Consider the following 115,343-nt stretch of genomic DNA (forward strand, 5'->3'; position numbering starts at 1 on the left):
TCACGGTGCTCTGCGACGCCCGGCTGGCGCTGAGTCTGGTGCGGTTCGCCCTGGAGTGGCTGGACGCCGACCCCGAGCGGATCGGCGACCCTGCCGACCCCAGGGTGGCCCTGCACCGGGCGCTGACCCGTGTCCGCCTCCCGGGCCGTACGGTGACCACCGCCGACGCCCGCGCGCACGTCACCCGCGTGCCCACCGTGGGGGCGGGGATCGCGGTGCAGCCGGTGGGCGCCCCGCTCGCACTCGGCTACGACCTCTGCGAGGCCATGTGCGGCCTGGCCAAGGCACGGCGGCGCTCGGCCGTGGCCACCGACCCCACCGCCGCAGAGGAGCACACCGTGGCCTGGACCACCCGATTCGACGGGGTCGACCGTGTCCTGGACCGCATCGAGTCCGCCCGAACGGCCGTGCCCGCGCGCACCGCCCTGCCGATGACCGGCACGAACTTCACCCGGTTCCTGGAGCGCTACCTGTCCTCCGCGCACGGCGGCCTGTTCTCGGACGGGGACGCCCGCCACCGGGGGTGGCTCGTCTCGGCGCTGGTCCCCCTGCTGGAGTCCGGAGCCGACCCCGGACCCGAACTGGACCGCCGTGCCCGCGCGACCGGGCACCCGGTGAGCCTGCCCGAGCGATGGACCCACGGGGAACTGTTGGACGCGGTCGACGTGCGTGACCTGTACCTGGATCCCGGACTGGCGGGGGGCGGAGTCCGATGAGCGAGCCCGACCGGATCGTGGTGCGCCTGGCCTCCCCGGCGCTGTTCGTGGGCGCCAGCGCGGACGGAACCGGCGCCGACACCGACGTGGTCACCGACGCCCACGGGCTGCCACACCTGCCCCGGCACCGACTCGCCGCCCGGTTGCGCGCGGCCGCGGTCGGCGCCGCGACGGTCGCACCGGACCTGGCCGAGGCGGTGCGGCGGGTGTTCGGCCGGGAGCGCTCGCACGACGCCGACCGCGCCCTGAGGGTGGGACACGCCCGACCCGCGGACAGCGTGCGCGCCGCCGTCGCCCACGCCCTCGCGGGCCGCGGCGAACCCGCGCGGGCCACGTTGCGCCGCGCGGTCACCGACGCGCACACCACACTGGAGTCGGGAGTGGAGATCGGCCCTGACGGCGCGCCCGAACCCGGCCGTCTGCGCACCCACCGGGCGCTCCTGCCCGGCCTGGTGCTCACCGCGCCGCTGACCTGGTCGGTTCCCCCAAGGGCGGTGGACTGGCGCTGCCTGGCCCGCGCCTGCCTGGCCACGGACCAGATCGGTCTGCGCTCCACCCGTGGCCGGGGGCGGGTCGACGTGTACCTCGCACGCCCCGACGACCCCGACCCCCGTGCCACCACCCTGGCCCTGGCGCGGCCGCCCGGACGACGCCCCCGCCAGGAAGCCCCGGAACGTGCGACGACCCACGGGCGGGAACCGGGGCTCTCCTCGTCCGGGCGGGAGGTCACCCGGTCATGAACCCCGCGCCGAGCCTGCCCCCCGAGCCCGTCAGCGCCTACCTGCCACTGCGGTACGTGCTCACCGACTCCCTCGCCGTGCGCACGGCCTTCGACCCCCTGCGCGTCGACACGGAGACCACGGTCAGCGGCCGCGCCCAGCGCGGCATGCTCGCCGCTGTCCTCCAGCGCGCGGGCCTGCGGGACGAACTCCACGCCTGGGTCGCGCGCGGTGACCTGGTCCGCTTCGCCACCGCCCACCCCCGGCTGGAGCAGCACGCGCGCCCCGGCGTCCCCGTGGTCGCCCATCCGCCGCCCGCGTACCTGTACTCCCCGGGCAAGGACGGCGACACGCTCGTGGACCTGTTCGCCGAGGGGGTCGACCGACCGGGCACGCCCCACCGCGCGGTGCGGGACACGCTCACCCCCGACCGCTCCCTGCGCGCCGCGGTGCGCACCACCTCCGAGCGCTACCTGGGACGGGGTGCCCCCTTCTTCACCACCAGCATGGACCCGGGTCAGGTCTTCGAGGCCCGCTGGCAGCTGCGCGGCCCCGACCACGCCTTCCTGCGCGGGCTCGCGGAACGGATCGTCGAGGTCCTCTCCGACGCCGAGGGCACACTCACCCTCGGCTCCGGCGGTACGCGCGCCCATGGCGGGGTCACGGTGGAACCGGTGCGCCCGGACCGTCTGCTGTCTCCGGACCGGGTGGAGTGGCCCGGCCCGGACCGGTCCCGACGCGCGAACCAGGAGGTGGACCTGGTCCTGCTCTCCCCGGCGCTCCTGACCGGCGAGCAGGGGCAGGACCGCCCGCACGCCCTGGTCCCGGCGGTACGCGAACTCCTCGCGCGGCGCCTGCCGAACACACCGTTCTCTGTGGTCGCGGCGCACGTCGAACCCGTCCTGGTCGGTGCCTACCACCGCGCCTACCGGGGACCGATGGCCCAGCGCTGGGCCGCCGCCCCGGGATCGGTGGTGCGGCTGTGCCTCGGAGGGGGTATCACGACCGCCCGCGTCCGCGACCTCGAGGCCCACCCCCTGGGCGAACGCCTCGTGGACGGCCACGGCCAGTTCGTCCTGGTGGACCCGCCACCGCTGGCCCCCGTCCCGCTGGCGCCGCCGTCCGCACCGCTCCCCGCCCGCACGGCGGGTACCGTCACCCTGTCCGACGGCCGGGTCCTGCCCGACCCCACACCGATCGACCCGGGGCGGGACGCGGAGCTGGACACCCTCTACGACGAACTCCTGTGGAACGCGGCCGCGCCCTCCGTCCGCGACCACGCGCGCGGCCTCGCCTCGACGGGCAGGCTCGCCCCGCTCACCCCCAGCCTGCTCGGAAGGCTGCGCGAGGTGGTCACCCACCCCCACGACACCCCCGACGCGGCGCTGGACGCGCTCGGCCACACGCTCGACGGCCCGGACGAGGAGGGCGACCCGGTCCACAAGGTGCTGCGGGAGAGGGCCGTGCGCGCCCTGCGGCGCGCCCGGCTGGTCCGCCCGGGGCAGGGCCGCCCGCTCACCGTCCACGCGTGGCTGAGCGGGCTCTCCGCCGGGCCCGCCGCCTGGTGGCAGGAGAACCGTCCCCGGTTCGCCCACGATCCCGCCTACGCACGGGCGCTGGCGGCCGTGGACCTGACCGCACCGGACGGCCTTCCGCCCAGCAACCGCGCGAGCGGGCTCTCCACCCGGGCCGAACACTGGGAGCGCCGCGCCTCCGCACGGTTGTCCCTCCTGCTGGTCTCGTCCTGGCTGGCCGAGGCGGCCCGCACACTGCGCGCCGAACAGGACCAGCCTTGACCGCCGACTCCTCCGCCTCCGACGACGACGCCGACCCGCACGGGCCCGGCCCCACCGGCCTGGTCTGGGAGTTCGCGGTCCGACTCCGGATTCTCACCGACGGCCACGTGGGGGCGGCCCGGGCCACACCCAGGCACGTCGCGGAGAGCGACGTGGACCTGCGCCTGGACCGGGACCCGCTCAGCGGGGCGCCCCGGCTGCGGGCCACCACCCTCGCCGGTCTGCTCCGCCACGAACTCCTCGCCCGTACCGCGGACCCGGAGAGCGCCGCCGCGCTGTTGGGGTCGGCGGACACACCGGGGGCGGGGGCGCGCTCCAGCGCCCTGGACCTGGACGACGCGCACGCCGTACTTCCCGGGAACGGGGCGGTGCCGGTCCGGGTGGGGACACGCGTGGACCCCGCCACCGGCAGCGTGCGCCCCGGCCGCATGTGGCAGTGGGAGGTACTGCCCGCGGGCACCGTGTTCACCGCGCACCTGAGGTTGAGGGCCGCCGACCCCGCCGAGGAGGCCCGCCTGCTCGCCCTGTTGGCCCTGGCCGCCCGTGGGCTGACGGACGAGGGGCCGGGTATCCGGATCGGCGGGCGTACGGGTCGCGGCCACGGAGCGGTCCGGGCCACCCGCTGGTCCGCTCGCCGACACGACCTCACCGACGAGGAGGGTTGGTTCGCCTACCACGCGCGTGACTGGCCGACCCGCTGGCGGGAGGCCGAGCAGGCTCTGTCCGCCGCCGAGACCGGACCCGTGGGGTCACTTTCCGCAGAGTCGGCTGAGCCCGCCGAGGTCGCCGCACCCGCCAAGCCCGCTGAGCCCCCTGAGCCCCCTGAGCCCGCCGGGCCCGCCGATGTCGCGCCCGCCAAGGTCGCCGCGCCCCCTGAGCCAGCCGCTCCCGCCGATGTCGCGGCACCCGCCAACCCCGCAGAGCCCACAACTCCCGCTGATGTCGCCGAGCCCGCTGAGCCCGCCGAGGTCGCCGAGCCCCGCGCCGACGAGTGGACCGCCGTGGCCCCAGGCGCCGAACCGCACCCCTCCGCGACCCGCACGGGGACGGACCTGGTCGAGGTCATGCGCTTCGTCCTCGAAGAACACGGCGGTGCCGCGACCCTCGCCCTTCCGCCGGACGGAGCCGGGGTCGTGGACCGGCGGCGCCGGGCCGAGCTGCGCCTGGAGCTGCACGTGGCCGAACGCCCGTACCCGGACCCCGGGCTCTCGGAGCTGGAACCGCGCCCCGCCACGCTATTGATCGGCGACGCCCCCGCGGACGACCGACCGGCCACGGCCGACCGCGCCCATCGGAGAGGCCCCGCCGACACCGGCGCCCCGGACGGCGAGCTGGAGCTGCGCCCGGTCCTCGGTGACACCGCCCTGTTCGCCCTCTTCAAGCGGATCGGTCGACGCCTCGTCCGGGACGCGGCCGAACACCTGGTGGGGGAGGGGAGCCGTTGGCGGGAGTGGCACGGGCACTGGTGGGGCGACGACACCGGCCGATGGCCCGACACCCGTTCCGCCCCTTCCCGGGTCCGCCTGCGCGCCACCCCGACCCTGACCGGCGGCGCCCCGGTGACCACCACACGCCTGACCGTCGACGCCCTGTTCGGCGACGAGGTGGACGGCCACCTGTTCACCACCGAACTCCACTGCGGCGGCTCGGCCACGGTCGTCCTCGACGTCTCCGAACCCGACGACGCCGTGCGGGGGCTGCTCGCGTTGATCGTGCGCGAACTGGCCACGGTCCCCCTGGACACCCTCGGGGCGGGGGCGGGCACCGGCAGTGGCCGACTGCTGGCGACCCGGGCCGTCCTGACCACCCACGAGGGGGACGGGACCGAACCCGGCGAGGTGGACCTGCTCCGCGCCCTCACGGAGCCGGACGGCCCCGACGCCGCCATCGCCCGGGGGTGGCTTCCCGAACTGCACCGAAGGATCACCCCGGTTCCGGAACCCGGGCCCGCTGACGAGGGGGACCTCCCATGAACCCGCATCCCCACGAACCCCCCGACCCGGTCGGCGTCGAGGTGCGCCCGCTCTCCGAACGGACGGTCGGGGAGGTCCTCGACGACCTCTTCGTCAGGGGACGGCGCTGCCGGGCCCTCGACGCGGCGGGCCCGCCCGGCGCCCCCCAGTGGCTGCTGGCCGAACTCGGGGACGGGCGGATCACCGGTTCCTGCCCCCACGCGCGGTGGCGGAGGTCGGACGAACCGCCGACCGGACACCTGTCGGCGCCGCCGGTGGACCCCGCCACCGACCGCTGGCGGATCCTGGAGGTGCTCGTGTTCGGCCCGCACGCGCAGATCCGTCTGGGCGAGGGCGCGGAGGCGGGCTGGATCAGCACCGACGCCCCCGGCCGCCCGCCGGACTGGTTGCGCCCGCGCGACCGCTCCCTCCTGCTCCAGGGGTGGAGTGGCCCCGCATCCAGCCGGACCCTGGAGGGGCCGGTGCCCGTCTCCGTCACTCGGGAGCCCTCCGGAGCCGAGGCGGTGCTCCCGGTGGCCTGGACCGACTTCTCCGGCCGTGTGCGCCCCCTGTCGGAACCGGGGCGGGGCGCGCTGGAGAGCACGGGTACCTGGCTGACGGTTCGGGAGTACTGGGCCGCCGACCCCGTCACCGGCGCCGTGGGCGTGGCCTTCCACCGGCTGACCGGGCTGACGTCCGGGCGCAAGCCCACGGGACCGGAGTTCGAGGTGGGCACCGGGGCCCTGGTCGAACCCCGGGGCCGCGACCGGGACGGGGGACGCTGATGCCTGGTCCGCACCGCGCCACGGCCCCCTACGGCCTGGTCCGGTTGGCCGAGACCCCCGTCCCCGCCAGCGCCCTGCACCCCGACCACGACACCGGGTCCCTGCTCCGTTCGCACGACCGCACGGTGGAGGGCACCCACTCGGGCTGGATCGACCTCACCCTGACCACGCTCACTCCCACGTTCGTTGGCCAGGCACCAGGACGGGGCCGCGTGCGCTCCTCCGCCCGGCTCCCGCACGGTGACCGCTCCCTCCCACTGGTCCCCGGCTCCACCCTGCGCGGCCTGGTCCGCAACACGCTGCGCATGCTCACCAGCGGCGAGAGCGGCCCGGTCAACACGCCCATGCTGTTCTTCCGCGCACCCGTGCGTGTGGACGCCGGGGCCGCCGACGGTTCCCCCTCGGCCCGCGCCCGACGGGTCATGGCGAGGCGGCACGACCACTACCGCAGACGCCGCGCGGGCCACCGCACCCGACAGGGGTTCCTCTACCGCGACGCCGGGGACGGGGGCTGGTACGCAGTGGAGGTCCCCGCCACCGTCCTGGAACCCGAACCCGGACGGGCCCTGAAGGTGACCTTCGACGTTCTCCGGGAGAGCCTGCGCACCTGGGACTTCGGAGTGTCCGACTTCCCGGACCCGCCCCGGGACGGCACCTACGTGCCCACCGTGCACGAACAGCACGGCCGCCTCCAGCACCGCTGGGTGTACGCGGTCCACCTGAGGGGACGGCGCGGCATCGCCGCCGTGGCCCCCGACGAACCGGAGGCGCGCTCCTACCTCGCCGCCCACGACGGTTCCGGCGGGGTGATCCCGGCCCTGTTGGTGCTCACCGGGAGCGCCGCGCAGGAGCGGCGCAACGCCTACCTGTTCCCCCGGCCCCCGGACCCGCGCACCGGGCGCCTCCCGGTCCCGGAGTCGCTGGTGGAACTGTTCGAGTCGGCGGCGCAGGTCACCGGGTACCAGCGTGCCGCCTTCCCCGACACCCTGGGCACCGGGGACGACCTGCCCGCCCGCCCGCCGGTGGCCGGAGCCGGTGGGGGAGGGCTGCCGCGCCGGGGTCTGGAACCGATCTGGTTCGACCTCGACCCCTCGGGCCGGGTGGTGTCCTTCGGCCGCTCCGGCGGCTACCGGGTCACGGTCAGCGACGACGACCCGATCCGCCGCGCCGTCCCCGCCGACGTGCTCGGCCCGCAGCACGGCGACCCCGACCGCATGGAGCGGGCCGGTCGCACCGTGGACGTGTGCCGGGCACTGTTCGGCGACACCGACGTGTTCGCGGGGCAGGGCGGTGCGCTCAAGGGCCGGGTGTCCTTCGGTGACGCCGTTGGCGGCGACCGCGATCCCGACTATCCGGACGGCGCCGCCCTGCGCGTGCGGCTCCTGTCCCCACAGCGCGGCTGCTTCGCCAACTACCTGGTCCAGGGCCCCGAGGTGTCGGGGGAGCGGTCCGACGTCGTCACGTGGTCCCACGAGGGCCGCATCCGCCTGGGTGGCTACAAGACCTACCTGCACCGGCACGACCCCCGCCTGGGCTCACCGGTGCGCTACGACGAACGCGCCCAGAGCGACCTCGGGATCACCGTGCTGCCCCGGGGCGCCCGCACCCCGCCACCCGAGGACACCCAGCGCGACATCGTGCCCCTGCGCGACGGCCTCGTCCTGCGCTCACGCGTCACCTTCACCAACCTGACCAACGCCGAGCTCGGCGCCCTCCTGCGCGCCCTGCTCCTGGGCAACCCCCTGGATGGCGGCGAAGCCCGGGACCCCGAGCACGCGCACAAGGTCGGCATGGGCAAGTCCCTCGGCATGGGCAGCGTTCACCTGCGCCCCGAACTCCACCTGGTGGACCGCCGGGCCCGCGCCGCGGACCTGTCCCTGGACCCGGCGTCCGGGGTGACCCGCGCTGCTCCGGTTCTGGTCGGTGACTTCCTGGACGCCTTCTCCACCGCCCTCGCGCGCCACCGCTCCGCCGACGACTGGCACGGGGTGGACCAGATGGTGGACGTGCTCCTGGCCAGCCGCTGGCGCAGACGCCTGCCGTGGGAGGAGACGGCGGTGATGTCCCTGCGCCAGTTCGCCGAGTACCCGGTGCTGCCTGCGCTCACCGAGCGCTTCGCGGCGGCGGACACGGGCTGATCGGGCCGGTGGCCCGGGCATCGGTGCCGTCAGTCGTCGACCGCCTCCGCCAGGGCCTCCAGCAGGTCGGCGCGGCGCTCGGGGTCGTCCTGGGCTCCCCGCCACAGCACCGGCACCCGTGGCCCCTCCTCCAGCAGACGGCGCAACAGGGCGTCCAGGGAACCACGGGGGTCGGCGTCGAAGGCCGCCCGGTGGGCCTGCGCCTCGGCCGCGAGTTCACGGGCGAGCCAGCCCAGCCACGCCCGCTCGGACTGGCGCAGCACGTCGCGCCGGGGCCCGCGGGGGTCCGCGTCCCCGTCATCGTGGGCGTCGGTGTCCTCCCCGTCCGGCAGGTCCGGGACGGGGGTGTAGGGGGCGCTGCGGGCGCGTCCCCGGGCGCGCTGCACCAGTTCGAAGTGTCCGGGCATGGTGACGGCCATCCGCCCCAGCACGCCGGTCAGTCGCCGGGCCACGTCCTCGCCGGTCAGGTTCGGCAAGAGCCGACGCAGGTGCAGGCGGCGGCGCTGGTCCGGGGTGCGGCCCGCGTCGGCGTCGCGTCCTCCGGCCAGTTCGGAGAGTTTGCGCAGCAGGTAGTCGCCGGTGGCGGTGGAGACCATCGGGGGTTCCCTGACCGCCGTGAGTGAGCGCCCGTGCAGGTCGGCGACGGGGACCGCGCTGCCGTCCTCGGTGAACGACACCGACTCCCCGGGATGGACGTCCTCGGGCAGGTCGGCGGCGGGGTTGCCCCAACCGGCCGTCAGGACCAGCAGGGCGAGCGCCTCCTGCTCCACGATGTCGGTGGCGACACGGGCCACGTCGCGGCGCGGGGCCCAGCGCCGGGGGCGCTCGGAGAACGCGCAGCGGACCTTGCCGTTGGGAGCGGGCTGCGGGTAGACGCGCCGCAGGTTCTTGTACGAGCGGTCACGGCGGACATCGTCCAGGGCGTCGCGTAGCCGGTGCGCGGCGGTGCGGTCCACGGAGGCGGACGCGCGCACGCCGACGGTGTCTTCGGCCGTGCGCCCGCTCTCGGGCACGGCCTTGGCACCAGCCGCGTCAGCGTCCGGAAGGACGCCTCGTCCACCCGCCGTCGCGCCGTTCGTGACGCTGGCCATGCGTGTGGCGATGACGCTGGTTGGCTCTCCCCGGTGCCGCGAGCACGGGCAGTGCTCGAAGCACAGGTCGACGTAGTCGAAGAACTGCTCCGAGTGACCGGCGCAGCCCTGCGCTGTCCCGTCCGAGGAGCAGGGTCCACACCCCAACACGCGCGTGAACACGCGCAGGAAGGTGGCCGAACCGAACAGTTCCACGGCGGAGCAGTGATGCTTGCTCACGAACTCTTCTCCCCGGGTGTGCCGGGGCCGGGACGCTCCCCCAGCCCTTCCGGGGAAACGCGCTGTCGAGACGTGAGACTGGTGGTGACACTCCTGCGTCAACGGGAGGTCAATCAACAAAATATGGCCACCGGGTGCGCACTGTCAATTGTCGGCGGGAAATCCGAATGGGGGAAGTGCGTCGGGGCCATTCTGAAACGGTCACGGGTAACAGTGGCCCCAGAAAGGGCCGTGAAGGTATTCGCCAGGGAACCCGCAGGTGTCCGAGAGATGGCGGTGAGGACCTCGGATCGGGGTGCGTCGCGCCCGTCCCGAAGTGGCGGGCGGCCGACATGGATCGAGTGTTACGGGAGGTCGCCGGATGTCCGTGGTCAATCTGACTCCGCACGAGGTGACGGTCGTCGACGAGCACGCGCGGGTGATCCGCACATGGCGCGGATCGACTGAACCGGCGAGGGTCGAGGCGGTACGGGTACCGCTCAGTGAGGTGGAGGGAGTGCCGCTGCTGGCGGAGGAACGCACCCGGGCACGCCTGCCGCCGCCCGCCGAGGGGGTCTGGTTCATCGTCTCCTCCGTGGTCAGTTCGGCGCATCCGGAACGGGACGACCTGCTCGTCCCCTCTGACCTCGTGCGGGACGACAAGGGGGTGGTCACCGGATGCCGCTCCTTCGTCCTCACCTCCGTTCCGGTGCGCGCGCACGGTTACCAGTGCGGCCCCGCGTGCCGGGTGGGAAACTCACTTCCCTGATCCATTTCGGGAACGGGTGAGTACTGTGGTCCCGTTCCTGTAGTCGGGAGACGTCCGAAAACGGTGCGTCCGGAAAGGAAAAGCGTGGACGCACCCCGAGTCGCCGTCGTTCTCGTGGGCCAGAACCCCACCCCCGCCCTCCTCACGTCGCTGACCCTGCCGGTCGACCAACTGCTCCTGGTCTGTAGCGACGGAACCCTGCCCGTGGCCCGCCGCGTCGCCGAGGCGGTCGGCCGCATCGCGCGGGAACGCTCCGTGCGCGTCCTCAGCGTGGGCGCCGACCCGCACGACCCCGCCAGCGTCACCGGGCTCCTGGACACCGTCCGCCGCGCACTCGGCGGGAAACCCTGGTACCTCGACTACACGGGTGGCACCAAGGTGATGAGCGTGGCCGCCGCGCTGCACCACGAGGAGTCGCTGCCCTCGCAGGCCCGCGCCTGGCGGTTCTACCTCGACTCCCACAGCGACCTCCTGCGCACCGCCGACGCCGCGCGCCCCGATCACCCGGTGAGCTCTCAGGGGGTCGACCTGCGCACCCTGGCCGGGGTCCATGGCGCCCACTGGCTCAGCGACCGCGACCCCGAGCCGGTGCGCCGCTTCCTGAGCGGAGGGGACACCGCCCTGGCACGGGCCCATCCGAACCTGCCCGAGAGCGAGCGCAACGGGATCGCGGCGGAGGCCCACGTGCTGTCCCACCTGCGCCGCCTGCTGGGCGGACGCCCCGACACCGAGGTCCTCGGCTCCCGCCGCGTCGCCGACCCCTACCGCCCGGGCGGGTCCGTGGCCGACTTCGACATCCTGGTGCGCCACCGCCACCGGGTGCTGTGCGTGGAGGCCAAGACGCGGGCCGAGGACGTGGTGGCCCGCGCCGGATGGACCGTGGCCAAGGCCCGCAGGGTCTTCGGCGGGGCCACCCTCGTGCTGTTCGTCTACTCCGGCCCGGTCGTCGACGACCTCCGCGAACAGGTCACGGCGTACAACCCGGCGCTGAGCGCCCGCCACGTCCACGTGTGGAACCTGGACGCCCTGACCGAGCGCGTCACCACCTTCGCGGCCGCGCGGGACGCCTTCTTCCCGAGCCTTGCCGACTCCCCGTCGCTCGCCGTCCCCACCGTCCCCGCAGTCCTCCCTCGGTCCGAGGTGACGCCCGGCCCCGCCGGTGGTGCGGACCCCGGTCCCACCCCGCCAGCCCTGCACCCCGGTCCGGGGGACGGCCCGCTCCTGGTCACGCCCCTGGGCGGCAGCCGTCTGGGCGCCCTCGCGGCCCTGCACGCGCACCGCCCCGCCCGCGCACTGGTCCTGCCCTCCCGGCAGAGCCTGCGGGCCCGGGTGCGGGAAGCCGCCGCTGGAGCGCTGCGCGCCGCCGAGCAGCCGGACGCGCCCCCTGCCGACGCCGCCACCCTGCGGTCCGAGGGCTACCGCGACCGGGTCAGGCTGGCCGCCGACCCGGTGGACGGCTACGACTCCGCGGCGGTCCAGCGGGCCGTGCAGGGCTGGATCGAACACGAACGCGAGGGCGGGCAACCGGTTGTCGTCGACATCACCACCGGTACCAAGGCGATGAGCCTCGGACTGGCCAGGGCCGCGCGGCACGGGGGCGCCTGCGCCACCTACCAGCTGCCCCGGGACCGGGCCGTGGTGTGCCTGACGCACGGGCGCCGCGAACTCCAGGGCCGCGCCCGGATCGACTGGTCACTGGTGCTGTCCGGGTACGAACCCCTCACCGCGCCACTGGGGGAGGTGGTCACCGGCCCTGCTCGCGACCAGGTGGACGTGGAGCTGCTGGAACGCGCCAGGACCGAGCTCAGCGCGGCGGCCTCGGGGCCGACCGAAGTGTGGTGGGACGTCTCCCTCGCCGACCCGGAGGGGTTCCTCACCGCGCAGGAACGGCCCGGACTGGTCCTGACCTTCGACGACCGCGCGGTGGGGCTGGCGGCCCCGGCCCGCCGGCGCAGACGCACACCGGAGGGGCCCTTGCGGGATGTGAGCCCGGGGGCCTGGGCCCAGAGCGTGTTCGCGGCGACCACGCACCTGAACGTGCGCTGTGACGTGGCGGGCACCGTGGTGGCCCTGACCAGGCCCGGACGGGACGTGAGCCGCGCCGGTGAACTGGTGGACTGGATCGCCCAGCCCGCCCCGGGGCGGGGCGCCGCCGCCACGGGACTCCGGTTCGGGGAGCCGCTGTGCCCGCTGGTCCTCGCGGTGGACCCGGCCGTGCCCGACCCGACCGGAGCGCTGGCCACGGACGTCAGCAGGCTCTGACACTGCAGTGATCCACGTCCCCTTCGCGAACCGGTGCCCGGTTCGCGGTGTCCCGTCCCGTGCTCCACTATGGGGTCGCGGCCGACCGGTCGTGTGGGTGGAGACGGCGGGACGTACGAGGCATGGGGATCACTGGTGGTCGGGTTCGGGCGGGCGCGCTGGGAGGCGCGCTCGTACTCCTGCTCGCGGCGTGCACCGCGCAGGACGACGGGGAGGCCGAGGCCGCGCCCGTGTCGGCGCCGAGGACCATCGACTGGGCGCCCTGCCTGAGCGAGGAGGACCTGGAGGCCGCACCCGACTGGGACGGTGACCCGGACTGGCTGGAGACCCTGGAGTGCGGCACCCTCACCGTGCCGCTCGACCACGCCGCCCCCGACGGGGAGACCGTCGACCTCGCCCTGGCCCGACGGCCCGCCAGCGGCCCCGCCGACGAGCGGATCGGCTCCCTGGTGATCAACCCCGGCGGCCCCGGAGAGTCCGGGGTCAGCATGCTCGACCACCCGCTCTTCGACGCACCGATCCAGGACGCCTTCGACCTGGTCGGCTTCGACCCGCGCGGGGTGGGCGAGAGCGAGGGCTTCGCCTGCGGTGACTGGTACGCGATGGACGAGGCCCGCCGCGCCGTGGCCGACCCCGAGAACGTCACCGACGCGGAACTCTCCACCCTGGAGGACACCGCCCGCGCCTACGCCGAGGCGTGCGCGCGGACGGCGGGGGAGGAGTTCCTCGCCAACATGGGCACCGTCAACGTGGTCCGCGACCTCGACCTGATCCGCGACGCGCTGGGCGACCAGCGGCTCACCTACGCGGGTTTCTCCTACGGCACCTACATCGGTGCCCTGTACGCAGAGACCTACCCGGAGAACACCCGCGCGCTGGTCCTGGACGGCGCGGTGGAGACCGAGCGCCCCAACGTGGAGGTCGCCGCCGACCAGGCGGTGGCCTTCCAAGGCGCCTGGGACCTGTTCGTGGAGGAGTGCGGGTACGCCCCCAGTTGCCCGTTCGACGACGCGGCCACCGCCGACGCCCGGATGGGGGACCTCCTCGACCGGCTCGACGCCGATCCGCCCATGGTCCAGGGCTGGCCCGTGAACGGTGACACGCTGCTGACCATGGTGAGCCTCCAGCTCTACGACGAGGTCGCCTGGGACGGACTGGCCCAGACCCTCGCCGCTCTGGACGAGGACGTCCACGGCGCCGGACCCCAGCTAAAACGCCTCTACGACCAGACCTTCGCCCAGGACGAGGAGGAGGCCGAGGAGTCGGACGAACCCGAGGAACCCGGCGTGTTCGAGGACACCGAGGCCGCCCTGACCGCCGTCAACTGCGCGGACCGCGACGACCCGACCGACGCCGACGACTACCGAGAGGCGGCCCAGCGCGCGGCCGCGGACTCCCCGTACTTCGGCGCCGACCTCGTGTGGGAGCAGCTGCCGTGCGCCTACTGGGTGGACACCGAGGAGGCGCCCACCGGGTTCTCCGCCCCCGACGCCCCGCCGATCCTCGTGGTCGGCACGCTCGGGGACCCGGCCACCCCCTACACCTGGGCCGAGGAGCTGACCGACCAGCTGGCCACCGCCACCCTGGTCACCTACGAGGGCGCGGGCCACACCGCCTACGGCTACGGCATGGAGTGCGTGGACGACGCGGTGGACGCCTACCTGTTGGAAGGGGCGGTCCCGGAGTCCGGGTTGTCCTGCCCCGCCTGGTAAAGCCCGAAGGAACGGACTGTTTACCCGCCTTCGGGAATGTTCTGCGCGGCTGCGCACCCGCTCGCTCGGAGGATGGATCCCGGTGGAGGACGACTCTGTGCGGGGGCGGGTGTTCGGGTGCGTTGCACTGGCGGGCGGGCTCTGGGGGCCGCAGGGGCGGCGTTGGCGCTGATCGTGACGGCGGGGTTCGCCCCACTCGACGAGCAGGACCTTGCACGCTCGTTCTACGGGCAGCACATCGACTGGCGACCCTGCCTGTCCCCGGAGGAACTGGCCGAGACCGAACCGGTCGAGGGCGACCCCGACTGGCGGGCACGCCTGGAGTGCGGCACCGTCACCGTTCCCGTCGACCACGGTGACCCCGGCGGCCGGACCATCGAGACCGCCGTGGTGCGGCACCCCGCCCAGGGACCGGCCGACCAGCACCGGGGATCCCTGGTGTTCAACTTCGGGGGACCCGGGCGCGCGGGGGTGGCCCAGTTCGAGTCCGGACCCCTCCCCGTGAGCAGGCGGATCCGTGACTCCTTCGACCTCGTCTCCTTCGACCCGCGCGGCGTGGGGGAGAGCGCAGGGTTCACCTGCCCGGAGTGGGACGCCATGGAGCGGCCGCTGGAGGAGATCGCGGGCCTCGAACCCGACAGGGTCGGCCCCGACCAGCTCCGGGACCTCGAACGCACCGCTCATAGGTTCACCTGGAGCTGTGTGGACGAGGTCGGCACGGAGTTCCTCGCCAACATGGGCACCGTCAACGTGGTCCGCGACCTCGACCTGGTCCGCGACGCCCTGGGCGATGAGCGGCTCACCTACGTGGGTTTCTCCTACGGCACCTACGTCGGCGCCCTGTACGCCGAGATGTTCGCGGAGAACACCCGCGCACTGGTGCTGGACGGGGCCCTCCAGAACCAACGCGGCGTGATCGCGGACGGGGTGGAGCAGAGCGAGGGGGCGCAGAGGGCCTGGGAGGCCTTCGTCTCCTACTGCCTGGAGAAGGCGCCGGAGTGCCCGTTCACCGGTGCGGAGGAGGCCCCGGCCGAGGCCGAGGCCCTCTTGGCCGGGATCGACGCCGACCCGATCGTCGTCCAGAACACCAGGATCGACCGTCACGAGATGCTCGCGCTGCTCCGGGACTCCCTGTACACCGAGCGGCAGTGGGAGAGCGACGCCCGCCTGTTGGCCCGGATCGTCGAGGGCGACACCCAGGACCCCTTCGTCCAGGCCTACCTGGGGAGCTTCGTCGCCGGTCAGCGGGACGACCGGGGTGCGACGCAGTCAGCCTTCACGGCGGTGCAGTGCGCCGACCACGCGCGGCCCGGTGGCATCCGTGCGTACCAGGAGGGAGCCCAGCGCGCGGCGAGGGTGTCCCCGTTCTTCGGCGGCGACGAGATCTGGTCGTACCTGCCCTGCGCCTCCTGGCCGGACACCGAACTCGCGCCCGGCGGCCTGAGCGCCCCGATGGCGCCGCCGCTCCTGGTCGTCGGAACCCGAGCCGACCCGGCCACCCCGTACGCGTGGTCCGAGGAACTGGCCGACCAGCTGGCCACGGCCACCCTGCTCACCTACGAGGGAGGCGGCCACACCGCCTACGCGGGCGGCCGGGCCTGCGTGGACGGCGTGGTTGACGCCTACCTCCTGGACGGCGTGGTCCCCGCGACCGGCGCCTCCTGCCCCGGAGAACTCTGAGCGGACCCGCTCCCCGGGGAGTGCCCGGCTCCCCCGCTCGGGGGAGGTGGGACCGTGCCGAGCTGGCAGACTCGTGTCACGAGGACGTCGGTGGGGAGAGATGGGGCGGTCATGGTGGAGCGCACGGAGACCGGGTCGGCCCGGAACGGGTCGTTGAGGACCGAACGCGGTCCGGAGCGGACCGTACCGAGAGGGCTCGGCCGTGCGGCCGCCGGTGCGGGCCTGCTGCTGGGGGTCGCGCACCTCGTGGTCACCGGCTGGCTGGCGGACGACGCCGACCAGGCGATAGGACCCGGCTACCTTGTCTGGATGGTCGGACCGCTGGTGGTCACGCTGGGCATGGCCGTCGCGGCGCTGGCCCTCGTGCGCCCCGGAGCGTCGCGTTGGCTGGGCTGGGTCACCGGAACGGCGGCGGTGCTGTGCGCCCTGCTCACCCTGCTCGGGTTCTCGTCCCTGGCCTTCGGCGCCAGTCCGGTCTCCCTCTTCCTGGGACCCGGTCCGTACGCGCTGCCCGGGGCGGTGTTCTTCGGCGCTCTCACCCTCAGTGCACGGGGGGCGCGGCGGGCACCTGCGGCTCCGTGAGGTCCCGCGCCGCCTCGCGGTAGCGGCCGGGGGGACAGTCCGAACTCGCGCTTGAAGGCAGTGGCGAAGGCGAACTGGGACGAGTAGCCCACTCGCGACGCCACGGAGCTGATCGGCGCGTCCTCCTCGCGCAACAGCCGAGCGGCCGTGGTCAGCCGCAACCACGTCACGTAGGCCAGAGGTGACTGCTTCACCAGCGCCGTGAAGCGACGGGAGAAGGCGGCACGGGAGAGGCCGGCCCGCTCGCCCAGCTCCGCCACGCTCCAGGGGTGCGCGGGGTCGCGGTGCACGGCCTGGATCGTGGCGTGCACCCCGGGGTCGCGCAGGGCGCCCGCGAAACGAGGACCGGGTCACTGATCCAGGTCGCCGTCTCGGGCCAAGCCCGGACTTCGAGCACACGGCTTGACCCTCTGGTTACTGCAACCCTGAGACTGGCGTCATGGGCCTTTCGATCAAGGATTTCAGCGAGATGAGCGAGCTCTCTCCGCAGACGTTGCGCTTCTACCACTCCGAGGGGCTGCTGGTCCCCGCCATAGTCGACGAGGACACCGGGTACCGCTACTACGACTTCGAGCAGGTCCAGTCCGCCCTGCTGGTCAGTGCTCTGCGCGGCACGGGCATGAGCGTGCGGGACGTGCGCCGGGCGGTGGAGGCACCCGACACAGCGGCCGGGCTGCTCGACGAGCACACCGAAGTGTTGCGCCGCCAGCGCGAGGCCGAGGACGAGGCGATCACGACCGCCCGCAGCCTGCTCACTTCCTGGCCCGAGGTACGGCGGCGGGAGGTACCGGAGATGACGGTGCTGTCGACGGAGGTGGCGGTGGTCGCGGTGGAGAAGCACAGGGGACAGCCGGACCAGTACGACTGGGACGAGGTCGCCGCAGCGGTGAGGGCCGGGGTGGCGGAACTCAGCGCCTTGGCCGAGCAACACGGTGCCGCGGTCGTGGGGGCCCCATGGTTCACGTGGGCCGGTGAGACCCACGAACAGCGGGAGAGGGCACTCACCCCGGAGGGGCCGCATTGGCTGGCCAAGGTCCCGGTCGCGGCAGAGGCCCGCCAGTTGGCCGCTCTGGCTGAGCGTGTCGACGTGCAGACCTTCGAGGCCCGCGAGGAACTCGCCATCCACCTGCCGGGCAGGGCCACCATGCCCAAGCACGCCACGGCCCAACTCCGGCTGGTGACCGAGGCTCCCGAGGGTCTCTTCCCCGACGCCTCCACGCAGCGCCACATCCTGCACGAGGACGGGATCGAGACCGCCGTGCGCCTGAACCCCCTCAGCGGGGACCACACCTGAGCGACGGTGGCACCCCGCCACCGGGAGAAGTACGCAACTGCTCCGGTCCGACCCGCGTGCCGACGCGATGATCGCCTCGGCTCTCGGCTGTGTCAAGGCGATCCTGTCCGCGTGAGGCCGAAGCGCCACACTGAGCCGCTCTCGGGGATCCTGGCCATCGCCATGGGGCCACCTCCCACTTGAGGGGTCCCCGGACATGACGACGCCCCGGCCGAGTTCCGGCCGGGGCGTTCGCCTGTGCGGCTACAGCTTCGAGGCGGCGGCCTCGTCCACCCAGAACACCGTCTTGTTGGCACCGCGCGCACCGGCCACCGGGGCCTCGTCCACGCTGCCACCAGCCACACCCAGGCGGACCGCGTCGGCCTTGGCCGCACCGGAGGCCAGCACCCACACCTGGCGGGAGCTGCGGATCGACGGCAGGGTCAGGCTGATCCGCGTGGGCGGCGGCTTGGGGGAGTCGTGCACCGCGACCGCCGCGGCCTCGTTCTCGTGCACCCCCGGCAGGCCAGGGAACAGCGAGGCCACGTGGTTGTCCGGGCCCAAGCCGAGCAGGCACACGTCGAACTCGGGCACCGGGCCGCGCCCACGAGCCGCCACGGAGAGCGCCTGCGAGTAGTTGGTGGCCGCCCGCTCTGCCTCGGCGTGGTCGGTCCCGTCCGACGACGGCATCGGGTGCACCTGGTGCGACGGGATGTCGATGTCGTTGATCAGCGCGTCACAGGCCTGAGTCTGGTTGCGCTCGGGGTCCCCCTCGGGCAGGAACCGCTCGTCACCCCACCACAGGTGCACGTGCCCCCAGTTCATCCCGCTGGCGAGCGCCTCGTCCCGCAGGACACCCAGCGTCTGGATGCCCACGCCGCCGCCGGTGAGCACCAGGTGGAACTCGCGCTCCTCGGCCTCGGCGCTCACGATCAGCTTCGCCAGCCGCGACACCACGCTCTCGGCGAGCTGCTTGGCGTCGGTGGTGCGGACGATCTCCGGTTCGGTCATCCTCATGCTCCGCTTCCAGCGAGCAGCGGACCCAGGTGGCGGGCCGCACTCGCGTACGTCTCGTCGGCGTCCAGGCGGCGCAGTTCCTCGGCCAGCGCCTGGGAGGCGCCGCGCCGGGACAGCGCCACCGTCTGGTCCGGCTGACCGGTCCTGGACAGTGTGGCCACCCGGCCGTCCACCCGGGAGATCGTGATGTCCCCCTGGTCGGTGGTCAGCCGGACCTCGGTCAGGCCGGGCCCGTGCGAGGTGCCGCGTTCCACCTCCACCTCCAGCCTTTCCGACAGCCAAGCGGCCAGCAGCTCGGCGCTCGGGTAGTGCGGTTCGGCCGTCACCTTGGCCGAGTTCACCCAGCCGCACGGCTGGTCCATGGCGCTGGCCAGCAGCGACCGCCACGGGGTCAGCCGCGTCCAGGTCAGGTCCGTGTCACCCGGACGGTAGTGGGCTACCCGCTCCAGGAGGTCGGCTACCGGATCCTGGGCGCGCAGGGCGTCGGTGATCCGCCGTTGGGCGAGCTTCCCCACAGGGTCGGCGGCCGGGTCGGCCGGACCCTCTCCGGGCCACCACACGACCACGGGCGCGTCCGGGACCAGCAGCGGCGTCAACACGGAGTCGGGGTGCTCGCCCAGCGGACCGTACAGGCGCAGCAGCACCGCCTCACCGGGGCCGGAGGTACCGGGGCGGCGGATCTCCGCGTCGATGGCGGGCTCGGCCCCCGGGTCGCGGCGGATCAGCGCCACCACCCGCGAGGGGTGCTCGCGCCCCGCCTCGGTGGCCGCGCGGACGGCGTCGTAGTGGTCGGCCTCGTCGGTGACGATGACCAGGGTGAGCACCATGTTCATGGCGCCCCCGCCGACGCTGAGGCGCTCGGCCATGAGCGCCTCGGTGATCTGCGAGGTCGTGGTGCGCGGCAGATAGAGCGTCATCTGTTCCTCCCGGCGTGGACGCGGACGGTCACGGGCGGCGCCACTGGCGTCCGTCCCTGGCGAGCAGTTCCTCGGCCGACTCCGGGCCCCAGGTACCCGAACCGTACTGTTCGGGCTGGCCCGACTCGGCCCAGTACTCCTCGACCGGGTCGAGGATCTGCCAGGACAGCTCCACCTCCTCCTGGCGCGGGAACAGCGGCGGGTCGCCGATGAGCACGTCCAGGATGAGCCGCTCGTAGGCCTCGGGGCTCGCCTCGGTGAAGGACTGCCCGTAGGTGAAGTCCATGCTCACGTCGCGCACCTCCATGGAGGCGCCCGGCACCTTCGACCCGAACCTCAGGGTGACCCCCTCGTCGGGCTGGATGCGCAGCACGAGCGCGTTCTGCCCGAGTTCGCTCACGTCCCCACGGGCGAACAACTGCTGCGGGGCGGCCTGGAACACCAGCGCCACCTCGGTCACCCGGCGCCCGAGCCGTTTGCCGGTGCGCAGGTAGAACGGCACACCCGACCAGCGCCTCGTACCCACGTCCAAGCGCAGCGCCGCGTAGGTCTCGGTCACCGATTCGGACGGGATGCCGTCCTCCTCCAGGTACCCCGGGACCGCGGCCCCGCCCTGCCAACCGGCCGCGTACTGGCCGCGCGCGGTGCCCTTGGACAGGTCGTCGGGGAGCGTCACCGCGGAGAGGACCTTCTCCTTCTCGGCGCGGATCGCGTCCGCGCTGTAGGAGACCGGCTCCTCCATGGCGACGAGCGCCAACAGCTGGAGCAGGTGGTTCTGGATGACGTCGCGGGCCGCGCCGATCCCGTCGTAGTAGCCCGCGCGTCCGCCCACACCGATGTCCTCGGCCATGGTGATCTGCACGTGGTCCACATAGCTGCGGTTCCACAAAGGCTCGAACAGGGTGTTGGCGAAGCGCAGCGCCAGGATGTTCTGGACCGTCTCCTTGCCCAGGTAGTGGTCGATGCGAAACACCGCCGACGGCGGGAACACGTCGTCCACCACCGCGTTGAGCTCCTGGGCGCTCTCCAGGTCGTGCCCGAACGGCTTCTCGATCACCACCCGGCGCCACGGCGTGGTGCCCCCGGCACCCTCACCCTCCTCGGGGGTGGCCAGACCACTGCGCTTGAGCTGGGTGACCACGGTCGGGAACAGCTTGGGCGGCAGCGACAGGTAGAACGCGTAGTTGCCGCCGGTGCCGCGGTGGGCGTCCAGCTCGTGGACGGTCCGGGCCAGTTCGTCGAAGGCCGCGTCGTCGTCCAGGTTGCCCTGTACGAACCGCACGCCCTCGCTGAGCTGGCGCCACACGTCCTCGTGGAACGGGGTCCGCGCGTACTTGCGCACCGCCTCGTACGCCTCGGCCGCGAAGTCCTGGTCCTCCCAGTCGCGGCGGGCGAACCCCACCAGACCGAAGCCCGGCGGCAGCATGCCGCGGTTGGCCAGGTCGTAGATGGCGGGCAGGAGCTTCTTCCGGGCCAGGTCACCCGTGACGCCGAAGAGCACCAGCACGCTGGGCCCGGCGATACGGGGGAGCCTTCGGTCCAGGGCGTTGCGGAGCGGGTTGGGTACCGCTCCCGGCATCACCGGTTCTTTCACGGGTTCCGTCTCTTCCTGTCAGGAACGGCCTGGTGGCTGCTGGAACCCGCGTCCGCGCGGCTCGTGCGCGGACGCGGGTCGGTGACCGGGAACGGGGTCCGGGTCAGGAGAGCTCGTCGAGCTTCAGGGTGAGTTGGCCCAGCAGGCTCTCCCAGGAGTCGACGAACTTGACCACGCCGTCCTCCTCGAGGTGACGCGTCACGTCGTCCAGGTCCACGCCGACCTCGGCCAGCCCGGCCAGGTCGGCCTGGGCGGAGTCGTAGTTGGCGCGGACGGTGTCCCCGGTGATCTCACCGTGGTCGGCGGTGGCGTCCAGAGTGGCCTGCGGCATCGTGTTGACGGTGCCGGCCGTGACCAGTTCGGTGACGTAACGGGTGTCCGCGTAGGCGGGGTCCTTCACACCGGTGGACGCCCACAGCGGCCGCTGCGGGGTGGCGCCCTCGGCGGCGAGGGCCTGCCAGCGCTCGGAGGAGAAGACCTGCTCGTGGTCGCGGTAGGCCAGGCGCGCGTTGGCGATGGCGGCGCGGCCGAGCAGCTCCTCGGCGCGCGGGGTGCCGATCTCCCTGAGCCGCTTGTCCACCTCGGCGTCCACGCGGCTGACGAAGAACGACGCCACGGACTGGATGCGGGACAGGTCGTGGCCGTTCTCGCGGGCCAGCTCCAGACCGGCCAGGAACGCCTCCATGACCGCGCCGTAGCGGGCCAGGGAGAAGATCAGGGTCACGTTGACGCTGATGCCGTGCCCGAGCGCCTGGGTGATGGCGGGCAGGCCCTCGACGGTCGCCGGGATCTTGATCATGAGGTTGGGCCGGTCGACCAGCCACCACAGTGACTTGGCCTCGGCGACGGTGCGCTCGGTCTCGCGCGCCAGCCGCGGGTCCACCTCCAGGGAGACCCGGCCATCCAAGCGGTTGGTGGAGTCGTACACGGGGCGCAGGGTGTCCGCGGCCCAACGGATGTCGTAGGCCGTCAGCAGCCGGACCGCCTCGTCCACCGACACCCCGCGCACACCCAGTTCGTGCACCTGGATGTCGTAGGCGTCACCTTCGGCCAGAGCCTTGTCGAAGATGGACGGGTTCGAGGTGACGCCGGTGACGTGGCGGGTCGACAGCAGTTCGGCCAGGTTGCCGGTGCGCAGTCGGTCACGGCTGATGTCGTCCAGCCATACGGACTGACCTGCCTCGGCCAGGTCCTTCAGAGCGGTGCTCATGTGGGTCTCACGCCTTCCTGGAATTCACACGGAGTGCGGGCCGCCGGGGCCTCCCGGCGGCCCGCGTCGTCAGCTTCCGACCTTGGCCAGGCTGTCGCGGACCGCCGCGACGACCGCCTCGGAGGTGATGCCGAACTTCTCGTAGAGCGTCTCGTAGGGGGCGGAGGCGCCGAAGTGCTCGAGGCTCACCGAGACGCCGGCGTCGCCGACGTAGGAGCGCCAACCCATGGCGATCCCGGCCTCGACGGAGGCGCGGGCGCGCACGGAGGACGGTAGGACCTGCTCGCGGTACTCCGGGCTCTGGGCCTCGAACCACTCCACACACGGCATGGAGACCACGCGGGTCGGCGTACCGGCCGCCTCCAGCTCGGTGCGGGCGGCCAGGGCCAGCTGCACCTCGCTGCCGGTGGCGATGATGATCGCCTCGGGGCTGCCGCCGGAGGCCTCGGCCAGGACGTAGCCGCCCTGGGCGGCGCCCTCGGCCGAGGCGTACTCGTCCCGGTCAAGGGTGGGCACGTTCTGGCGGGTGAGGGCCAGGGCGCAGGGGCCGTCGGGGTTGGCCATGACCTCGCGCCAGACCACGACGGTCTCGTTGGCGTCGGCCGGGCGGATCACGTTCAGGCCCGGGATGGCGCGCAGCGCCCACAGGTGCTCGATCGGCTGGTGGGTGGGGCCGTCCTCGCCCAGACCGATGGAGTCGTGCGTCCACACGTAGGTGACCGGCAGCTTCATCAGCGCGGCCAGGCGCACGGCCGGACGCATGTAGTCGCTGAACACCAGGAACGTGCCGCCGTAGGGGCGGGTGGGGCCGTGCAGGGCGATGCCGTTGAGGATCGAGCCCATGCCGTGCTCGCGGATACCGAAGTGCAGCACGCGCCCGTACGGGTTGCCCGGGAACATGCTGCTGGCCCGGTCGAAGGGCAGGAAGGACGGCTCGCCCTTGGGCGTGGTGTTGTTGGACCCGGCGAGGTCGGCGGAGCCGCCCCACAGCTCGGGCAGCACCGGGGCGATGGCGTTGAGCACCTCACCGCTGGCCTTGCGGGTGGCCACGCCCTTCTCGCTGGCCTCGAACGAGGGCAGGGAGTCCTCCCAGCCTTCGGGCAGCTTGCCGGACTGGAGGCGGTCGAAAAGCTCGGCGTGCTCACCGGCGCCGCGGTGCCAGGCGGCCAGGGCCTCGTCCCACGCGGTGTGCGCCTCGCGGCCTCGGACCAGGGCCTCACGGGTGTGCTCGATCACGGAGTCCTCGACCGCGAACGGGGCGTCGGGCAGGCCGAGGATCTCCTTGGTGGCGGAGATCTCGTCGGCGCCGATCGCCGCGCCGTGGATGGCGCCCGTGTTCTGCTTGTTGGGAGCGGGCCAGCCGATGACGGTGCGCAGGCGGATGAAGGTGGGACGCTCGGTCTCGGCCTTGCCGCGCAGGATCGCCTGGTAGAGGGCGTCGATGTCCTCGACGTACTCGCCGGTCGCGGTCCAGTCGACCTCCTCCACGTGCCAGCCGTAGGCGGCGTAGCGGGACACGACGTCCTCGCTGTGCGCGATGCGGGTGTCGTCCTCGATCGAGATCTGGTTGTCGTCCCAGATCATGACGAGGTTGCCCAGGTTCTGCGTCCCGGCCAGGGCGCTGGCCTCGTGGCTCACGCCCTCCTGGACGTCGCCGTCGGAGCAGAACGCGTAGACGTGGTGGTCGAAGGGGCTGGCGCCCGGACCGGCCTCGGGGTTGAACAGGCCGCGCTCGCGGCGGGCCGCCATGGCCATGCCGACGGCGTTGCCGACACCCTGGCCGAGGGGGCCGGTGGTGGTCTCCACACCGGCGGTGTGACCGACCTCGGGGTGGCCCGGGGTCAGGCTGTCCCACTGGCGCAGGTTCCGCAGGTCGTCGAGGGTGAGGCCGTACCCGGCGAGGTAGAGCTGGATGTACAGGGTGAGGCTGGAGTGACCGATTGACAGCACGAAGCGGTCCCGGCCCACCCACTCGGGCGCTGCGGGGTCGTGCCGCATCACCTTCTGGAAGAGGAGGTAGGCGGCGGGCGCGAGGCTCATCGCGGTGCCGGGGTGACCGTTACCCGACTTCTCTACCGCGTCCATGGCCAGCGCCCGAACCGTGTTGACGGCGCGGAGGTCGAGGTCCGACCACTCCAGGTTCTTCGGGGTGTGGGCGTTCACGGACTTGTCTGCTCCTTCTCGGCACCCGTGCACCCGGTTCCGGGGCGGGTGTGGGTTGTGTGCGTGCTGTAGGCCGGGCACCCCGTCGGCGGCCCACCGGGTCGGCGGATCGCGGGGGAGGGCGGGATCGGCTTCGACGGCTCGCGCGGCGTGGCCCCGTGGCGTGGGGCTCGGGCCGTGGAGTCGGCGCGACAGCGTCTGGGTCACGGTGTCCGGAGCTCGGTCCCCGTGGTGACGGGGTCGAGAACAGGGCCGTATGTGAGCCTATCGTCCGTGGCCGTGGATGTCGTTTCCCGACACCTTTGGTTACTGGCTGGTAGGGGCCCGTGGGCGCCGCCTCGCGTCCGCCCGCAGGTGCCGTGAGGTGCGGCCGTGCGGCCGCTCGGGGCGCGTGGCACGTTGGAAGCTCCAAGGGGCCTGTGCGACCCTTCTGTACACCCAAGCGGAGGTCCGGTGCCCGGAGCGATCGGTCGCCAGGGCCGGAGGTCATCCGTACGGAGGGGGCTGGTCACCGATCCGGACAGGTAAGTACTACACTTTGTCGTTGACGGGGTTTTCGCTGATCCTGCCGCTTTGTCGGTCCGATCCACCCCGCGTGGCGAGCAGTGTCGATTCCCTAAGAGTTGTCGAGGTATCCGCGTGTCTGAAACCGAGCCGGCCCCCCAGGGGACACGAGTGCCTCCGGGCGTGAGGGCGCCGATCTGATGGCCCTCACCAACCGCGCACCCCACACCGGTGAGTCCGACATCGAGGCGTCCGACCCCGAGGCCCCCCGCAAGGCCTCCTTCGGCGACCACGCCCGTGCCTACGTCGCCCTCTCCAAGCCCCGCGTCATCGAGCTCCTCCTCATCACCACCATCCCGGTGATGTTCGTCGCCGCCGGGGGCGTGCCCCCGCTGTGGACCGCCGTCGCCACCCTGGTGTTCGGCACCATGTCCGCCGCCAGCGCGAACGCGATGAACTGCTACATCGACCGCGACATCGACCGTGAGATGCGTCGCACCCGACAGCGTCCCGGCGCGATGGACCTGGTCACACCGCGCGGAGCCCTCACCTACGGGCTGATCCTGGCGATCGGCTCCACCGTCGGCTTCCTCGTTCTCGTGAACGTGCTCTCGGCCGTGCTGTCGGTCTTCGCGATCGCCTTCTACATCTTCGTCTACACGATGCTGCTCAAGCGGCGCACCGCGCAGAACGTCGTGTGGGGCGGCATCGCGGGCTGCATGCCGGTGCTGATCGGCTGGGCCGCCGTCACCAACAGCCTGGACTGGGCGCCGTTCGTGCTCTTCCTGGTGGTGTTCTTCTGGACGCCGCCGCACACCTGGACGCTGGCCATGCGCTACCGCGAGGACTACGCGGCAGCCCAGGTCCCCATGCTGCCCGTGGTCGCCAGCGACCGCCGTGTGCTGCTGGAGTCGGTGCTCTACACCTGGGCGACCGTGATCGTTTCCCTGATCTTCTGGCCGGTCGCCGGGACCACCTGGTTCTACGGCGTGGTCGCCCTGGTGCTGGGCGCTCTGCTGGTCGTGCAGGCCCACCGCCTGCTCAGCCGCTCCAAGGCGGGCGTGACCGGCGCCCAGCTCAAGACGATGAACTTCTTCCACCTCACCAACGCCTACCTGGCGCTGCTGTTCGTGGCGGTCACCGTCGACCCGCTCATCGCGCGCTTCCTCTCCTAGACACCGGCCCCGCTGGCACGTTGGCCGCGGGGTTCTTCACGACGGCGTTCCTCCCACGGGGGAACGCCGTTCGTGTGGGTGGGCGCACCTTCCCGTCACGGGTGGGCGCTCCAGCTTCCCGATGGCAACGACCACCCCTCGCTCCCGCTTCCTCGAAGCGGCCACCAAGCGGCTCTGCGAAGTGGACACCAACCTGGCCGTCCCGCCACCCCTGGCCTCGGCTCTGGCGATGGCCGACACCCGTGCCCGCGCCGCCGTGGAGAGCCTCCTGCCCCACGCCCTCCACTCGCACACCAGCCCCACCACCCAGATCACCGACACCTGTGCGGACCTCCCCGCCTCAGCCGACTCCGGAACCTCCGCCGCAGGGGTTCCCGGAGATTCCAGTTTCCCCGGTCGGAAGCGGGCCGGACGGGTTGTCCACAGGGTCGATTTCGGAGGGATCCGCGCCACGAGGCGCTCCACTCCCACCAACCCCGGCAACCACCACCCGGTCCAAGGCCCGCGACTGGTGGGCCCGCCGAGAGCCCCGCTCCGTCCCGCCGACGGCCACAGCGGTACCGAGGCTCGGAGGGCCGCGCCCACCCACCCCACGGCCGTGCGCGACCAGCTCGACACCTTCGCCCGGGGCTGACGCCCTGTGAGGGTCACCGGAGGACGGGGTCTCAGCTCCGGCTGACGCCCCGCCCCCCGTTGCGGCGCCACACCAGGACCGCGGACCACACGACGGTGGCCACGAGTACCAGGGCCAGTGGCACGTGCGCCTGGAGCGGCCCGTAGGTGCCCAGGGCGGCCTGCGGGAAGCCCAGCACGAACGCCAGCAGACTCACCAGCGCCACCAGCCGGTCATGCGCGGGACCGGCCGACGATCCCGCGCGCCACACCAGGACGGCGGCCAGCAACTGCACGCCGCTGGCCACGTGCACCGCGAAGGCGCCGCCCCAGTGCAGAGGCAGGGCGGCCATGTTGAACGTGATCAACTGTCCCGCCGTGAGGAACTCCCACAGGAGAGCGGCCAGGCTGGCGCCCACCGCGACACGAAGGAGCAGGAGCCAGGGTGGGTTTCCCCCGCGCTCGGTGGTGGTGTTCGGGTCCATGCCGTGGCCTCATCTTCCGTGTTGACGATCGCTCCGATCCTCTCGTACCCAACCGCAGCCGGGCACGAGATCGCGGGCGTGGCGCGGGTCGTGGCCCCCGCCCTCCGGGGACCGGCGCCGAGGCGGAGCCGACCCCGCCGAACGCCCGCTGACCCGCTACGATCTGTGCCCATGCCCCGACTCGACAGCAGGGCGATCCTGCAAGGACGCCGCTCCCGGTACTCGATGACCCTCATCCTGGGCACCACCGTCAGCGTGGTGTGCATGATCGGCATGCTCACGTACCTGTGGTTGCTGGCGATGGCCGGGGGAGCGGCGGCGGGGATCGACGGCGCCACGGGGTTCCTCGTCAGCCTGGTCGCGGCGATCATCCCGGTGACCATCCTCGTGCCGCTCATCCTCATGCTCGACCGGCTCGAACCCGAACCCGGCTGGGTGCTCTTCTTCGCGTTCGCGTGGGGAGCCGGGGTCGCGGTCGTGGCGTCGTTCCTGCTCAACAGCTGGGGGTTGACCTACCTCACCCAGCCGGTGTTCGGCGACGGCGTGGCGGAGTTCCTGAGCACGTCACTGGTCGCGCCGGTGGTGGAGGAGAGCGCCAAGGGCATGGTCCTGCTCATCCTGTTGTGGCGGCGCCGCAACGAGATCGACACCTTCACCGACGGTGTGGTCTACGCCGGGATGGTGGCCACGGGGTTCGCCTTCACCGAGAACATCCTCTACTTCCTCAGCGCCTTCTTCGACGGCACCCTCGTCGCCACCTTCGCCATCCGGGGCCTCATCGCTCCGTTCGGTCACCCCGTCTACACCGCGATGATCGGGTTGGGCGTGGCCTACGCGGCGATGCGCACCGGCCGGTTGCGGTTCCTGGCGCCGATCGGGGGATGGGTGGCGGCCGTGCTGCTGCACGGCATGTGGAACGGTTCGACCTACTTCGGCTGGACCGGCCTGGGCGTGGCCTACCTGGTGCTCTTCGTGTTCCTGCTCGGCATCCTCGCGATCGCCGCCCACGATCGGCGCGGCCAGGTGGCGGCGATCGACCGCTACCTGCCGCCCTACATCTCCACGGGGCTGGTCACCCCGGCCGACATCACGATGCTCAGCTCGATGACGGGCAGGCGTCGCGCGCGAGAGTGGGCCACCCGCAACGCGGGGGCCCGGGGCCGCTCGGCGATGAAGGACTACCAGCTGGCCGCCACCGAGCTCGCCCTGCTGCACCAGAAGCTCGACGCGGGCCTGCCCCGGGACGACTGGAAGGTCAACCGGGACTCGTTCCTGGCGTTGATGCACGTGGCCCGCGACACGTTCCTGGGGCGCGTCCCCCAGCCGGTGACGCCCGGCTGGGCGGAGAACCCCACGGACTCCGGCTTCCTGCGCCGGGCCGACTTCGCGCACGTCATTGCCCAGGCCCGGGCCGAACAGCCTACTGTCCAGCAGCCGCCGAGCCAGCAGAACTACGTTCCCCGGCACGGTCAGCCTCCCCGCTGACCTCCTCTTCCGGAGGGACCAGGCGGGTGGTGGCGAAGTACAGGCGGGAGATCGCGACCCAGGTGAGCGCGGAGCCCAGCACATGCAGGACCACCAGGGCCTCGGGCAGCTCCAGGGAGTACTGGACGTAACCCAGGACTCCCTGGAGCACCACGATCACCAGCAGACTCACGCTGCTCGTCCGCGCGATGCGGGAGGCACCGCCGCGGAAGGCGATCGCGGTGGCCAGGATGCTTCCCAACAGGGCGAGCCAGCCCAGGGCCGAGTGCACCCGGGTGACGGTGGGCAGGTCCAGTTCCCAGCGCGGGGCTGCGGCGTCGCCGCCGTGCGGACCGGTGCCGGTGACCACGGTTCCGGCGATCAACAGCAGGAAACCGACCACCACCAGGCCGATGCTCACCGCGTGCAGCATCGGTCCCACGGCCAGCTGGGGCCTGCCCTCGGGTTCCTGGCAGCGCACGTAGAGCGCCACCGTGACGAAGACCATCACCATGGACAGCAGGAAGTGGGTGGCCACCGAGGCCGGGTGCAGGTCGGTCCAGACGGTGATGCCGCCGACCACGCCCTGTCCCAGGACACCGAACGGGATGATCGCGGCCAGCAGGACGAGGTCGCGGCGGCGCGGGGTCATGCGCAGCACCGCGATGAGGGTGATCACGGCGACCGCGAGCACCACGAAGGTCAGGGTCCGGTTGCCGAACTCGATGGCCGCGTTGAGGGCGGCGTGACCGGTGTCGATCGGCACGAAGCTCTCTGGCGTGCACCGGGGCCACTCGGAACATCCCAGGCCCGAGGACGTGACCCGCACGGTCGCGCCGGTGACGGCGATCCCGGCGTTGACGGCGATGTTGCCCAGCGCCCAGGCCCGCAGCGACTTCTGGGTGGGGTTCCAGATGGTCCGGGCCAGGAGGATCAGCGCCAGGACGCCCGCGGCGGCCACGGCGATCTGCCAGCCCCAGAGGGGGAATCCGAGCAGGATGATGTCGTCCATCGCGTCCGCCGCGAGCGGGGTGATCGTGTTGAGGGCCGTCGTCGCGGAGGCCGGGGATGCAAACATACGACAGACTGTAGTACATCCTTGCGAGGGAACGAATGCGCCCTCCACTTGTGCGTTGGCCTGCGCAAACCCGGTGCGCCGAAACCGTATTCCGGCGGTTCGTGTTCGAGTGCGTGTGCCACGCACCCGGGATCGAACGGGCGGTCGCGGAGCAGGACAGGCCGGGGAACCCTCCGGGCCCGCGAGGCCCACGGGTCACCGGCCGGGCGCCGAGCGGACCGGAACCGGCCCGGCCCACCGGCTCGTGTGGCCGGGGGCCTCAGGGAACGCGCAGCTCGTCGGCCCGGGCGCCGAGCAACGACCCGAACGCCTCCATGCCCTCCGGGGTCACCTCGACGGCGCGGGGTGTTCCCGTGCGAACGATCCATCCGCAGGTGAACGCGTGGGAGCAGAACGCGGCGCCCAGGGCCCCCGCGAGATGGGAGCGACGCTCCGTCCAGTCCAGGCAGGCTCGCACGGCCGGACGCCGGGTGCCCGGGGCGATCACCAGCCCCAGCTCCGTGCTCCAGCGCTCTCCGGCCGGGGTCAGCGCCAGGCCGCCGCGCTCGGTCAGCAGGCCGCGCTCGACCATCGCCTCGGTGACCAGTACGCCCAGCCGACCAGCCAGGTGGTCGTAGCAGGTCCGTGCGAGCGCCAGGCGCCGCTGGCGGGAACGCGCCCTCAGGGAGGGTGCGGGAGGAGCCGGTCGCGGCCCCAGCGCGGCCAGGCGTTCGACCAGTTCGGCGACCTCGGGAGAGGCCATACGCACGTAGCGATGGCGCCCCTGCCGCTCCTGTGCCAGGAGTCCGCCCTCCACGAGGGCGTTGAGGTGCTCGGTCGACGTGGAGGCCGCCACCCCGGCGTGGCGGGCCAGTTCCCCGGCGGTCCAGGCCCGCCCGTCCAGCAGGGCCAGACAGAACCCGGCCCGGGTCGGGTCGGCCAGCAGGCCCGCGACCTTCGCCAGTCCTGGGGCGACCCGCTCGGTTTCCATGGGTCCATTGTCCCCGCTGACACTTCGGTCGGCGCCGAAGTGTTCGGTTACTAGTGTCACGGCGCATGACCACTGACATCTTCGATAGCCCGTCGGACACCGCCTGGGCCCACCTGAGGATCGAACCCAGCATCCTCTACTTCGGTACTCCCGTGGCCCTCGTGTCCACCCTCAACGACGACGGGTCGCCCAACCTGGCCCCCGTCTCCTCCGTGTGGGCCCTGGGCATGCTGCTCGCCGTGGGCCTCGGCGCCACAGGGCAGACCGCCCGTAACCTCGGGGAGCGCCCGGAACTGGTCGTGAACCTGCCCTCCGCCGACCTGTGGGAGCACGTGGAACGGCTGGCGCCCCTGACCGGTCGGAGTCCCGTCCCTGAGGGGAAGCCACCGGGTTGCCGCTTCGAGGCGGACAAGTTCGGCGCGGCCGGGCTGACTCCCATGGGTGCGGACCTGGTCGGCCCGCCGCGTGTGGCGCAGTGCCCCCTTCAACTGGAGGCGAGGGTCCGCCACGTGCGCTCGGACGACTCCGGCGACCATGTCATCGTCGAGGCCGAGGTGGTCCGCGTCCACGCGGAGGAGGACATCGTGGTGCCCGGAACCCAGCACATCGATCCCGACCGCTGGAATCCGCTGGTCTACAACTTCCGGCACTACTTCGGTCTGGGAACCGAACTGGGACGCTCCCACCGCTCGCAGACCCCGCCACGGGAGCCGGTCGGCCGGGAGGTCCGTCCCTAGGGGCTGCTTCGTGGACGCTTTCGGCGGCGGTTGCGGAGCCGCCATCGACGCGAGCGGCCGTCCCTCCTGCTGCGCGCCGCTACGCACGGCGCGGGGCGCCGCAGCGGGGCCCACCCGGAGTTGGCTGTCCGCGCTTCGTCGGCTCGGTGAGAGGGAGCCTGGTGGCCGCGAGCGCGGAACATCCCGGGGCACCCCTCGGATCGGCCGTGCCCGCGCGACGGGCCGCGCGCACGCACGGGGGCCCCGGAGTACTCTCCGGGGCCCCCGCCGTCAGGATCGTGGGTCAGACCAGTCGATCCGCTACTTGTTGTTGCTGTTCTGCGCGATGCACTGGTTCAGCAGGTTCAGGTCGAGGTTCAGCAGACCGAGGGTCTGCTGCTCCTGGACGCACTGGTGGTAGACCGACGAAGACTCCGCGGAAGCGGCCCCGGCGCCCAGCCCGAGCAGGCTGGCGGAAAAGAAAGCGGTCAGGGCGAGCTTGGCGGCGATGCGCATGGGTTTCCCCTTTTAAGTGCGAGTGCTCAGGAATTGGGTCGGCTGTCCCGGAGGCCCGCCGTCCCAGAGGCAAGGGTTGCCGGTGCCGACTCGTCGGAAACACCGACGGAACGAGGTTTGCCTGATCAGTGGCGGTGATCTTCCGTCCAATGGACGAGGGCCTTCAGCCTTGGCCTCTAGTTGTCCCCACTCGTATCCGTGTTGGTGTGGTCACGCTCGGTGTGTTTTTGCTCATCGCGGTCGGCCGAGGTCCGGGTCGCGCCCGCGCTCGCGGCGATCACACAGCCCACCGCCAACCACTGCCACACGGTCAGCAACTCACCCAGCAGCACCAGCCCCACCATGGCGGCGGCCGCGGGCTGGAGGCTCATGAGCACTCCGAAGACCCTCGGCGGCATGCGTCGCAGCGCGTTCAGCTCCAGCGTGTAGGGCACCACGGAGGAGAGCACGCCCACGGCCAGGCCGAACAGGAGCAGACGCCAGTCGAGCAGGGCCGCGCCGCCCTCGGCGATCCCGGCCGGTGCCAGCACCAACACGCCCACCACACTGGCGATGGCCAGCCCCGACGCGCCGCTGAAACGCTGCCCCGTGGCGGCGCTCAGGAGGATGTAGCCCGCCCACGCGGTGGCGGCCAGCACGGCGAACAGCACGCCCACCGGATCGAGCTCACGGAACTCGATCCCCAGCGCGGCCACACCCAGCCCGGCCAGGCCCGCCCACAGCAGGTCCACCCGGCGGCGTGAGCCCAGGATGGCGATGGCCAGCGGACCGAGGTACTCGATGGTCACCGCGATGCCCAGCGGAATGCGCGCGAAGGCCTGGTAGATGAAGTAGTTCATCGAGGCCAGGGCCACGCCGTAGCCGATCACCACCATCCAGTCGGTGCGGCTGCGCGCCCTCAACGCGGGCCGGACCAGCAGGCCCAGGATCACGGCGGAGGTGAGCAGGCGCAGCCACACCACGGCGGCCGGAGGAAGGACCTCGAACAGGTTCTTGGCCACGCCCGCCCCGGTCTGCACCGAGACGATGCTGATCATGACCAGCCAGACCGGGGGCAGGGACCCCAGGGCGGCGCCGGGGGAGAGGGGGCTCGTCGAGCCGCTCCGAGAACTCATGTTGAGTCATCCTACGTTTTGCGTGACCCTCTCCGTCTCATGGGCCCCCTCGCTCCCGGGAACACCGGGGACGGTGGTCCCGAGCCCGGGCTGGGTCACCAGGGCCAGCAGGAGGAGCAGCCAGGCCACGATCACCGTGCCCGGTTGCAGCAACGTCATCACCAGCCCGACGACCGTGAGATCGCCCTCCCCGGTGACGATCTGGACCCCGATCCACAGGAAGGGAAGCGCGGCCGCCACCAGGTTCACCGCGAGCGCCGCCCAGACCATCCAGGCCCGCGCGGGCCGACGCCACACGAGGAGCGCTCCGCCCACCACGAGAAGGAAGAGGGGCGGCCCCAGGTAGCGGACCACGATGAACCAGGGGACTCCGATGGCTTCCATGGTCGGTCACCCTATCGAGGCGTTACACCATGAACCGGTAAGAAACGGGATGGATGCTCACAGGCGGCCCGAACGTGCGCCGGGGGTCCCAGTGGTGTGAAATGGTCCGAGCCCGTGGAGATCACGGGCGGCCCCGTTCCCGCAGGAGAGTTCCCCGCCATGTCCTCCCGACGCAGTGCCCAGCGAGTCGAAGACCAGGTGTCGTACGTACCCCGGTGGCCGATCGTCGCCGGTGCCTCGGCCCTGGTCCTGGCGGTCGCGCTCGGAGGCTACGTCGCGGGGATGTTCGTCGCCGAGAGCGACACACCCGAGGAGATGTCCGTGGTCTCCGGCATCCTCGTCGAACCCACGGGCGGCCCGGAGGAGGAGGCCGAACCCGAGGAGGATGAGGAAGAAGAGGAGGAGGTCACCCACCCGGCGGGCCTCGACCCCGAACTCGTCTACGCCCTCCAGAGCGTCCACGGGGACCGCGTCATGGACGTGGCGGGCGGCTCCAACGAGAACGGTGCCCCGGTACACCTGTGGGACCGCCACGACCAGGCCCACCAGCAGTGGCGGTTCGTGCACGTGGAGGACGACTTCTACGAGATCGTCGGCGTGGGCAGCGGCAAGCTGCTGGAGATCCCCACTGACGAGGCGGCCCAGCCGGGCTCGGCCCTGCTCTCGCGGACCGGAGGGGACAACCAGCAGTGGCGGGTGGTCGAGAGCGGTGACGGCGAGGTCCGCCTGCTCAACCGTGCCACCGGTCAGGCGCTGGAGGGCCAGGGTGGCGCACCCGACAACGGCACGCTGGTCGCCCAGGGCGAGGACGGTGGCCACCCCCACCAGAAGTGGCGCCTGCTCCCGGTCGAGGGCTGACCCGGATGACTCAGCGGGGGTTGACGACAGGCGTCCCCTGCTAGCCTCGTGCGCATGTTCTCCCCCCGTGCGTGATTCGACGCCCCGACCACGGCCCGGTCCCGTGGTCCCTCGGCGTCCACGCACGTTCGCGGCGCCCCCGCGCGCCGCCCGTCCCTGACGGAGAACACCCATGACCCCGCCCCACCGGGCGCCGACCTACCGTGCCGTCCTGCGCGTCACGGGGGTCCCCCGCTTCCTCGTTCCCGCCCTCCTGGGCCGTCTGTCCTACGGGCTGGTCTCGCTCGCCCTGGTCCTGTCCGTGGTCCACACCACCGGGTCCTACGCCGACGTCGGACTGACAGCCGGCCTGTTCGGACTCACCGCCACCGTCCTGTCGCCCCTGCGGGCCTCGCTCATCGACCGGCACGGGCCACTCCTCACCCTGCCCCCGATGGCCGGACTCCACGGGCTGGCCCTGCTGGGCCTGACCGCGGTCTCCTGGAACTCCGGCGGACACCTCGGTCTCCTGGCCGCCCTGACCTCGGTCGCGGGAGCCTGCGCCCCGCCGCTCGGCCCGGTCACCCGCACCCTGTGGAGCCACCTGGTCCCCGACAGGGGTCTGCTCCAGCGGGCCTACAGCCTCGACACCGTCGCCGAGGAGCTGATCTTCTTCACCGGACCGCTGCTCCTGGGAGCCCTGATGCTGGTCGGTCCGCCCTCGGCCGGGTTGGCGCTCGGGGCCTCCCTGATCGTGGTCGGGACCGCGGGCCTGCTGACCTCACCTGCCGCCCGCTCCCTGCACACCCGCCGTCCCGCGCCCACTGTCCGGCCCACGGCGCAGGAGTGGACCGAACCCGATCGAACAGCGCCGGACACTCGGCACCTCACCGCCCGCGGGGGTTTCCTCTCCGCCGTCGCGGTCTCGGCCGCTACGGGCCTGATCCTGGGCTCGGCCGCCCTGCTCAACGTCGCCTTCGCCGAACAGCGGGGGGCGGTCGGGGCGGTGGTCCTGGTGAAGTCCGCCCAGGCCGCGGGCAGCGCCCTGGGCGGACTGGCCTACGGGGCCCTGTCCTGGCGCGCGGGCGCCAGGACACGGCTGGCCCTGCTCGGCCTGGCCCTGGGCGGCGGTGTGGCCGCGGCCGCGCTGGTCCCGGGCGTCCCGGCACTGGCGGCGCTGCTGTTCGTGGTCGGTGTGTGCGGCGCGCCGATCATCACCACCGCCTACCTGCTCGCCGACGAGTCGGTGACGGCCGGGTACCGGACCCGCGCCGGAAACTGGGTGAACACCGCCCACAACGCGGGTTCGTCGGTGGGAGCGGCGAGCGTGGGCCTGTTCCTCACCGTCGCACCGCCCGGCGCGGGCTATCCGCTGGTCGGAGCGGTGCTCGTGGTGGTGTCGGGCGCCGTGCTGTTGGCCGCCGGGTTCACGGGCAGGACGCGGCTCAAGCGCCCAACAGAAGCGACCGCGTCGTCCGCCACGTCGTCTCGTCGGCGGCGGTGAGCAGGAGCCGCCCCTCCTCGTCGGGGCGGTAGGGGGTGCCCTCCGGTCGGAGACTCACCCCGCCCGCCTCGGTGAGCAGCAGGCCGCCGGGCGCGTGGTCCCAGGGCGTGGGATCGGCGAACAGCATGAAGTCCAGCTCGCCCGCCAGGAGCCGCGGGTAGTCCACTCCCACGCAACCGGAGCCGCCGTCGAGCAGAGCGAACCCCGGGACCGCGGCGTGCACGCGGTCGCGTTCCCGGGGAGACAGGAACCGGCGCTGGGTCATACCCCGCAGCTCGGCCGGGTCAGTGGGGGCCGGAGCGCGGTGCACCCGGACACCGTCGCGCCAGGTCCCCGAACCGAGTTCGGCCACGTGCACGGTGCCCTCGGTGGGTCTCAGGATCCAGGAGGCCACCGTCCGGCCCCCACGGACCAGTGCCGCCATGACGGCGAACCGGCGGTCACCGGCGGCGAAGTTGCGGGTGCCGTCCACGGGGTCGACCACCCAGGCGGTGGGCTCCCTGCCCAGGACACTGACGAGCCCGGGGTCGGCTGCCGTGGCCTCCTCACCCACCACCGGCGCGTCGAGCAGCTCACGGAGTCTGCGGCCGATCAGCTCCTCGGCCTCGCGGTCGGCCACGGTGACGATCTCACCGGGCGACTTCTCCGACACCTCGTCCTCGGACAGCGCACCGAAGCGCGGCAGGATCGTCGATTCGGCGGTCTCGCGGAGGATCGTGGTCACCGCGTCGATGTCGATGGTCATGACCGACACCCTAGGGCGCGGACCCTCAGTGACGGAGGCCGGACCGGAACGGCGGCGCTACTCCCAGCGGAACAGGCGGGAGGCCAGGAAACCGGCGACGGCCGTCCACACGACCAGCACCGCGAAGGCGCCCAGGCCGGGAAGGGACCCGTCGGTCAGCACGGCGCGCAGGCCCGAGCCGAGCGCGGTGATCGGCAGGACCGACACGGCCTGCTCCATCGGACCGGGGAAGCTGCTCGTGGGGAACAGGACCCCGCCCAGGCCCAGCATCAGCACGTACACCAGGTTGGCCCCGGCCAGGGTGGCCTCGGCGCGCAGCGTGCCCGCCATCAGCAGCGCCAGGGAACTGAACGCCGCCGTGGCCAGCAGGAGCAGCGCGAGCACGGCCAGCACACCCACTGGTTCCAGGGAGGGGGACCAGCCAAGGAACAGGGCCACCACGCACAACACGGTGATCTGGATGGCCTGCACACCCAGGACCGCCAGGGTCTTGGCCGCGAGCAGCCCGAAGCGGGACAGCGGTGTGGCGCCCAGGCGCTTGAGTACTCCGTAGCGCCGCTCGAACCCGGTCCCGATGGCCAGGCCGGTGAAGGAGGTGGACATGACCGCCAGGGCCAGGACCCCGGGGGTCAGCGCGTCCACGCGCGCGCCCTCGCCCACGTCGAGGACGTCGACCAGGCTGAACCCCACCAACAGCAGCACGGGGATGACCATCGTCAGCAGGAACTGCTCGCCGTGGCGCAGCATGACCCGCAGTTCCATCCCGGCCTGGGCCGCGACCATCCGCCACATCGGGGCGGCGCCGGGCGCCGGGGTGAACAGGCTCGCGTCGAGGGCGGGCTTCGGGGCGTCGGTGACGGCCGACGCGGCCGTCCCTGAGGTGTGCTCGGTCATCAGTCGCGCAGTTCCCGGCCTGTGGTTTCGAGGAAGACGTCTTCGAGGGTACGCCGCCGTACGCGCAGGTCCTCCGCCAGGACACCGGTCGAGGCGCACCAGGCGGTGACCGCGGCCAGGAACTCCGGGCCGAGGTCGTCGGGGTCGTCGGTGGCCACGGAGTACTCGTTCCGCCCCCCGGACTGGGTGGCGCTCACCCGGCCCCCGGCGGGCAGGGCCGCCTCCAGGGCCCCGGCGTCCACCGGTGAGGGGGTGGAGAAGCGGACCTCGCGCCGTCCCTGGGTGAGTTCGGCGGGGGTGCCCTCGGTCACCACCGCGCCCCGGTCGATGATCACCACGTGGTCGGCGAGCCGCTCGGCCTCCTCCATGTAGTGGGTGGTCAGGATCACGGCCACGCCAGCCTCGCGCAGTGCCGAGACCAGGTCCCAGGTGGCCATGCGCGCCTGCGGGTCCAGCCCGGCGGTGGGCTCGTCCAGGAAGACCAGTTCCGGGCGGCCGATCACCGCGCAGGCCAGCGAGAGTCGCTGCTGCTGGCCGCCGGACAGACGGCGGAAGGGGGTGCTGGAGACGGAGGTCAGACCCAGGCGCTCCAGGAGGAGGTCGGGGTCGATCGGTCTGGCGTGGAAGGAGGCCATGAGCCGCAGCCACTCGGCGGCACGGGCGCCGGTGGGCACCCCGCCGGACTGGGGCATCACGCCCACGCGGGGTTTGAGCTCGGTGGCGTCGGCGACGGGGTCGAGCCCCAGGACCCGCACCTTCCCGCCGTCCGCGTGGCGGAATCCCTCGCAGATCTCGATGGTGCTGGTCTTGCCCGCGCCGTTGGGGCCGAGCAGGGCGGTCACCGCGCCGCGGCGGGCGGTGAACGTGAGGCCGGTGACGGCCGTGGTGGCGCCGTAGCGCTTCACCAGGTCGACGACCTCGACGGCGGCTGTGTCCATGGGGCCTGAGTTTACGTGCGCCCGTGCTCCGCGCTTCACCACCCCGCCTTTCGGAGGGCTGGCCGCGTTCGGGCGCGGACCGAACGTCCCACTTCGGACAACCAGAACACGGCGGTGTTTTTGGTGCGGGTGGTGGAAGAATGGCGCATGGCCCCTGGTTGTGCCTGAGTGGCGTGGGCGCTGCCGGAGACCGGTCGGAGCTCGAACCGCGGCTCCCGCCAGGACTCGCCGACCTTCCGGCCACCCGGTTGGTCGGATGGTGATACCGCGATCTCACCCATTGGGAAATCGGATCGGCTTCGAAGCCTGTGAAAAGGGGGTCCGTGCGTCACTTCCGCGTGAACTCCCAGATTAGGCAAGCCTGACCTTCGTGATCAAGCGCATCGAGGCGGGTTTGCCTAGGTGGACTTATTTAGGCCACACTGATGTTGTCTAAAACCGAGAGCCGAACGACGAGCGGGAGGGGGACACTGTGTCGGACCTGTCCGGTACGCCCGGTGCGCCCCGACCTCTGAGCGGTCCCGATCACGGGACCCGTGCCCGCGTCGCCCGGCTCATCCTGGAAAAGGGTCCGATCACCGCCTCCGCACTGGGGGAACGGCTCGGACTCACCCCGGCGGCCATCCGCCGCCACCTCGACAACCTGACCGTCGAGGGCATGGTCGAGGCCCGCGACGCACGGCCCACGCACGGCCGACGCCGGCGGGGTCGTCCCGCCCGCGTCTTCGCCATCACCGAGGCCGGGCGTGACGCCTTCGTCCACGCCTATGACGATCTCGCCTCCAACGCCCTGCGCTTCCTGGCGCGGACCTCCGGTCCCGAGGCGGTCGGCGAGTTCGCCCGGAGTCAGGTCGCCGACCTGGAGCAGCGATACAAGCCCCTGCTGGACGCCGTACCCCAGGAACAGAGGGTCCGGCTGCTGGCGGAGGCGCTCTCCAACGACGGCTACGCCGCCACCTCGGGCCAGGCGCCCGCGCCGGGTGGCGGCGACCAACTGTGCCAACACCACTGCCCCGTCGCGCACGTGGCCGCCGAGTTCCCGCAGCTCTGTGAGGCCGAGATCGAGGCCTTCGCGCGGCTTCTGGGCACCCCGGTGCGCAGGTTGGCCACCATCGCCCACGGCGACGGTGTGTGCACCACGCACGTCACCCCACGGGGAGACGGGGCGAGCGGGGAGGACGGCACCCCCGCGTCCAAGAAGGCCATCCGCCAGCGGGCGGGCGGCTCAGTTCACCAGAAGGACGTCTGAGTCCAGGAGGAGTCCGCGCATGACTTCTGTCGCGCATCCCGAGCTCGAAGGGCTCGGAACATATGAGTACGGCTGGGCCGACTCCGACGTCGCCGGAGCCTCGGCCCGTCGTGGCCTGAACGAAGAGGTCGTCCGGGACATCTCGGACAAGAAGAGCGAGCCGGAGTGGATGACCAAGCTCCGCCTCAAGTCGCTGAAGCTCTTCGACAAGAAGCCCATGCCCGACTGGGGCGCGGACCTGTCCAAGATCGACTTCGACAACATCAAGTACTTCGTGCGGTCCACGGAGAAGCAGGCCACCTCCTGGGAGGACCTGCCCGAGGACATCAAGAACACGTACGACAGGCTGGGCATCCCCGAGGCGGAGAAGCAGCGCCTGGTCGCCGGTGTCGCCGCCCAGTACGAGTCCGAGGTCGTCTACCACCAGATCCGCGAGGACCTGGAGGAGCAGGGTGTCATCTTCCTGGACACCGACACCGCCCTCAAGGAGCACCCGGAGATCTTCGAGGAGTACTTCGGCTCCGTCATCCCGGCCGGTGACAACAAGTTCTCCGCGCTGAACACCGCCGTGTGGAGCGGCGGGTCGTTCATCTACGTGCCCAAGAACGTGCACGTGGAGATCCCGCTCCAGGCCTACTTCCGGATCAACACCGAGAACATGGGCCAGTTCGAGCGGACGCTGATCATCGTCGACGAGGGCGCCTACGTCCACTACGTCGAGGGCTGCACCGCGCCGATCTACAAGTCGGACTCGCTGCACTCCGCGGTCGTCGAGATCATCGTCAAGAAGAACGCCCGGTGCCGTTACACGACCATCCAGAACTGGTCGAACAACGTCTTCAACCTGGTCACCAAGCGCGCCATCGCCGAAGAGGGCGCGACCATGGAGTGGGTCGACGGCAACATCGGCTCCCAGGTCACCATGAAGTACCCGGCCGTCTACCTGATGGGCGAGCACGCCAAGGGTGAGACCCTCTCGATCGCCTTCGCGGGCGAGGGCCAGCACCAGGACACCGGCGCCAAGATGGTGCACTGCGCGCCCAACACGTCCTCGAAGGTCGTCTCCAAGTCGGTGGCGCGCGGCGGCGGCCGCTCCTCCTACCGCGGGCTGATCCAGGTCCAGGAGGGCGCCCACCTCGCCAAGTCCTCGGTGGAGTGTGACGCGCTGCTGATCGACACCATTAGCCGCTCCGACACCTACCCCTACAACGACCTGCGCGAGGACGACACCGAGCTCGCGCACGAGGCCACCGTCTCCAAGGTCAGCGAGGACCAGCTCTTCTACCTGATGAGTCGGGGGATGGGCGAGGAGGAGGCCATGGCCATGGTCGTCCGAGGTTTCGTGGAGCCCATCGCACGGGAGCTCCCGATGGAGTACGCACTGGAGCTCAACCGTCTGATCGAGCTCCAGATGGAAGGATCGGTGGGATAAGTTGACGACCGCGAACACAGAGCCCAAGGCGCACAGCCACGGGCTGGGGCAGATCCCTGTCTCCAAGCTCGACACGCACGGCTCCAAGGACGTGGACGCCTTCCCCGTTCCGAACGGGCGTGAGGAGGAGTGGCGGTTCACGCCGCTGCGCCGCCTCAAGGGTCTGCACGACTGGAAGGGTGTCGCCGACGGCACCGACGAGGTCTCCGTGGACGCCCCCGAGGGCGTCACCGTCGAGACGGTCGGCCGTGACGACGAGCGGCTGGGCAAGGCGGGCCTGCCCGTCAACCGCGTGATCGCGCAGGCCTACACGTCGTTCGAGAAGGCCACGGTCGTCACCGTGCCGCAGGCGCTGGCCGCCGACAAGGCGATCACCATCGACCGCAAGGGCCTGGGCGGCACCGCCTTCGAGCAGCTGCTCATCGACGTCAAGCCGCTGGCCGAGGCCACCGTGATCATCACGAACACCGGTACCGGTGTCCGCGCGGGCAGCCTCGACGTCCACGTCGGCGAGGGCGCCAAGCTCACGCTGATCTCCCTCCAGGAGTGGGACGACGACGCCGTCGAGGTCAGCCAGCACAACGCCCGGGTCGGCAAGGACGCCAGCCTCCGGTCGATCGTGATCACCCTCGGCGGTGACGTGGTCCGCCTGTCGCCGCGCGTGTCCTACGACGACCGGGGCGGCAACGCCGAGCTCTACGGGCTCTACTTCGCCGGTGACGGTCAGCACCACGAGCACCGCTCGCTGATCGACCACAACGTGTCCAACACCCGCTCGCGGGTGGACTACAAGGGCGCGCTGAACGGCAAGGACGCCCACGCGGTCTGGATCGGTGACGTGATCATCGGCGAGGGGACCACCGGTACGGACTCCTACGAGAACAACCGGAACCTCCAGCTCACCGACGACACCCGTGTGGACTCCGTGCCCAACCTGGAGATCTTCACCGGTGAGGTCGCGGGCGCCGGACACGCCAGCGCCAGCGGGCGGCTCGACGACATCCACCTCTTCTACCTGCGTTCTCGCGGTATCCCGGAGGAGGAGGCCCGTCGCCTCATCATCCGCGGCTACTTCCTGGACATCGTCAACCGCATCGACGACCAGGACCTGCGCGACCACGTCATGGAGAAGGTCGAGCGAAAGCTTTCCGCGCATGAGTGAGCAGGGCGGTTGGGTCAAGGTCGCCGAACTCGACGAGATCCCCGAGGAAGGTGTCCTGGGGATCGAGACCGACGACGAGACCCCCATCGCGCTGGTGCGCACCGAGGGCCAGCTCTACGCGCTGCGGGACGTGTGCTCGCACGCGGAGGTCCGCCTCTCGGAGGGCGAGGTCGAGGACGGCACCATCGAGTGCTGGCTCCACGGCTCGTGCTTCGACCTGCGCTCGGGGGCGCCGGTCAACCCGCCCGCGACCCAGCCGGTCCCCACCTACGACGTGAAGATCGACGGCGACGACGTGCTCGTGTCGCTGGATGACAAGAATTCCTGAGGCCTGAAATGACGAAGTTCGAAATCCGCGGTCTGCGCGCCGACGTCCTCATCAACGAGGACGAGCGGCAGGAGATCCTCAAGGGCGTTGACCTCACCATCAACTCCGGTGAGACCCACGCCATCATGGGCCCCAACGGCTCCGGCAAGTCCACTCTCGCCTACGCGATCGCGGGCCACCCGCGCTACGAGATCACCGAGGGCGAGGTCCTCCTCGACGGCGAGAACATCCTCGAGATGGAGGTGGACGAGCGGGCCCGCGCCGGCGTCTTCCTCGCCATGCAGTACCCGGTCGAGGTCCCGGGCGTGTCCATGTCCAACTTCCTGCGCAGCTCCGTCAGCGCTGTGCGCGGCGAGGCGCCCAAGCTCCGCCAGTTCTCCAAGGAGCTCCAGGGCGCGATGAAGGACCTGTCCATCGACTCGTCCTTCGCCGCCCGCGGCGTGAACGAGGGCTTCTCCGGCGGTGAGAAGAAGCGCCACGAGATCCTCCAGCTGGAGCTGCTCAAGCCCAAGGTCGCCATCCTGGACGAGACCGACTCCGGCCTGGACGTCGACGCGCTCAAGATCGTCTCCGAGGGCATCAACCGCGCCCAGGAGAGCAACGACCTCGGCGTCATGCTCATCACCCACTACACCCGCATCCTGAAGTACGTGCAGCCCGACTTCGTGCACGTCTTCTCCGGCGGCCGCATCGCCGAGTCCGGCGGTTCGGAGCTCGCCGACGTCCTCGAGTCCGAGGGCTACGAGCGGTTCGTGAAGGCGGGCGCGTAACCATGACCCTCCGCGAGCCCGGTCAGCCCGACACGGCTCCGCTCGACACGAAGGCGATCCGCGAGGACTTCCCGATCCTCTCCCGGACCGTCCGTGACGAGCGCCCGCTGGTGTACCTCGACTCCGGGGCGACCTCGCAGAAACCGCGCCAGGTGCTGGACGCCGAGCGCGGGTTCTACGAACGCCACAACGCGGCGGTGCACCGTGGGGCGCACCAGCTCGCGGAGGAGGCCACCGACGCCTACGAGTCGGCGCGGGAGACGATCGCCAGGTTCGTCGGCGCCGACTCCGACGAGGTGGTGTTCACCAAGAACGCCACCGAGGCGGTGAACCTGGTCGCGTACGCGATGAGCAACGCGGCCACGGCCGAGGAGGGCCTGCGCCGCTTCCAGGTCGGTCCCGGCGACGAGATCGTCGTGACCGAGATGGAGCACCACGCCAACCTGGTGCCCTGGCAGCAGCTCTGCCAGCGCACCGGCGCGACGCTGCGCTGGTTCCCGGTGACCGACGAGGGCCGGCTGGACCTGTCGGACCTGGCCGAACTGGTCAACGAGCGCACGAAGCTGGTGGCGTTCGCGCACCAGTCCAACGTGCTCGGGACCGTGAACCCGGTGGCCACGATCACCGCGCGGGCCCGGGAGGTCGGCGCGCTGGTGCTGCTGGACGCCTGCCAGTCGGTGCCGCACATGCCGGTGGACGTCCGTGAACTCGACGTGGACTTCCTGGCCTTCTCGGGGCACAAGATGCTCGGTCCCAACGGGATCGGCGTGCTCTGGGGACGCCGGGAGCTGCTCGCCGCCATGCCGCCCTTCATCAGCGGTGGTTCGATGATCGGCGTCGTGCACATGAGCCACTCGACCTGGGCGGACCCGCCGCAGCGCTTCGAGGCCGGTGTGCCGATGGCCCCGCAGGCCGTCGGCCTGGCCGCGGCCTGTGACTACCTCTCCGAGGTGGGCATGGACCGGGTCGCCGCGCACGAGCACGAGCTCACCGAGTACGCGCTCAAGCAGGTCGGCGCGGTCGAGGGCGTGCGGATCGTGGGCCCGACCGAGGCGGTCGACCGGGGCGGCGCGGTGTCGTTCGTCGTGGACGACATCCACCCGCACGACCTCGGGCAGGTGCTGGACGACAGGGGCGTCGAGGTCCGGGTCGGTCACCACTGTGCCTGGCCACTGCACCGCAAGCTCGGTATCGTCGCGACCACACGCGCGTCCTTCTACCTCTACAACACGTTGGAGGACGTGGACGCGCTGGTGGAGGCCATCCGGGCCGCCCAGAGGTTCTTCGGGACCCGGGACTAGTACGAGGATTCTGCCTGACCATGCAGTTGGACGCGATGTACCAGGAAATCATCCTGGACCACTACCGGAACCCGCACCACAAAGGGCTGCGCGATCCGTACAACGCCGAGGCGCACCACATCAACCCCACCTGTGGGGACGAGGTGACGCTCCGGGTGACGCTGACCCCTGACTCCGGTTCGGAGCTGGACGAGAGAGCCGTCGTCAGCGACGTCTCCTACGAGGGGATGGGCTGCTCGATCAGCCAGGCCAGCACCTCGGTGCTGACCGACCTGCTCATCGGCAGGACGGTGGCTGAGGGGATGACGACCCTGGACGCGTTCACCGAGCTGATGCAGTCCAAGGGCAAGGGTGAGCCGGACGAGGACGTGCTGGAGGACGCCGTGGCGTTCGTCGGCGTGTCCAAGTACCCGGCTCGGATCAAGTGCGCCCTGCTGGGGTGGATGGCCTGGAAGGACGCGGTGTCGCAGTCCTTGGAGAAGGAAGGCGCCTGAATGAGCGACAACGAGACCACGAAGACCGAGACCGCCGAGAAGCCCGAGGCCGCTCCGCTCTCTCCTGAGCAGGAGGCGCTGGCCGAGGAGATCGGAGAGGCGCTCAAGGACGTGATCGACCCGGAGCTCGGCGTGAACATCGTCGACCTGGGTCTGGTCTACGGGGTGAACCACGACGACGAGTCGATCACCCTGGACATGACCCTGACCAGTGCGGCGTGCCCGCTGACCGACGTGATCGAGGACCAGGCCAACAGCGCCCTGGACGAGTTCGAGCGCGAAGTGAAGATCAACTGGGTCTGGATGCCGCCGTGGGGTCCGGACAAGATCACCGACGACGGCCGGGACCAGCTGCGCATGCTGGGCTTCAACGTCTGATCCGACCCTGTCGGAGCGCGGGCCGGGACCCCCTGGGGTTCCGGCCCTTCGTGTGTCCGGGGTTGCTGGCGCCCACGTTCAGCACCGGTGCCGGTCGAGACCGGCCAACTCCTGCACCTCGTGTGCGACGTCGTGCGGTGTGCGTGCCGGTCTTCTGAAGGGGATGCGGACGTCGTGGTCGCCGTCCGGGCCCTCCAGCCGCAGCCGCAGGCCGTGCCGGTCCACCCCGAGCGGTCGGGGCCGTCCCGGCGGGAGCTGGGCTCCGCAGTGGTTGACCAGCGCCCAGAGCACGTCGGGGTGGTCGTCCTCCAGGTGACGCAGCCAGGGACCCTCCCAGCGGCCGAAGGGGTCGGCCGCCGCGTCCGTGAACTCCTCCGAGTGCAGCAGGTGGCAGCCGTCGTGGTCGGAGTGGATGATCAGGTGGGGGTCCATGACGATCAGGGTGCGGCCGTGGCCCAGGTCGAGCAGGCGTTCGTCGGGGTCGTCGGCCAGGGCGGAGAGCGCGCGGTCGCGGGCCTCGCGTGGGGAGGGGACGCGCAGCTCGCCGCTGATCCAAAGCAGGGACCGGGTCGGGTCGCGCAGGTCCACCGGGGCCGTGTCGGTGAACTCGATGGTCGCCTCCAGCACCCCCTCACCGATCTCGGCCAGGACGCGGTGCTGGTCGGGGACGAGCAGGGTGACCTCGCCCTGGAAGGTGGTGTGGCAGACGGCTCCGGTCAGGTGCAGGGAGACGTCCGCGCTGGTGACCGTGGCCGGGTTGGGGCGGGAGAGAACGGAGCGCGCCCGCTCGGCGGGGGAGGGCGTGAGGGAGTTCGGGTACGACAGCAGGAGGACCACCTCAAATCAATTAGGTAAGGCTAACCTACATCCTGCGGCTTCGGTTCGGAACCCCTCACACGCGCCAACGACGAGGGGCCGCACCGGAACGTGTCCGGTGCGGCCCCTCGTGACCAGGTGTCTAGTGCGTGGCGAACATGGCCGAGCGCAGCTCCCCGGCGATGTCCTCGTCCCCGCGCATGGAGAGCGCCTCCAACAGCGCCTGCGGGTCCGCCAGCGACTCGTCGCCGTTGTCGGTGATGCGACGCGACAGGATCCTGAGCGCATCCTCCGTGGCGGCCGGTGCGGTGTACCCGATCAGGTGCAGCGCACGCGCGGCCGGAGGGTGCCCGCTGAGGTCCCCGGCGGGCAGCTTGCGTGCGTCCAGACGGTCGCCGGAGACCGTGATGAACATACGGTCACCCGGCTGGGCGGCCTGGCGACGCAGCAGCGGGCGAAGGGAGTCGAAGGCGGGCTGGTCGCGCCAGACCAGCACGAGCAGGTCGGCGCCGGGAGCGGTGAGGCAGAGCAACCGGCCGGGCTGCAACCCCAGATGGGTGGCGTATCCGGTGGGTACGGCCACCGGCGCGCCGTTGAGGTGGTCCGCGGTGATGTCGATGCGGTGCCACCAGCGCCCGTCCGGAGCACGGAAGCAGCGGGCCGAGGCGGCCGGGTCGCTCGCGCCGGGGCGGACCGGGGCGGCGTGCGCCGGGTGCGCCACGGGCGCAACCGGTGGCGGGGCCAACGGTACGGGCGGGAGGTCGGGCACGAACCCGCCCTGGTCGTGGGCGGGTCTGTGGTGGTGGACGTGTTCGGGGGCGTGGGTGACGGGCTCGGGACCCGGCTGGCCGTCGGGGCGGCGCCGGATCGGTAGGCCGTTCTCGGTGGTGGCGCCGGACCCCTCGGTGGAGTGGCCGTCGCCGGGGGCCTCCATGGGGACGGAGGTGTCCACGTACACCTGGCCGTCGCGCAGGCTCACCCCGGGGGTGCTGAGCAGCCAGGCGCGCAGCTCCTGCTGGCGAATGCCGATCCGGCCCAGGCGGATGCTCGCCTCGGTCAGGTTGGGCGCGTCGCCGCCCAGCAGCTCACGGGTCTGCCACCGCAGCTTGTGTGGGTCGTCGGCGATGAGCCAGCCGTTGTGCATCCGCCGGTCCGTGAACAGGGTGATGATCACGCGCCACAGCGGCGTGTGCAGCGTGGGCACGTCCACCGGGTGGTCGGGGTGCGCGTTGATGAGCCGGTCGATGGTGGTCGCCGAACCGAGCTGCTCGGACAGTTCGCGCAGGTGCCTGGTGATGGAGGCGCCCTCGGGGGAGCCCAGCCAGCGCAGGAGGCGCTCCTCCACCTTGCGTTGGGCTCCGCGTATCTCGGTCACGTCCACCGAGATCTGTTCGGAGAGCACGCGGATGCTGATGGGGTCGGTGGCGAAGAGCCGCTCGGCGGCCACCGTCCGCTCCAGCTCGGGCCAGGAACGGAACATCTCCTCGACCTGGTCCACCAGCGGGTGCTGGCCCAGGACGGGTGCCGGGGGCTCCTCGACCCGTTCGGGGGAGGGCGCCTTGGTCCTGCTGAAACTGGGGCGGCGCAGGGTGCGTCCGGGGCCCAGGAGCGAGCTGCGGAACTGCGAACGCAGGTCTCCGACACCGCTGGACGTGGGAGCGGCGGCCTCGCTGCTCACAGCCTCGGCGCTCAGTGCCGATCCGGGGATCATCGCCGCCGAGCTGACCATGCCGCCGACCGCCGCAGGGGCCTCCGCCACGGGGGCGGGACGCTGCTCGACGTGTTCGACGATGGGCTGCTCCTGGTCCCGCTGGGCACGTAGGGCGCGCAGGGTCCGGATCGCGCGGGTGGCCGGGGTCTGCGGTGGGTTCGCCGGGTCCTCGGAGTCGCCGTCCCCGCTGGGCGCGTCACCGGTTCCGGTGGCGGTCTCCAGGTAGTCCAGCGCGCTGCGCACGTGTTCGGGAGCGGAGTCGGGCAGCCAGTGCGCGATGGTGCGCACGGCCTCCGTCATCAGCGCGGGGGAGGGGGTGGGGCCTCCGGGGAGCTCGCAGCAGGGTTGGAGCGCACGCCAGGCGACGGTGCTCACGATGTCCAGGACACCGCAGCCCGAGAGCCGCCACTCGTGCATCTCCTGGGGGCTGGACGCGATGAGGCGGTCCCAGTCACCGGCGGTGGCGAAGACCGCGCCGCGGACCGGTTCGGCGAGGTCGGAGCAGTCCACGTGCTGGGTGCGCAGGCTCGGCAGGAACTCGGAGAGGGCGATGTGCCCCCAGTGTTCGACCGCGAGGCGGGCCAGGCCGTTGGCGAGCCAGGGAGGGCCGGCGATGTCCAGGACGCGGGTGACGGGCAGCGAGTACCACCAGCCGTCGATGAGACGGTCGTGGTGGAGCAGGGGTGCCACATCCGGCGATCTCGACCACCGCAGGGCGGGTGCGAGGTCGACGAGGCAGATCGGAGAGACGGCGTTCATCCGCTGGGGACCTCGACCTCCTGGTGTCTGCACGTGAATTGGGGAGGAACCGCACGGGCCTTCGGTTCGATGCACCACAGTACGCGCCCTTGACCCGGAGGAGGACGGATCTTGAACCGGCTCGGTCGTTCCGCGTGGGGGCACGGCGGGCCGAGGGACAGGGGTGCCGTGAGCACTTCTCCGAGATCGTACGTGCCCCGGGCGCTCATGGGTAGTCCCAGGGTGACCGGGTCCACCGATACCCGGAGGTGACCTCGGCGTGTGATCACCGTGACAAAGGAGTTTCGCCCTGAAAGGCCATCAAGCGCTGTGAGTTACCTCATAGCGGACTTTCGGCTCTTCTCGGGCGCTCCGGGCGTTGTCCTCTCAGCGCTCCGGGGCCGTGTGTGAGCCCGGCGCGCTGACGTTCGGCGCGGGTATGCTGGATGGGCACTGTCCTCGCCCGAGCGCCCCCCGGCCGGGTGCCCGCGACGCGGCTCACCTCGGGGCCGACGGTGCTCGGACATTCGGGCCAGCGGCACACCGCGACCCGCCCAAGACTTCCGTTCCCACGCACCCCGGCGCATGGCAGGCGCGGGGACGGTCGATCCGGATGATTGGTTGACGTGACAGACCTTGAGATGAATCCCCCCGCTGCTGCGCCCGCGGACAGACCGGAGCTCATCCGGTCCTACGTGGCGATCGGTGACAGCATCACAGAGGGGATGGAGGACGACAGCGGCCCCGGCGGCGAGTACCGGGGGTTCGCGGACCGCCTCGCCGAACACCTGGGCACGCTCTCCCCGGACTTCCGCTACGCCAACCTCGGCGTCCGAGGGCGTCGGATGAAACACATCTTCGGTGAACAGCTCGAACAGACCCTCGCCTGGAAGCCCGACCTGGTCACCGTGCTCGCGGGCGGCAACGACGTCCTCCGCCCCGGCGGCGACCTCGACGAGCTGGCCGAGAAGTTCGAGTGGGGTGTGCGCCAGCTGCGCGACGCGGGCATCCGCGTGGTGATCCTCGCGGGCCACGACACCGGGTGGATCCCCGTCCTGCGCCTGTACCGGGGCCGGATCGCGGTGTTCAGCATGCACATGCGGGCCGTGGCCGAACGCACCGGGACCGAGATCGTCGACCTGTGGGCGCTCAACGCCCTCAACGACCCACGGGCCTGGAGCGACGACCGGCTGCACCCCAACGGCGCCGGACACCAGATCGTCGCGGCGCGCGTCGCCGACCTGCTCGGACACCCGATGGGTCCGCCCGAGTCCTGGACCGACCCGTGGGCGACCCCGCCCCAGCAGCTGCCCCGCATCCTGCGCCGCAGGGAGGGCCGCCGTTGGGCCCGCCAGTACCTCGTTCCGTGGCTGCGCCGCCGTGCGATGGGCCGCTCCTCCGGTGACGGCCTGCTGCCCCGCCGTCCCGAGCTGGACTACCTGCACGACGAGCAGACCCGCGACCAGCTGCGGGAGGAACTGCGCAGGAGCGGGGCGGACACGCACTACAACGACTACTCGGCGGACGACACACCCCCGACCAGCAGCCCCTCGGGCACCAAGGGCCCCGAGCCCCTGCGCTGACCCCACCGGATCCGCGTACCCCCGCCGTGGCCGCGCCCCCTGTCCCCAGGGGTGGCGGCCACGGCGCCGTCCAGGGGCGGCGGGGCCGTGGGGAGCCCGGTGGTGGGGGAACGGGCTCCCCGCTCCCACCGGGTTCACTGGCGGGACAGCGACTGGATGAGGTCGCTCACGTGCACGACCCCCACGCACTGGCCGTACGGGTTCGTCACGATCAGGTCGTCGTAGACCCGCTCGCGGTCCCGCCCTGCCACTCGCAGCGCCGAGATCGCCGACATCCACGCGGGCACCGTCCGGGGCGACTCCGCCAGCCGCAGGGCCGGGCGCTTGGCGTGCAGCGCGTGCCCGTACCGTCCGGTCACCGACAACAGGAACCGGGTCCGGTCGATGACACCCGTCGGCCGCTCCCGGTGGTCGATGAGGACCACGCTGTTGAGCGCGGTGTCGCCGGTGAACGCCTCAAGGACGTGCTCGCCCGTGGACTCGGCGTCGAAGTCCAGCGGAGGCACCATGAACTCGGTGACCCTGGGACCGGCGTCGGTGTCGTCCAGGGCGGTGGCCGCCGGTTCCGGCACCGGGGTCACCCTCTCGCCGGGCCGCCAGTCCGGTTCGGCGAAGAACGCACCGCTGCCCAGCCGTACCCCGCACTCGCGCAGGCGCACGATCTCCTCACCCCGGGCCACGCCGGAGGCCATCGCGTACACGCCGCTGCTGCGCCCGATCCGGGCCAGCCCGTCCACGATCCCCCCGTTGCGCTGGTCGCCGTCGATCCCCGACACCAGGACCGGGTCCAACCGGATCAGGAACGGGGTCGCCTCCACGATCAGGTCCGGCCGGGCCATCGCGGTGCCGAAGCCGCAGCGGAACCCGAGCGAGCGCAGCCCCGAGACGGCCGTCAGCACGCAGGCCCGGGGCAGGTCCACCAGGTCCGCAGTGAGCATCAGGGTGACGTCGCGCGGGCGGCGACCGGCCCGGCGCAGCGCACCCTCGACCAATCCGGGCAGATCGGTGCCGTCGACGAGCGCGGACGAGGGCAGCGGCAGGACCAACGGCAACAGGCTCTCGACACCGGCCCCGGCACGCACCAGCGAGGCCAGCCACTCGGCCACCATCGCCGACCCGCCGCCCTTCCCGTCCGGGCGGCCCAGCCCCGCCGGTACGGCGGCCACGACCTCAACGGCCACCACGGCACCGGAGTCCAGGTCCACGACGGGGCAAAAGGCCGGGCCGCGACGACGACGGCCGGGCCGGTCGTCGTCGCCGGGGCACGGTGGGGCGTGTGACTGGGGCAGTGTGGACACGTCATCCATGGTCGCGCGCGGGACGCGCCCACCTGAAGACCCTCGCGGCGGAGTTCAACCGTTCTTGCGGCACGGGCCGCCGAACGTTCACGAACGGTTGACCGAGGTCACGGACACGACAGTGGGCGTCACCGTACGGTGACGCCCACTGGAGGACCAGGTGCCGCAGCGCGGGGGCGCGGCCGGTCGGATCAGGCGCGGCGGAAGGCCACGGCGATGTTGTGGCCGCCGAAGCCGAAGGACTCGTTGACGGCGGCGACGTCCCCGCTCGGCATCTCCCGGGGCTTGTCGCGGACGATGTCCACGGCCACCTCGGGGTCGAGCTCGGAGATGTTGATGGTCGGCGGGATCAGGCCCTCATGCAGGGCCAGGATCGTCGCGATCGACTCCACCGCGCCCGCGCCGCCCAGGAGGTGCCCGGTCATGGACTTGGTGGAGGTCACCGTGACGCGGTCGGCGGCGGAGTCGCCCAGCGCCGTGCGGATCGCCCGGGTCTCGCCGACGTCCCCGGCCGGGGTCGACGTGGCGTGCGCGTTGACGTGCACGATGTCGCTCGGCTTGAGGTCGGCGTCGGCAAGCGCCTGGGTGATGGCGCGGGCCTGACCGGCGCCCTCGGGGTCGGGCATGACGATGTCGTGGGCGTCGTCGGTGTAGCCGACGCCGGCGGCGTGGGCGTACACGTGCGCGCCGCGCTTGGCGGCGTGCTCGGCCGACTCCAGGATGAGGATGCCCGCGCCCTCACCCATGACGAAGCCGTCGCGGTCCTTGTCCCAGGGACGGGAGGCGGTCTGCGGGTCCTCGTTGCGCGTCGACAGCGCGCGCATGGAGGCGAAGGAGGCGATGTTCAGGGGGTGGATCGCGGCTTCGGTGCCGCCCGCGATCACCACGTCGGCCCGGCCGGCGCGGATCATGTCCACACCGTTGGCGATGGCCTCGGCGCTGGAGGCGCAGGCACTGACGGGGGCGTGGGCGCCCGCGCGCGCGGTGAACTCCAGGGCCACGGCGGCGGCCGGGCTGTTGGGCATGAGCATGGGCACGGTGAACGGGGAGACCCGCTTCCAGCCCTTCTCACGGAAGGTGTCGTACTGCTCCAGGATGGTGAGGATGCCACCGATCCCGCTGGAGACCACCACACCGAGACGGAGGGGGTCGACGTCGGGGGTACCCGCGTGGTCCCACGCCTCCTGCGCGGCGATGAGGGCGAACTGCTGGGTCCGGTCGAGGCGGCGCAGCCTGGGGCGCGGCAGCTTCTCGGAGGGTTCCTGCGCGATCCGCCCGGCGAAGTGCACCGGAAGCTTCTCGTGCCAGTCCTCCGGCAGCATGCTGATCCCGGAGCGGCCGTCGAGGAGCGCGGACCATGTGGTCGCGACGTCACCCCCGAGGGGGGTGGTGGCGCCGAGGCCGGTGACGACGACATCGGTCTTGGACATGATCCGATCGCCCTTCTCGTGGGTCGATCCCGGCGCGTGTGCCGGGAGGCGTGGCGAATGAGTGGGTCTGGGGCGTCCTGGTGGGGACTGGCGGGCCGCCGGGCCGGAGTGTGGCCCGGCGGCCGGACACGCTACTTCTGGATGAAGTTGATGACGTCCTGGACCGTCTTCAGGTCCTTGAGCTGGTCGTCGGGGATCTCGACGCCGAACTTGTCCTGCGCGGCGACGGCGATCTCCACCATGGACAGCGAGTCGATGTCCAGGTCGTCCACGAAGGTCTTCTCCGGGGTGACCTCGGCGGGGTCGGTGCCGACGATCTCCTCGACGATCTCGCCGAGGCCCTTGAGGATGTCCTGCTCGCTGTGCTCGGCCATGTTGTTTCTCCTTGCTTGACGCTTGACGAATGTGGTGTCGGGTGGCGGTCCCGAACGGGAGCGGGCGAGCCCGCCCGGCCGGGACCGGAAGGATCAGGGGATGCGGATCACCTGTGCGGCGTAGACCAGGCCCGCACCGAATCCCAGAGTGAGCACGATGCTCCCCGACGGCAGTTCCCCGCGTTCGACCATGCGCGACAGCGCGAGAGGGATCGAGGCGGAGGAGGTGTTGCCCGCGGTGACGATATCGCGGGCCACGAGCGCCTGCGGCGCCCCCAGCTTGCGCGCGATGGACTCGACGATCCGCAGGTTGGCCTGATGGGGAACGAAGGCGGTGAGCTCGGACGGCTCCACGCCAGCGCGCTCCAGGGCCTCCAGGGCCACCTTGTACAGCTCGGTGGTGGTCCACCGGAAGACGGCCTGGCCCTCCTGGTGGAGGTACTTGCCCTCACGCAGGTGGATCGTGTCGGCGCGTTCGCCCGAGGAACCCCAGACGACCGGTCCGACACCGTGGTCCTCGGAGGCCGAGACCACGGCGGCCCCGGCACCGTCGGCGAAGATCACACAGGTGGACCGGTCCTGCCAGTCCACCCAGTCGCTGAGCTTCTCCGAGCCGATCACCAGGACGTTGCGGGAGCTTCCGACCCGGACGGAGTCCGAGGCCAGCCCCAGCGCGTAGACGAAGCCCGCGCAGGCCGCGTTGACGTCGAAGGCACCCGGGGCGGCGATGCCGAGCCGGGCGGCGACGGTCGCCGCCGTGTTGGGGATCTGGTCCTGCACGGTGCAGGTGGCCACGATCACCAGGTCGATGTCCTCGGGGGAGAACCCGCCCGCGGCGAGCGCCTTGCCTCCGGCGGCCACGGCCATGCTCGCCACGGTGTCCTCGGGACCCGCGACGCGACGCTCCCTGATGCCCACACGGCTCTGGATCCACTCGTCACTGGTGTCGACACGGGCTTCCAGATCGGCGTTGGTCACGACCCGCGACGGCTGGTACTCGCCGAAGGAACGGATCGAGGCGCCGCCGGGTGCGCTCGGGACGTTGAACATGCTCAGCCTTCCTGCTGGCCGCTCGCGGGGGAGATGGTCCCCGCGTGCTCCTTGATGAGGGCACCGGCGCGTTCGAGGTCGTCGGGGGTCTTCACCGCGAGGATCTCGATGCCGCGCAGCGCACGCTTGGCGAGCCCGGTGAGGGTACCCGCCGGGGTCAGCTCGATGAACGCGGTCACTCCGAGGTCGGCGAGCGTGTCGGTGCACGCGTCCCAGCGGACCGGAGAGGAGATCTGCGAAACCAGACGCTCCAGGTACTCGGCGCCGCTGTCGACCACGGCGCCGTCCGCGTTGGACAGCAGTCGAACGCTGGGGTCGGCCGGGGTGAGGCCCTGGGCGGCGGCCCGCACCCGCTCCATGGCCGGGGCCATGTGCTCGGTGTGGAACGCGCCCGCGACGGACAGGGGACGCAGCCGGGCCCGCTCGGGCGGGTTCTCGGCGAACGCCGCCAGCTGGGCGCTGGTACCGGCGGCCACGATCTGCCCGGAGCCGTTGTCGTTGGCCGGGGTCAGACCGGCGGCCTCGATGGCGGCCAGCACGTCCTCGCGCTGACCCCCCAGGACCGCGGTCATCCCGGTCTCGGTGCGGGCGGCGGCGTCGGCCATCCCGCGGCCGCGCTCGGCGACCAGGGCCAGCGCGTCCTTGGGGGAGAGCACACCGGCCAGCGCGGCGGCGGTGAACTCACCGACGCTGTGACCGGCCGTCGCGTCCACGAGGGAGGACGAGGCGGGCAGCGGTGCCCCGGGGGCGGACGGCGGGCCGAGCAGCGCGGTGGCGGCCGCCAGACCGGCGCTGACCAGCAGCGGCTGGGCGACGGCGGTGTCACGGATCTCGTCCGCGTCCGCCGTGGTGCCGTAACGCACGAGGTCGAGACCGGTCACCTCGGACCACGACGCGAACGTCTCGGCCATGCCGGGGAGTTCGAGCCACGGGGAGAGGAATCCGGGAACCTGGGCGCCTTGGCCTGGAGCAACGATTACAAGCACGACATCAACCTTGCCCTGTAGGAGATCACCAGTTGGATGGGGAGAGACACGAAGTTCACCGGACACCGTTTGTAGGTAATCCACAAAAGGACGCCGGTCATGTGCCCACAAACCCGAAACAGGTGGAGGAGATCACTTTCCGACGGTACGCGGGGCCGTCCGCGGCTCCCTCCCGGACCGGGTCGACCCGGGGGGTGACGGCCGACACGGAGGCGAACCCGGGACCGTGTGCGGAGAGGATGCGAACCTAGACGAGTGAACACCGAACCCCGACCGACCGAGGACGGCGCGAGCGCGCCGACCGGGAGCGGCGCCCCACAGGACAAGATCCGCGCCGAGACCGTACGACGCCTGGAACGCTCCATGGGAGCGCTGGGCACCGCCGCCGTGAGCCGAATGGAGGAGCGGCTCGGCTGGTTCCGCCGGATGTCGGCCCAGGACCGCTCCTGGATCGGCCTCGTGGCCCAGTCCGGGGTCGCCGCCTTCGTGGACTGGTTCCGTGACCCCGACCGCGGTCGGCCCGCGATCACGGTGGAGGTGTTCGGCACCGCCCCGCGCGAACTCACCCGCTCGGTCTCCCTCCAGCAGACCGTCGACATGATCCGCGTGGTCATCGAGGTGGTGGAGAACCAGGTCGACGACCTGGCCGCTCCCGGAGGCGAACAGCAACTGCGCGAGGCCATGCTCCGCTACACGCGCGAGGTGGCCTTCAGTTCGGCCAAGGTCTACGCCCGCGCGGCCGAGGCCCGTGGCGCCTGGGACGCGCGGCTGGAGGCGCTGATCGTCGACGCGCTCCTGCACGGCGACCAGGTGGAAGGGCTCCAGACCTGGGGTTCGGCGCTGGGGTGGTCGCACACGCCGGTGATCGCGATGGCCGGGGACATCGGCGACGAGGACGGCGGGAAGGTCATGGACGACCTGCGTTCGGCCGCGCGCCGTCTGGGCTACGACGTCCTGGCGGGCATGCAGGGGCGCCGAGTGGTCGTGGTGGTGGGGGTGGGTGACCGCCACCCGGTCGACGATCTCCCGATCGAACCCGTGGAGCCCCTGGCGGGGTTGTTCGGGGACGGGCCCGTTGTGGTGGGCCCGGCCGTGGCCGACCTGCACGCGGCGGGTTCGTCGGTGCGGTCGGCGGTGAACGGTCTGCGGGCCGCGGTGGCCTGGCCGGACGCGCCCCGGCCCGTGCTCGCGGACGACCTGCTGCCCGAGCGCGCGCTGGAGGGTGACGCCGAGGCCCGGCAGCAGCTGGTGACGGAGGTGTACCTGCCCCTCCAGGGAGCCGGTTCGCCTCTGCTGGACACCTTGTCGGTGTACCTGGAGCACGCCTCGTCGCTGGAGGCCACCGCGCGCATGCTCTTCGTGCACCCGAACACGGTGCGCTACCGGCTGAGCCGGATCTCCGAGCTCACCGGGCACATCCCCTCGGACGGCCGCGGCTCCTTCGTGCTCCGGGTCGCGGTCGCCCTCGGCCGTTTGTCCGAAACCCGTGACGGAACACTCTGATGTCCGGTGTCGGCCAAGTACGAGAGAGTGACCTCCACCACGTCGTAATCTGATCGTTGCCTCCCTTTTCCGTTGGTTTATGGAAGTTTCACCAGCGTCGGGTAGGTGTGTAACTGACTGTGCGCGCCCGGGGACTACGCGAAAAGAGATAGCTTTGATACGGGCAGGTTGCAGGTGGAGCCACAGACGACGAAAACCCTCGGGCGTCGCTCCCCGCACCGCTCCGTCACGACGTTCTTGGGGGGTCCAACGCTGTGGTCGAGCGACCGAGGAAGAGGTTCCGGATACTACGCCCGGTGATCGATTTCGTACTCCAACCCACGCAGGAGGGTGAGCTGCGCAGACGGGTGCTGTTCTGGCTCCCCGCGCCGCTCCCGGTCCTGGGACTGGTGTACCTGCTGGTGGGCGGGGCGATGTCCGCCGCCGGATGGACGATACTGCTGGCCGCGAGCGTGGGCGTGGGAACGCTGCTGCTCGCGGTGATCGTGCAGCCCACCCCGCTTCCCGAGGGGCTGGCCCCACCGGTCTCGGCCCGCCGCTCCCTGCACCGGTTCCGGCAGTTCACCCAGTTGCGGGTGGCACTGGCCCTGGTACCGGTGGTCATCGGCGCCGCCGCCGCGATCGCGGGCGGAGGCATGTACCCGCTGTTCGCCGCGCTGGCCCTGGCCTGGCCGCAGCTGCTGCTGGCCATGCCCACGTTCTTCACCATCACCAAGGCCCGTCGCGCCATGGAGGCCTGGGGCACCACCGCCTACCTGTGGCACGCCCTCTCACGCCCCGCCAGGGTCACCTGGCCGGTCCTCACCCCGCTGGCCCGCTCCTACCGCGCCTGGCGCACCGACCGCGCCCGCCGTCTGGCCCGCCAGAAGCAGGAGGACCAGCAGCAGGACCAGGCGTGGAAGGAGGCCGTCGACGAGGAGAAGCGCAACCCCACCGAGACGGCGGCCCCCGTCGGGGACGAGCCCGGGACCGAGGGGCCCCGGCTCCAGCGCACCCGCAAGCTGCACGCCCTCCCCGAGGAACTGGACGACCAGGACAACGAGCCCACCACGCTGCTGCCCAAGCCCGAACTGGTCGAGACCGAGGACACCCCCTCGGCGGGATCGGGCACGCGCGGCACGGTCAACCGGGCCGCACGGCAGCTCCTGGAGGAGGGTGGCGCGCTCGGCCTGAGCGTGCGCAACCGGCGTCGAGGGCACGCCAACCGCCGTCCGCCCTCGCACAAGCCCTAGGGCCATCCGTCCGGACTCCCGGCACGAGCGGTCCGAAGCAGCTCCGGCGGCGCCTAGACGGGCGCCGCCGGAGCTGCTTCGTTTTCCAGGGTTCAGACACGGGTGCGGCGTCGGACCTCGGGAAGGGCGTCGTCCCCGCCCTGCGGGCAGTGGTACCAGAGGGCCTCGGCCTCGCGGCCCTCGAAGACCACCTCACCGATGGTGTTGCCGAAGTAGGGCCGCTCCTCCAGAGCCCAGGACAGCGGGCTGCGGCGCACCCCGGCCAGTCGTGTCATGACCCTCCCTGCGACGTGCAGGGGCCAGCTCGCGGACAGCGTGGCGGCACGGCGCAGGTTGGGAGGGAGCTGGTTGCACAGCGCGGAGGAGACCAGCTGGGCGACCCGGGAGGTCGTGTGCCCCTCGCGCGCACGCGCACGCGCCAGATAGGAGAAGTGGACGTCCCCGCCGAGCAGGAGGACCGTGGCGGGCGCCGGACCCCGAGCGCCACGGGCGACGTCGAGTACGGCGTCCGCGAGTCGGTGGAAGGAGTACTGGAAGGCGCCCCAGTGCTCCAGGTCCAGTGCCTGGCGCAGGCGCTCCGCGGGGCCCCGCGCGGCCGAACCCCAGGCCCCCGCGCACACGGCCTCGTTCCAGGCCTCCAGGTGGTGCACGGAGGGCGGCAACAGGATCGGAACAGTGGAGGCCACCACGAGGTGGTCGGGGCCGCCGGTGAGGTGCCGGTCCAGCCAATCGTGCCCCTCGGCGCCCAGGATGGACCGTGAGCCGCCGGAGGGGTCGTCCTCCTCCAGTGACCGGCCGCAGCGGGTGTCGGCGACCAGGACCCGCACGTCGCCCAGGTCGTGGTGGTGGCTCCACCGGTACGAGGAGGGCTCGTCGTGCGCACGCCAGGCGAAGGAGTCCACGGTGTCACCGGCGTCGGTTCCGCGATCGCGGTGGTCCCGCACGGACGCCCACAGTGGGTCCTTGGCGCGCGCCTCGGGGGAGAGGTTGCCCACGTGCTGGTACACCCAGTAGGCGCCGATGCCGCTGGTCACCCGGGTGCGCCACCACGGCTTCCGGTCCATCGCGCCGCGCCAGGCGGCCGAGGTGTTCCAGTCGTCACGGATGTCGTGGTCGTCGAAGACCATCAGCGTGGGCACGGTGGAGAGCAGCCACCGCACCTGGGGGTCGGACCAGGCCTGGCGGTAGAGCTCGGCGTACTCGTCGAAGCGGACGACCTCGTCCTCGGGGGCGCCGTCAGGGTCGACCTCGCCGCGCCTCTCCCTGAGGAAGGCCCGCATGGGCTCCTGGACCTCGTCGGCGTAGACCTGGTCGCCGATCAGCAGCAGGACCTGGTTGTCCCCGGTCGCGCCCTCGCGGGCCAGACGGCGGGCGGTGGCGCGGAGCATGTCGGGTCCGTAGCGGACCAGTCCCTCCGGAGTGTCACCGGTGGGGGTGTGGCAGGAGCCGTACAGCAGTCTCGTCGGCGCACCGGGGGACAGAGTGCGCAGGACGCTGGGCGGCAGCGGGCTGTCGGGTTCGGGCCACACTCGGTCCTCACCGAGGAAGACCTCGTAGGGGAGGACGGAACCCGGCGCCAGGCCCTCGATTTCGCACACGGCGTAGTGGTGGCCGTGGACCGTGAAGGTGCGGCTGGCCGAGATCGGCCCGCCGTCCACGCGAACCCGGACGTGACAGGGGGCGTCCGTCTCCACCCACACCGTCGCCGTGGTGGGACCCACGTGGCGAAGCACGGGTCCCAAAAGTAACGAGACAGTCACCCTTATCCCTTCTTTCGTCCAGTTTCACACACGTCGGAGAGGAGTATGGCCCCTTCAGGGGGCTTCGGCCACCCGCGGATTCACAGGTGATGGTTGCACCGGGGGCCAGGCTGCGCGAAGGTGTCGCTATGCGGACACTGATCCTTGAGCTGCACACAGGCGGATCGGAGAGCGTTACCGACATCACCGCGCAGTGCGGTGACTTCGTCGCCGAGAGCGGCGGCGACGGCCTGCTCAACGTCTTCGTCCCGCACGCGACCGCGGGTGTGGCCATCATCGAGCTGGGCGCGGGGTCCGACGACGACCTCCTCGCCTCCCTCGACGACCTGCTGCCGGCCGACGACCGGTGGCGCCACCGACACGGGTCCCGGGGACACGGACGCTCGCACGTGATGCCGGCGTTCGTCGCACCGCAGACCACGGTGCCAGTACTATCCGGCAGACTCGAACTGGGAACGTGGCAGTCCATCGCGATCGTGGACCTGAACGTGGACAACCCGGATCGGCAGGTCCGGTTGTCCTTCCTGGAGTCCGGATGAGCTGATTCGACTCGGGCCGGGTTCGGCCGCGCGTTGACGGGATATGCCACTAGCGTGTGAACTAGGCCATCAGCGATGGTTACGGACCCACGTGACGGGCGACAAAAAAAGCCCGGCATCGTTGTGACAACTGCTTCGTGCAGGCAAGATTGAGAAAAACCATCTGTGGAGGAGAACTTTCGTGAGCGCGACCGCGGGCCAGGCACAAAGCGAACGCGGCTTGGCTGACCGACTCGGATTCAAGCCGGGTCAGGTGGTGCAGGAATTCGGGTTCGACGACGACGTCGATGAGGGACTGCGCGCTTCCATCGCCGAGCTTACGGGCGAGGCACTGGTCGACGAGGACTTCGACGGCGACGTCGACGCGGCACTGCTGTGGTGGCGGTCCGACGAGGAAGGCGACCTCACCGACGCTCTGATGGACACCGTGACGACCATCGCCGACGGAGGGACCATCCTGGTCCTGACCCCGAAGGCCGGTCGTGAGCTGCACGTGTCCCCCAACGACGTGGCCGAGGCCGCTACCACCTCGGGCCTGTCCCAGACCAGCGCGGTCAGCATCGGCGCCGACTGGTCGGGCACCCGCCTGGTCGTTCCCAAGCGGTGACGGACACCACCCGCACAGGGTGAGACGTCCGGCGTCGCGCGTCCCGGCAGACTCGGACGCGCGGCGCTGAGGGGCGCCCGCCGACCGGCGGGCGCCGGTACCGGCCCGCGCGGCCACCCGACACGAACGCGAGCATGACCGACACCGTCACCGTGGGCGCCCGCGCGCCCGAGTTCAGCCTCCCGGACCAGTACGGCCAGGACACCGTCCTGAGCTCCCTGCTGGGCGGCCCCGTGCTCATCGTGTTCTACCCGTTGGCCTTCTCCGGGGTGTGCTCCGGGGAACTCGCCGACCTGCGTGGACACCACGACGAGCTGCGGGACCTCGGGGTCACGGTGCTGGCGGTGTCCGTCGACTCGACCTTCGCCCTGCGCACCTGGTCGGACCGCGAGGGCTTCCCCTTCGCGCTGCTCGCGGACTTCTGGCCACACGGCGCGACCGCCCGCGCCTACGGGGTCTTCGACGACCAGCGGGGAGTGGCACGGCGCGGCACCTTCCTCGTCGACGCAGAGGGCACCGTCCGCTGGGCGGTGCACACTCCCGTCGACCGTCCCCGGGACGTCGGCGAGTATGTCGCCCAGGCACGCCACCTGGCCGGATAAAACCGGCGCGAGGACCACCACGAAGCGGTATGATCTCTCGCGACGCACACAAGGGCGCGTAGCTCAGTTGGTTAGAGCAATTGCCTTACAAGCAATAGGCCAGGGGTTCGAGTCCCTTCGCGCCCACTCGACTTCGAGACGACCCCGTTCGGGGGCCTTCGGCCGCCTCACCGGGTCGTCTCGTCTTTTTCTGGGGGACGATCCCCGGCCCCTCGTAGTTGGAGGCCTGGATCCACGTGGAAGACCGTGATCCGGAGGCTCCCCGGATGACACCGGGAGCCCGGGTCCGACACAGGCGGAGCGGGGGCGGCGAATGGCGGACAGGACCGACTTCAAGCGGAGCCTGGACTCCTACCAGGCGGGGCGCGGCCGGTTCCGGATCCTCGAGGTGCCCGACCTCCGGTATCTCATGGTGGACGGCCACGGTGACCCGAACACCACCCCGCTGTTCGCCGAGGGCATCGAGTCCCTCTACCCGGTGGCCTACAAGCTCAAGTTCGCCAGCAGGCGCGAGCTCGGCCGCGACTACGTCGTACCGCCCCTGGAGGGGCTGTGGTGGGCACGGGACATGGAGGCCTTCACCGTCGCCCGGGACAAGTCACGGTGGGACTGGACACTGATGCTCATGGTCCCGGACTGGATCGACCCGGACATGGTGACCGCCGCCGCCGAGGAAGCGGGGCGCAGGAACCGGCCGACGCGCCTGGACGACGTCCGCCTGGAGGAGCTCTCCGAGGGACGGTGCGTGCAGACGCTGCACGTGGGCCCCTTCGAGGAGGAGGCCGAGGTGCTCGCGCGGATGCACGACGGGTTCATCCCGGAGCAAGGTCTGCGGATGGTCGGCAGGCACCACGAGATCTACCTGAGCGACGCCCGCAGGACCGCCCCCGAGAAGCTGCGCACCATCCTGAGGCAGCCGGTCACCGACCGCTGAGCGGCCCCGTTCCGGTGCCCTCAGCCGGGGATGACCACGACCGGGCATTTGGCCCGCACGGTCAGCCTCTGTCCGACCGACCCCCGCAGGAGCCCGGCGGTCAGCCCGAGGCTCCGGGTCCCGATGACGAGCAGGTCGGCGTCGGAGGAGCGCTCCACCAGGAGATCGACCGGGTTCCCCCGCTGGCTCTCCTCACGGACCCGCACGTCCCGGTCCGACTTCTTCGCGTCCTCGATGACCGTTGCCACGGCCTCAGAGGAACGATCGTCCCGGGAGTCTCCGAGCGCCCGGAAGACCAGGAGTTCCGCCCCGCGCACCCGGGCCTCCTCCAGGGCGAAGGACACCACCGCACGCGTGGAGGCACCTCCGTCGATGCCCACGACGACGCGTCCGCGTCCCTGCGAAGCGACCCCCGAGACGACGGCCACGGGACCGTTGGAACGCCCGATCAGCCTCCGGCTCACGGATCCGGCGATGGTTCCGGACAGGAACCCCAGCCGGCGCGTGCCGACCACCAGAGGGCCGCCGTCAGCGGAGGCGACCAGCGCGTCGACGGGGTCACCGGAGACGACGAGCATCTCGATGCGGTCCTCCGGCACGCTCCCCACGGCTCGGGAGAAGGCCGCCTCAGCCTTGCGCTGGAGCCGCTGGTTGCTCTGGAACTCCTCCCGGGAGATCTGCCTCCTGGAGTTCGCGATCGGGCTCCTGTTGGCGGGGCCGGACCCCACGGTCACGATCCTCAGTGAGGCATCCCAGAGGCGCGCGTAGGCGCTCGCCCACTCAACGGCGTCGAGACTGGCCCGGGAGCCGTCACCACCCACGGTCACGGTCGGTCGAACGTCCACGGTTCTCCTCATCGGAACTCGGTCGCCACGAGGTGGGCGCCGTCCCGCCGACACGGTCGGTTCCGTGTCAGCAGGCGCTTTCCTGCTTCTCGGCGGTGACGCCGCCGAGGTCGTCGGTGATGGACAGGTCGGACTCGGAGGAGGAACCCCCGAAGCCCTCCCAGTCGGACCCCGCGACCAGTTCGAGGGTCTGCTCCAGGCCCCCGACCTCCTCGGTCCGGGCGTTGGTGATCGAACCCGCCAGCAACTCGGCGGCCTCCTCGTCCCCGGGGCCGTGGAAGACCGTGGTCGCCTCGGGCGCGCGCTGTTCGGGGTTGCCAGTGCCGGTGACCACGAAGCCGTCGTCGACCAGCACCGACTGGATCTCCAGGGCCAGCCCCTCGATCCCGGTGTTGTTCACCACCTCGACGGCGACGTCCCCGGGCTCCACCGAGACGTCCTCGGACGTGTCGTCGCTGTCGCTGTCGCTGTCGTCACCGTCGGCCAGATCCACGCCGTTGTTGATCGCCTCGAACAGGGCCGGGGCGGCGTCGCTCATGATGATGCGGTTCTCGTCGGCCGGGTGGGCGCCGTTGGGAACCGTGACGAACTGGACCCGGTCCAGGTCCACTTCCCGCATGGAGATCGCGATGTCGGCCATGGTGTCGACCGTCAGTTGCTCGTCGGTGGTGATGGAGTCCGTGACGGCTCCGAGGAAGCGGGTGATGGTGACGGGGCTGGTCATCACCTCGCTGCTGAGGACCTCGCGGAGCATGGCGCCCATGAACTCCTGCTGGCGGTCGATCCGCGACAGGTCGCTGCCGTCGCCCTGGGCGTAACGGGAGCGCACGAAGCCGAGCGAGTCCTCGCCGTCCAGGGTCTGGAGCCCGGCGTCCAGCACCAGGTGCGCCTTGGGGTCGTCCACTGGCTCGGGGATGCACATCTCCACCCCGCCGATGGAGTCCACCATGTCCTTGAAGCCGACGAAGTCCATCATCAGGAAGTGGTCCAGGTGCACGCCGGTGACCTGCTCGACGACCTTCCACTGGCAGCCCACACCGCCGAAGGTCATCACGGAGCTGATCATGCCCTCCTGCGGCTGCATGCCCTCGTACCCCTCCACCGCGTCGCAGCCGGGCAGGTCGACCATGAGGTCGCGGGGCAGGTTCACCAGGGTGGCGGCGCCGTTGTCCACGTTGATGCTCGCGATGAGCATCGTGTCCGGCCGCGCGCCCTCGGCGGCACCGTAGTCGGCGTTCTCGCCGGAGCGCACGTCCGAGCCGATGACGAGGATGTTCAGCACGCCCTCGACGTTCGTGGGCCGGTCCCACTCGTCGGTGTCGACCTGGGCGGTCGTGATGTTGCCGACCAACCCCCGGTACCAGCCGTAACCGAGCAGGCTCGCGATGATGACCAACGCTGTCGCGGCGCAGGCGACCCACTTCCCAGTGGAAAGCCCCAGGGATGGCGAACCCGACAAATCCCCGTCTCCTCTCTCGTTCCGGCCGAACCCGAACAGCGTGCCAGTGCTTTCTGAGTACTTCCTGAGGACAACCTGAAGACGCCCTTCAGGTTGGGTTCGCGGCAGTTCCGGGGGTTGTCGCGTCACCCGCGGGGGAGGGACGTCAGTCGTGCGCGCGCACGTCCTCGACCGCGCCGGAGGGGTCGAGGATCACCTCGTAGTCCTGTCCGTCCGCGCCCAGGACCCGGACCGCCCACCCGGGACCAGCGTCCTCGTCGATCCGCTCGACACCGGTGGTGCTGGCGCCCTCGCCGACGGCCTCCTCAGCGGTGGTGGAGACCTCCTCACGGTCGGCCTCGCGGCCGTCTCCGGTGTCCTCCCACGGGGCGGGGCCGCCGTCGGTGTCCCGGAACTGGAGCCCGTTGATGGTGAAGACGACCACGCCGTCGCGCGCGTCGTCGCCCCCGGCTGCGTAACGGACCCCGAGCGTCACCTCGGTGCCCTCCAGAGCCCGCAGTTCCTCCAGGATCGTGCCCGCGGTGCCGTCACCGTCGAAGTCCTCCACCACCGGATCGGTGAGCAGCCACGCACGAGGACCGAAGTCGACCCCCACCCCGGCGACGTACCAGTCCTCGGGGGCACCGCCCGCACGCAGTTCGCCGATCAGCTGCTCGAAGCCGTCGACCGGCCGGGACGTTCCCTCACCGACCGGGTAGCGGAGCGTGGGGGCCCCGGTGAAACCGTCGAGGCGGATCGTCTCCACCGTCAGTTCCGTGTCCTCGAGCACGACGTACGCGCCCGCGCCCAGGACCGACAGGGCGGCCGCCGCGCAGGTGACGAGGATCGTCCTGCGGCGTCGCGTCATCGGTCCCTCCAACTCCGGGTGTCGAGAGGACCCCATTGTCCATCAGGTCGATGATGGGAACCTGAAACCAACCTGAAGACGGCTTTCAGGTTTCCTTCATCATGGGCTCAGCATCGACCGGCATGCTGGGCTGTCCAAGGCAACGGGAGGGTTCGGCGCGGTGGCGATTCTGGTGGTGGAGGACGAGGAGGGCATCGTCTCCTTCCTCCGGCGCGCTCTGGAGAACGCCGGTCACACGGTGGTGACCGCCTCGGACGGCGTCGACGGCCTCGTCATGGCGCTGTCGACCGACGTCGAGCTGGTCGTCCTCGACCTCGGGCTGCCGGGCCTGGCGGGCGAGGAGGTCCTGCGCCGACTCCGGCTGCGCCGACCCTCGGTGCCGGTCATCGTGCTCACCGCCAAGGACGCCGTCAGCGATCGGATCGTCAACCTCGACGCCGGGGCCGACGACTACGTGGTCAAGCCGTTCAGCGTGAACGAACTGCTGGCGCGGATCCGTGCCAGGCTGCGCACCAGCGCGTCGGATCGCACCGACGCCGTGACCGCCCGGGGCGTGACCCTCGACATGGGACGGCACACCGCCTTCGTTGACGGAGCCGTCGTCGCCCTGTCCGCCCGGGAGTTCGCCCTGTTGTCGGTCCTGCTCCACCATCCCAGCCAGGTCTTCTCCCAGTCCCAGCTGCTCGACCTGGTGTGGGGCTACGACTTCGACGGGGCCTCGAACGTCGTCGAGGTCTACGTCAGCCAACTGCGCCGCAAGCTCGGAGCGGATCGCATCCAGACCGTGCGCGGCGTCGGCTACCGCCTGAGCGGTGGCGAGGGGTGAGCCTCACCAGGCGTCTGGTCCTGCGGGCACTGACGGTGATGGTGCTGGTGATCGGCGGGGTCACCGTGCTGACCCACCAGTTGGTCCTCGTCTCCGGCCGCAACGACGTCGACGACCTGCTGCGTCAGGAGTCCGCGCTGCTGAGCGACACGTTGGGGGATCAGCTGCCGGCCGCCGCGGGGCTGGACGGCATGGTGTCGGGCCCCGAGGCCGAGCGCGCCGCGCACCGGGCGCTGGAGATCCGCCCCAGCGGCCCCCGGCACGTGTCGTTGGTGCACGTGGACGGGGTCCGTCTGCAGAGCACGGGCGGCCCGGCCGAGGTCGCGGGGCTCATGCGCGGGGACGACGCGCCCGCCCCGGCGCCGGGGGTCGCGCGCACCGTGGACACCGACGTCGGCCGGGTCCGGGTGCTGGACACCCCCCTCACCGACGCGGCCGACGAGAAGATCGCCGTCATCACCGTCGCCGCGCCGTTGGACACGGTCCAGGACACGGCCACCACGGTCCTGCTGTTCACCGCCGTGGCCGGGGCCATCGGCATCGGCGGGGGAGGGGCCGCGTTGTGGCTGGTGGTGCGGCGCACCCTGGCTCCGGTGCGGAAGGTGTCGGCGGCCGCACAGAGGATCTCGCCGACCGACCTGGCCACCCGCGTCCCGGTTCCGGACACGGAGGACGAGATCGCGGAGCTGGCCACCGAGATCAACCGGATGCTCACCCGGATCGAGCAGGCGGACACGGGACGGCGCCGCTACCTGGCGGCGATCTCCCACGAGATCCGCACCCCCCTGGCCGTCGCGGAGGGGCACCTGGAGCTGCTGGGCGGCCCGGAGGCGGAGATCGTCCACGCCGAGCTGGAGCGCTTGCGGCGCGTGCTGGAGGACCTCATGGCGGTGGCGCGCGGCGGTGACGGGATCGACGCCGACCGGGGCCCCGTGTTCCTGCCCGACCTGTTCGAGGCCGTCCGCGCCAGGGTCCGGTCCCTCTCCCACGCGCGGTCCGTGGTCTTCCACGAGGCCGCCCCGCAGGTCGTGCTCGGGGACCAGGCCCGGCTGGAGCAGTGCCTGATGAACCTGGTCTCCAACGCGATCGACCACAACCCGCCGCACGTCCTCGTCGACGTCGCGACCAGGGTCGAGGGGGACACGGTGGCCCTGACCGTCACGGACGACGGGAACGGGATCGACCCCGACGTCCTCCCCCTCGTGTTCGAGCCCTTCGTGACGACCCGCCCCAACGAGGCGGGAGGGCTCGTCGGCCTGGGACTGTCGATCGTGCGGTCCCTGGTGACGGCCCAGGGCGGAGACGTGGACGTCGAGAGCGGTCCCGAGGGGACCACGGTCCGGATCCTCCTGCCCCTCGCCAGGGCCTGACCAAGGCGCCCGGACGGGAGCGAGTCACCCCTCCTGCGGAGATTCGGTCACCTCCCTCCGCAACCGCCGACAGCACGCCAGAACCGCCTGGTTGTGGCAAACCTCGCGTTCGGCGATCCCCAGCGGGGCCTGGCGGGACACTTTTTGTGGAGTTCCCACAAAGCCTCGGCCCCGGCGTGAGCAATTCGGGACATTGGTGTACCTCCAACTGATCCACCAAGCTAGAGGAAGGTGCAGGCGGCGCTCCGAGATCCGGACGTCGCCTTCTGCGTTGAGGTACTTGGGAGGGGCATTCGGTGTTCAGTCGTGTCGCCATCGTCAACCGTGGAGAGGCCGCGATGCGGCTCATCCACGCCGTCCGGGACCTCTCGGCGGAAACCGGGGCACGGATCGAGACGATCGCCCTCTACACCGACGCCGACCGCAACTCGACCTTCGTGCGCGAGGCCGACGTCGCCTACGACCTCGGCCCGGCCTCGGCCCGCCCCTACCTGGATCTCGCCGTCCTCGAATGCGCCCTGCTGGAGACCGGAGCCGACGCCGCCTGGGTCGGCTGGGGCTTCGTCGCCGAGGACCCGGCGTTCGCTGAGCTGTGCGAGAGGATCGGCGTCACCTTCGTCGGTCCCAGCCCCGAGGCCATGCGCAAACTCGGCGACAAGATCGGCTCGAAGCTGATCGCCGAGGAGGTCGGCGTCCCCGTCGCCCCTTGGAGCCGGGGCGAGGTGGCCACCCTGGAGGAGGCCCTGCGCGCCGGTGACGAGATCGGCTACCCGCTGATGCTCAAGGCCACGGCGGGTGGTGGCGGTCGCGGTATCCGCATGGTCGCCTCCGCCGAGGACCTCACCGACGCCTACGAGCGCACCAGCCAGGAGGCGCTGCGCGCCTTCGGCTCCGGTGTGGTCTTCCTGGAGCGCCTGGTCACGGGTGCCCGACACGTCGAGGTGCAGGTCATCTCCGACGGCCAGGGCACCGCGTGGGCGCTGGGCGTGCGCGACTGCTCCGTGCAGCGCCGCAACCAGAAGATCATCGAGGAGTCCGCCTCCCCGGTCCTGGAGCCCGAGCAGGCCGCCGAGCTCAGGGCCTCCGCCGAACGCCTCGCCGTGGCCGTCGGCTACCGGGGCGCCTGCACCGTCGAGTTCCTCTACCACCCGGGTGAGCGGCTCTTCGCGTTCCTGGAGGTCAACACCCGCCTCCAGGTCGAGCACCCCATCACCGAGATCACCACGGGCACGGACCTGGTCCGCATGCAGCTCTTCGTGGCCTCCGGCGGGAAGCTGGAGGGCACACAGCCCGGGGAGATCGGGCACGCGGTGGAGGCCCGCCTCAACGCCGAGGACCCCGACCGCGACTTCGCGCCCTCCCCGGGCCGCATCACCCGCCTGGACATGCCCTCCGGCCCCGGCATCCGCGTTGACACCGGTGTGCGCGAGGGTGACAGCATCCCCGCGGACTTCGACTCGATGATCGCGAAGATCATCGCCTACGGCCGCGACCGCGAGCAGGCGCTGGGCCGCCTCCGCCGCGCCATGTCCGAGACGACCGTCATCATCGAGGGCGGCGCGACCAACAAGAGCTTCGTCCTCGACCTGCTCGACCAGCCCGAGGTGATCGACGGCAGCGCCGACACCGGCTGGATCGACCGCGTGCGCTCCGAGGGCCGCCTGGTCACCCACCGGCACTCCGCCGTCGCCTTGGCCGCGGCGGCCATCGAGGCCTACCGCGACGAGGAGGAGGCCAGCCGCCAGCAGCTGCTGTCCACCGCCCACGGCGGCCGTCCGCAGGTGCAGCACGACACCGGCCGTCCCCTGGACCTCAAGCTCCGCGGCGTCGGCTACCGGGTGAGCGTGGCGCGGATCGGGCACAAGCGCTTCCGTGTCGGCGTGTCCGGTGGCGGCGACGTCCACCCCGCCGACGTCCAGGTGGAGCGGTTCGACGCCCACAGCGGGCACATCACCGTCAACGGCCGCAGGTACCGGCTCGTGTCAGCCACGCACGGCCCGGTCCACCTGGTCGAGATCGACGGCGTCACCCACCGGGTCAGCCGCGACGAGGGCGGCGTCGTCCGCTCGCCCGCCCCCGCCCTGGTGGTCGCCACGCCGCTGTCCGTGGGGGACGAGGTCGAGTCGGGCGCCCCGATCCTGGTCCTCGAGAGCATGAAGATGGAGACGGTGCTGCGCGCGCCGTTCCGCGCCCGGGTGCGCGAGTGCCCCGTCGCGGTGGGCGGCCAGGTCGAGACCGGCGCCCCGCTCATGCGCCTGGAGCCCCTGGGCGACGACGACGCCGAGGACACCGACGACCAGGCCGGGACCGTCGAGATCGACCTGCCCGCGCCGGTTCCGGCCGCCTCCGCAGGACAGCGCGCCGACCAGGGACTCAGCGACCTGCACGGTCTCCTGCTGGGCTTCGACTTCTCCCCGGAGGAGCGCTCGCGTGTGCTGGCCGACTACCTCACCGCTCGTGAGGAACTCGGCGCGGAGCCGATCGAGGGCGAACTCGACCTGCTCACCGTGTTCGCGGACCTGTCCGAACTGAGCCGCAACAAGCCGGGCGGCGCCGTCGACGCCGAGCAGGACCACCGGGTGCACAGCCCCCGCGAGTACTTCCACAGCTACCTCCAGAGCCTCGACGTCGAGCGCGCCGGGGTGATCGAGGGCTACCAGAACAGGCTCACCCGGGTCCTCGCCCACTACGGCGTCACCGACCTCGACCGCACCCCGGAGCTGGAGGACGCGGTCTTCCGGATCTTCCTCGCCCAGCAGCGCATGGGCGGCTACGTCACGATCGTGACGGAGCTGCTGCGCCGCTGGCTGGCCGACGCTCCGCCCCAGGAGCCGCTCGGCGAGCGCGCCGGGCTCGCCCTGGAACACCTGATCGAGGCCACCCAGGTCCGCTTCCCGGCCGTGTCCGACCTGGCCCGGGGCGTGGTGTTCCGCTGGTTCACCCAGCCGCTGCTGCGCCGCAACCGCGCACGGGTCTACGCGTCCGTCCGTGACGAGCTGCGTCACCTGGACCGCGAACCGGACTCCCCGGACCGCGCCGACCGGATCCAGACCATGGTCGCCAGCTCCGAACCGCTGGTGCGACTGATCGGTCAGCGGATCGGGCGCCCCGGCAAGGACCACGCTCCGCTGCTCGAGGTCCTGACCCGCCGTTACTACGGCAACCGCGGCCTCTCCGAGGTCTCGGCGAGTCAGAGCGGTGGCTGCCAGCTGGTCACCACCGAGCACACCAACGCCCAGGGGGTGACCCGTGTGGTCGCCACCGCCGTGGACCTCGCCGACCTGCCCGACGCCCTTGGGGCCGTCGCCGAGCTGGCCGCCGACGCCCCGGAGCACGGACTGGTCGCCGACCTGTACGTGACCTGGGAGGACCAGCCGGACGCCGACGCCATGGCGGTGCGGCTCGCCCGGATCCTGGCCGACCACACGCTGCCCAAGGGCGTGCGCCGCGTCACCGCCACCGTCGCCGGCACCAGCGGCGCGGTCATGCACCACCACTTCACCTTCCGTCCCGAGGGCGGTGCACTGGTAGAGGACCGGCTGATCCGGGGTCTGCACCCGCAGATCGCGCAGCGCCTCCAGCTCCAGCGGCTGCGGGAGTTCGACCTCACCCGCCTGCCGTCCGCCGACGAGGAGGTCTACCTCGTCAAGGCGGTGGCGCGCAGCAACCCGTCCGACGAGCGGCTGATCGCGCTGGGCCAGGTCCGTGACCTCACCCCGCTGCGCGACGCCGAGGGCCGACTGGTCGCCCTGCCCGCCGTGGAGGGCACGCTCGCTGCCTGCCTGGACGCCATCCGCAACATCCAGGCGCAGCGCCCGCACAACAAGCGCTTCGACACCAACCGCATCCTCATGTACGTGTGGCCGCCCACCGAGCTGAGCATCGACGAGCTCAACGCCCTGGTGGAGCGCATCCTGCCGACCACCGACGGCGCCGGGCTGGAGGAGGTCCAGTTCGTGGCCCGCCAGCGCACCGACGAGGGCGAGCTCACCGAGATGGCCGTGCGGGTGGCCCTCGAACCGGGCAGCGACGCCCGCGTGCACGTGGGGGAACCGTCCACCGAACCGGTGCTGCCGCTGGACGACTACCGCCAGAAGGTCCTGCGAGCCGCCCGACGCGGAACCGTCTACCCCTACGAGCTGACCGACATGCTCACCGGGACCGAAGGGACCTTCGTCGAGCACGACCTCGACGAGAACGGCGTGCTCGTGCCGGTCGACCGGCCCCGGGGACGCAACACGGCGGCGATCGTGGCCGGAGTGGTCACCACTCCCACCGAGCGTCACCCCGAGGGCGTCACCCGCGTAGTGCTGCTCGGCGACCCGACCAAGGCGCTGGGCGCGCTGTCCGAGCCGGAGTGCTCGCGGGTCATCGCCGCGATCAACCTGGCCGAGAACATGGGAGTGCCCCTGGAGTGGTTCGCGCTCTCCGCCGGTGCGCGCATCTCGATGACCTCCGGTACCGAGAACATGGACTGGGTCGCGGCCGCGCTCAAGCGGATCGTGGAGTTCACCCAGGACGGCGGCGAGATCAACATCGTGGTCGCCGGGATCACGGTGGGCGCCCAGCCGTACTGGAACGCCGAGGCGACCATGCTCATGCACACCAAGGGCATCCTGGTGATGACGCCGGACTCCGCGATGGTGCTCACCGGCAAGCAGTCGCTGGACTTCTCCGGTGGTGTGTCGGCCGAGGACAACTTCGGTATCGGCGGCTACGACCGGGTGATGGGCCCCAACGGCCAGGCGCAGTACTGGGCGCCGAACCTGCCAGCCGCCCGCGACGTGCTGATGGCGCACTACGACCACACCTACGTGCTGCCGGGCGAGGACGGGCCGCGCCGGGCCCTCACGAGCGACCCCGACCACCGGGACGTCTCCGACTTCCCGCACTCCGTTGAGGGCAGCGACTTCACAACGGTGGGGGAGATCTTCTCCGCCGAGCACAACCCGGACCGCAAGAAGCCGTTCGACATCCGCACGGTGATGCGGGCCCTGGCCGACCAGGACCACCCGGTGCTGGAGCGCTGGGCCGGGATGGCCGACGCCGACACCTCGGCGGTGCAGGACGCGCACATCGGCGGTTGGCCGGTCTGCCTGGTGGGCATCGAGTCCCGCTCGGTGGCGCGGCGCGGGTTCCCGCCCACCGACGGGCCCGACACCTACACGGCGGGCACGCTGTTCCCGCGTTCGTCCAAGAAGACCGCGCGGGCGATCAACGCGGCCTCTGGCAACCGCCCGCTGGTGGTGCTGGCCAACCTGTCCGGCTTCGACGGTTCGCCGGAGTCGATGCGCAAGCTCCAGCTGGAGTACGGCGCGGAGATCGGCCGGGCGATCGTCAACTTCGACGGCCCGATCGTGTTCTGCGTGATCTCCCGCTACCACGGGGGAGCGTTCGTGGTGTTCTCCAAGGCGCTGAACCCGAACATGACGGTTCTGGCCCTGGAGGGGTCGTTCGCGTCGGTGCTGGGCGGCGCTCCGGCCGCTGCTGTGGTGTTCGCCGGTGAGGTGAACAAGCGCACCGCGACGGACCCGCGAGTGACCGAGCTGCAGACCCGGGTGTCGGAGGCCGGTGCCGCCGAACGCGCCGAGCTCAACGCGGAGCTCTCCGAGGTGCAGGCCTCGGTCCGAGCCGAGAAGCTGAGCGAGGTCGCCACGGAGTTCGACGGCGTGCACAGCATCCAGCGCGCGGTCGAGGTGGGTTCGGTCGACGCCATCATCCGCGCCGCCGAGCTGCGCCCGAGCATCATCGACGCCATCGCCAAGGGCATGAAGCGCTAGACGGTACGGAAACGGCCAGCCCCGTTCTGGGGGCTGGCCGTTTCCGTGTGTTCGTGTGGAATGATGTCCGCCAAGCGTCCGCAGAAACGAGTCAGGCGATTATCAAGCGGAGATAACGGCCCGCATCGCCGCAGGTCATTAAGCGTGAGCCCCGCGCACGCGGGGATGGACCGCAGGACCACACCGGCCTTACACCAGGAGAACCGTGAGCCCCGCGCACGCGGGGATGGACCGTCGTCGAGGCCCTGGAGCTGCTCCGCTCACAGGTGAGCCCCGCGCACGCGGGGATGGACCGACGCCCTGTACGGGCGTCGGGAGTCGTTGATCGTGAGCCCCGCGCACGCGGGGATGGACCGACCGCCCGCACCCAGCTGCTCGCCCTCGCCGCGTGAGCCCCGCGCACGCGGGGATGGACCGCTTGGTGCCCGCCCCGAGGGCGCTGTGCTGAAGTGAGCCCCGCGCACGCGGGGATGGACCGGTCCAGGCGGGCGAGCTCGTCGACGCGGGCATGTGAGCCCCGCGCACGCGGGGATGGACCGACCGGTGAGGCGAAGCTTCGCCAGCTCATAGGGTGAGCCCCGCGCACGCGGGGATGGACCGCAGGCGGAGCGGGACCGTGCCCGCCGTGCCCGGTGAGCCCCGCGCACGCGGGGATGGACCGACCGACACGTTCACCACCCGAGCATGGGTCCCGTGAGCCCCGCGCACGCGGGGATGGACCGGACCCCTTGGGGGTCGAAGCAGGGAGAAAGTGGTGAGCCCCGCGCACGCGGGGATGGACCGAAGGGCGACAAGGGCGAGGCCGTCAAGGCCCTGTGAGCCCCGCGCACGCGGGGATGGACCGGTCGGCAAGCCGGGTGTCCCGCTCGTCTTGGAGTGAGCCCCGCGCACGCGGGGATGGACCGGCGACCGCGCGGTCGCGCCACCAGTCCCGGTCGTGAGCCCCGCGCACGCGGGGATGGCCCGTGCTCGGTGTAGAAGAGTTCGGGGGCGTGTCATCGCCTCGAAAACGCGGGTCCGTCAGGCGGGTGCCCCCACCACCCGAACCGGTGGCGGGGGCTGGTGCCTACTTCGTGTCCTCACCGGCGGGGAGCGGCAGCGGGAGCGCCGGTGGGCCGACCGGCAATTCCCCCTCCAACGCCCTCCAGGCCGCCGCCCACCGCTGGAAGTCGGCGGACGTTCCCTCAAGAGCGACGACGAAGGCGTTGAGCAGGGCGAACGTGGGGAGCCTGTCGGATCGGAGCGCCTCGCAGAAGCGGGACGAGGACCTCACACCCACCCGGTCCGCCATCACCCTGAAGGACGGCGATCCGGCCCAGCGCCGGTACTTGTTCATCAGTTCGATGAACTCGGGGACGCTCGTGGCCTGCACCGGGTCCGGCTTCATTCCGGCACCGGGCAGATCCTCGGGAACCTCGGGTACGAATCGCGCCTGCACGAAACTCCGCTCAGTCGGGGACCAGATGTGGGTCCGGCGTTCGGGACCGACCGGTCCCTGGACCAGGAGGACGGGGACTTCGCCCCAGAGGTTGCCGTCCTCGTCCATACGGATGTTCTGGGGGTCGACGTCGGTCTGGATGACGTACCTGGGTCCGCGTGCCTGGTCCATCAGTTCGCCTCCCGGGAACGTCGGTTTCCCGGAGAATCCGGGTGTCGATGTGCGGTCAAAATGGGAGAACCCTTCATGGCTGGTTTTCATGTTCGGGGTTTTCGTGGTCGGCTGGATGATCGCCTGGCCCATTTGTGTGCAGATCGGGGCGAGGGATTGGAGACGCCGCAGACCGGCTGGGAGGTGACCGAAGGCCGATGAGGGGAAATTACCTCACCAAGAGGCCACGTGCCCACCAGGCGACTGGAGGTATGTCCGTCCCTGGTCGCTTAGGTGTCGTAATTGACTGTGTCGCCAGTAGGCACGGATTTGTCACCGGTGCAGTCCTATGGTGTTCGGAAGTGTTCGATAATGTTCGTTTGGCAGCGAATGTCGTTCGACGGCTTTAGAATTTGGACTGATGGGTATGAGTGTGTTCGGTCGCAGGCCTTTGTCTGAGCCATTTTCGGCCCTGCGGATACCCGCATTGCGGCATAATGCCAAATGGGAGGGGCGGCTGGATGACGGTCGGTTGGGACTGGAGACCTCAGCCGACCGGCGACGGGCCCTCCACGCACAAGGGCCGCACCCCGAGGGGTGCGGCCCTTGCTCACGGCGAACCGGTCAGATCCAACCGTGCTCCGAGGCGATCCGCGCGGCCTCATGACGGTTCGAGGCGTCGAGCTTGGAGATCACCGAGGCGAGGTGGTTGCGCACGGTCCCCCTGCTGAGGCAGACACGTCGGGCGATCTCCTCGACCGGCGCGCCATCGCGCGCCAGGGCGAGGACGTCGGACTCACGCGGACTGAGCGGGGAGTCCCCCGCGCTGATCGCCTCGGCGGCCAGGTCCGGGTCGACGTGCCGACCACCGTTCGCGACCTTGCGCACGACCTCGGCGAAGGTCCGGGAGGACACAGTCTTGGGCAGGAAGCCGCGTGCACCCGCGGCGAGTGCCGACTTCAGGTAACCGGGGCGTCCGTGCGAGGTGACGATCACACAGCGACATCCCGGCAGCTCGGTCGCGAGCCGACGGGTCACCTCGATGCCGTCGGGCCCGGGCAGTTGCAGGTCGAGCAGCGCCACGTCGGGGCTGACACGAAGCGCCGTGGCCAGGGCCTCGTCGCCCGACGCCGCCTGGCCGACCACCTCGAAGTCGTCCTCCAGGGCGAGCAGTCCGGCGATGGCGTCCCGGATGAGGTGCTCGTCATCGGCGACAAGCAGACGGATCACGCCTTGCCCCCTCTGCGGAGCGGGATCGCGGCGTGGAGCCGGAACCAGTCGCCGTCATGGCCGGTGTGCACCCGTCCGCCGATCGCGCGCACGCGCTCGGACATCGCGTCCAACCCGGTCCCCTCGGCGAGCCGCGCGGGATCGGCGGGACCGGCTCCGTCGTTGGCCACGCTCAGGTGCATCTCGTTGTCCTCCTCCTTGGTGGTGAGCGTGACCCGCGTCGCCGTCGAATGGCGCAGCAGGTTCGTCACGCCCTCTCGTACGACCCATGCCAGCGCCTCGGCGTGCGCGCCGGGTACGGGATCCCCGGTCACCGTGCAGCGGATGCCAGCGGACTCCAGGAGGGATCTCGCTCCCGACAGTTCGTCCTCCCAGGTCGTGCGGTGTTCGCCCCGCACGACCCGACGGACCTCGCTGCCCGCGTCCTGCGCGAGGCGCCGCACCTCGGTGATCTCCGCTGCGGCGCGTTGGGAATGGCCACGATGAACGAGCTCCGAGGCGAGGGAGCTCTTGACCGCCATGGTTGCCAGGGTCCGGCCGAAGACGTCGTGGAGGTCGCGGGAGATGCGCAGGCGTTCGTTGGCGAGGGCGAGCGCCGCGCGGTCCTCATGTGCGGCCTGGAGGTCCAGGAGCACCCGAAGCATCCACGCGCTCGACCAGCAGAGCCACAGGACGACGCTGACCATGACCAGCCCGACCACCAGGAGAACGGGATCGCCGAAACCCACCAGCGCGACAGTGAGGGCGAGCGCCGCAGCGTTGAGCAGCAGCATCCGGTCCCCGCTGAGGGAGAGCCCGATGCTGGCGCCGCTCGCGCCGATCGCCGCCGCGACGGTCAGACCCAGAGCGGGGAACGGAAGCGTGAGGGTCACCGCGATGAAGGCGGCGAGGACCAGTACCCACGCTGACACCCAGATCAGCGGCAACCGCCCCGCGCGGCCGACCACGGAGTCGACGCTCCAGTTGGCGACGAGGACGTTTCCGGTGACCAGGGCCAGGGTCAGCGCCCCCAGCGCGACCAGTGACACTGTGGGCGCCGCGATCGGGCCCCCGGCCTCGACCACGCTCCTGAAGAGGGTCCCGGAGGGGATCGTGGTGGCGAAGTAGGTGGACCAGCGCAGGTACGCCTCGAACCTGCGCGGGCCGACCGAGGGGGAGGCGTTCATGGCCCTCATTCTCCCCTCACCGCTGCTCGGGGTGCGGGCTCGCGGGGGTCAGGGCCGGTCCGGTCCTGTGCGAACGCCACCACACCACGGCGGCGATCACGGCGACGGTGAGGGTGGGAACCAGCAGGACCGGAGACCCCGCACCCGCGGACCGGTCCGTCACGGCGGAGCCGATGTCCGTGTGCAGGGCCGCGGCGATGACGAAGGTGACCGTGTTGAGCAGGGCGTGGATGACGACCGCGATCTCGATGCCGCCGGTGCGCCAGGTGATGACGGCCAGGCTGGCCGCGAGCGTGAAGTACCAGAGGTTGATCCAGGGGTCGTCCGCACCGTGGAGGACCGTGAACAGTGCGCTGGAGACGAGGACGCCGAGGAAGAGCGAGACGCGTGGTCCGCGTCCCCAACTCCCCGCGATCCGGAACACGAGGCCGCGCAGCCCGTACTCCTCACCCGCTGATTGCAGGGGAGTCAGCAGGAGGGTGATCACGATCAGGACCACCAGAGAGGCGGCCGACCAGTGCGTCCGTTCCCCGGCGGGGGACAGGTTCAGGACGAGTAGCGAGAGCAGCCAGACCGGGCCGATGAACACGAGCGCCCGGCCGAGGACGTCGAACCTGAACCGGGAGGCCACCGAGTGCAGCGAGGCTCCCCTGACTCCGTAGAGCCAGCGCTGGAGCACCATGCTCCACGGGATCAGGAGGGTGAGGGAGAACATGGTCGCGCCGTGGTAGAGCGGTGTGTAGTCGGTTCCGCCCATGGCCGGGTTGACCCTGCCCATCCTCAGGTCGGCGAAGCCCGCTGCCTGGGCGGCGGCGAAGCTGAGGACGAACATGCCGAGGATCAGGAGCGCGATAGCGAGGAGGCCGCGTCCGACGCGGCGCTTCCCTCCGGCGAGGACCCGGTGGTACTCGACCCCGGGCGGGACGTGTCCTCGTGCGCGGACGTGCTGTTCTCCGGCTTCGGGCTGCGCAAGCGTGTCGTTGAAGCTCATGTCCCGAACCTAGGCAGACGAAGCCCTGTCACACAGTGTCACCAGTCAGGGTCTGGTTCGGTGTTCCGCATGGAGTGGCCATGACAGATGTCATGGGCGGGGTCGGCTGTCCTGGCCCTCGACGGGCTTTCCCCGGGCCCGGCGGAGCCCGTCGGGGCGGCCGATCCGGGTTCCGTGCCGGACGGGTGGGACCGTCTCACATACGAACGGGAGGTTCCGGTCTCGGCCGCGCGCCTGTGGGCCCTGGTCTCCGACCCCGGGCGTCGGGCGGAGTGGGAGGCCGGCGAGGTGGAGGCGCGGGTGGTCGGGGACGGAACGGTCGCCCTCGTGTCGCCGGACCAGCCCGTGAGGAGGGAGACGGTCACGCACCGGGTCGAGGGCCGGGAGATCGTCTGGACGCGGGACGACGAGGGGACCGGTCAGGCGCTCCTGGTCGTCGTCGAGTCGATCGGTGAGCGCGCCCGGCTGCGGGTGCGCAGGAGCTGGCCGAGCGCGCTGCGCCACCGACGAATCGCCAACCGCCTGCTCCACTGGATCGTCCGCAAGCAGCTGCGGATCCACGTCCAGACCATCACCCAGGCCGCCGCCCAGGACCGTCCGCGCCCCGAAGCGCGTCTAGGGCTCTCCGCTGAGAAGGGCGGTCACGCGCTCGGCCTCGGCCGCCAGGAGGGCGCCCAGCTCGGCGACGCGGGGCTGGTCCAGACGATAGACGGGCCCCACGACGCTGAGGGCCGCGACGATTCCCGTCGCGGCCCGCACCGGGGCGGCCACGGCCATGACCTCGGGTTCCACGATGGAGACCGTGGCGATGAACCCCTCGGGAGGGGTGGCGTCGCGCAGGGCCAGACCCACGGCGGACCCGTCCTGCGGGAAGCGGTGCCCCACCCAGCTGACGTGGCGGATCGTGTGACTGCCCTCGGCCTGGGCGATGTACAGGACTCCCTGGTCCGGCGTGCCCACGCACAGGTAGCTGGACTCGCCGGTCGCGCGGGCCAGCTCACCCAGGGACGGCTGCGCGAAGGCGGCGAGTGAGTCGTGGCTCAGGGCCCGGGCCCCGATGCCGACCAACCGGTGACCCGGGCGGAAGGCACCGTCCTCCCCCCGTAGGGCGAACCCCGTGGACTCCAGGGTGCGCAGCAGACGCAGGGCGGTGCTGGGCGCCAGGTCGGTCCGGCGCGCGCACTCGGTGAGCGACACCTCGCCCTGTTCGGCGACCACCGCCAGGAGTTCCAGCGCCCGCTCGACGGTTCGGGTCGACTGCTCGGCCACGTTGTTCCTCCGGTGAGAAATCCGCCCGGGACACGGGCGAACGACGAGTAGTTTCCATACAATGCAAGCATGCTGCCACCTGATGGCAGGCTATCGCCACGGGATGTTGAGGGAGGCGGGCATGCTGAACCTGGACGGATCTCCTCTGGACTGTGGCCGGATCGCGCGGGCGGCACGGTTCGAGGAGCCCGTCGCGTTGACGTCCGAGGCCTGGGCGCGGGTGGCCGCCTCGCACCGTGGAGCCGAGAGGGCCACCGAGCGCGGTCCGGTCTACGGGCGCAACACGGGGGTGGGCGCGAACCGGGACGTCGCGGCCGGAGCCGAGGGGCACGGCCTGCGCCTGTTGCGGAGCCACGCGGCGGCGGGCGGGGCACCGTTGCCCGGGGAGGCGGTGCGCGCGATGCTCCTCGTGCGGATCAACCAGATCGCGGTGGGCGGCTCGGGGATCTCCCCGCAGACCACCCGGGCGCTTCTCAGCATGCTCAACACCGGGGCCCTTCCCAACGTCCGGGAACACGGCACCGTGGGCACCGGTGACCTGGCGGCACTCGCCGGGGCGGGGCTGACGTTGCTGGGCGAACGACCGGCGGACGCCCCCTGGGCCCCGATGGGAGGCTTTCCCGAGACGGACGCGTTGGCGCTGATCAGCAGCAACGCACTGACCCTGGGCAGGGCCGCGCTCGCGGTCGCCGACCTTGACCCGCTGCTGCGCGTCGCCACCGTGACCACGGCCCTGTCCGCGCTGGCCTGCCGGGCCAACCCTGAGGCCTTCTCCGCTGAGGCCGCCCGCGCCGCCGTTGTGCCGGGCGCGGCCACAGTCGCCCGGGGGCTGCGTGACCTCATGGGTTCCGTTCGGCCCGCACGGGTCCAGGACGCGTTCGGGTTCCGAGCGGCGCCCCAGGTCCAGGGGGTCGTCGTCGACGCCCTGGCCGAACTCGCGGGGCTGGTCGGCGCACTCACCGCCACCGCGCAGGAGAACCCGTTGGTGGTGGCGGACCGGGTCGTGCACCACGGCGGGTTCCACATGGCCGGGTTGACCCTGCGCCTGGACGCCCTGAGACTGGGCCTGGCCCAGGCGGCCCCGGCGCTGTTGGGGCGGTTGCGCGCCCTGTCCGACCCCGCGGTCACCGGGCTGCCCGCCTTCCTCGCCACGGGCCCGGCGGGTTCCTCGGGCACCATGATCATCGAGTACACGGCGGCCTCCTCCTACGGTGTCCTCCGAGCCTCGGCGGCCCCGGCGTCCCTGGAGACCGTGGTCCTGTCCCGAGGAGCGGAGGAGGACGCCAGTTTCGCGCCGTTGGCGGTGCGGCAGACGGAGACCGCCACCGCCGCTCTGCGCACCCTCCTGGCCTGTGAGCTCCTCACCGCCCTGCGTGCCCTGTCGTTGCGGGGGAGCGACGCGTCCGTGTTCCACCAGGCCAGGCACGCCCTGCGCGCACAGGGCGGTGCGGACGAAGACACCGACGACCGCGACCTCCAGGAGGACCTGGACGCCGCCGAACGCGCGCTCCCGCAGCTCGGGGGTCCGTTGGCAACGCAGTGGGACGCCGCGCCGGAGCGGGCGCGGGCAAGCGGGTTCTGACCGGCGACGGGGCCGGGCCGGGCGTTGGGTGGGTGCGGCCCACCCACCCTCACCACTTCCGGCCGAAACCTCCCGGACCTAGCCTTGACGGCATGGGCACTGACCGAAGCTCCGATCCCCGGTTCCACCTGGGGGAGTTCCTGAGCGCCAGGCGTTCACGGCTGCGCCCCGAGGACCTCGGGCTGGTCACGTACGGCCGCCGCAGGGTTCCGGGCCTCCGCCGCGAGGAGGTGGCGCTCCTGGCCGGGGTCAGCACCGACTACTACATGCGCCTGGAACAGGGCCGCGAACGGCATCCCTCCGCGCAGGTGGTCGAGGCGCTGGCCAGGGCGCTGGAGCTGGACGGGGACGCCGCGGACCACCTGCGTCGACTGGCGCGCGCCGATGGACGCCCGCACGGCCGGGCCCGCCGGGACTCGCGGGTCTCCCCGCACCTGGCCCGCCTCTTAGAGCGCTGGAGTGACACTCCGGCCTTCGTGCTGGACCACCCTCTGGACATCCTGGCCCGTAACCGCCTCGCCGAGGCCCTGCACTCCGACTTCGCCCTGGACGACAACCTGGCACGCATGGTCTTCCTCGACCCGGCCGCGCACCGATTCCACCGCGAGTGGCGGCGGACCGCCTCGGCGACCGTCGCCGAACTCCACCGCGCGGCGGGCCTGAACCCGGACGATCCCCGGCTGAACGAGGTCGTCGGTGAGCTCGCGCTCAAGAGCGCGGAGTTCCGTTCGCTGTGGGCGCGACACGACGTGCGGGGCAAGACGGGCGACGCCAAACCGCTGCACCACTCCGAGGCGGGCGACCTGGACCTGCGCTACGACAGCTTCACGGTCAACGGCGCACCCGGGCAGCAGCTGATCGTCTACCAGGCGGAACGGGGGAGCCCCTCGGAGGGCGCTCTGGCCCTGCTCGGATCCCTGCACGCCGATGTCCAGGATCGGGGCGACCCGGCGGAGCGGGACCGCAACGGCCGGGACCGGTTCGATTCGAGACCGGGGTTCCGGGAGCCGCCGCCCCGGTGACTGGGAGTCGCGCACCAGGGATGACGGCGACCTGGTTGCCCAGGCGGAGCGGGACGAGACTTCGGGGTGAAGGCGGTGGAGCCCTCCACCGCGCGGCATCCGACCGAGGAAGCACTCATGAGCTCCGAGACCATCGCACACGACCCCGGGAGCCCCGTCCTCCTGGAGGAGATCCGGCGACGGGCCGACGACCCCGGGCGGCGTGTCCTGTTCACCAACGCGACCGTGGTCACCATGGACCCGGAACTCGGGATCCTGGAGCGCTCGGACGTCCTGGTCGAGGGGGACTCGATCGCCCGGGTGGGTCCCGGCCTGGAGGCGGAGAACGCGGTGGTGGTCGACGCCACGGGCACGATCATCACTCCGGGGTTCGTGGACACCCACCGGCACGCCTGGCAGTCCCAGCTTCGCAGGATCATGCCGGACGTGAACGATCTCGTGGACTACGTGACCACCACCCTGGCCGGTTACGCGCCGCTCTACGAGCCCCGGGACATGTACGTCGGCACCCGGCTGGCCGCGCTGTCGGCGATCGACGCCGGCATCACCTGCATGCTCGACTTCTCACACAACTCGAGGTCGCGCGAGCACTCCGACGCCGCGGTCCGGGCGCTGGTGGACAGCGGCGTCCGCGGTGTCCACGCCGCGATGGGGCCGCACTTCGGCGCCTGGGACCAGCAGTGGCCCGGAGACCTCGCCCGGCTCCGGGAGGAGTACGCGGACGGTTCGGACCGGATGCTGACCCTGCGGGTCGGGGCGCTGGCCACCGACGAGATCGCCGGACCGTCCCTGGCCTACGGGCCGGAGCTGGCGCGCGTCGCCAGGGAACTGGATATCGGGGTCAGCGTTGACGCGGTCTTCGGTACCGCGTCGTCCCGGTCCGTGCGGGCCTGGGCAGACCAGCGGCTGCTGGGGCCGCACGTCACCCTGATCCACGCCACCGGCCTGACCGACGAGGCGTGGAAGCTGATCGGGGAGACCGGGACCACGGTCTCCCTGGCACCGACCTCCGACGCCCAGATCGGTCTGGAGACCGCGATCCCCGCCGTCGACGAGGCACTCGCCGTGGGAGTGCGCCCGGGGCTGAGCATTGATGTGGAGGTGGCCCTGGCCGGGGACATGTTCACCCAGATGCGGGCCCTGCACACCGTGCAGCGGATGCGCGCGGTCAACGCCGCCTACGGTGCCGAGGCCGAACCGGTCCGGATCGGCGTGCACGACGTGCTGGACTTCGCCACCCTCCAGGGGGCACGGACCAACGGGCTGGCCGGAGTGACCGGTTCGCTCACCCCGGGCAAACGCGCCGACCTCCTGGTCATCGGTGCCGAGGACCTGAACAACATGCCGCTGAACGACCCGGTCGGCACCGTGGTCCTGGGCGCGGACGCCCGCAACATCACGGCCGTCCTGGTCAACGGCGAGCCCCGCAAGTGGGGCGGGAGGGTGCTGGACCTGGACCTGGACGCACTGCGGGAAGAGGTCCACGGCTCACGGGACCGGCTCCTCGGACGGTCCGGGACGCAGACACCACCGCACGAGCGACACCGAACGATCACCGACGCGTGAACGCCACCAAGCGAGAACAGGACATGAGGAGCACCATGAACGAGACCCCGAAGACCCCTGCGTCGAGCGACCCGACTCCTGCGGTCCAGCCGAGGCGCGACGAGGCCCTGCTGGCCCAGGTGAGCGATGCGGACGGACGCCCACTGCTGCTGACGGGCGGCGTCGTCATCACGGACGATCCGCGGATGGGCGACTGGCAGCGGGCGGACGTCCTCATCGGGGGAGAGGTGATCGTCGGGGTCGGTCCGGGCCTGCTGACGGCGGCCGGGGACGACGGCATGATCGTGATCGACTGCTCGGGGACCGTCGTCCTGCCCGCCTCCCTCGATCTCACCGGGGATCGTGTGGGCGGCACCCTGACCCCGGGTGGGACCGCGAATATCGCCGTGTTCCGGATCGCCGACGAGTCCGGAGACCCCGAGGGAGCCGCTTCGACCGGTAACGGTCGACTCGACCTGCTGATCACCGGCGGGCGGGTCAGGATCTGGAACGGACGGCCGGTCGAGGAGCCGGGTTCCGACACGGAGGGGGTGACCGAGCCCGTCCACGACCCGGACCACCCCCACACGGGGCTGTGGGTGGAGGAGAACGGGTTCGTCCGCCAGGAGCTGCTGCCGAACGGTCGCTACGACGAGGCACGCGGTGACAGGGAGAGCGCCTACACCGGCCGGTACTGGGTCGACGGTTCCCGGATCGACTACCTCGACGACCTGGGTTTCTGGGCCTTCGGAGAGTTCGACGGAGACGTGTTGCACCACGCCGGATACCGCTTCACCAGGCGCTGAGGCGCTGAGGCGCTGAGGTGCTCGGGCGGTGCCGTACGGCCACGGGCTGACGTGGACGGTGCCGCCCGGGACTCACCGCACGACGTCGAGGATCTGCTTCTGCACGCCGTTGGAGTACACCTGGTGCTCGACGAGTTCGAGCCGGGTCAGGTCCTTGTCGGTGTCGCTGAACAGTCGCTTGCCCGCTCCCAGGAGCACCGGGAAGACCAGCAGGTGGTAACGGTCGACCAGCCCGGCGTCGGCGAGGGCGTGGCCCAGGGTGGCGCTGCCCTGGACGGAGAGCGGGCCGCCCTCGGTCCTCTTCAGCTCGGCGACGTCCTCGACCGTGCGCAGGATCGTGGCGGGCCAGCGCGGGTCCTCCTCGGTGAGCGTGGTGGACACCACGTAGCGGGGCTTGGAGTTGTACCCGGCGAACTCCTCCATGCGGGGCCACACCCGGGCGAACGCCTCGTAGCTGTGCCGACCCAGCAGCAGGGCGCCCGCCTCCTCCTGTTCCCGCCCCTTGATCTCGAAGGCCGCCTCGTCCGCCTCCACGGAGTTCATGGTCCAGCCGGAGTTGCGGTACCCGCGTTCCCCGCCCGGGGCCTCCATGACCCCGTCGACGGACACGAAGGCGGTGACGATCAGGCTGCGCATGGTGCCTACCTCGCTGCTGGGTCGTTGACTGTCCTGGGTTTTGTACCACCGGGGTCGGACATCGCGGGTCAGGCGGTCGCCGCGACGGCGGCGCGTCGGACACGCCGAGCGGGGACGTGGGTTGATCCGGTGGGGTGACCGGTGGCAGGCTCCTGAGCAAGGAGACCGCCACGACAACGGCGTCGTGGCGGCCTCCCTCCGCGCCGGTCAGTCGCGGCTCGGCGGTTCCTCGCCGAGGAAGAAGGCGGTGGTCCGGTCCCGGGCCGCCTCGGCCTGGGGACGCGATTCCCCGGACACCACGCTGGCCTCGGCCCAGTGCGCGCTGCTCGCCGTGATGAATCGGCGGCCCTCGTCGGTGCGTTCCCAGCCCTGCGCCTCCTGCGGCGTGAGCGCACCCGCGTGCAGGTGCTGGGCCAACCCGAGCAGGGCCAGGTCCCAGCCCACACCGGTGGCGCCCGGGCCGAACTGCTCCCAGAACTGAGCCACCGAATCCGCGTCCGCGGTGTGTTCCAGGGTCAGCCGCGCGCCGTCGCCGTCCGGGTCCACCCGGACCGCGATCCAGCTGACGTCCCCGCCGTACTCCCAGGTGGCGCTGAAGGAACGGGGTGCCTCGCAGGTCTCGACGGTTCCGTTCGCGTTGCCCTCCACCTGGTACCGGCCGCCCTGGCGCAGGTCCCCCGAGACGGGGGCGAACCAGCGGGGGAGCCGTTCGGCGGAGGTACAGGCCTCCCACAGGTCCTCGACCGTGGTGGAGTAGCGCTGGCTGATGGACGACACCAACGTCCGGCGTCCGTCACGATCCCCGGTCTCCAACGCTCGGGAGACGGCTTCGATCTGCCCGTCCACGTCGACGGGGTTGCGCTCGCTCATGGTCACTCCTGGGTGCGTCGTTGTCGCTTTCCCCGGGCGATCTCGGTCTCCAGAGCGGCCAGCCGCGGCGCCCAGAACCGGCGGAACGGGTCCAGCCAGTCGTCCACGGGGCGCAGCGCCTCGGCGTCGATGGAGTACAGCCGCCGGGCTCCTTCGGCGCGCACGGTCGCGAAGCCGTGGTCCCTCAGGACCCGCAGGTGCTGGGAGACGGCGGGCTGGCTGATCCCGAACTCCTCGCGGACCACCGTGGTGAGTTCGCCGGAGCTGAGCTCCCCGTCGGAGAGCAGCTCGAGGAGCCGCCGTCTGACCGGGTCACCGAGAACGTCGAAGGCATGCATGACCAGAGTATATCAAGCTAGGCTTATATAAGTGGAGGCTGAGGTAAAGGATCCTGGACGCGAAGGAGCCCCGCGCGCCGAACGTGCGGCTCGCGGGGCTCCGTGGCGTGTCCGGGTCAGCCCAGGACGACGGGCAGGCGGTCGAGACCGCTGGAAACGATGGAGGCCGTTTCGGGGAACTCCTCGCCCTCGGCCAGACGGAGGTTCGGGAACCGCGTGAACAACTGCTCCAGCGCCGTGATCCCCTCCAGTCGGGCCAGACCGGCACCGAGACAGAAGTGCGGGCCGTGCGAGAAGGCCAGGTGCGAGTTCTGGGCGCGGCGCAGGTCGAAGACGTCCGCGTTCTCCCCGTGCTGGGCCGGGTCGCGACCGGCGGCACCGAAGCCCATCAGCAGGGCCTCGCCCTTGGGCACGCTCACCCCGCCCAGGGTGACGTCCTCGGCCGTGTAGCGCAGGGGCATGTACTGGACGCTGGCGTCCCAGCGCAGGGTCTCCTCCACGGCGTCGGCCCAGGACGCCTCGCCGCCGCGGATCAGGGCGAGCTGGTCCGGGTGGGTGAGCAGGGCGTGCACCGCGTTGCCGATGAGGTTCATCGTGGTCTCGTAGCCCGCGCCGATCATGAGGATCAGGGTCCACACGAGTTCGCTCTGCGACAACCGCTCGTCGCCCTCGGCGCGCGCGTCGAGCAGGGCGCTGGTCATGTCGTCACCCGGGTTCTTCGCCTTCTCCTCGGCCAGCTCGCTCAGGAAGCTCTGGAGGTCCGTGTTGGTCCGGGCGGCCACCTCGGGGGTGATGGTCGCGTCGAAGACCCGGTGGATCAGCGTGTGCAGGGTGTCGCGGTGCTCCTCGCCGACACCGAACAGCTCGGAGATCACCGTCATCGGCAGGGGCAGCGCCAGGCCCGCCCGGAGGTCGACCGGACCAGGGCCGGCGGCCTCGACGGCGTCCAGGAGCTGCCCGGTGATCTTCTCGACGCGGGGACGCAGCGCCTCCACCCGGCGCGGGGTGAACGCCTGGGACACCAGGGCGCGCAGCCGCCGGTGCCGGTCCCCGTCCGCCGTGAGCATGTTGTCCGGGGCCACCCAGGAGATGAGCGGCCAGTCCATGGGGATCTCGCCCTCGGCCCAGGGGCGCCAGTGCCGCGCCTCCTTGCGGACCCCGGGGTGGGCGAGCGCCTCCATGAGCACCTCGTGTCCGGTCAGCGCCCGAACAACCACGCCACCAACGATCTCAACTTCGACGACGGGGCCTCGGGAGCGGAGTTCTGTGGTCTGTCGGTGGAGGTCGTAGGGGTGGAGGACGGGGATGTCTGTTGCCATGGAGGTGTCGTGCCCTTCGGGGAGACGGGGGTGAACGTTACCGGCAGCTGGGAGAGCGCCAGGGCGAACGGGGCGGGTCGTCGGTGGACGTCCTCCTTGTTCGTCCGCAGGTCGGGCAGGCGCTTGGTGAGGGTCTCGACCCCGACCTGCGCGATAGCGTACGCGAATCCCTGTGCCGGGCACCGGTGCGGTCCGACCCCGAACGCGAGGTGCGCGCGGTTGCCCGACTCGATGTCCGGACCCTCCCCTGCCATCGTGGCATGCGCGGCCGCGTATCCGAGGAGAATCGGCTCACCTGCCCGGATCACCGTGCCCGTGCTGACCCGCACGTCCTTCACGGGGTACAGGACGGGGTAGTTGTTGACCGGGGGGTCGATCCACAGCAGCTGGTCGATCGCCTCGCCGATCCCCACGCGGGCACCTCGGAAGGCCTGCCGGACCTCGTCGTCCGCGAGGAGCGTGTGGGTGGTCCCGGAGATGAGGTTCGCGGTGGGTTCGGCCCCGGCCCCGATCGTCACCACGAGTTGGTGCAGGAGTTCCTCGTCGCTCAGCCCGGACCGGTGCTGGAGCAGCCAGGAGGTGACGTCCTCGCCGGGCTGGGCGTGCTTGGCGGAGATCGCGTCGGACAGCGCCCGCTCGTACTCGCCGTTGGACTTGACGACGTCGATGCCGTCCCACAGGGCGCTGAGGGAGTTCAGTACGCGCTCACCGACGTCGCGGGAGAAGCCGAAGATCTCGCACAGGACCAGGAGCGGGAGCAGGCGCGCGTACTCGGAGACCAGCTCGGCCTGACCGCGTTGGCAGAAGGCGTCGATGAGGATGTCGGCGTGCTGGCGTGTGATGTCCCCGATCCGGCTCTCCGGGACGCGGCCCAGGGAGTCGATCACCGAGCGCTTGAGGCGGGCGTGCTCGTCGCCGTCGGAGTACAGGAGGTTGGGACGGTGCATCATCATCGCCACGACCGGGGCGTCGTCGGGGATGCGGCCCTCACGCCAGTCGAGCCACAGGCGGGAGTCACGGCGGAAGGTGCGGGTGTCCCGGCACCACGCGGTGATCAGTGCGTAGTCGGCGACGACCCAGGCCTTGATCCCGGGGAAGATCTCGGCGGGGAACACGGGGCCGTGTTCCTTGACCATGCGCCGGTTGACCGCGTGCGGGTCGGCGGTGAATTCAGCGGAGTGCAGCTCGGCGTACGGGCATCGGGGGGCCACGGGCATCCTGTTCTGGGAGGCGACGAAGCGCCCAGTCTAATGAAACTTTGGGTTCTTTTTACATCTTGCGTCACTCCCGAATCTCTTGTCCCAGGGGGCCTGTGGTGCGTGGGGCCGCCCAGTGCAGGTTCGGACATCGCGGTGTAAATCGGGCGTCGTCGCGCTGACCAGGCAGCCCGCGATCGAACACGGCCCGCCGGCCAGGCGGGCCCGCCAGCGGCGTCGGCCGGTGTTGGGCCCGCGTTGGGGAACCCGTCGAATCGACCGGTGACCAGCACCACCTCCGGTCCGCTCCGCCCCGCCGCCGGGCGTCCGCGCGGTCGGGGCGCACGGTCGGGTGCACGTCACGCCGCCCTAGCCCAGGAGTGCCTGTTCGATCTGACGGGACGTCTGCGCGGCGATGTCCGGGTGCGCGGCGGCGTGGACGACGTACGCGATCAGACCGGTGGCCAGGGCCCAGCCCCGGCCCCGCGCCCACAGCGCGTCGTCCTCCCCGGGCCCCAGTCCGAGCTCCGATCCGAGTTCCGCGCGAAACTCCGCCCGGGTGGCCGGGGACATCAGGGCGAAGGCCATCATGAGGTCGCGTGCGGGGTCGCCCACGCCGAGACTGCCGAAGTCGATCACCGCGCTCACCTCACCATGGGTGGTCAACAGGTTGCCGGTGTGGAAGTCTCCGTGGAACCAGACCGGTGGGCGGTTCCACGCGGGGGCGTCGAGCGAGTTCTCCCAGAGGGAAGTCAGGGCCCGGGCGTCGAAGGTGTCGGCGACCATGGCGATGGAGGACCGGGTGTCCGGATCGCGAAGCGCCAGCGGTTCGCCCGCCAGGCGTTCCGGGACGTCGCGTGGTGTGCTCCGCTGGAGGGCGGCCAGGAACCGGGCGAGCCGTCGGGCGCCGACGGTGCTGTCCGCGAGCGCCTCGACCGTCGCCGTCTCACCCGGCAGCCAGCGCGACACCGACCAGCGCCACGGGTACCCGAACCCCGGTGCGCCCACGGCCACGGGCTCCGGCACGGCCAGCGGGAGGTGCGGGGCCAGGCGCGGCAGCCACAGTGACTCCTTGTCCGCCTGCCCGGCCGCGTCCGCGTGGCGGGGGAGCCGGACGGACAGGTCCTCGCCCAGCCGGTGGATCACGTGGTCGAGGCCGCCGGGGCGGACCGGCCGAAGCGGCAGCCCGGCCCACCGAGGGAACCGTTCGTCCACGAGCCGCCGGACCAGCCGGGTGTCGATCTCGGGGCACCCGTGTGGGGCGGTCTCGGTCATCAGGGGCCACGTCCTTCTCTACGTCTGCTCGTGAGGCGGCGCCCCCATCCCACTCCCCGGCCCCAGGGTCCGTCCACTCCATTTTCCCGTTCGAGGTGGTGGAGTGTGGTCAGGCGTCGGGGCCGGTGGCGTGTCCGAGGGCCACCGCGCCCCGGTAGCCGTCCGGACCCATCGTGGACATCGCGTCGAGAGAGGCGTCGGGGACGGGCAGCAGGTGCGCGTCCACCCAGGTGTCGCCCGTGGCGGCGTTGGTCCAGGGGTCCTCGACCACCACGGCCCTGGGCACGGCGCCGTGGCAGAGAACCCAGTGCGGCACGTCGAACCCCTGCATCGTGGCGAGTGAGAGCAACAGCAGTACCCGGCGGCCCCGGGTGAGGGACCCGCGCAGCCCGTCCAGGGAGAGTCGGCGCGCGTCGAGGGGGAGCCCGGCCCGCTCCGCGTCGGCGCGCGATCCCCGCTGGAGGACGGCGCGCCACTCGCGCTCGTCCCCGGCGTAGGAGTCCAGGAGCACGGGCTGGTCGGTGTCCAGGTGCACCGTGACCGACGCGTCCGGCCACGAACGGTGAACGGCGACGCCCAGGCCCACGGGTTCGCAGGCCGGGAAGTTGGTGGCCCCGCGCCACAGGCCCAGCTCGGCGGCGCGGTCGAAGGACCCGGGCGGCAGCGCACCCGCCCCGACCCGGGCCATCAGCGCGGTGACGGCGCCGCAGGTGAAGTTGGTGGTCTGCCGGTAGTACGGGGGCTCGGACACCTCGGCTTCCACCAGCCAGCGCACGTGGCCCGCCGGCGGCTGACCGGGGTCGTCCACCCGGCCGCTCGGGCCGTCCAGAGCGGTGAATCCGAGGGCCGCGGCCTCCCCGGGACTCACGCTCCACCCCTCCCACTTGACCTGGGAGAGCCCCCGCTCCTCGGCGAGCGCGACGACCGCCGCGACGGCGCCGGACGCGTCGCCCACCGCGTCGACGATCTTCGTGTACGCGGTCCCCGGTCTGGCCGTCACCAGAGCGGCACCGGCCCACGCGCCCCCCGGGCCCTCGGTGACGGCCACGATCTCGGGGGAGTGGGTCGAGCGGTCGAGAGCTCCCCAGCGCTCCAGCACGTCGACCGGGGCGACCGGAGCCAGTTCAGGGGGTGGAGCGGCAGGGTCGAACGTGACTACGACCCGGTTCTCCGGCGGTCGCGCGTGGTGGGAGGGCATTCGGTACTCCGTGAGTTCTCGGGGTGGACGGGCGCCAGGCGGGCGCCGTTGGTCGTTCACACGCGGGAGCGGCGCAGGATCCAGAGCAGGTAGGGGCCTCCGACCAGGGCGATCATGAGTCCCGCCGGGACCTGCGCGGGGGCGATGAGGGTGCGGCCCAGGGTGTCGGCGACACAGACCAGCAGTGCACCGGAGACCATCGCCACCGGCACACTCCGTGCGTGCCGGGCCCCGACCAGGGCGCGCGCCAGATGGGGAGCCACGAGCCCGACGAAGCCGACCACCCCCACCGCGACCACGCTGACGGCGGCCAGGACGGCGGCGACGCTCAGCAGGGCCAGCCTGGTCCGACCCACTCGTATGCCGAGGACGCGCGGGGTGTCCTCGTCCACGGCGAGCAGGTCCAGGTGGCGGCTCAGCAGCAGCACCAGGGGCGCCGCCACGAGGAGGACCAGGGCGACGGGCAGGACGTCGGGCAGGGTCCGGCCGTACGTGGTCCCCGACAGCCACGTGAAGATGCGCGGTGTCTGCCAGGGGTCGGCGCGCAACAGGAGGAAGGTGGTGATGGCGCTCAGGCTGTATCCGCACCCGATGCCGATCAGGACGAAGCGGTCCGGGCGCAGGGAGCCCCGCCAGGCCAGCACGCAGATCAGCGCGAAGGTGGCCAGGCCCGTCAGCACCGCCATCGTGCTGAGCGAGACCACGCCCCCGGCCGGGTTGGAGGTCACGACGATCACCGCGCCCAGGCCCGCCCCGGCTGTGATGCCCAGCAGGCCGGGCTCCGCGAGGGGGTTGCGCACGGTGCCCTGGACGACACTTCCGGCCAGGGCGAGCGCGGCTCCCGCGAGGACGGCTGCGACCACACGCGGAAACCGATCGTCCAGGGCCCGGCCGACCAGATCCGGGGCGGTCCCCTGGAACCAGAGCGCGAGGTCCCCGGTCCGGAGCCACAGGCTGCCAGCGAGCACGGCGACCAGTGCGGCCGCCGCCAACAGAGCGGCCACCACGAGCAGGACCATCACGAACCGCCGTGTGGAGCGCGGACCGGCCCCCGCCCCCGGCGGGCGGCGGAGGGGGCCCGCGTCGCGCAGGCGCAGGGCCAGCACGACGATGAGGAGCCCACCGAGCATCGCCGTGGGCACACCGGTGGGAATGGATGCGGCGCCCTCGGCGCCCAGCAACGCGCGCAGGGACGCGTCCGCGAGCAGGATCAGAGCGGCGCCGAGCAGCCCGGAGACGGTCACCAGGAACAGGTGCCGGTGCAGGGCGGGAACGCGGGAGGCGATCAGCCGCGCCAGTACGGGGGCGCCCAGCCCGACGAAGGCGATCGGACCGGCGAGCGTCACCGACGCACCTGTCAGGATCACCGCGCAGACCACCGCCGTGATCCGGGTGGAGTGCACGGGAACACCGAGCGAGGACGCGGTGTCCTCACCCAGCCCGAGGACGTCCAGCCGACGGCTCAGCAGCAGCGCCACCACGAGCACCGCCACGATGAGCGGCATCGCGCGCAGGGACGCGTCGACGTTGAGCTGGGCGAGGGATCCGCTGCCCCAGGCGAAGAGCCCGGTGGTGTTCTCCTTGAACAGGATCAGCAGCATGCCGGTGGCCGCGTCCAGGGCCATCGCCAGCGCCGAGCCCGCCAGCACCAGACGTGTGGTGGCGGTCCCGGCGGCGCTGCCCGTGAGCGCCAGCACGAGTGCCGCCGCCAGCAGGCCGCCGCCGAAGGCCACCAGGCCCGACGCCCAGAGCGGCACGGCGAGGCCGAACGAGGCGACCAGGGTCAGCGAGAAGTAGGAGCCCGCTGTGACCGCGAGCGTGTCGGGGGAGGCCAGCGGGTTGCGTGTGACGGACTGGAGGAGTGCTCCGGCCACGCCCAGGGCGAAGCCCACGGCCACACCGGCGAACAGGCGAGGAAGCCGCGAACCCTCCAGCACGTGGCCGACGGGCACCCCGCTGACCTCCTCCCGGTCTCCCGCGAGGAATCGCACGAGGTCCCACCAGCCCACACCCGAGGTGCCCTGCGTGAGGTGCCACAGGCCCAGCGCGCAGATCGCGGTGACCAGCGCCGTGACCACCGCGGCCCCGGCGGCCCCGCCGCGCGGGCCGGGGCCCGGCGACGGAACCGGCCGGGGCCCGGCGGAACGGAGTTCGCTCATTACTGCGTGAGGGAGTCGACGAAGGCGTCGATGGCCTGGGCGGTCGAACGCGGGCCGCCCGCGCCCCACACCCTCGGGGGGAAGGCGTGCGCCCGCTCCTCCTTGACGGCCGGGAGGGAGGTCCAGATCGGGTTCTTCTCCAGCTCCTCCACGTAGCCGCCGACACCCTCGTCGTTGGCGTAGAAGAGGTTGGCCCCACCCACGGCGGTCAGGCCCTCGACATCGGTCTGCGCGAGACCGTATGAGGGGTCGACGCCGCCGTCGCCGTAGGCGTCGTTGATGTCGTCGGTCCAGGCGGAGGTCATCCCGAGCTCCTCGCCGAGCGCGGTGAACAGGGCGCCCTGACCGTAGGGGCGGATGGTGAGGTTGCCGCCCTGGAGCCATCCGTCGAAGAAGAGGAAGTCGGTGGTGGGGAGGTCGACGTCGGCCACCTGCTCGCGGGCCTCGGCCAGGTGGTCCTCGAACTCCCCAACGACCTCGTCGGCCCGTTCGGTGCGGCCGGTCGCCTCGCCGATCATCTCGAAGACGTTCAGCATGTTGCCGATGGGGTCGGCCGGGTCGGCGCCCCGGGTGACGAGGACCGGAACGCCGCGCTCCTCCAGCCGGGCGATGATCTCGTCGTCGGGTCCGGCGGCCTCCACGACGATGAGGTCGGGGTCCTGCGCGTACAGGGTGTCGAGGTCGGGCTCCTCGCGGTTGCCGATGTCGGTCACCCCCTCGGGCAGCTCCTCCGCGCTCACCCACGTGCTGTAGCCCTCGGGGTCGGCCACGGCCACCGGGGTGACGCAGAGCGTGAGGGCGTCCTCGACCTGCTGCCACTCCAGGACCGCGACGCGTGCGGCGGGCTGGTCGAGTTCCACCTCCCGGCCGACGCCGTCGGTCAGCGTCACCGGGTCGGTCGAGGTGGCCGTGGCGTCCTCGGCGCAGTCCTCCGAAGGGGGCGCCGCGAGGGCCTCGGGCTCGGTCTCGTCGACACTGGTCGTGCCGCACCCCGAAGCGATCAGGGCGACGGCCACGGCCGTGAGGGTCGCGAGTCTGCTGGCACTGGTCATGGTGGGTTCTCTCTGCTTCGAACTGCTCTGGGGACTTCGCTGAGGGGGGTGGGGACGCCGGGCACGGGGAAACGAGGGGCGGTGCCGGTCAGTTCAGGGGAGGACCTATCGGTGGGCCGGGTGACGGCCCACCGGGTCCATACGGAGCCGACCGGTGGGGTCCCGGGTGACCTCGATCCGGAGGCCGTAGACCTCGCTGAGGTTGTCAGTGGTGAGCACCTCCGAGGGCGGCCCCTCGGCGTGCGCGCGACCGGAGCTCAACAGCAGCACGCGGTCCGCGACGCGCGCGGCGTGGTCCAGGTCGTGCAGGACGACCCCGACCGCGACCCCGTGGTCCTCGGCCAGGTCCCGGATCAGGTCGAGGGTCTCGATCTGGTAGCGCAGGTCCAGGTGGTTCGTGGGTTCGTCGAGCAGCACCACGCCGGTGTCCTGGGACAGGCAGGCGGCGAGCCAGACGCGTTGCATCTCCCCGCCGGAGAGCTGCCCGGCGGCCCGGTCGGCCATGTCCCGCACACCGGTGACCCGCATCGCGCGTTCGATCGCTTCCCGGTCCGCGGCTGAGGGGCCCGCGAATCCGCGCCGGTGGGGGTGGCGACCGAAGGCGACGACCTCGCTCACCGTGAGTCCCTCCGGCACGGGCCGGGACTGGGCGAAGAGCGTGACCTCCCGGGCGAACCGGCGTGCGCTGAGCAGGGACACCGGTCGGTCCGGGGCGCCGTCGCCGCCTCCGAGTGTCACCTGGCCGCCGTCGACACGGTGGAGGCGGGCCAGTGCGCGCAGGAGGGTGGACTTTCCGCTGCCGTTCGGTCCGACCAGTGCGGTGACCTGACCGGTGGTCAGGGTCAGCGAGGTTCCGTGGACGACGGTGGTCCCGCCGTAGCGGAGGACGAGCCGGTCCCCGTTCAGGGCGCTCACGCGCGGCGCGGTGCTCGGCGCACCACCCGCCCGAAGGGTGTGGCGCGTCGGACGTGAGCAGGGCCGACGCGGCAGGAAGTTAGGTTAGCCTTCACTCACTCAGAATAGGTTCGGGCGCGCGCTGGCTGCAATCAGGACTTCCGGACAGCCGATACGGAGAACCGGTCAGTGCCCGCGTGAGTGACCCGTGAACGCGCCCGGGGTCGTGCCCATCACGCGTCGGAAAGCGTCGATGAACGTGCTGGTCTGGGCGTATCCGAGGAGTTCGGAGACCTCCTGGACCTCGTTTCCCTCACTCAGCAGTGACAGGGCCCGGTGGACGCGCAGTGACTGTCGCCACTGCGCGAAGGACAGCCCCGTGGAGGCGCGGAACACACGGGTGATCGTGCGGGGGCTGGTGCCCAGGCCGCGAGCCCACTCCTCCAGCGAACGGTCGTCCGACGGATCCGCCATCAGGGCCTCGGCGATGCTGTCGGCGCGGGCGTCACCGGGCAGCCGCAGCGCCAGGCGCGGAGCGGTCGGCTCCAGCAGGTCGAACACGACCGCCTCCGCCCGCGAACGCGCCCCGGTGTCGATGTCCGTGCGGGCCAGGTGGATCAGCAGCGACTCCAGCGCCGGGGTCATCGCGATGGCCGTCGGCTCCGCGAAGGCGAAGGGCGTGCTGTCCGGGGAGAAGAAGGCGTTGTGCAGCCCCGCCCCGGCCGTCAGACGTCCCGTGTGCACCTCACCGGCGGGCACCCAGAGCCCGCACCCCGCCGAGACGGTGAACAGGCGCTCTCCCGCACGGGCGGTCAGTGCCCCCTGGCGCACCCACACCAGCTCGTGTGCCGGATGCGCGTGCGGCTCCCATTCCGTGGGCCCTCCCGGCGCGTGCGACTCCGAGACGATCACGAAGGGGGAGGGCGCTCCCTCGGGCAGCGCGGAGGCCCGGCGCAGTCGGGTCCTGGGCTCACGCCGCCAGGCCCCCGCCCCGGCGCCCTCGGAAGCCACCGCGAACTCGGCCACACCCACTGGCGCCCCACCCCCTTCCGCTCCGGGAAGCCACCGTCGACGACCTGCGCCGACACCGTAAAAATAGCCGAACTCACCCAGGTCATCACATCGGGTTCGACACACTCCCGCTTCGGGCGCGGGTGGGTCCTGGAGGGGGACACGCGGGTCAGGTCGTGGTGCTTCTTCCCTGCCCGGTCCGGTGGCGCACGCGCACCAGCTGGGCGAGCAGGGCCAGAACGGGCAGTTCCAGAAGCGGGCCGACCACGAGGGCGACCGCGATGAGCGGCCGGTCGGGGAAGGCCGCGACAGCGATCGCCAGGGCGATGGGCGAGTTGCGGGCGGTGGTGACCATGGTCAGGGTCACCCTCTGGTCGGCGGGCAGACGCGCCAACCGGGACAGGCCGACCGCGACCAGCGGCAGGACCACGAAGAACACCGCCAACGGGAGGAGCAGCGCGAGCAGGTCCCCCAGGTGTTCCAGGACGGTGCGGGCCTGCCAGGCGAACATCGCGAACACGGCCGCGTACAGCAGCGGAAGCACCAGGCGCCCGGCCGGTTCGCTCACGTGCCGCTCGCGCCAGTCGGCGTCCCTGAACCGGGCCGCGCCCCACCGGACCAGGACCGCCAGGGCCAGCGGCACCACCAGGACGAGCAGGACGGCCTCGGCGAGGGTGCCCGCGTCGACCATGGCCGCCCGCCCGCCGAGCAGCAGCACGTACACCGGCAGCAGGGCCAGCTGGAGGACCAGGTTGACCGGCAGCAGGGCGGCGGCGATGCCGGTGTGGCCCCGCGCCATGGCGGTGAAGACCAGGTACCAGTCCGTGCAGGGGGTGACCAGCAGCAACAGCAGGCCGATGCGCAGGTCCGGCTGTCCGCCGAGCAGGCCCGCGCCCAGCGCCCAGGCCAGCGCCGGGGTGAACACGAAGTTCAGGACCAGGCTGAGTCCCACCAGGGTCCTGGCCCGCCGGACCTCGCCCACGTGGGCGGCGTCCATCCGCACGAACACGGCGGCGAGCATCACGAGCAGTGCGGGCAGAACCACGTGTTCGGCCGCCGGGCCGATCGGCGCCAGCAGCCCCGCCACCAGGCCGGCCACGGCGGCCAGGGCCACGAACAGGCTCTGGAGGCGTTCGGCGATCGACATCGATCAGGTTCCGTTCACAGTGTGGCGAGGAAGTCCAGGAGGGCCCGGTTGACCTCGTGGGGGCGTTCCTGCTGGGTCCAGTGGCCGCAGCCGGGCAGGGTGAGGTCGGCGTACAGCTTCGGGGCGATCATGGTCAGCGCCGCGCGGAGTTCGGGCACGCCCCGAAGGACGGAGACCATGTCGCGGTCGCCCACCGCGTACAGCGCCGGGACCTCGACACGCAGCCCCCGGAACGCGGCCATCAGGTCCTGGTTGCGGTCGATGTTGCGGTACCAGTCGAGGGGGCCGGTGAAGGCGTCCGGTGCGGCGTAGTCCCCGGCGAACACCTCGATGTCCTCGGCGGTGAGCCACGCGGGCAGCTCCTCCGGCTCGGGCAGAGTGTCGATCAGCCGTACCCCCTCGGGGGCGACCCACGGACGCGGCGGGCTGGCCCCGGAGGCCCCCACCAGGATCCGCCGCAGCGTCGAGGCCGGATCCGCCGACATCTCGGCGTCGGCTCGGCCGGGCTCCTGGAAGTAGGCCTGGTAGTAGCCCTCGCCGTAGGCGCGGCGAGAGGACTCGACGGAGGGGAGCCCGGCGGGCGGCAGCGGCGGAACGCTGAGCCCGGCCACGGCACGGACCAAGTCGGGCCGCAGCAGCGCCGTGGTCCACGCGACCACCGCTCCCCAGTCGTGGCCGACCACCACGGCCTCCTCGGCTCCGAGCGCGCCGATCAGCGCGGTGACGTCGCCGACCAGGTGCGGCAGCGTGTACTCCTCGGAGCTGGGCGCGCGGTCGCTGCGGGCGTACCCGCGCTGGTCGGGGGCGACCACCCTGTACCCGGCGTCCGCGAGGGCGGCGAACTGGTGCCGCCAGGAGTACCAGCTCTCCGGGAACCCGTGCAGCAGCAGGACCAGTGGTCCCTCGCCCTGTTCGGCGACGTGCAGGCGGAGGCCGTTCACCTCGACGCTGTGGTGCTGGATGCTCAACGCGACTCCTCTCCTACCCCCGCCGGGAAACCCGACGGGGGGAACCGGACCGGCGGGGGTCAGCCTAGGGGAGGGGGTGGGCGTCGGCACGCCCCCGACGCCCCTCGTTCAGGGGGCGCACGGGTGGCTGGGGGCGGTCGCCGGGGTGCCCGGCTCCGGGTCGGTGCACCCCGGGGCCTCCACCGAAAACACCTTCGCGGAGCGGCGCCTTCCGTCACCACAGCGGAACCGCCTCCGGGCGACGATGCGGTTCGTTCGTGTGGCCACGATGTGGGCGGCGTACCGGCTGGCCGGGTCGAGGCCCGTGCGGCACCACGCTGCCGCCGCGCTCCCGGGAGGCCGCGGCATCCTCCCCCCCCCCGGGACCACGCAAGGGGCCGAACGCACCGGCCACCCGTACCGGGCCCGGGTCAGCGTTCCCGGTTGAAGGCCCAGACCGACAGCGGGGCGAACACTACGACCAGCGCGGCCGACCAGACCAGCGTGAGGGCGACCGAGTCACCCGCCGGGGTACCGGTGAGCAGGGATCGGGCGGCGTCCATGGCGTGGGTGACCGGGTTGGTCCCGGCCCAGGCCCGCAGCCAGTCGGGCAGGGTCTCGACCGGCGCGGCCATGCTGGTGCCCAGCAGCAGCGGCAGGATCGCGACGAAGGTGATCGCCATGACGGCTCCCTCGTCGCGCAGCAGCACGCCCAGGAACACCATCACCCAGCTCAGGCCGAATCCGAAACCGATGGCCAGCGCGCAGGCGGCGATCGCGGAGCCGGGGTCGGTCTCCACGCGAAAGCCCATCAGGTGCCCGATCGCGAACAGGACCAGCACCGTGACGAGGTAGCGGACCAGGTCGGCCAGGACGGAGCCCAACAGAGGGGCCGAGCGGCCGATGGGCAGGCTCCGGAAGCGGTCGTGGACGCCCTTCTTCATGTCGATGTTGATGGTCAGTCCCGACGAGAGCATTCCGGCGATGCCCGCGCCCATCACCAGGACGCCCGGGAAGAGGTACTGGAGGTAGGCGCCGGTGGAGCCGGACACCGACCCGCCGAACAGGTACACGAACAGGACCATGAACAGGGCCGGGGTCATCACGCCGTTCACCAGTGAACCCGGGTTGCGCAGGGACTTGGCCAGGCCGCGCCGGGCCAGCACCAGGCTGTGCCGGATGAGGGGCGCGGGGCGAGGGGCGGCCGTTCGTGTCTCGACGGTGCTCATGCGGCGGACTCCTGCTCCGTGTCGGTGTTCCGGGGTGCTCCGGTCAGCGCGAAGAACACCTCGTCGAGGCTGGGCAGGTGCAGGGAGAACTCGGTCACCGTGATCCCCCGCTCCCGCAGTTCCCCGGCCACGTCCCAGGCAGAGGAGTCACCCTCGACCGGGACGGACAGGGTGTGGCGGGCGCGCTCGGGTTCGCGGCCCGTGACCCGCCGCATGACCTCCGCGGCCTCCTCGGCTCGAGCGGGGTCGGCGGTCCGGAGGGACACGGCCTGCCCGCCCACCACGCGTTTGAGTTCGGCGGGCGTGCCGTCGGCGATCACGCGGCCCCGGTCGATCACCGTGATCTCGTCGGCGAGGGCGTCGGCCTCCTCCAGGTACTGCGTGGTGAGCAGCACGGTGGTCCCCTCCGCCGTGAGTTCGCGGACCATCCGCCACAGGTCCTCGCGCCGTCCGGGGTCGAGTCCCACGGAGGGTTCGTCGAGGAAGACCACGCTGGGCCGCCCCACCAGGCTGGCCGCCAGGTCCAGACGGCGCCGCATGCCTCCGGAGTAGGTGGTGACGGGACGCCGGGCGGCTTCGGTGAGCCCGAAGCGGGTCAGGAGGTGGTCCGCGCGGGCGTGGGCCTCTCCTCTTCGCAGGTCCAGGAGTTGACCCAGGAGCACCAGGTTGGCGCGGCCGGAGAGTTCGTCGTCGACCATCGAGCCCTGGCCGGTCAGTCCGATCAGGCGGCGTGCCCGTGGGGCCTCGCGTACGACGTCGAAGCCGCCGACCGAGGCGGTGCCCTCGTCCGCACGGGCGAGGGTGGCCAGGACGCGGACGGCGGTGGTCTTGCCTGCGCCGTTGGGTCCCAGGACTCCCAGGACTGATCCGGGTCGGGCGGACAGGTCGACCCCGGACAGCGCGGTCGTCCGGCCGAACCGTTTGACCAGGCCGCGGGCCTGGAACGCGTACTCAGGCATGGTTCACTCCATTCTCCGGAGGTTCCAGATGTTGGCGTCATTCGAATGATGAGAGTATCTGAGTGTTCTTGGTATCTCAACGTAGGATGGGGGGACCGAGACGAGGAGGAAGATGGTCCGGCTCAGCAGGGCACAGCAGCAGGAGGCCAACCGGGCGCGCGTGCTCGCCGCGGCGCGCGAGGAGTTCGCCGAACACGGCTTCCGCGAGACCAAGATCGACCGCGTCGCGGACCGCGCCGACCTGACGCGGGGCGCCGTCTACTCCAACTTCCCGGGCAAACGCGCCCTGTACTTCGCCGTGCTGGCCGAGGCCGCCGAGCGCGAACCCCCGGGCGGGGACACGGAGTCCGTCCGCGACGCCACCCGGGCCCTGGGAGCCTTTGCCCGCGCGTGGGTGGCCCGCCTGCCCCTGACCGGCACCGACGAGCGGGTCGGGGTCGAACTCATGGCAGAGGTCACCGCAGACCCCCGCGTGAGCCGGGTGTTCGCCCAGGCCACGGCGGTGCAAGCGATCCTGCTGGGGCGTGCGCTGGAGAGCCTGGACCCGCAGCCCCAGGCGGGTCGGCGTTGTGTCAGGGTCGCCGAGAGCGTGCTCACCACCCTGCACGGGGCAGGGCAGTTGGCCGCGGCGGCTCCCGGGTTCGTCGACCCCTTCGCGGTCATCCGCTCCTGCGAACGCCTGGCCGGGGTGGACCTGGACGACGGTTGGCCGCTACCGCACATCACCCATGTCCCGGACGCCCGCCCCGTGGACGAACCCTGGGCCGCGCCCACGGCGCTCGACGTCCTGCGCGGTGAGCGGTTCCCGGTTGAGGACGGGATCGTGGCGGTGCTGGGGCTGCACCGGCTGGAGGCCCTCGAGGAGGCCCTGCGCGCCGTTGCGGAGGGCGTGCCGGTGACGATCGTGCCCGTCACCTCCGAACCCGCCGAGCTCCTTCCCCTGGTCCGGCTGGTCCTGGCCGAACTCCGCTCCTGCCTGTCCTCCTCCTTTCCCGCGGGATCCTGGGCGCGGCCGAGTATCGTGCTCGACCCGGGGCTGGCCCTTGCGGTCGGCGTCACCGACCCGAACGACGACACCGAGAGCGCGCTCCGTCTGCACGGAGGCAGGGTCGTCGCCCGATCGGAGGGGCGCGGCGCGGCCCACGCGGTGGGCGCTCTGGTCCCGCCGACAGGCGCGAGGAACGAAGGGAACGGGGCTCGGACCGCACGCTGATCTCGGGGCCTCCCGAGGGCCGCGTTGAGCCGGTGAAGGGTGCTCTCGCCCGCCGGGGCGTCGAGAGCCGCACGGGGTCCGTCTCGTCCGCTCACGGTTCGGTCTCCGTTCCTCCCGGAGCCTTCCCGGGGGAGTCGGTGCGGCGGTCCGGCCCTTCGCCACGGCACGGGAGCGCTCCTCGGGGCCGAAGCCCGCAGCGGTCCAGGTGGTCACGTCCGAGCGGGGCACCCCCGAGTCCCACCGGGCCCTGAGCAGGCCCGCGGTCTCCCGGCCGGTCGCGGGCGCGACGGGCGGCCTCCCCGGGTGGCAACCCCGTGGTCCGGTACAGGACGCCGTGGGTCGCCTTGATCCCGGCGCGTGCCCGTGGGGTCGTCACCGTGCGGCCGCGGGCCGTCCAGGCCTGCGGGCCCTCGGATCCGGGTGCGGGGGCGTCGAGCGTGCGGGGCATCGGTGCTCCTGGGTCGCGGAGGGGTTCGCGGGTGTCGCAACCCCGACAGTCGTCAATCTAGGTTGACCTGACAAAAAAGTCAATCAAAGTTGACTCACTGGGGGTGGAGGGGTCGAATCCACCGGTTTGACCTGCTAAGGGACACGCCAGTCGAAGTCTGGGAGAGTGGAGTCCCCGATGCGACACTGGGGTGCGGAAGCCGGGGACCCCCGACCGGCCACGACCGGTGGGGGTGGGCATGGAAGAAGAACACGACGAGGTACCGCTCGTCGAGAGCGAACTGCTGTTCCAGAACCTCGTCAGGTCCGTACACGTCAGCGGCCCCATCGAGGTGCTGGAGGCCGCCGATCGCTACGGAGCGGCGATCGGGCTCGGAAAGATCACCGTCCACCTCGTGGACCTGCAACAGCGCCTGCTGGTTCCGCTGACCGGGGGACCCATCCTCGACGTGGAGACCACCGTCGCAGGGGAGACCTACCGCTCCGACACCCTGCGGCTGGTGGAGGGCGGCGCGGACGCGCTCAGCCTGTGGCTCCCGCTCAAGGACGGCGCCGACCGCATTGGGGTCGTGCACATCCGCACCCCCTGGCTCGACGAGCCCACACTCCGCCGCTGCCAGACCCTCGCCGCCCTGCTCGCCCTGGTCATCACGTCCAAACGCGCCTACAGCGACACCTACGTGCGGCGCACCCGCGCCCGGGACGTGCAGCTGCGCGCGGAGATGCTGCGCGCCTTCCTCCCGCCCCGCACACTCGGCACCCGGCGCGGGGTCTCCACCGCCGTCCTCGAACCCGCCTACGAACTGGGTGGCGACGCCTTCGACCACTCCCTCACCCGCGACACCCTGCACGCCGTCATCCTGGACGCCATGGGCCACGACCTCGCCTCCGGGCTGACCGCGTCGGTCGCGATGGCCGGGGCCCGCAGCGCCCGCCGCAACGGGGCCGACCTCGCCGAACTCACCGAGAACGTGGAGCGCGCCCTGGTCACCTGGCTCCCCGAACGTTTCTGCACGGCCATCTTCGCCACCCTCGACCTGTCCACCGGCGCGTTCTCCTGGGCCAACTGCGCCCACCCCGCGCCGCTGCTCATCCGCCACCAGCGCCTGGTGGAGGGCGCCCTGGACCGCACCCCCGAACTCCCGCTCGGACTGGACGGGGTGGTCTCCGACACCGCCCCGCGCACCGTCCACCGCACCACCCTCGAACCCGGAGACCAGGTGCTGCTGTACACCGACGGCGTCACGGAGGCACACGACAGGGACGGAAGGATGTTCGGCCTGGAGCGCTTCGCCGACTTCGTCATCAGGGCCGCCTCCGCCGACGAGCCCGCCCCCGAGACCCTGCGGCGCCTGATCCACGACATCCGCGCACACCAGCGCGGCGGATTCACCGACGACGCCACCATCATGCTGCTGGAGTGGACCCCCGGCGGGGCGGTCCGGGGCCACCTCTGAGCCCCGGAAGGATCACCAGAGGGCGAGGACCCGGCTGGGACCGCCTGAGGCGTCCAGGCCGGGCAGCACGCCCACCGTGATCAACGCCCCGCTCGGCGGGAGCCGGTCCAGTCCGGTCAGGGCCTCCAGCCCCCAGCGGTCCGCCCGACCCACCACCTCGTGGGCGGCGAAGTCCGTGGAGGAGCCGGGGTCCGTGCTGAGCGTGTCCACCCCGGTTCCGGCGATGGCCCGCTGCGAGACCAGGAAGTCACAGGCCTCGGCTGAGAAACCGGGGAAGTGCCAGGTGCCGTCCTCGGCCACGCCCCGGACGCGGTCGTCACCCTCCGACCAGCGGGAGCTCCAACCCGAGCACATCAGGACCGCGGCCCCGGCCGGGATGCGCCCGTGGACGCGCTCATAGGCGTGGACGTCGTCCACGGTCACCGTCGTGTCGGGGTCCTCTGCGGCCCGGGCGCGGATGTCGATCACGGCGGCCGGGGCGACCAGCTCGGACGGGTCGATGTCGGGCACGAGACGGCCCCCGCCGATCACGTGGCCGGGCGCGTCCAGGTGTGTCCCCGTGTGCTCGGTCATGCTCCACCGTTGCAGGTAGAGCCCGAACTCACCCGGAGCCGCGGCCGGGACTACGGTCTCCCGGACCGGCTTGTCCTCGTCCCAGGACGGCATGCCGGGGGAGATGGTGTGGCTGAGGTCCACGACCCGACGGAACCCCTTCGGCCAGGGGAGGGGGCTGACTGGTGCGGTCGGCGGCCCGGCGGGCGCCGCGTGCTCCGTTCGGGCCCTCACGGTCTCACCTGTTCCGTGCAAGCACATGGCGTCCCCTTCGTCGAGCGAGTCCCCGGGAGCGCCCCGGGGAGAGTCGGGTCAAAAGTAGCGGCTCGGGGAGGTCGGTGCCGAGCGATTCCGTTCACGGAACGGGGCACGACGCGGTTCGCCGTCACTTTCCCGCTGAACCGCCGAACCGGCCCGGGAACCGGGGAACCGGGAACCGGAAGTTCGCGGGAGCGGAGGCAGGGGGCACCGGGTACGTCAGCGGGGGTGAGGCCCAAGGGCGCGTGGGTGCTCGGAGCGAACACGGAGCCGGGGGAGCGGGCTCACGGCGGCACCGGGGAACGCCGGGGAACGCCGGGGAACGCCGGGGTGCGGTGGCGAAGGGGGCGTCCCGGAGGGAGGGGTCCGGGCCCGTGACCGTGTCCGTTGTCCAGGCCGGGAGGCGTCGGACCATCCCGATCGCCCCGAGGCTTTACGAAGCGGGGTCCCCGCGGTCACCGGTGAGCGGGTCACGCGCCGGCCCACCACCGTCACGGGCCTGGGGACCTGGTCAGGAACGTGACGCGGGAACTGAGGGCAGGTTCCTGACTGGCCGCAGGAGCAGCAGGACCAACACCACCACCACAGTCACCGTCCCGCCGACCAGCAGTACCGTCCGCGATCCGAAGACCTCGGCGACGGGACCGGCCAGGGCCTGGCCCACCGGCAGCATCGCCAACGAACCGGCCACCTCGTAGGCGTGGATACGCCCCAGCACGGGGCCGGGAACCTGGGTCTGCACGCTGGTCATCCACATCACGCCCCAGAAGCCCATGGCCGCGCCGCTCACCGCCGCTCCCAGCGCCAGCGCGGGAACCCCCAGACCCAGACCGACCGCCACCGAGTACGCGCCCGCCCCGAACAGTGCGATCGCTCCCACACGCAGGGGAAAGCCCGGCCGGATCCGCGTGGCGAGCACCCCGCCCAGCGCCGTTCCACCACCCAGCGCGGCGCTGACCAGTCCGAACGCCTGGGAGCCGTGCCCGAGGATGATCTCCGCCGAGGCCAGGGGGATCTGCGGACCCCACATGGCCACCATCAGCACCATCCACAGCAGGATCACCGACCACATCCAGGTCCGCGAACGGAACTCGCGCCACCCCTCCACCAGGTCGGCGACGTACCCCGGCCCCTCACCCCGGCCCCGGGCGGGCTCGGGAAGCCGGATCAGCGCGAGCAGCAGCGCCCCCACCGCGTAGGTCGCCGCGTGCACACCGAGGACCCCGGCCGTCGACACCACGGCCACCAGCACTCCCGCCACCGCGGGGCCGACCAGCATCGCCAGCGCCTCCGCGGTACGGATCACCCCGTTGGCGCCCTGCACGTCCCGGGCCACTCTCGGCACCACCGAGGCCACCCCGGGCTGGAACGCCCCGGCCGCGATCCCGTTGACCGCGCCGATCACGCAGATCTGCCACAGGACCACGTGTCCGGTCAGGAACAGCACGGCGGCGGTCGCCTGGGTGACCACGCGCACCAGGTCGGCGGCGACCATCATGCGCCGGGCTCCCCAGCGGTCGGAGAGCACCCCGCCGAAGATCACGAACCCCACGAAGAGGGCCGAGTACGAGGCCATCGCCAGCCCGACGCCACCCGCGCCCAGCCCGTGCGCGAGGAGCCCGGCCGCCAGCGCCACCGGGAGCATTCCGTCACCGGTCCGGGCCACCGCCCGCGCGGCGAAGAAGAGGGCGAAGTCCCGTGACCACAACCGCGGCCCGACCTCCGCCCGCTGCACTGGGCCCCTCGCCGCCCGGTCCAGCTCTTCCTCGGGTCCGCCACGCTCCATGGGGCACCTTCCCGTGACCCCCGCGCGCATCGTGGGGGCCCGTGCACCCTACCGGTCCAGACCAGTTCCCTCCAGGGGCTTCCCTCCTCGGGATCCGCCGCCCGAGGCCGCCGCGATTCCCCTCCCCAACCGGAGCCCGGAACGATTGAATGGTGTGCCGACCACGAGCTGAGAAGGAACACATGCCCGAACCCAGCGCCGACTGGTGGAAGTCAAGCGTCGTCTACCAGATCTATCCGAGCAGCTTCAACGACAGTGACGGCGACGGCGTCGGTGACCTGCCCGGGATCATCGAGAAGCTCGACTACCTCAGGCTGCTCGGTGTGGACGTGGTCTGGCTGTCGCCCGTCTACCCCTCGCCGTGGGACGACAACGGCTACGACATCAGCGACTACACCGGCATCGACCCCCGGTTCGGCACCCTGGAGGACTGGGACCGGCTCCGGGACGGCCTGCACGAGCGCGGTATGCGCCTGGTGATGGACCTGGTCGTCAACCACACCAGTGACCGGCACCCCTGGTTCACCGCCTCCCGTGAGGGCGACGAGGACAAGCGCGACTTCTACTTCTGGCGGCCCGGTCGCGACGGCGGACCGCCCAACAACTGGGGTTCGGTCTTCTCCGGCCCCGCCTGGACCTACGACGAGGGGCGCGGCGAGTACTACCTCCACCTGTTCAGCCCGTCGCAACCCGACCTGAACTGGGAGAACCCCAAGGTGCGCGCGGCCGTGCACGAGGTCGCCCTGTGGTGGCTGGCCCGTGGCGCGGACGGCTTCCGCATGGACGTCATCAACTTCGTGTCCAAGAACCCGAAGTTCCCGGACGGGCCGGAGACGGGCGACCACGGCGACTTCGCCGAGCACGCGATCAACGGGCCGCGCCTGCACGAGTTCCTGCACGAGATGCACGGGACCGTCTTCGCCGGGCGCGACGCGCTCACGGTGGGGGAGATGCCCGGCGTGAGCGTGGAGCAGGCGCGCGTCCACACCAACCCGGTCAACCGCGAGCTGGACATGGTGTTCCAGTTCGAGCACGTCGACCTGGACCACGGGCCCGGCGGCAAGTTCGACCCGCGCCCGCTGGACCTGGTCCGGCTCAAGGCCTCGCTCAACCGCTGGCAGTCGGGGCTCAACGACCGGGGCTGGAACAGCCTGTACCTGAACAACCACGACCAGCCGCGCGCGGTCTCGCGGTTCGGTGACGACGGTCGGTACCGGGTGGAGTCGGCGACGGCGATCGCCACCACGCTGCACATGATGCAGGGGACCCCGTACGTCTACCAGGGCGAGGAACTGGGCATGACCAACGCCCACCTGGACGACATCGCGGGCTACCGCGACCTGGAGACCCTCAACTACCACCGCACCATGGTCGAGACCGGCAAGGTGGACGCCGGGGCCGCCATGTCCGGGATCGCCCGGATGAGCCGGGACAACGCGCGCACTCCCATGCAGTGGACCGCGGGGGAGCGGGCCGGGTTCACCACCGGTACACCGTGGATCGGGGTCAACCCCAACCACGTGGACATCAACGCGGAGGACGCCGTCGCCGACGAGGGGTCGGTGTTCCACCACTACCGACGTCTGATCGCGCTCCGCAAGGAGTACCCGGTCATCGTGCACGGACGGTTCGCCCCGCTGCTGGAGGAGGACCCCCGCGTCTACGCCTACACCCGCACGTACGACGGCCAGGTGCTGCTGGTGCTGGCCAACTGGAGCGACCGGACGGTGGAGGTGGACCTGCCCGAGGAAGTGGCGGGCTCCGACCCCGAACTGCTGATCGGCAACCTCGCCGACGCCGGACCGGTCCTGGCTCCGTTGCGCCCGTGGGAGGCCCGCGTGCACCTGGGCCGATGATCCACCCCCGAGGGGCCCTGCTCCCGCGATCGATCGGTGAGTACTGTGTTGGGCAGCCGATCGAGCGGGAGCGGGGACCTTCATGAGAGTCGTCATCGTCGGAGCCGGTGTGGGCGGGCTCGCCCTGGCCCGGGGACTCACCGGGCGGGGACACGAGGTCGAGGTCCACGAGCGCGCGACCGGGCCGCGCTCCGGAGGTGCCGGACTCGGCCTCCACTCCAACGGGACCGCGGCCCTGCGGGCCCTGGGGGTCGACCCCGGCGGGATCGGCCGCCGTCTCGACGGACTGGAGAACCGCGACCCCTCCGGGCGGCGGCGCTACACACTCGACGTCGACGCGGTGAGCGACCACTACGGGTTCGAGTGCCGTACCGTTCCCCGGCACGCGCTCCTGGACCTGCTCGTGGACGGACTGCCCGAGGGCACCGTGCGCTACGGCCGCGTGTGCACCCGGGTGCGGATCAACTTCGACGGCACCGTGAGCGCGCTCTTCGGGGACGGCACCAGCGCCACGGGTGACGTGGTGGTCGGCGCGGACGGCGTGCGTTCGGCGGCCCGGCGTGACCTGTGGGAGAGCGATCCGGTGCGTCCCACCGGCTGGGCCAGCTGGCAGGGGCTCACGCGGGTGCCGACGGATCTGGCGGCGGGCACGGTCGCGGCGGTGGTCCAGGGACGCCAGGGCGTGTGCCACATGGTGCCCGCCGGGGACGGGCTCGTGCAGTGGTGGTTCGACGTTCGCTGGCGCCAGGAGATCCCCCGGCCCGCCTCCCCGTCCAGCGTTCTGCGCCGCCTGTTCGAGGACTGGACCGATCCCGACGTGCGCGCCGTCCTGGACCACGCGAAGGACGAGGACCTCGCGCTGTTCGAGCACGTCCGCCACCGGGTCCGCCGGGTCTGGGGCGAGGGCGGGGCGACCCTGCTGGGCGACGCCGCCCACGCCTTCCCGCCCTCCACCGCACAGGGAGCCAACCAGGCACTGGAGGACGCGTGGGCGCTGAGCCTGGCGCTCTCCGACGAGGCGGCCGAGGCCGACCCCGCCGCCGCGCTGCGCCGGTACGAGTCGGTGCGGCGCGGGCCGGTGAACCTGGCGTCGCTGGCCTCGGGGGCGGACGCGATCACACGCCTCACACCGCCCCGGTTCCTTGGCCGCGAACGGCTGGGTGCCATGGTCACCCGCCAGTTCATCGGCTACCTCGGCGGGGTGAGCAACGTTCTCACCGACCGCCGCCCGTGAGTTCTGATCACACACCGCTGGCGGTGGTCGCGCCCTCCGCTAGCGGTACGAGGGCCCGTACCCGGAGTGAGGTCCGCCCAGGGCTGTGACCGGCCGCTTCGGGACCGGGAGGGGGAGACCCCTCCCGGTTCATATTTTTTGAAATCCCCCCAAGTGAGGTTAGACTAACCTTGCTTGATGTCGGGGTTCTCCCGTTTTGTTGGTTCCCTCGTGCTGCCCTCCTCCGAGGACTCCCCCTGCGCGCAACCGGCCCGCCCAGAGCGACGCGGCCGCTCCCCGTGACTAAGAAAGCAGTGAGCATGTACTCCACCCTGCGCCGAGTCGGCGGCATCGCACTCACCTCGGCCCTCGCTCTCGGCCTGGCCGCCTGCGGCACCGACGGCGAGGACACTCCATCGGAGGCGAACGCGGACGGGACCTTCCCCGTCACCATCGAGAGCGCCCTCGGCACCGCCGAGATCCCCGAGCGCCCCGAACGCGTCGTCACCCTCGGACAGGGATCCGCCGAGACCGCCATCGCCCTCGGCACCGTGCCGGTCGGCATCGAGAGCTACGAGTGGGGCAGCGACGACACCGGCTACCTGCCCTGGATCCACGAGGCCGTCACCGAGTCCGGCGAGGAGCTCCCCGAGCAGTTCGCGGGGGCCGACGACATCGACTTCGAGGCGATCATCGAACTCGCCCCCGACGTCATCCTCGCCCCCTGGTCCGGGGTCACCCAGGAGCAGTACGACATCCTCACCGACATCGCCCCCACGGTCGCCTACCCCGACCTCGCCTGGAGCACCGACTGGGACGAGCAGATCGAGATCATCGGTCGGGCGCTCGGCCAGCCCGAGGAGGCCGGGGACCTCGTCACCGAGATCGAGGGTCGGTTCGAGGAGGCGTCCGCCGACAACCCCGAGTTCGCCGACCTCACCTTCTCCTACGTCTACACCGACGGTCCCGGCACGCTCGGCGTCTTCCTCCCCGACGAGCAGCGCGTGGCCATGGTGCGCGGTCTGGGGCTCCAGGTCGACCCGGTCGTGGAGACCTTCCCCGAGACCGAGGGCACCGACTCCGCTCTCATCGGCCTGGAGAACGCCGACCAGTTCGGTGACAGCGACCTCATCTTCACGTTCTACTCCGACCCCGAGACGCGCGCCGAGATCGAGTCCCAGGACCTGTACGGCTCCATCCCCGCCATCGAACGCGGCTCCGTGGTCACCAGCGACGACAACTCCTTCGTCACCGCCTCCTCCCTGATCAACCCGCTCACGGTGCCCTGGGTCATCGACCGCTACGTCCCCCTCATCGAGGAGGCCGCCGGGACCCTGGACGACTGAGGCGACCCGACGACGTGATCGTGAAGACACTCGCGGCACCGCCCCGCACGGGGCCCGCCCGCGCCGCGCTCGCCCTGGGCGCGGCCGGGGCGGTCCTGTTCGCGGCGGTCCTGCTCAGCCTGGTCGCGGGCAGCAAACCCACCTCACCGGCCGAGGTGTGGCAGGTCCTCCTCGGCGAGGCCGACCCCCACATCACCGCCGTGGTGGAGAGCCGCTACCCGCGCACCCTCCTCGGAATCGTGGCCGGGGCCGCGCTGGCCCTGTCCGGCACCCTCATGCAGGGGGTGACCCGCAACCCGCTGGCCGACCCCGGTCTGCTGGGCGTCAACGCGGGGGCGGCCGCGGCGGTGGTCACCGCCACCGCCCTGCTCGGCCCCGCCTCCACCACCGCCACCGTCTGGTGGGCCCTGCCCGGCGCGCTGCTGGCCGGGTTGGCCGCCCACACGGTGGGCACTCGCGGTGGCGACGGCGGCATGGTCCGCCTGGTTCTGGCCGGCGCGGTGGTCTCGGCGGTGCTCATGGCCTACGTCCAGGCGGTCTCGCTGAGCATGCCGGACGTCTTCGACAGCTACCGCTACTGGGTGGTGGGCTCCCTGGCCGGTCGCGGCCACGACGTGCTCCTCGCCGTCCTGCCGGTGATCGGGGCGGGGGTCCTGCTCGCGCTGTTGGTGATGGGCTCGCTCAACGCCCTGGCCCTGGGGGAGGAGGCGGCCGTGGCGACCGGCGCCAACGTGTTCCTGGCGCGCTCGGGAGGACTGCTCGCGGGCACCGTGCTCGCGGCCGGGGCCACCGCGGCGGCGGGCCCCATCGCCTTCGTCGGGCTGGCGGTCCCGCACGTGGTGCGCGGGCTGGTCGGGGTGGACTTCCGGCTCCAGGTGCCCTTCGCCCTGTTGGTCGGTCCCTCCCTGCTGCTGGTCGCCGACGTCGTGGGCCGCATCCTGGTACGCCCCATGGAACTCATGGTGGGCGTGGTCACCGCCTTCGTCGGCGCGCCGGTGCTGTTGTACGTGGTCCGGAAGTCGAGGTCGGCGACGTGAACCACCCGCTGCGATCCGCGTCCGACCGGGCCTCCGAAGCCCCGACCGGCACCCCGCCGGAGCCCTCGCCCTCACCACGTCCGCCGTTCCCGGTCCTGCGCCTGGGCCGCCACGTCGCGCTGCCCCTCCACCGCCGCTCGCTCGTGGTGGGCCTCCTCATTCTGGTGCTCCTGCTGGCGGCGGCCGCCGCCACCCTGAGCCTGGGACGCCTGGGAGTGCCCCTCACCCAGCTGCCCGCGGTCCTGTCCGGGCGAGGGGAGGCCACCCACCTGTTCGCCCTCGAACGGCTGCGCGGCCCCCGGCTGTCGGTGGCGGTGGGAACGGGCGTCGCCCTGGGACTGGCCGGGGCGCTCTTCCAGTCCGTGACCCGCAACCCGCTGGGCAGCCCTGACGTGATCGGACTGGGCGCCGGTGCGGGGGCTGGCGCCGCCCTCGCCGCGCTCATGTTCCCGGGGATCGTGCCGGTACCCCTGGGGGCGTTGGCCGGGGCCGCCCTGGCCGTGGTGGTCGTGGCCGCCGTGACCGGCACCGGACTGCGCGACCCCGGACGGCTGATCGTCGCGGGCATCGGCGTCGCCGCCATGGCCCAGGCCTTCACCCAGTTCGTGGTGTCCGTGATGGCCCGAGACAAGGCCAGTGTCCTGGCCGCCTACGTCAACGGCAGCCTGGGGGCCCGCTCCTGGGAGCACTCCACCACCATCTGGCTCACCCTGGCGCTGGCGGTCCCGCTGGTCGTGGCCCTGGCCGGGCCCATCACCGTCAACGAGATGGGCGACGAGCTCGCCGACTCCCTCGGGGCCCGGGCCGCGAACAGCCGCACCGCCGCCGTCGTCCTGTCCGTGGTGCTGTCGGCGGCGGCGGTGAGCGTGGCCGGGCCGATCGCGTTCGTGTCCCTCACCGCGCCGCAGATCGCCCGCAGGCTCAGCGGCGCGCCAGGACCCAACCTGGCGCTGTCCGGCCTGGTGGGCGCGCTCCTGCTGGTGTCAGCCGACCTGGCCGTCCAGCACGCGCCCCTCGCCGAGGGCCTGCCCGTGGGCGTCCTCACCCTGGCGATCGGTGGCGTGTATCTGGGCTACCTGCTCATCCGTGAATGGCGAAAGGGACGACTGTGAGCCGAGAGACCGCCCCGGTCCTGGCGGCCGAGGGCCTCACCCTGGGCTACGGCGCGGACCCGGTCGTGCGCGACCTGGACCTGACCATCGCCCAGGGCGAGTTCACCGTGATCGTGGGCCCCAACGGCTGTGGCAAGTCCACCCTGCTCAAAGCGCTGGGCCGGGTCAACCGGCCGAGCAGCGGAAGGGTGCTCCTGCACGGCCGCGACGTGCGCGCGCAGCGGCCCAAGGCGGTCGCCCGCCAGCTGGCGCTGCTGCCGCAGAGCCCGTTGGCGCCCGAGGGGATCACCGTCCGCGCGCTGGCGGCGCGCGGACGCTTCCCCCACCACACCCTGTTGCGGCAGTGGAGCCCGGAGGACGAGACCGCCGTCTCCCGTGCCCTGGAGCTCGCCGGGCTCACCGACCTCGCCCAGGTCCAGGTGGGGTCGCTCTCCGGAGGGCAGCGCCAGCGCGCCTGGGTGGCCATGGTGTTGGCACAGGACAGCGGCACCCTGCTGTTGGACGAGCCCACCACCTACCTGGACATCGCGCACCAGTACGACCTGCTGGAACTCTTCGCCGACCTGCACCGAAACGGTCGCACGGTGGTCGCGGTCCTGCACGACCTCGCCCAGGCGGCCCGGTTCGCCACGAGGGTGGTGATGATGGACGGGGGAGCGGTGGTGGCCGACGGGACCCCGGAGGAGGTCGTCACGGCCGAGCGGGTGGCGTCGGTGTTCGGGCTGGCCTGCGACGTGGTGCCCGACCCCCGGACCGGCACCCCGTTGGTCATCCCGCACGAGCGGGCCCCCGCGTCACCCTGACCTCAGGCGGGCCCTTCGGACTCGGCGTCCGTGGTCACCGGATCCGGCCGGGTCCGCTGGTCACGGGCGGCCTTGTACTCCTCCCAGTGCTCCAGCAGTACGTCGTGGTGGCCGTCCAGCCAGGTCATGTAGTCGTACATGTTGTGCAGCCGGGTGCGGGAGGACTCGCCCAGGTCCGGGAGGCGTTCGAGCGCCGAGGCGGCGAGGTCGCGCTGTTGGCGCAGGTAGGAGCGCTCGTTGCGCAGGAACCCGCCCCAGACGTCCTCGTCCATGCTGATCAGCCGTGAGCGGCTGTCGGGGGAGTCCACGAGGGTGACGAACCCCAGCTCGCGCAGGCGGCGCACCGACTGCGAGACCGAGCCCCGGCTCACCCCCGCGCCCTCGGCGACGGCCTCTGCGCTGACCGCGTCCCGGTCGGCCACCAGCAGGTAGCCCACGATGCGGCCCTCGGCCTTGGGCCGTCCCTGGGACTGCCAGTAGGCGGCGAAGCGGGCGACGAAGTCGTCGCGGAACGCCTCCGCGTCGTCCCCGGCCCCGTCCACCGCACCCGCCTCCAACGCCCGCTCCCCCCGTACACCCTGCGTCATGGGGGCCACGATATCGCCCACGCGGGCGGCCTCACGTCGGTTGGGGCGGGTTCGCTCGGGGCTGGTGCGCAGCGACCCCAGCAGGCGCTCGAGGGCCCACCACACACCCTCCAGGTCGCCTTCGTCCTCCGGTCGGCCGCGAGCGCGTGCTCGGGGTACCATCCGGTCGGTATGCTGACCGGGTCGGTGTTCGACACCCCGTCGGGGAACCGCGGGGGACACGAGGTGAGGCGGGACATGGCGCGAGGACGGCGGACGACCGAGGTCGAAGCCGGGCGCGGATCCGTGCCCGAACGACTGCTGGAGGCGGCCACCCGGCTCTTCGCGGAGCA

The 115,343-nt window shown here is 71.8% G+C and carries 98 protein-coding genes, 1 tRNA gene, 1 pseudogene and 1 CRISPR repeat array (2 of these 101 only partly in view); of the genes and pseudogenes, 50 read left to right on the forward strand and 50 right to left on the reverse strand.

What is annotated here, in order from left to right; all coding sequences use genetic code 11:
* The 6 genes in view from KBX21_RS09000 to KBX21_RS09025 are tightly spaced (each overlapping or abutting the next) and all read left to right on the forward strand, a layout consistent with a single transcriptional unit that may run on beyond the window.
* Window positions 1–716 carry the end of a hypothetical protein gene (locus KBX21_RS09000; protein ID WP_374225708.1) on the forward strand. The gene continues 1,063 nt to the left of window position 1, outside the view, so only the last 716 of its 1,779 coding nucleotides appear in the window; the start codon falls outside the window, past its left edge; it ends in the stop codon at window positions 714–716.
* Window positions 713–1,456, forward strand: coding sequence for a hypothetical protein (locus KBX21_RS09005; RefSeq protein ID WP_210841618.1), 744 nt, complete (start codon window positions 713–715; stop codon window positions 1,454–1,456). Before KBX21_RS09000 ends, KBX21_RS09005 begins: the two co-directional genes overlap by 4 nt.
* Window positions 1,453–3,231 (forward strand): hypothetical protein, encoded by a 1,779-nt coding sequence (locus tag KBX21_RS09010; RefSeq protein ID WP_210841619.1) that lies wholly within the window; start codon window positions 1,453–1,455, stop codon window positions 3,229–3,231. Before KBX21_RS09005 ends, KBX21_RS09010 begins: the two co-directional genes overlap by 4 nt.
* A complete protein-coding gene (locus KBX21_RS09015) occupies window positions 3,228–5,204 on the forward strand; it encodes an RAMP superfamily CRISPR-associated protein (protein WP_210841620.1) in 1,977 nt (658 codons plus the stop codon). Before KBX21_RS09010 ends, KBX21_RS09015 begins: the two co-directional genes overlap by 4 nt.
* The gene (locus KBX21_RS09020; protein ID WP_210841621.1) at window positions 5,201–5,968 is read left to right on the forward strand and encodes a hypothetical protein; all 768 of its coding nucleotides are present in this window, start codon (window positions 5,201–5,203) and stop codon (window positions 5,966–5,968) included. Before KBX21_RS09015 ends, KBX21_RS09020 begins: the two co-directional genes overlap by 4 nt.
* Window positions 5,968–8,106, forward strand: coding sequence for a TIGR03986 family CRISPR-associated RAMP protein (locus KBX21_RS09025; RefSeq protein WP_210841622.1), 2,139 nt, complete (start codon window positions 5,968–5,970; stop codon window positions 8,104–8,106). The genes KBX21_RS09020 and KBX21_RS09025 overlap by 1 nt, the downstream gene beginning before the upstream one ends.
* A 29-nt stretch (window positions 8,107–8,135) precedes the next feature.
* Here KBX21_RS09025 and KBX21_RS09030 read toward each other — a convergent pair whose 3' ends face one another.
* A complete protein-coding gene (locus KBX21_RS09030; RefSeq protein ID WP_210841623.1) occupies window positions 8,136–9,416 on the reverse strand; it encodes a hypothetical protein in 1,281 nt (426 codons plus the stop codon).
* Window positions 9,417–9,777: 361 nt separating this feature from the next.
* On the opposite strand from KBX21_RS09030, the gene KBX21_RS09035 reads away from it, so the two are divergent.
* The 5 genes from KBX21_RS09035 to KBX21_RS09055 all read left to right on the forward strand — a co-directional run bounded on the left by KBX21_RS09035 (window position 9,778) and on the right by KBX21_RS09055 (window position 16,400).
* On the forward strand, window positions 9,778–10,164 hold the full coding sequence (locus tag KBX21_RS09035) for a hypothetical protein (RefSeq protein WP_017545132.1): 387 nt from the start codon (window positions 9,778–9,780) through the stop codon (window positions 10,162–10,164).
* A gap of 84 nt (window positions 10,165–10,248) precedes the next feature.
* Window positions 10,249–12,426, forward strand: coding sequence for a CRISPR-associated protein (locus KBX21_RS09040; protein WP_210841624.1), 2,178 nt, complete (start codon window positions 10,249–10,251; stop codon window positions 12,424–12,426).
* A 122-nt stretch (window positions 12,427–12,548) separates the two neighbouring features.
* Window positions 12,549–14,138: an alpha/beta hydrolase gene (locus KBX21_RS09045; protein WP_210841625.1), complete on the forward strand. Its 1,590-nt coding sequence runs from the start codon at window positions 12,549–12,551 to the stop codon at window positions 14,136–14,138.
* Window positions 14,139–14,300: 162 nt separating this feature from the next.
* Window positions 14,301–15,818, forward strand: a complete 1,518-nt coding sequence (locus KBX21_RS09050) for an alpha/beta hydrolase (protein WP_210841626.1) — start codon at window positions 14,301–14,303, stop codon at window positions 15,816–15,818.
* 111 nt (window positions 15,819–15,929) lie between these two features.
* Window positions 15,930–16,400 (forward strand): hypothetical protein, encoded by a 471-nt coding sequence (locus tag KBX21_RS09055; protein ID WP_247665466.1) that lies wholly within the window; start codon window positions 15,930–15,932, stop codon window positions 16,398–16,400.
* Between the two features lie 86 nt (window positions 16,401–16,486).
* On the opposite strand, the pseudogene KBX21_RS27100 reads toward KBX21_RS09055, so the two are convergent.
* Window positions 16,487–16,711 (reverse strand): annotated as a pseudogene (locus KBX21_RS27100) (helix-turn-helix domain-containing protein); the annotation flags it as partial.
* Between the two features lie 128 nt (window positions 16,712–16,839).
* On the opposite strand from KBX21_RS27100, the gene KBX21_RS09065 reads away from it, so the two are divergent.
* Window positions 16,840–17,694: a MerR family transcriptional regulator gene (locus KBX21_RS09065; protein ID WP_210841627.1), complete on the forward strand. Its 855-nt coding sequence runs from the start codon at window positions 16,840–16,842 to the stop codon at window positions 17,692–17,694.
* Window positions 17,695–17,937: 243 nt separating this feature from the next.
* Here the strand turns inward: KBX21_RS09065 and pgl are convergent, their stop codons facing one another.
* The 5 genes from pgl to tkt form a co-directional block, all read right to left on the reverse strand.
* A complete protein-coding gene (gene pgl, locus KBX21_RS09070; RefSeq protein WP_210841708.1) occupies window positions 17,938–18,684 on the reverse strand; it encodes a 6-phosphogluconolactonase in 747 nt (248 codons plus the stop codon).
* A 2-nt stretch (window positions 18,685–18,686) separates the two neighbouring features.
* Window positions 18,687–19,607, reverse strand: coding sequence for a glucose-6-phosphate dehydrogenase assembly protein OpcA (locus KBX21_RS09075; protein WP_049568414.1), 921 nt, complete (start codon window positions 19,605–19,607; stop codon window positions 18,687–18,689).
* A 28-nt stretch (window positions 19,608–19,635) separates the two neighbouring features.
* Window positions 19,636–21,186: a glucose-6-phosphate dehydrogenase gene (gene zwf / locus KBX21_RS09080; protein ID WP_049568412.1), complete on the reverse strand. Its 1,551-nt coding sequence runs from the start codon at window positions 21,184–21,186 to the stop codon at window positions 19,636–19,638.
* 118 nt (window positions 21,187–21,304) lie between these two features.
* Window positions 21,305–22,411 (reverse strand): transaldolase, encoded by a 1,107-nt coding sequence (gene tal / locus KBX21_RS09085; protein WP_049568410.1) that lies wholly within the window; start codon window positions 22,409–22,411, stop codon window positions 21,305–21,307.
* 69 nt (window positions 22,412–22,480) lie between these two features.
* A complete protein-coding gene (gene tkt, locus KBX21_RS09090; RefSeq protein WP_210841628.1) occupies window positions 22,481–24,574 on the reverse strand; it encodes a transketolase in 2,094 nt (697 codons plus the stop codon).
* A 704-nt stretch (window positions 24,575–25,278) separates the two neighbouring features.
* Here tkt and KBX21_RS09095 point away from each other — a divergent pair.
* Together KBX21_RS09095 and KBX21_RS09100 are read left to right on the forward strand one after the other, a co-directional pair.
* Complete coding sequence (locus KBX21_RS09095; protein WP_049568403.1) at window positions 25,279–26,253, forward strand: heme o synthase; 975 nt, start codon at window positions 25,279–25,281, stop codon at window positions 26,251–26,253.
* Window positions 26,254–26,374: 121 nt separating this feature from the next.
* Window positions 26,375–26,887 (forward strand): hypothetical protein, encoded by a 513-nt coding sequence (locus KBX21_RS09100; protein WP_210841629.1) that lies wholly within the window; start codon window positions 26,375–26,377, stop codon window positions 26,885–26,887.
* 31 nt (window positions 26,888–26,918) lie between these two features.
* Here KBX21_RS09100 and KBX21_RS09105 read toward each other — a convergent pair whose 3' ends face one another.
* Entirely contained in the window at window positions 26,919–27,350 is a 432-nt protein-coding gene (locus KBX21_RS09105; RefSeq protein WP_049568399.1) for a hypothetical protein, read from the reverse strand.
* Between the two features lie 171 nt (window positions 27,351–27,521).
* Here KBX21_RS09105 and KBX21_RS09110 point away from each other — a divergent pair, with 171 nt between their 5' ends.
* Window positions 27,522–28,835, forward strand: coding sequence for a PrsW family intramembrane metalloprotease (locus KBX21_RS09110; RefSeq protein WP_049568396.1), 1,314 nt, complete (start codon window positions 27,522–27,524; stop codon window positions 28,833–28,835).
* Here KBX21_RS09110 and KBX21_RS09115 read toward each other — a convergent pair.
* On the reverse strand, window positions 28,771–29,892 hold the full coding sequence (locus KBX21_RS09115) for a heme A synthase (RefSeq protein WP_210841630.1): 1,122 nt from the start codon (window positions 29,890–29,892) through the stop codon (window positions 28,771–28,773). The genes KBX21_RS09110 and KBX21_RS09115 overlap by 65 nt on opposite strands.
* Before the next feature lie 259 nt (window positions 29,893–30,151).
* Entirely contained in the window at window positions 30,152–30,862 is a 711-nt protein-coding gene (locus tag KBX21_RS09120; protein ID WP_210841631.1) for a helix-turn-helix transcriptional regulator, read from the reverse strand.
* Window positions 30,863–30,927: 65 nt separating this feature from the next.
* On the opposite strand from KBX21_RS09120, the gene KBX21_RS09125 reads away from it, so the two are divergent.
* Window positions 30,928–31,599, forward strand: a complete 672-nt coding sequence (locus KBX21_RS09125) for a flavin reductase family protein (RefSeq protein ID WP_210841632.1) — start codon at window positions 30,928–30,930, stop codon at window positions 31,597–31,599.
* 300 nt (window positions 31,600–31,899) lie between these two features.
* Here KBX21_RS09125 and KBX21_RS09130 read toward each other — a convergent pair whose 3' ends face one another.
* The 3 genes from KBX21_RS09130 to KBX21_RS09140 form a co-directional block, all read right to left on the reverse strand.
* Complete coding sequence (locus KBX21_RS09130; RefSeq protein ID WP_049568393.1) at window positions 31,900–32,094, reverse strand: hypothetical protein; 195 nt, start codon at window positions 32,092–32,094, stop codon at window positions 31,900–31,902.
* A gap of 176 nt (window positions 32,095–32,270) precedes the next feature.
* A complete protein-coding gene (locus tag KBX21_RS09135; RefSeq protein WP_049568390.1) occupies window positions 32,271–33,209 on the reverse strand; it encodes a DMT family transporter in 939 nt (312 codons plus the stop codon).
* A gap of 6 nt (window positions 33,210–33,215) precedes the next feature.
* Complete coding sequence (locus tag KBX21_RS09140) at window positions 33,216–33,593, reverse strand: hypothetical protein (protein WP_210841633.1); 378 nt, start codon at window positions 33,591–33,593, stop codon at window positions 33,216–33,218.
* 159 nt (window positions 33,594–33,752) lie between these two features.
* On the opposite strand from KBX21_RS09140, the gene KBX21_RS09145 reads away from it, so the two are divergent.
* Both KBX21_RS09145 and KBX21_RS09150 read left to right on the forward strand, forming a co-directional pair.
* Window positions 33,753–34,451 carry an RICIN domain-containing protein gene (locus tag KBX21_RS09145; protein WP_210841634.1) on the forward strand — a complete coding sequence of 233 codons (699 nt, stop codon included), beginning with the start codon at window positions 33,753–33,755 and terminating at the stop codon, window positions 34,449–34,451.
* A 172-nt stretch (window positions 34,452–34,623) separates the two neighbouring features.
* Entirely contained in the window at window positions 34,624–35,934 is a 1,311-nt protein-coding gene (locus tag KBX21_RS09150) for an MFS transporter (RefSeq protein WP_210841635.1), read from the forward strand.
* Here KBX21_RS09150 and KBX21_RS09155 read toward each other — a convergent pair.
* From KBX21_RS09155 to KBX21_RS09165, 3 genes are read right to left on the reverse strand one after another with little or no spacing between them, the layout of a single operon-like run.
* Window positions 35,876–36,679, reverse strand: a complete 804-nt coding sequence (locus KBX21_RS09155) for an inositol monophosphatase family protein (protein WP_210841636.1) — start codon at window positions 36,677–36,679, stop codon at window positions 35,876–35,878. The genes KBX21_RS09150 and KBX21_RS09155 overlap by 59 nt on opposite strands.
* Window positions 36,680–36,736: 57 nt before the next feature.
* The gene (locus KBX21_RS09160) at window positions 36,737–37,573 is read right to left on the reverse strand and encodes an ABC transporter permease (RefSeq protein ID WP_049568376.1); all 837 of its coding nucleotides are present in this window, start codon (window positions 37,571–37,573) and stop codon (window positions 36,737–36,739) included.
* Window positions 37,573–38,511, reverse strand: coding sequence for an ABC transporter ATP-binding protein (locus KBX21_RS09165; protein ID WP_049568373.1), 939 nt, complete (start codon window positions 38,509–38,511; stop codon window positions 37,573–37,575). Before KBX21_RS09165 ends, KBX21_RS09160 begins: the two co-directional genes overlap by 1 nt.
* 472 nt (window positions 38,512–38,983) lie before the next feature.
* Here KBX21_RS09165 and KBX21_RS09170 point away from each other — a divergent pair, with 472 nt between their 5' ends.
* From KBX21_RS09170 to KBX21_RS09205, 8 genes are read left to right on the forward strand one after another with little or no spacing between them, the layout of a single operon-like run.
* A complete protein-coding gene (locus tag KBX21_RS09170) occupies window positions 38,984–39,760 on the forward strand; it encodes a metalloregulator ArsR/SmtB family transcription factor (RefSeq protein WP_017545107.1) in 777 nt (258 codons plus the stop codon).
* Window positions 39,761–39,779: 19 nt separating this feature from the next.
* Window positions 39,780–41,192: a Fe-S cluster assembly protein SufB gene (gene sufB, locus KBX21_RS09175; protein WP_049568370.1), complete on the forward strand. Its 1,413-nt coding sequence runs from the start codon at window positions 39,780–39,782 to the stop codon at window positions 41,190–41,192.
* Between the two features lies 1 nt (window position 41,193).
* Entirely contained in the window at window positions 41,194–42,354 is a 1,161-nt protein-coding gene (sufD, locus tag KBX21_RS09180; RefSeq protein ID WP_049568367.1) for a Fe-S cluster assembly protein SufD, read from the forward strand.
* On the forward strand, window positions 42,347–42,682 hold the full coding sequence (locus tag KBX21_RS09185) for a non-heme iron oxygenase ferredoxin subunit (RefSeq protein ID WP_049568364.1): 336 nt from the start codon (window positions 42,347–42,349) through the stop codon (window positions 42,680–42,682). Before sufD ends, KBX21_RS09185 begins: the two co-directional genes overlap by 8 nt.
* 8 nt (window positions 42,683–42,690) lie before the next feature.
* On the forward strand, window positions 42,691–43,452 hold the full coding sequence (gene sufC, locus KBX21_RS09190; RefSeq protein ID WP_017545103.1) for a Fe-S cluster assembly ATPase SufC: 762 nt from the start codon (window positions 42,691–42,693) through the stop codon (window positions 43,450–43,452).
* Between the two features lie 2 nt (window positions 43,453–43,454).
* Window positions 43,455–44,753: a cysteine desulfurase gene (locus KBX21_RS09195; protein WP_049568361.1), complete on the forward strand. Its 1,299-nt coding sequence runs from the start codon at window positions 43,455–43,457 to the stop codon at window positions 44,751–44,753.
* 20 nt (window positions 44,754–44,773) lie between these two features.
* The gene (sufU, locus tag KBX21_RS09200) at window positions 44,774–45,247 is read left to right on the forward strand and encodes a Fe-S cluster assembly sulfur transfer protein SufU (RefSeq protein WP_017545101.1); all 474 of its coding nucleotides are present in this window, start codon (window positions 44,774–44,776) and stop codon (window positions 45,245–45,247) included.
* Complete coding sequence (locus KBX21_RS09205; RefSeq protein WP_017545100.1) at window positions 45,248–45,625, forward strand: metal-sulfur cluster assembly factor; 378 nt, start codon at window positions 45,248–45,250, stop codon at window positions 45,623–45,625.
* Window positions 45,626–45,703: 78 nt separating this feature from the next.
* On the opposite strand, the gene KBX21_RS09210 is transcribed toward KBX21_RS09205, so the two are convergent.
* Window positions 45,704–46,462 carry a DUF2470 domain-containing protein gene (locus KBX21_RS09210; RefSeq protein ID WP_210841637.1) on the reverse strand — a complete coding sequence of 253 codons (759 nt, stop codon included), beginning with the start codon at window positions 46,460–46,462 and terminating at the stop codon, window positions 45,704–45,706.
* Between the two features lie 121 nt (window positions 46,463–46,583).
* On the reverse strand, window positions 46,584–48,911 hold the full coding sequence (locus KBX21_RS09215; RefSeq protein ID WP_210841638.1) for a hypothetical protein: 2,328 nt from the start codon (window positions 48,909–48,911) through the stop codon (window positions 46,584–46,586).
* A gap of 620 nt (window positions 48,912–49,531) precedes the next feature.
* Here KBX21_RS09215 and KBX21_RS09220 point away from each other — a divergent pair.
* Window positions 49,532–50,473 (forward strand): SGNH/GDSL hydrolase family protein, encoded by a 942-nt coding sequence (locus tag KBX21_RS09220; protein ID WP_193374242.1) that lies wholly within the window; start codon window positions 49,532–49,534, stop codon window positions 50,471–50,473.
* Between the two features lie 134 nt (window positions 50,474–50,607).
* On the opposite strand, the gene KBX21_RS09225 is transcribed toward KBX21_RS09220, so the two are convergent.
* The 5 genes from KBX21_RS09225 to KBX21_RS09245 form a co-directional block, all read right to left on the reverse strand.
* Window positions 50,608–51,780 (reverse strand): EAL domain-containing protein, encoded by a 1,173-nt coding sequence (locus KBX21_RS09225; protein ID WP_049568348.1) that lies wholly within the window; start codon window positions 51,778–51,780, stop codon window positions 50,608–50,610.
* Between the two features lie 182 nt (window positions 51,781–51,962).
* The gene (gene fabF, locus KBX21_RS09230; protein WP_049568345.1) at window positions 51,963–53,201 is read right to left on the reverse strand and encodes a beta-ketoacyl-ACP synthase II; all 1,239 of its coding nucleotides are present in this window, start codon (window positions 53,199–53,201) and stop codon (window positions 51,963–51,965) included.
* Window positions 53,202–53,332: 131 nt separating this feature from the next.
* Window positions 53,333–53,575, reverse strand: coding sequence for an acyl carrier protein (locus tag KBX21_RS09235; RefSeq protein ID WP_049568342.1), 243 nt, complete (start codon window positions 53,573–53,575; stop codon window positions 53,333–53,335).
* 93 nt (window positions 53,576–53,668) lie between these two features.
* Entirely contained in the window at window positions 53,669–54,625 is a 957-nt protein-coding gene (locus tag KBX21_RS09240) for a beta-ketoacyl-ACP synthase III (RefSeq protein ID WP_049568338.1), read from the reverse strand.
* A gap of 2 nt (window positions 54,626–54,627) precedes the next feature.
* A complete protein-coding gene (locus KBX21_RS09245) occupies window positions 54,628–55,536 on the reverse strand; it encodes an ACP S-malonyltransferase (RefSeq protein ID WP_247665467.1) in 909 nt (302 codons plus the stop codon).
* Between the two features lie 330 nt (window positions 55,537–55,866).
* On the opposite strand from KBX21_RS09245, the gene KBX21_RS09250 reads away from it, so the two are divergent.
* On the forward strand, window positions 55,867–57,114 hold the full coding sequence (locus KBX21_RS09250; RefSeq protein ID WP_049568332.1) for a CdaR family transcriptional regulator: 1,248 nt from the start codon (window positions 55,867–55,869) through the stop codon (window positions 57,112–57,114).
* Between the two features lie 296 nt (window positions 57,115–57,410).
* Window positions 57,411–58,346, forward strand: a complete 936-nt coding sequence (locus KBX21_RS09255; RefSeq protein ID WP_082206300.1) for a hypothetical protein — start codon at window positions 57,411–57,413, stop codon at window positions 58,344–58,346.
* 92 nt (window positions 58,347–58,438) lie between these two features.
* Here the strand turns inward: KBX21_RS09255 and KBX21_RS09260 are convergent, their stop codons facing one another.
* Window positions 58,439–60,106, reverse strand: a complete 1,668-nt coding sequence (locus tag KBX21_RS09260) for an alkaline phosphatase D family protein (RefSeq protein ID WP_210841640.1) — start codon at window positions 60,104–60,106, stop codon at window positions 58,439–58,441.
* 128 nt (window positions 60,107–60,234) lie between these two features.
* Here KBX21_RS09260 and KBX21_RS09265 point away from each other — a divergent pair, with 128 nt between their 5' ends.
* From KBX21_RS09265 to KBX21_RS09285, 5 genes are all read left to right on the forward strand, one after another.
* Entirely contained in the window at window positions 60,235–60,645 is a 411-nt protein-coding gene (locus KBX21_RS09265; RefSeq protein WP_017545088.1) for a secondary thiamine-phosphate synthase enzyme YjbQ, read from the forward strand.
* Between the two features lie 181 nt (window positions 60,646–60,826).
* On the forward strand, window positions 60,827–61,252 hold the full coding sequence (locus KBX21_RS09270; protein WP_026129353.1) for a DUF3052 domain-containing protein: 426 nt from the start codon (window positions 60,827–60,829) through the stop codon (window positions 61,250–61,252).
* A gap of 134 nt (window positions 61,253–61,386) precedes the next feature.
* On the forward strand, window positions 61,387–61,854 hold the full coding sequence (locus KBX21_RS09275) for a peroxiredoxin (RefSeq protein WP_210841641.1): 468 nt from the start codon (window positions 61,387–61,389) through the stop codon (window positions 61,852–61,854).
* A gap of 52 nt (window positions 61,855–61,906) precedes the next feature.
* A tRNA-Val gene (locus KBX21_RS09280) sits at window positions 61,907–61,980 on the forward strand.
* A 187-nt stretch (window positions 61,981–62,167) separates the two neighbouring features.
* Window positions 62,168–62,788, forward strand: coding sequence for a GyrI-like domain-containing protein (locus tag KBX21_RS09285; RefSeq protein WP_210841642.1), 621 nt, complete (start codon window positions 62,168–62,170; stop codon window positions 62,786–62,788).
* 20 nt (window positions 62,789–62,808) lie between these two features.
* Here KBX21_RS09285 and KBX21_RS09290 read toward each other — a convergent pair whose 3' ends face one another.
* The 3 genes from KBX21_RS09290 to KBX21_RS09300 all read right to left on the reverse strand — a co-directional run bounded on the left by KBX21_RS09290 (window position 62,809) and on the right by KBX21_RS09300 (window position 65,939).
* On the reverse strand, window positions 62,809–63,633 hold the full coding sequence (locus KBX21_RS09290) for a universal stress protein (RefSeq protein WP_210841643.1): 825 nt from the start codon (window positions 63,631–63,633) through the stop codon (window positions 62,809–62,811).
* A 67-nt stretch (window positions 63,634–63,700) separates the two neighbouring features.
* Entirely contained in the window at window positions 63,701–65,092 is a 1,392-nt protein-coding gene (locus KBX21_RS09295; protein WP_210841644.1) for an LCP family protein, read from the reverse strand.
* Between the two features lie 145 nt (window positions 65,093–65,237).
* Window positions 65,238–65,939, reverse strand: coding sequence for a PepSY domain-containing protein (locus KBX21_RS09300; RefSeq protein WP_210841645.1), 702 nt, complete (start codon window positions 65,937–65,939; stop codon window positions 65,238–65,240).
* Window positions 65,940–66,099: 160 nt separating this feature from the next.
* Here KBX21_RS09300 and KBX21_RS09305 point away from each other — a divergent pair, with 160 nt between their 5' ends.
* The 3 genes from KBX21_RS09305 to KBX21_RS09315 all read left to right on the forward strand — a co-directional run bounded on the left by KBX21_RS09305 (window position 66,100) and on the right by KBX21_RS09315 (window position 73,915).
* Window positions 66,100–66,765 carry a response regulator transcription factor gene (locus KBX21_RS09305; RefSeq protein ID WP_049568305.1) on the forward strand — a complete coding sequence of 222 codons (666 nt, stop codon included), beginning with the start codon at window positions 66,100–66,102 and terminating at the stop codon, window positions 66,763–66,765.
* Complete coding sequence (locus tag KBX21_RS09310; protein WP_049568302.1) at window positions 66,762–68,135, forward strand: HAMP domain-containing sensor histidine kinase; 1,374 nt, start codon at window positions 66,762–66,764, stop codon at window positions 68,133–68,135. Before KBX21_RS09305 ends, KBX21_RS09310 begins: the two co-directional genes overlap by 4 nt.
* Before the next feature lie 296 nt (window positions 68,136–68,431).
* Window positions 68,432–73,915, forward strand: a complete 5,484-nt coding sequence (locus tag KBX21_RS09315) for a carboxyl transferase domain-containing protein (RefSeq protein WP_210841646.1) — start codon at window positions 68,432–68,434, stop codon at window positions 73,913–73,915.
* Between the two features lie 144 nt (window positions 73,916–74,059).
* Window positions 74,060–74,881: direct repeats of the CRISPR family, unit length 29 nt; unit sequence GTGAGCCCCGCGCACGCGGGGATGGACCG.
* 100 nt (window positions 74,882–74,981) lie between these two features.
* Here the strand turns inward: KBX21_RS09315 and KBX21_RS09320 are convergent.
* From KBX21_RS09320 to KBX21_RS27105, 5 genes are all read right to left on the reverse strand, one after another.
* Complete coding sequence (locus tag KBX21_RS09320) at window positions 74,982–75,524, reverse strand: hypothetical protein (protein WP_210841647.1); 543 nt, start codon at window positions 75,522–75,524, stop codon at window positions 74,982–74,984.
* A 603-nt stretch (window positions 75,525–76,127) separates the two neighbouring features.
* The gene (locus KBX21_RS09325) at window positions 76,128–76,733 is read right to left on the reverse strand and encodes a DNA-binding response regulator (RefSeq protein ID WP_017545076.1); all 606 of its coding nucleotides are present in this window, start codon (window positions 76,731–76,733) and stop codon (window positions 76,128–76,130) included.
* Window positions 76,730–77,899 (reverse strand): sensor histidine kinase, encoded by a 1,170-nt coding sequence (locus tag KBX21_RS09330; protein WP_210841648.1) that lies wholly within the window; start codon window positions 77,897–77,899, stop codon window positions 76,730–76,732. Before KBX21_RS09330 ends, KBX21_RS09325 begins: the two co-directional genes overlap by 4 nt.
* Before the next feature lie 16 nt (window positions 77,900–77,915).
* Window positions 77,916–78,890, reverse strand: coding sequence for a CPBP family intramembrane glutamic endopeptidase (locus KBX21_RS09335; protein WP_210841649.1), 975 nt, complete (start codon window positions 78,888–78,890; stop codon window positions 77,916–77,918).
* Window positions 78,891–79,505: 615 nt separating this feature from the next.
* Entirely contained in the window at window positions 79,506–80,159 is a 654-nt protein-coding gene (locus KBX21_RS27105) for an IclR family transcriptional regulator (RefSeq protein ID WP_210841650.1), read from the reverse strand.
* A gap of 121 nt (window positions 80,160–80,280) precedes the next feature.
* Here KBX21_RS27105 and KBX21_RS09345 point away from each other — a divergent pair, with 121 nt between their 5' ends.
* From KBX21_RS09345 to KBX21_RS09360, 4 genes are all read left to right on the forward strand, one after another.
* On the forward strand, window positions 80,281–81,741 hold the full coding sequence (locus KBX21_RS09345; protein WP_210841651.1) for an aromatic amino acid lyase: 1,461 nt from the start codon (window positions 80,281–80,283) through the stop codon (window positions 81,739–81,741).
* 92 nt (window positions 81,742–81,833) lie between these two features.
* Entirely contained in the window at window positions 81,834–82,763 is a 930-nt protein-coding gene (locus KBX21_RS09350) for a helix-turn-helix domain-containing protein (RefSeq protein WP_210841652.1), read from the forward strand.
* Between the two features lie 117 nt (window positions 82,764–82,880).
* Window positions 82,881–84,329, forward strand: coding sequence for an amidohydrolase family protein (locus KBX21_RS09355; protein ID WP_210841653.1), 1,449 nt, complete (start codon window positions 82,881–82,883; stop codon window positions 84,327–84,329).
* A gap of 35 nt (window positions 84,330–84,364) precedes the next feature.
* Window positions 84,365–85,114: an Atu4866 domain-containing protein gene (locus KBX21_RS09360; RefSeq protein ID WP_082206303.1), complete on the forward strand. Its 750-nt coding sequence runs from the start codon at window positions 84,365–84,367 to the stop codon at window positions 85,112–85,114.
* Window positions 85,115–85,186: 72 nt separating this feature from the next.
* Here the strand turns inward: KBX21_RS09360 and KBX21_RS09365 are convergent, their stop codons facing one another.
* From KBX21_RS09365 to KBX21_RS09435, 15 genes are all read right to left on the reverse strand, one after another.
* Entirely contained in the window at window positions 85,187–85,750 is a 564-nt protein-coding gene (locus KBX21_RS09365) for a dihydrofolate reductase family protein (protein ID WP_210841654.1), read from the reverse strand.
* A 207-nt stretch (window positions 85,751–85,957) separates the two neighbouring features.
* A complete protein-coding gene (locus KBX21_RS09370) occupies window positions 85,958–86,620 on the reverse strand; it encodes an SRPBCC family protein (RefSeq protein WP_049568276.1) in 663 nt (220 codons plus the stop codon).
* A 2-nt stretch (window positions 86,621–86,622) separates the two neighbouring features.
* A complete protein-coding gene (locus KBX21_RS09375; protein ID WP_049568273.1) occupies window positions 86,623–86,958 on the reverse strand; it encodes a helix-turn-helix transcriptional regulator in 336 nt (111 codons plus the stop codon).
* A gap of 116 nt (window positions 86,959–87,074) precedes the next feature.
* Entirely contained in the window at window positions 87,075–88,175 is a 1,101-nt protein-coding gene (locus KBX21_RS09380) for a cytochrome P450 (protein WP_210841655.1), read from the reverse strand.
* Window positions 88,157–89,488, reverse strand: a complete 1,332-nt coding sequence (locus KBX21_RS09385; protein WP_049568271.1) for a cytochrome P450 — start codon at window positions 89,486–89,488, stop codon at window positions 88,157–88,159. The genes KBX21_RS09380 and KBX21_RS09385 overlap by 19 nt, the downstream gene beginning before the upstream one ends.
* A 354-nt stretch (window positions 89,489–89,842) precedes the next feature.
* Window positions 89,843–90,748, reverse strand: coding sequence for an aminoglycoside phosphotransferase family protein (locus KBX21_RS09390; RefSeq protein WP_049568268.1), 906 nt, complete (start codon window positions 90,746–90,748; stop codon window positions 89,843–89,845).
* A 109-nt stretch (window positions 90,749–90,857) separates the two neighbouring features.
* On the reverse strand, window positions 90,858–91,946 hold the full coding sequence (locus KBX21_RS09395) for a peptidase C39 family protein (RefSeq protein WP_049568265.1): 1,089 nt from the start codon (window positions 91,944–91,946) through the stop codon (window positions 90,858–90,860).
* Between the two features lie 56 nt (window positions 91,947–92,002).
* Window positions 92,003–94,105 (reverse strand): iron ABC transporter permease, encoded by a 2,103-nt coding sequence (locus tag KBX21_RS09400; RefSeq protein WP_210841656.1) that lies wholly within the window; start codon window positions 94,103–94,105, stop codon window positions 92,003–92,005.
* Window positions 94,105–95,157: an iron-siderophore ABC transporter substrate-binding protein gene (locus KBX21_RS09405; protein WP_210841657.1), complete on the reverse strand. Its 1,053-nt coding sequence runs from the start codon at window positions 95,155–95,157 to the stop codon at window positions 94,105–94,107. The genes KBX21_RS09400 and KBX21_RS09405 overlap by 1 nt, the downstream gene beginning before the upstream one ends.
* A gap of 105 nt (window positions 95,158–95,262) precedes the next feature.
* Complete coding sequence (locus tag KBX21_RS09410) at window positions 95,263–96,072, reverse strand: ABC transporter ATP-binding protein (RefSeq protein ID WP_156208028.1); 810 nt, start codon at window positions 96,070–96,072, stop codon at window positions 95,263–95,265.
* Between the two features lie 165 nt (window positions 96,073–96,237).
* Complete coding sequence (locus KBX21_RS09415; RefSeq protein ID WP_234003843.1) at window positions 96,238–97,077, reverse strand: AraC family transcriptional regulator; 840 nt, start codon at window positions 97,075–97,077, stop codon at window positions 96,238–96,240.
* Between the two features lie 154 nt (window positions 97,078–97,231).
* Window positions 97,232–98,209 carry an arsenic resistance protein gene (locus KBX21_RS09420; protein WP_049568253.1) on the reverse strand — a complete coding sequence of 326 codons (978 nt, stop codon included), beginning with the start codon at window positions 98,207–98,209 and terminating at the stop codon, window positions 97,232–97,234.
* A 14-nt stretch (window positions 98,210–98,223) separates the two neighbouring features.
* A complete protein-coding gene (locus KBX21_RS09425; RefSeq protein WP_210841658.1) occupies window positions 98,224–99,177 on the reverse strand; it encodes an alpha/beta fold hydrolase in 954 nt (317 codons plus the stop codon).
* A gap of 410 nt (window positions 99,178–99,587) precedes the next feature.
* Window positions 99,588–100,385, reverse strand: coding sequence for an ABC transporter permease (locus KBX21_RS09430; protein WP_049575539.1), 798 nt, complete (start codon window positions 100,383–100,385; stop codon window positions 99,588–99,590).
* Window positions 100,382–101,344, reverse strand: coding sequence for an ATP-binding cassette domain-containing protein (locus tag KBX21_RS09435; protein WP_210841659.1), 963 nt, complete (start codon window positions 101,342–101,344; stop codon window positions 100,382–100,384). Before KBX21_RS09435 ends, KBX21_RS09430 begins: the two co-directional genes overlap by 4 nt.
* 112 nt (window positions 101,345–101,456) lie before the next feature.
* Between KBX21_RS09435 and KBX21_RS09440 the strand changes: the two genes are divergently transcribed.
* Entirely contained in the window at window positions 101,457–102,557 is a 1,101-nt protein-coding gene (locus tag KBX21_RS09440) for a TetR/AcrR family transcriptional regulator (protein ID WP_210841660.1), read from the forward strand.
* A gap of 686 nt (window positions 102,558–103,243) precedes the next feature.
* The gene (locus KBX21_RS09445; protein ID WP_210841661.1) at window positions 103,244–104,461 is read left to right on the forward strand and encodes a PP2C family protein-serine/threonine phosphatase; all 1,218 of its coding nucleotides are present in this window, start codon (window positions 103,244–103,246) and stop codon (window positions 104,459–104,461) included.
* 12 nt (window positions 104,462–104,473) lie between these two features.
* On the opposite strand, the gene KBX21_RS09450 is transcribed toward KBX21_RS09445, so the two are convergent.
* Window positions 104,474–105,274, reverse strand: coding sequence for a cyclase family protein (locus KBX21_RS09450; RefSeq protein WP_210841662.1), 801 nt, complete (start codon window positions 105,272–105,274; stop codon window positions 104,474–104,476).
* A 508-nt stretch (window positions 105,275–105,782) separates the two neighbouring features.
* Window positions 105,783–107,057: an MFS transporter gene (locus tag KBX21_RS09455; RefSeq protein ID WP_210841663.1), complete on the reverse strand. Its 1,275-nt coding sequence runs from the start codon at window positions 107,055–107,057 to the stop codon at window positions 105,783–105,785.
* A 182-nt stretch (window positions 107,058–107,239) separates the two neighbouring features.
* Here KBX21_RS09455 and KBX21_RS09460 point away from each other — a divergent pair, with 182 nt between their 5' ends.
* From KBX21_RS09460 to KBX21_RS09485, 6 genes are all read left to right on the forward strand, one after another.
* Window positions 107,240–108,913, forward strand: coding sequence for an alpha-glucosidase (locus tag KBX21_RS09460; RefSeq protein WP_210841664.1), 1,674 nt, complete (start codon window positions 107,240–107,242; stop codon window positions 108,911–108,913).
* An 82-nt stretch (window positions 108,914–108,995) separates the two neighbouring features.
* A complete protein-coding gene (locus KBX21_RS09465; protein WP_049575560.1) occupies window positions 108,996–110,147 on the forward strand; it encodes an NAD(P)/FAD-dependent oxidoreductase in 1,152 nt (383 codons plus the stop codon).
* A 299-nt stretch (window positions 110,148–110,446) separates the two neighbouring features.
* Window positions 110,447–111,472, forward strand: coding sequence for an iron-siderophore ABC transporter substrate-binding protein (locus tag KBX21_RS09470; RefSeq protein ID WP_049575565.1), 1,026 nt, complete (start codon window positions 110,447–110,449; stop codon window positions 111,470–111,472).
* Window positions 111,473–111,486: 14 nt separating this feature from the next.
* Entirely contained in the window at window positions 111,487–112,509 is a 1,023-nt protein-coding gene (locus KBX21_RS09475; protein WP_049575569.1) for an iron chelate uptake ABC transporter family permease subunit, read from the forward strand.
* Window positions 112,506–113,621 carry a FecCD family ABC transporter permease gene (locus tag KBX21_RS09480; protein WP_374225709.1) on the forward strand — a complete coding sequence of 372 codons (1,116 nt, stop codon included), beginning with the start codon at window positions 112,506–112,508 and terminating at the stop codon, window positions 113,619–113,621. The genes KBX21_RS09475 and KBX21_RS09480 overlap by 4 nt, the downstream gene beginning before the upstream one ends.
* Window positions 113,618–114,424 (forward strand): ABC transporter ATP-binding protein, encoded by an 807-nt coding sequence (locus KBX21_RS09485; RefSeq protein ID WP_234004041.1) that lies wholly within the window; start codon window positions 113,618–113,620, stop codon window positions 114,422–114,424. The genes KBX21_RS09480 and KBX21_RS09485 overlap by 4 nt, the downstream gene beginning before the upstream one ends.
* Window positions 114,425–114,426: 2 nt before the next feature.
* Here KBX21_RS09485 and KBX21_RS09490 read toward each other — a convergent pair whose 3' ends face one another.
* Entirely contained in the window at window positions 114,427–115,011 is a 585-nt protein-coding gene (locus tag KBX21_RS09490; protein ID WP_374225710.1) for a GbsR/MarR family transcriptional regulator, read from the reverse strand.
* A gap of 237 nt (window positions 115,012–115,248) precedes the next feature.
* On the opposite strand from KBX21_RS09490, the gene KBX21_RS09495 reads away from it, so the two are divergent.
* Window positions 115,249–115,343 carry the beginning of a TetR/AcrR family transcriptional regulator gene (locus KBX21_RS09495; RefSeq protein ID WP_049575666.1) on the forward strand. The gene runs 520 nt beyond the window's last position, so the window shows 95 of its 615 coding nt (coding positions 1–95); the start codon lies at window positions 115,249–115,251; its stop codon lies beyond the right edge, outside the window.

Origin of the sequence: Nocardiopsis sp. B62 (assembly GCF_018070675.1) — a bacterium.
In the GTDB taxonomy this organism is placed as follows: domain Bacteria; phylum Actinomycetota; class Actinomycetes; order Streptosporangiales; family Streptosporangiaceae; genus Nocardiopsis; species Nocardiopsis prasina.

Coding starts and splice junctions, on each gene's coding strand:
- KBX21_RS09370 (WP_049568276.1), bottom strand. CDS start 86,620: ATGAGCGAGCGCAACCCCGTCGACGTGGACGGGCAGATCGAAGCCGTC.
- KBX21_RS09025 (WP_210841622.1), top strand. CDS start 5,968: ATGCCTGGTCCGCACCGCGCCACGGCCCCCTACGGCCTGGTCCGGTTG.
- KBX21_RS09205 (WP_017545100.1), top strand. CDS start 45,248: ATGAGCGACAACGAGACCACGAAGACCGAGACCGCCGAGAAGCCCGAG.
- KBX21_RS09320 (WP_210841647.1), bottom strand. CDS start 75,524: ATGGACCAGGCACGCGGACCCAGGTACGTCATCCAGACCGACGTCGAC.
- KBX21_RS09105 (WP_049568399.1), bottom strand. CDS start 27,350: ATGGACCCGAACACCACCACCGAGCGCGGGGGAAACCCACCCTGGCTC.
- KBX21_RS09245 (WP_247665467.1), bottom strand. CDS start 55,536: ATGGCCGAGACGTTCGCGTCGTGGTCCGAGGTGACCGGTCTCGACCTC.
- KBX21_RS09220 (WP_193374242.1), top strand. CDS start 49,532: ATGAATCCCCCCGCTGCTGCGCCCGCGGACAGACCGGAGCTCATCCGG.
- KBX21_RS09365 (WP_210841654.1), bottom strand. CDS start 85,750: ATGCGCAGCCTGATCGTCACCGCCTTCGTGTCCGTCGACGGGGTCATG.
- sufC (WP_017545103.1), top strand. CDS start 42,691: ATGACGAAGTTCGAAATCCGCGGTCTGCGCGCCGACGTCCTCATCAAC.
- pgl (WP_210841708.1), bottom strand. CDS start 18,684: ATGACCGAACCGGAGATCGTCCGCACCACCGACGCCAAGCAGCTCGCC.
- KBX21_RS09010 (WP_210841619.1), top strand. CDS start 1,453: ATGAACCCCGCGCCGAGCCTGCCCCCCGAGCCCGTCAGCGCCTACCTG.
- KBX21_RS09075 (WP_049568414.1), bottom strand. CDS start 19,607: ATGACGCTCTATCTGCCGCGCACCACGACCTCGCAGATCACCGAGGCG.
- KBX21_RS09045 (WP_210841625.1), top strand. CDS start 12,549: ATGGGGATCACTGGTGGTCGGGTTCGGGCGGGCGCGCTGGGAGGCGCG.
- KBX21_RS09275 (WP_210841641.1), top strand. CDS start 61,387: ATGACCGACACCGTCACCGTGGGCGCCCGCGCGCCCGAGTTCAGCCTC.
- KBX21_RS09215 (WP_210841638.1), bottom strand. CDS start 48,911: ATGAACGCCGTCTCTCCGATCTGCCTCGTCGACCTCGCACCCGCCCTG.
- zwf (WP_049568412.1), bottom strand. CDS start 21,186: ATGCCGGGAGCGGTACCCAACCCGCTCCGCAACGCCCTGGACCGAAGG.
- KBX21_RS09265 (WP_017545088.1), top strand. CDS start 60,235: ATGCGGACACTGATCCTTGAGCTGCACACAGGCGGATCGGAGAGCGTT.
- KBX21_RS09375 (WP_049568273.1), bottom strand. CDS start 86,958: ATGCATGCCTTCGACGTTCTCGGTGACCCGGTCAGACGGCGGCTCCTC.
- KBX21_RS09100 (WP_210841629.1), top strand. CDS start 26,375: ATGGCAACGACCACCCCTCGCTCCCGCTTCCTCGAAGCGGCCACCAAG.
- KBX21_RS09125 (WP_210841632.1), top strand. CDS start 30,928: ATGACCACTGACATCTTCGATAGCCCGTCGGACACCGCCTGGGCCCAC.
- KBX21_RS09395 (WP_049568265.1), bottom strand. CDS start 91,946: ATGCCCTCCCACCACGCGCGACCGCCGGAGAACCGGGTCGTAGTCACG.
- KBX21_RS09195 (WP_049568361.1), top strand. CDS start 43,455: ATGACCCTCCGCGAGCCCGGTCAGCCCGACACGGCTCCGCTCGACACG.
- tal (WP_049568410.1), bottom strand. CDS start 22,411: ATGAGCACCGCTCTGAAGGACCTGGCCGAGGCAGGTCAGTCCGTATGG.
- KBX21_RS09020 (WP_210841621.1), top strand. CDS start 5,201: ATGAACCCGCATCCCCACGAACCCCCCGACCCGGTCGGCGTCGAGGTG.
- KBX21_RS09300 (WP_210841645.1), bottom strand. CDS start 65,939: ATGACGCGACGCCGCAGGACGATCCTCGTCACCTGCGCGGCGGCCGCC.
- KBX21_RS09440 (WP_210841660.1), top strand. CDS start 101,457: ATGGTCCGGCTCAGCAGGGCACAGCAGCAGGAGGCCAACCGGGCGCGC.
- KBX21_RS09055 (WP_247665466.1), top strand. CDS start 15,930: ATGGTGGAGCGCACGGAGACCGGGTCGGCCCGGAACGGGTCGTTGAGG.
- KBX21_RS09350 (WP_210841652.1), top strand. CDS start 81,834: ATGGGCACTGACCGAAGCTCCGATCCCCGGTTCCACCTGGGGGAGTTC.
- KBX21_RS09355 (WP_210841653.1), top strand. CDS start 82,881: ATGAGCTCCGAGACCATCGCACACGACCCCGGGAGCCCCGTCCTCCTG.
- KBX21_RS09335 (WP_210841649.1), bottom strand. CDS start 78,890: ATGAGCTTCAACGACACGCTTGCGCAGCCCGAAGCCGGAGAACAGCAC.
- KBX21_RS09460 (WP_210841664.1), top strand. CDS start 107,240: ATGCCCGAACCCAGCGCCGACTGGTGGAAGTCAAGCGTCGTCTACCAG.
- sufU (WP_017545101.1), top strand. CDS start 44,774: ATGCAGTTGGACGCGATGTACCAGGAAATCATCCTGGACCACTACCGG.
- KBX21_RS09420 (WP_049568253.1), bottom strand. CDS start 98,209: ATGTCGATCGCCGAACGCCTCCAGAGCCTGTTCGTGGCCCTGGCCGCC.
- KBX21_RS09155 (WP_210841636.1), bottom strand. CDS start 36,679: ATGACCATCGACATCGACGCGGTGACCACGATCCTCCGCGAGACCGCC.
- KBX21_RS09065 (WP_210841627.1), top strand. CDS start 16,840: ATGGGCCTTTCGATCAAGGATTTCAGCGAGATGAGCGAGCTCTCTCCG.
- KBX21_RS09405 (WP_210841657.1), bottom strand. CDS start 95,157: ATGACCAGTGCCAGCAGACTCGCGACCCTCACGGCCGTGGCCGTCGCC.
- KBX21_RS09330 (WP_210841648.1), bottom strand. CDS start 77,899: ATGAACGCCTCCCCCTCGGTCGGCCCGCGCAGGTTCGAGGCGTACCTG.
- KBX21_RS09135 (WP_049568390.1), bottom strand. CDS start 33,209: ATGAGTTCTCGGAGCGGCTCGACGAGCCCCCTCTCCCCCGGCGCCGCC.
- KBX21_RS09035 (WP_017545132.1), top strand. CDS start 9,778: ATGTCCGTGGTCAATCTGACTCCGCACGAGGTGACGGTCGTCGACGAG.
- KBX21_RS09110 (WP_049568396.1), top strand. CDS start 27,522: ATGCCCCGACTCGACAGCAGGGCGATCCTGCAAGGACGCCGCTCCCGG.
- KBX21_RS09445 (WP_210841661.1), top strand. CDS start 103,244: ATGGAAGAAGAACACGACGAGGTACCGCTCGTCGAGAGCGAACTGCTG.
- KBX21_RS09450 (WP_210841662.1), bottom strand. CDS start 105,274: ATGTGCTTGCACGGAACAGGTGAGACCGTGAGGGCCCGAACGGAGCAC.
- KBX21_RS09150 (WP_210841635.1), top strand. CDS start 34,624: ATGACCCCGCCCCACCGGGCGCCGACCTACCGTGCCGTCCTGCGCGTC.
- KBX21_RS09130 (WP_049568393.1), bottom strand. CDS start 32,094: ATGCGCATCGCCGCCAAGCTCGCCCTGACCGCTTTCTTTTCCGCCAGC.
- KBX21_RS09470 (WP_049575565.1), top strand. CDS start 110,447: ATGTACTCCACCCTGCGCCGAGTCGGCGGCATCGCACTCACCTCGGCC.
- KBX21_RS09185 (WP_049568364.1), top strand. CDS start 42,347: ATGAGTGAGCAGGGCGGTTGGGTCAAGGTCGCCGAACTCGACGAGATC.
- KBX21_RS09120 (WP_210841631.1), bottom strand. CDS start 30,862: ATGGAAACCGAGCGGGTCGCCCCAGGACTGGCGAAGGTCGCGGGCCTG.
- KBX21_RS09400 (WP_210841656.1), bottom strand. CDS start 94,105: ATGAGCGAACTCCGTTCCGCCGGGCCCCGGCCGGTTCCGTCGCCGGGC.
- KBX21_RS09430 (WP_049575539.1), bottom strand. CDS start 100,385: ATGAGCACCGTCGAGACACGAACGGCCGCCCCTCGCCCCGCGCCCCTC.
- KBX21_RS09360 (WP_082206303.1), top strand. CDS start 84,365: ATGAACGAGACCCCGAAGACCCCTGCGTCGAGCGACCCGACTCCTGCG.
- KBX21_RS09235 (WP_049568342.1), bottom strand. CDS start 53,575: ATGGCCGAGCACAGCGAGCAGGACATCCTCAAGGGCCTCGGCGAGATC.
- KBX21_RS09285 (WP_210841642.1), top strand. CDS start 62,168: ATGGCGGACAGGACCGACTTCAAGCGGAGCCTGGACTCCTACCAGGCG.
- sufB (WP_049568370.1), top strand. CDS start 39,780: ATGACTTCTGTCGCGCATCCCGAGCTCGAAGGGCTCGGAACATATGAG.
- KBX21_RS09095 (WP_049568403.1), top strand. CDS start 25,279: ATGGCCCTCACCAACCGCGCACCCCACACCGGTGAGTCCGACATCGAG.
- KBX21_RS09435 (WP_210841659.1), bottom strand. CDS start 101,344: ATGCCTGAGTACGCGTTCCAGGCCCGCGGCCTGGTCAAACGGTTCGGC.
- fabF (WP_049568345.1), bottom strand. CDS start 53,201: ATGTCCAAGACCGATGTCGTCGTCACCGGCCTCGGCGCCACCACCCCC.
- KBX21_RS09145 (WP_210841634.1), top strand. CDS start 33,753: ATGTCCTCCCGACGCAGTGCCCAGCGAGTCGAAGACCAGGTGTCGTAC.
- KBX21_RS09455 (WP_210841663.1), bottom strand. CDS start 107,057: ATGGAGCGTGGCGGACCCGAGGAAGAGCTGGACCGGGCGGCGAGGGGC.
- KBX21_RS09115 (WP_210841630.1), bottom strand. CDS start 29,892: ATGTTTGCATCCCCGGCCTCCGCGACGACGGCCCTCAACACGATCACC.
- KBX21_RS09160 (WP_049568376.1), bottom strand. CDS start 37,573: ATGACCGAGCACACCTCAGGGACGGCCGCGTCGGCCGTCACCGACGCC.
- KBX21_RS09345 (WP_210841651.1), top strand. CDS start 80,281: ATGCTGAACCTGGACGGATCTCCTCTGGACTGTGGCCGGATCGCGCGG.
- KBX21_RS09390 (WP_049568268.1), bottom strand. CDS start 90,748: ATGACCGAGACCGCCCCACACGGGTGCCCCGAGATCGACACCCGGCTG.
- KBX21_RS09240 (WP_049568338.1), bottom strand. CDS start 54,625: ATGTTCAACGTCCCGAGCGCACCCGGCGGCGCCTCGATCCGTTCCTTC.
- KBX21_RS09465 (WP_049575560.1), top strand. CDS start 108,996: ATGAGAGTCGTCATCGTCGGAGCCGGTGTGGGCGGGCTCGCCCTGGCC.
- KBX21_RS09005 (WP_210841618.1), top strand. CDS start 713: ATGAGCGAGCCCGACCGGATCGTGGTGCGCCTGGCCTCCCCGGCGCTG.
- KBX21_RS09490 (WP_374225710.1), bottom strand. CDS start 115,011: ATGACGCAGGGTGTACGGGGGGAGCGGGCGTTGGAGGCGGGTGCGGTG.
- KBX21_RS09165 (WP_049568373.1), bottom strand. CDS start 38,511: ATGGACACAGCCGCCGTCGAGGTCGTCGACCTGGTGAAGCGCTACGGC.
- KBX21_RS09225 (WP_049568348.1), bottom strand. CDS start 51,780: ATGGATGACGTGTCCACACTGCCCCAGTCACACGCCCCACCGTGCCCC.
- KBX21_RS09140 (WP_210841633.1), bottom strand. CDS start 33,593: ATGGAAGCCATCGGAGTCCCCTGGTTCATCGTGGTCCGCTACCTGGGG.